Here is a 115,343-nt window from a genome sequence, read left to right as displayed (position 1 = left end):
TTCAGATACCATAATATAACCTCCTTTATTTCTTCACTGCTAAAATTAAATTTATATTTATTATATCATATTTGGATCAATGCGTGTATAAAATTATGCATTAGGCGAATAGAATAAGTTATATTTATTATATTACTTAAGCATAGGAAATGAATAGTATGTCATGATTTTTAATCTGCAACAGGAAGAAGGCCGTATTGATGACAAGAAAAATTTGTTCAATTTATTTAGGATGCCAGCCATATAATGTTGGATTGGAATATCAGCGGCAGGCTAAAAATTTTGTTTTGCAGGGGATTTGGGATGCCGTATTTCTTATAATAGAGCATCCGCCGGTTATTACTATTGGCATGCATGGCGGTGATACGCACCTTTTAGTAACCGACGATTGGCTGAAAATACACCATGTAGATCTATTCCATACGAACCGCGGAGGTGATATTACTTGTCATAATCCGGGGCAGCTCATATGTTATCCCATCATAAATCTAAAAAAATGGAATACAGATGTTCATTGGTATGTTCAACAGATAGAAGAAAGTATTATCCGAACCCTAAAGCGCTTGGGTATTACAGCTGGCCGCAAGGCTTTATACAGTGGAGTTTGGGTTGGAAATAAAAAAATAGCGGCTGTTGGTATCGGTGTAAAGCATTGGATTACCTATCATGGCATAGCATTAAATGTTTGTAATGATTTAGAACTTTTTTCTCATATTATTCCCTGCGGTATTACTGATTTTGGGGTAACCAATCTCAGGGAATTACACTGTCATATGTCTGCGGAAACGGTTGTACCTCTTATGCAAGATGGATTTATTTCGGTATTTCCGCATGATACATATAGTAACTTCACGTATTGGGGGGATTTATATGGAACAAAAAATTTTAGAAAAACCGAAATGGCTGGTACAGCATGTTTGTAATGATGATACATACAAAAATGTAAGAAAACTTGTAAAAAATCTGAATTTGCATACGGTTTGTGAAAGTGCGGATTGTCCGAATATTGGGGAGTGTTTTGGTCATAAGACTGCAACTTTTCTTATTTTGGGAGGAGTTTGTACACGAGCCTGTCGTTTTTGTGCAGTTCCCAAAGGGAAACCAGATTTGATAGATCCCAATGAGCCGGAAAATTTGGCGCAGGCAGCCGCTTATTTAGGCTTGAAACATGTAGTTATTACTTCTGTTACACGTGATGATTTGCCTCGGGGCGGGGCAGAACAATTTGCTGCTTGCATTGCTGCTGTGCGAAATAGTAGTCCGGATACTTCTATAGAAGTACTTACTCCTGATTTTCGGGGGAATGTTAGTGCTCTTAATATTGTTTTAAAAGCAAAACCCACGGTGTTTAATCATAATATTGAAACGGTTCCTCGATTGTATTCCGCTATCAGACCGATTGCCGATTACCAGCAATCCATTGATGTCCTGCGTTATGCTGCACATTATGGTGAACCACCGTTGGTAAAAAGCGGAATAATGGTAGGATTGGGTGAAAGCCAGGAGGAAATAGAAGAAGTATGTAATGATTTACATGAAGCGGGCGTAAATATATTGACTATCGGACAGTATTTAAGACCGTCATTAAAGCATGTCCCTGTAGCAGAATATGTGACTCCCGGAAAATTTGAAATGTATAAGCGGATTGCTAAAGGGATTGGTTTTGAGCATGTTGTGAGCGGACCTCTTGTTCGCAGTTCTTATCATGCCGGGCTTATGGTGGAGGAGTGTGTGCATCATTAATGTGTAGTTTGCACAGTGATTACAATTTTCAGTATCTTATAATGATAGCAAGGAGTGATAGCAATGGAAGGTATTATGAAATGTGTTGTCAAAACGGCAGCAGGTGTAGGAAATGTTGAACTTGTGCAACGTCCGATACCGCAGGTGGGACCGAATGATATATTGATCAAAGTTCATGCCGTGGCTGTTTGCGGTACGGATGTCCACATTATGAATTGGAATGAATTTGCCAGCAGTCGTATGATTCCGCCGATGATTATCGGACATGAATTTTCAGGTGAAGTTGTGGAAAAAGGAGAATTAGTTTCACAAATTCAAATAGGAGATGCAGTTTCTGCAGAGACACATATTGTTTGTCATACTTGTGATGTTTGTCATAACGGACAGGAACATGTATGCCCTCATACGCGGACCATTGGCTTGAGCCGTGATGGAGCTTTGGCAGAATATGCATGCATACCGGCAGAAAATGCTGTTGTATTTAAAAAGTTTGCCAATTGGGAAGTGTTAAGTCTCATGGAGCCTTTTGTAGCGGCTGTTCATGCTGCTACACAATTTCCCGTTGCAGGAAAGTCAGTGGTGGTTATTGGCTGCGGTCCTATTGGTGCTATGGGAGCCAGTGTTGCAAAAAAATGCGGAGCTGCCAAGGTTATTGCCATAGAACCGGTGTCAGACCGAGGGAAGAAAGCATTGGAAATGGGTGCCGATGTGCTTATTAATCCTATAGAAGAAGAGGTATCTAAAGCAGTTCCGATGGCAAATGACGGAAATCTTATTGATGTTGTCCTTGATTTTTCCGGAAATGTTGGAGCTATTCAATCTAGCCTGACTTATATTAAGCCGGAGGGGAAAATAGCAGTTCTTGGCCTATCGGACAGGCAGCTGTCTTTTGAACTTAGTGAATTTGTATATCGCGGATTGACGCTGAAAGGGATAGCTGGGCGGCGAATGTATCAGGACTGGGAAACAGCGAAGGGATTACTGGCAAGTGGTCTTGATTTATCTAACATTATTACACATAAACTTCCAATGACAGAATTTAAAGAAGGTTTGCGGCTCATGAAGACGGGTGAATGCTGCAAATGTGTACTTATTCCTTAACGTAATTATTGAATGTAACATACTCCCAATGAGGCAGCAAAAATACATGTAAAGTCTATGACCAGACTATGCATGTATTTTTGTCATTTTATACATATCATATCTGTTAATGTAAAGAACAACATAATAATTTGGGTTATTGTCTTTCCCGGTGTTTGGTACTATCATATAAGCGCAATATATTATGATATGCAGCCAATGTATATTGATTTAGCAAAATTAATCAATTATGAATCAAAGGGGGGACAATTATGTTATCATTTATTTCCAATCCTGTGTGCTGGGGTGCCATTATTGTTTTTATTATGGGGCAGTTTGCGATTGACACTGTTTCTGCAATGCAGTATAAAAAAGACAAAAAAAATATGCAGGATGCAGAAGAACACAGACAACACCAATATGCATAATAAATTATGTACATAAAGACCGGTTAACAGAGAAGCCGGTCTTTTTTATGCATACATTGAAGGTCGTCTGCGGAGTAATAAGACGTGCTGTAAGTTCAATTTTTCTTGCCAAATTAGGGGTAATATGATATACTATCTTAGCATAGGTTTTGTATGTTTGATGAGAAGAGGTGTGAATGGTGAAAGAAGGAATCCATCCGAAGTACGGTAAAGCTGTAGTGACTTGCGCTTGCGGCAATACATTTGAAACTGGTTCGACTAAATCCGAACTGCGTGTTGAAATTTGCTCTAAATGCCATCCTTTCTTTACTGGCCAGCAACGTGCCGCTCAGGCTCGTGGCCGTATTGAACAGTTCAACAGAAGATATGGTAAGAAAGCTTAATAAGCAGTGGTACAAGTGGAATGGCAGAGCAGAAATGCTCTGCTCTATTTGTTTATGAAGGAAGGAGCTTCTATGAGTAAACCAACAACATATGTCGGTGGTCAAGCTGTCATTGAAGGTGTTATGATGCGGGGACCTGAATATATAGCGACGGCAGTACGGACACCTTCAGGAGAGATTGTTGTCAAAAAAGATCGGATTTATTCTATTATGGATAGATTTTCAATTTTAAAAAAACCTTTTATTCGTGGAACGATTGCTTTATATGAGTCACTGGTTTACGGAATGAAAAGTCTGTCTTACTCAGCTCAGGCATCGGGAGAAGAGGAAGAACAGATGAGTAATGTACAGGTTGGCCTCACCATGGCATTTTCAACGGTATTAGCCATTGTGTTTTTTTTAATCATTCCCACGTATGGGGCTAAATTTATTCCCGGGGTTGAGGATAGTGCGTTTCGGCTTAACGTAGTAGAGGGAATATTGCGTCTCCTTATATTTCTATTATATATATGGGCGATTTCACTTACGAAAGATATACAAAGAGTATTTGAATATCATGGAGCAGAACATCAAACTATTTGGACATATGAAGCAGGCGAAGAATTAACGGTAGAAAATGTGCAGAAGCATAGTCGGCTTCATCCTCGCTGCGGTACCAATTTCCTTTTGATTGTTATGGTAGTATCTATTTTTGTGTTTGCGTTTTTAGGATGGCCGAATTTAATTGAAAGAATTATATCTCGAATTGTTCTTATGCCAGTTGTTGCAGGACTAAGTTATGAAATGATCCGGTTAGCAGCACGGACGACAAATCCAATAGTACAGCTGCTTTTTAAACCCGGTTTATGGATGCAGCTGCTGACAACGCGAAAACCGCATCCTGATCAAATCGAGGTGGCGATACGAGCATTGGAAGCTGCGCGTCCGGCAGAAATAAAAGAGCAGGAAGTTGAAAAGAAAGAAGATACGGTGATGCAACAAAAAATTCCGGCAGCGGGACGATAAAGAAAGAGAGGAATAGGTCGTGTTTTTTGATAAAGTACAGGCTGTAGAAAATAAATTCATGGATCTTGAACAGCGCATCAGTGATCCGGATGTTATTGCCCGGCAGGAGGAATGGCAGAAACTTACTAAGGAGCATGCTTCTTTAGTCCCTATAGTGGAAGCCTTTCGTAAATATAAAGAGGTAACGGAAATTCTGAAAGGCGATACGGAGATTTTGAATGATAAGGACAGCGATGCCGATCTGATTATGATGGCTAAAGAAGAAATGGCAGATCTTGAAAAAAAACAATCTGATTTAGAAGAACAGATGCATATTCTTATGCTGCCGAAAGATCCGCAAGATGACAAAAGTGTTATTATGGAAATTCGCGGTGGCGCCGGTGGCGATGAAGCGGCACTGTTTGCAGGAGATTTATTTCGCATGTATTCGAAATATATAGAAAAACAGGCAGGATGGAAAGCAAGTTTAATTAGTTCCAATGCACCGGAATTAGGTGGATTTAAAGAAGTTATTTTTTCAGTAGAAGGCACCGGTGTATATGGTAAGTTAAAATATGAATCAGGTGTCCATCGAGTACAGCGGGTACCTGTGACTGAAGCAGGAGGACGTATTCATACATCGACGGCGACAGTCGCAGTTCTTCCTGAAGTGGAAGACGTAGAAGTAGATTTAAATATGGATGATGTTCGTGTTGATTATTTTCGCTCGAGCGGAGCGGGTGGACAGCATGTTAATAAAACAAGTTCAGCGGTACGTATGACGCATATACCTACGGGTATCGTTGTTGAATGTCAAGATGAACGGTCTCAAATGGAAAACAGAGCAAAAGCTACAAGAGTGCTGAAGGCTAGATTGTTTGATAAGGCACAGCAGGAGGCCAAAGCGGAAGAAACAGAAGCCAGGCGCAGTCAGGTAGGAACAGGAGACCGCAGTGAACGTATTCGAACCTATAATTATCCGCAGGGGCGTGTTACCGATCATCGCATAAATCTTACTCTCTATAAATTGGAAAATGTTCTCAACGGTGATTTGGATGACTTCATACAAGCGTTGGCGGAGGCTAGGAGAGCAGAATTAATGAAAGAAGAAGGAAATGAATAAGATTTGGACCATTGGAGAACTTCTTCAATGGACACAGCATTTTTTTGAAAAAAAGGAAATTGATTCGCCTCGCCTTGATGCGGAAATCCTTTTGGCCCATGTGTTAAAAAAAGAGCGGATTTATTTATATGCTCATTATGACGAGCCTATGACGGCAGGAGAGCTGGATTTGTATCGTGATTTTGTAAAAAAACGGGCAGATCGTATTTCTGTAGCGCATTTATTGGGTACTACAAGCTTTATGGGTATGAATTTTATTGTTAATTCAGATGTTTTGATTCCGCGTCCAGAGACGGAAATCCTTGTGGAAACCGTACTGTCTTATGAAAAAAATCCCGCGGTGCATATAGAAATATTAGATATAGGAACCGGCAGCGGTGCAATTATTTTGAGCTTACTTAGTTATTTGACCAAGGCAAGCGGAACCGGGGTAGACATTTCATCCGCAGCACTTACTGTTGCGAAAAAAAATAGTGAGGCTTTTAAACTATCGGAACGAGTAGAATGGCTTGAAAGTGATCTTTTTGCCAATGTTTCCCACAGATCGTATACTTGGATTGTATCTAATCCACCCTATCTGACACAAGAGGATATGCAATCTTTGCAGCCGGAGGTCCGAAGAGATCCGCAACAAGCGTTGTTTGGCGGTATTGATGGATTATCTTATTATAGACGGTTAGCGGGTGCTTCCTGGCAGTATATGACTCAAGATGGATATTGTGCAGTGGAAATAGGAGCGGGGCAGTGTAAGGATGTATCTGATATATTTGAAGCAGCAGGGCATTACATGATAGATAAAATAGTTAAGGATTATGGAGATATTGAACGGATTATAATATTTAAGCGAAAAGAGTAGATCGAAATGAAGCAGACAAAAATGGTGCATATTACCAATGTAGATGCAGCGAAGAATGTGTTTGAAGAAGCTGGCCGCATTATTAGAAATGGCGGACTTGTGGTATTTCCGACGGAGACTGTATATGGTATTGGCGCAAACGGTCTTGATGCAGAGGCTTGCAGAGGTATTTATGCTGCTAAAGGACGTCCCAGTGACAATCCTCTGATTTTGACTGTTCCGGATAAAGAGGCCGTGAAGAAGGTTGCGGCGTTTATTACACCAACTGCGCAAAAACTTCTTGATACATTTTGGCCGGGACCGCTTACTATTATTTTCCCTCGGCAGCCCCATATTCCAGATGCCGCAACAGGTGGATTAGATACCGTGGCGCTTCGGTGTCCGGATCATAAAATTGCACATGCTTTTTTACAGGCAGCCGGTGTTCCCGTAGCCGGTCCCAGTGCTAATTTATCCGGACGGCCTAGTCCGACGACAGCCGAAGAGGTAGCGCATGACATGAATGGCCGGGTCGACATGATTATTGACGGGGGACCTTGCCATATTGGCGTAGAGTCGACTATAGTAGAATGCAATGTCGATGATACAGTGACGATTCTTCGGCCGGGTGCGATTACTTTGGAAATGCTGAGAAAAATCATATCGAATGTTCTTATTGATACTAATTTGGTAACCGGTAAAGGAATACCTAAGGCGCCGGGCATGAAATATAGACATTATGCACCGGCAGCTCCTATGACGGTAGCTGTTGGAACTGTGAAAAATGTGACGCTTGCATTGAGAGAACGTTATACAAAGGCAGGCCAAGAAGGGAAAAAAGTAGGCTTTCTTGTAAGCCGGCAAGTTGCAGAGGCTTTTCCGAAAGAGATGATGTATATTTGGGGAGAGCATGGGGATAAGCCAGCATTAGCCAGCCAGTTGTATACGGGGCTGTTGTTTTTTGACAACGTGAAGGTGGATTATATTTTGGCCGAAGGCGTTGATGCGGCTGGACTTGGAATGGCTATCATGAATCGCATGAAAAAGGCTGCCGGCGGAGATGTAATAGAAGTATAAAATTAAATCCCTTGTTGAAAGTATGGTACTATCAGATACTTTTCAAGGGATTTTTTGATGATTATCTATTCGGTATTACTGTAAAAACAAACAATTGTTAATCATGTCTATTCATGATACGGGTTAAGCGTTATAATAAAAATAATTAAGATTACAGGAGGGAAATACATGAAATTAGTTATTGGTAGTGACCATGGCGGATTTGCCTTAAAGGAAAACATTAAAGGCTATTTGCAGGAAGAGGGTATTGAGTTTACCGATTACGGGACACTGACTCCAGAACGTTGTGATTATCCGGTTATTGCAAAAAAAGTTGCTGAAGCAGTTGCGGATGGTACTTTTGATCGCGGAATTCTGATTTGCGGTACCGGAATAGGCATTGGTATTGCCGCTAATAAAGTACACGGTATACGAGCTGCTTTATGTCATGATTGCTTTTCTGCAGAATATTCTCGCCGCCACAATGATGCCAATATTCTGACTATGGGTGAACGTGTCATTGGACCGGGCTTGGCTAGAGAAATTGTAAAAATTTGGCTGGATACTCCGTTTGATGGTGGTCGTCACGCGGTTCGTGTCGGCATGATTAATGAAATGGATAAATAATTATGTTATATAAACAAGAAGGAGGCTTGTGCAACATGCATGTACAAGTGATGGATCACCCACTGATTCAACATAAGGTTACGTTAATGAGAATGAAGGAAACGGGATCGAAGGATTTTCGGGATTTATTAGTAGAAATTACAATGCTTATGGGATATGAAATAACCCGAGATCTCCCACTGGAAGATGTAGAAATTGAAACACCGATTACAAAAATGACAGGGAAACAGTTGAGTGGTAAGCAATTAGGAATTGTTCCGGTCCTTCGTGCAGGACTTGGTATGGTTCAGGGACTGCTCAATTTGATTCCCACTGCTAAAGTAGGACATATTGGCTTATACCGGGATCCTAAGACATTGAAGCCTGTAGAATATTATTGCAAATTGCCGGATGTACAGGATCGAGATTTTATTATTGTAGATCCCATGCTGGCGACGGGAGGCAGTGCTGCAGCGGCTATTACCATGCTCAAGAACCGTGGTATCAAGAATATTAAACTGATGTGTCTGGTCGCGGCGCCGCAGGGTGTACAGGAAATCAATAAGCAGCATCCTGATGTTCGTATTTTTGTAGCGGCTTTAGATGATAAGCTGAACGAAAATGGATATATTGTACCAGGCTTAGGTGATGCTGGTGATCGGATATTTGGTACAAAATAAGATATAGGTGGATATGAGATTGGATTATATATAAATTACAGCCGTCGGTTGATCTGCGTATGCAGCGTAGCCGGCGGCTGTAATTTTTTATGTGGGAGTAACGTTTGAATAGAAAGGTGTTTTACCTTGCAGCATAAGATAAAAGAAATTAGATGAATAAAAAATACGAGGTTTTGACAGATAGTATTATGTGATTTATACATTAGGGTCAATGGGCACAGTCTTCAAATCCATTTTCTAATTCCAAAAGATTATACGGTGTTTCCTGATATACGGTATTAAGCCAATTGTGATAGAATAGATGAGCATAGCTGCACCAGATAAAGGAAGGCATCTGCGTGTCGTCATTATTAGGATAATAGTTGGCTGGAATATCAATAGAAAGTCCTTTGTTTTTGTCACGAAGATATTCTGTTTCCAAGGTGCGTCGATCATATTCGAAATGTCCGAGGATAAATATTCTGCGGATATTTTTTGTACTTAAAATATTGATGCCCGTTTCTTTGGAGCAGGACAGAATTTGCAATTCCGGTATGGTGCGTGCATATATTTCGTCGATTGCCGTGTGCCTCGATTGAGGGATAAAATAACGATCATCAAAGCCTCGTAGCAGCGGATGATGTTTGACCGTCAACTGATACTCATAAATACCAAATAATTTTTTTGAAAGGGTATGTTTATGAATGCCATAATAGTGATAGAGAGCTGCTTGAGCTCCCCAGCAAAAATGAATGACAGAAAATACATGAGTTTTAGACCATTCAAGATAGGTAATGATTTCCTGCCAGTAATCCACATCTTCAAAGTCTGATAACTCTACAGGAGCACCGGTAATCAGCAGGCCATCATAATATCTGTTTTGAATATCAGAAAATGTGTAATAACATTTTTCGAGATATGTGGGATCGGTGTGGGTGCTTTGATGAGTGGCTGTGTGGCAGAAATCTACTTTTATTTGTAAAGGGGAGTCTCCTAAAAGCCGTAATAACTGCAATTCCGTTGGCTTTTTGAGAGGCATTAAATTAAGAATAAGAATTTTTAACGGACGAATATCTTGATGGAGGGCTCTTCCTTGTTCAATAGTAAAGATACCTTCTTTTTGTAAGATTTCTTTTGCCGATACGTGATCGGAAATTTGAATTGGCATATGTCCAGCACTCCTTATTGAAATAATATATTATTTGGCTTTTGCCAGAGCCTGTTGGATATCTTCGACAAGATCGTCTACATTTTCCAAGCCGATAGAAATACGAATAGTGCCGGGAGTGATGCCGCAGGCATGCAATGCATCTTCATTCAGCTGCTGGTGGGTTGTAGATGCAGGATGAACTAGCAGTGATTTTGAATCTCCTACATTTGCCAGGTCGGAAAAAATTTCTGCGCCGTCAATAAATGCACGAGCTGCCTTATATCCGCCATTAAGTTCGAAGGAAAAGATGGAGCCCGCTCCATTGGGAAAATATTTCTGTGCTAGTTTATAGTAAGGAGAAGAAGGTAAGGTGGGATAATTTACTTTAGCAACATCTTCATGGTTTTCTAAAAATTCAGCGATTTTTTCAGCGTTCTTTACATGACGTTCTACACGCAGTGATAGAGATTCAAGGCCTTGCAGCAGCAGCCAGGCATTAAAAGGACTGATACAAGCTCCCAGATCGCGTAATGTTTTAGCGCGAATGCGGGTAACAAAACTCGCTGTGGGAATATCTTTAGCAAAGTTAACGCCGTTATACGCAGAATCGGGAGAAGTGATTTTCGGAAAACGTCCGGATTCTTTCCAATTGAATTTTCCATTTTCTATGATAAGACCACCTAGGCTAGTGCCATGGCCGCCGATGAATTTTGTTGCTGAATGGACAACAATATCTGCTCCATGGTCAAGCGGCCGGAATAAAAAGGGAGTGGCAAACGTATTATCCACAATTACCGGAAGTCCGTTATCATGAGCGATTTTTGCAATAGCTTCAAAATCAGGAATATTAATCGCGGGATTACCTAAACTTTCAAGGTAGACAGCTTTTGTTTTGGTATTAATAGCCGCTGTGATTTCTTCGGGATTATCTGCATTGACGAAATGGGTGGTAATTCCTAAATTCTGCAATGTTTCACTAAATAATTCAAATGTGCCGCCATATAAAGTGGAAGCGGATATGATTTCATCATTGGCGCCTGCCAGATTTAATATAGAATATGCAATAGCGGACATGCCGCTGGCAGTTGCTAAGCCAGCCGTACCGTTTTCCAATGCAGCGATTCGTTCTTCTAAAACAGATTGCGTGGGATTGGTAAGACGGCTGTAGATATACCCTGGTTTGCGCAGTGCAAATAAATCTTCTCCTTCCTGTGTATCTTTAAATACATATGATGTTGTCTGATAAATGGGGACAGCACGGGAACCTGTTGTTGGATCGGCAATTTGACCGGCATGTTGCTGCAATGTTTCGAAATGATAATTTTTACTCATGATATATACCCCCTAAATAGATAATTTTTAACTTGAAGGTTGTAACGTACGGAAGTTTGCAATAAAAAAAGCTTCCATCCCCTTAACAAGGGACGGAAGCACCGTGATACCACCCAATTTTGTTTAATCCTCACGAATTAAACCTCTTCAAGTACGCAGGCTTATAAGAAAGCCTTTAATACTCTAGTGCTGTAACGGGCACGCCCGGATTGTCTAATTATTCGACATATCTGCTCAGAGTCCATTTTCCATAAGGTGTCATGTACTCTCTTTCACCAAGCGAGAGCTCTCTGCAACAATCTTCTTTATGTACTCTTCTCTTCATTGCAACTTTCAAGTTTTGCCTAAGTCTAACATGGAGAAAAATATTTGTCAATTTATTTTTTGTAAAAAATAAAGACTGCATATAGGAATAACGAAGTTATGTAAAAAGTCCTTGACAAAGGAGGTTTTAATCTATAGAATATATGAGTAAGCTTTTGACTTGGAATCCACTAGCCCCGGATGAAAAGCTGCAAAGCTTTGGTTAGTTAGTCGTATCAGGGAGGAATTATACAGCATGAAAACTACATTTATGGCCAACCCGAGCAACATCGAACGGAAATGGTTTGTTGTTGACGCTGAAGGTCAGACTTTAGGACGTCTTGCTGCCGAAGTTGCAAAAGTTCTTCGGGGAAAACATAAACCTACATTTACACCGCATATGGATACAGGTGATTATGTCATCGTTATCAATGCAGAAAAGGTTAAGTTAACAGGCAAGAAATTAACAAAAAAGATTTATTTCCGCCATTCCGGTTATCCCGGTGGTGCAACCTACACACAAGCAGGTCATATGCTAGAAACACATCCGGAACGTGTTGTTGAAATGGCGATTAAGGGAATGATTCCCCATACTAAATTGGGTGAACAGATGTATCGGAAATTGAACGTGTATGCAGGTCCGGAACATCCACATCAGGCGCAGAAACCTGAAGTTTTAAATTTAGATATTCGTTAAAACCGGGAGGAAGATTTCATGGCAGTAGCACAGTACTACGGCACTGGCCGTAGAAAGACATCGGTTGCCAGAGTTCGTCTGGTTCCGGGTCAAGGCAAAATCGTAGTAAATAAAAAAGAATTAAATGAATATTTCGGTCGTAAAACGCTGGAATTAGTTATTAAACAGCCGCTCGTATTGACAGGTGTTACCGAACAGTATGATGTCGTTGCTGACGTAAAAGGCGGCGGACCGTCAGGTCAAGCCGGCGCTATTCGTCATGGCATCAGTCGGGCACTTCTCGAAGTAGATCAGGATTTTCGTCAGTCGTTAAAAAAGGCAGGGTTTTTGACTCGCGATCCGCGTGAAAAAGAACGTCGTAAATACGGCTTGAAGAAAGCTAGAAAAGCTTCACAGTTTAGCAAACGTTAATTTTATCATCACAATATGCAAGGATATACCGCGTAAATATTTTATTTACGCGGTTTTTTTTATTGTGATTTTACATAAGCACGGGTTTATATCCTCTATAGCTTTTGTTTTGCGTTTGTGATATACTATAAAGGTAAAAGGTAACAATTAGAACTGAGCTAATTATAAACATTTGTCGATTGTAAGATATATGAAATAGAAAAACCTTTTGGAGTGTTATAATATGTAATGAAACAGCAAGACCTTTTGGAAGGTGGGGACGGGAAAACTTTCTGCAATACAAATACGATGGGTATCATCATAGTTAAAACACTCAGGGAGAGTGTTTTTTTGTTATTTATGCAATGATATTTTTAATATGCGGGAGGCTTTTTATGATAGATAAAACAAAGCTAAAACCATGTACGTATCATCGTTCGGGATATTTTGAAGTGAATCATGATATGGATAGTACACATTATAGTGGTTTTGTGGATCCGAATAAAATTGATGAACTCTATGATGAAAACTATAATCCGGTACCTATGTCATCATTTAGTATAGATCAGGAATATTATGATCTGTATTGTAAGAAAATTAATAAAAAAACAGATATACTATAATTTTTGATTTTGCCAAAATGTATAATGGGTGGCGGAAAAGATAGACGCAGGGGCATCGTATTACTTTATCGGCGTAGTGTTACCCTTCTAAGTATATAATGCCTTGATGAACCCGACAGATACAGTAATGATCTGATTGGCCATTCATCCTGTAAGGTGCAAATCCTTACCCCATTTATCGCAAGGTAAAGGTGCCCATATTATATGGGCACCTTTTTTTATGTATGCCAGTCATATAGGCAGAGAAGACAAATATATTGAACGTATAATTATGCATTGAATACTTCTTTGATGCGCGCAAATCTTTAAGTAAGATTATTTTTTATTTTTTCTTTGAATTTCAAGAACGTCGCAAATGCAAGCAGTTACTGAAGTTGCAATTATTACTCTTAAAAGTTGGGCAACATTATTATAATCTTTATTTTGAACCGATTTAGCAATTGCTTTGCAATCGTTCTCTAAGTTGCTATTGGATAAGGCTTGTGAGCAAATCGCGTATATGTCTTTTTCAGTCATTTTAGTCACCTGATTCTATGATAAGCATATAAGTATAAAAGTATGATATGGGAATGATGTTAAAACCAGCTTATGTAAAAATAAGGGTTTTACATAAGCTGGTTGTTTATAATATCGGGTCAATTATTAAAAAGTAATGTTTATTTTTTCTTTCGCTATCTCATTTCCGTTTAGAACTAAATCATTTTAGTGTAATCATAAGGGCGTTTCATATATTTATAAATACAATTATAATAACTACTAATTAATATTATACCATAAAAATATGAAAAGAGATAAATACATTTCCTTATATCTATATATAAGGAAATATGATATAATTAAATCAAATTATTGAAGTTATAAAAATATTATATATAAAGTGAAACGGGTTTTTGAATTTGAACTTTGGCAAGCAGCATTCGGTATAAGTTAACATTTTTTCATTTATTATATGAGATTCAAATTCTTGATCCATAGCTGTTTCATTATCTACTATAGCTGATAGAACATGACATATCCATGCTTCTCAGCTATATTTTTTATACCTTAAATAATTGTAACATGTATTATATTTTCCAGTTCATGGCAGAAAACTATGAAATAAATTTAAAGAAAAGGGGCAGAGACACAATTTTGTCTAAAAATTGGCAGTATATGATAATACGAGGGGTGAGTAAGATTGTTTGTCTTTTCTCATACCCTATGATATTGTTTGTCGGAAGAGGCGTATTGGGCCCCATGATGAAAACCATATTGAAGAAACAGCGAAAACGTGGTGTTTTTCATGTTATGCGTGGTATTAACTGCAATGAAGAAAAAGCGAAGTTGATTATTAATGAAATGTTTAAAAATTTAGGACAGTCTTTAATGGAAATTTTATATACACCGAATTTGAAGAAAAATAATGTGCTAAATCAAGTTTCTATTGATCATCCGGAGCGAATCGAAACAGCATTGATGGAACATAAAGGAGTTATTATTTTGACCGGTCATTTTGGAAATTGGGAGTGGCTGGGAGCCGTACCTTCTTTATACGGGTTTCCTGTAACCGTAATTGTAAAAAAGCAGCCGAATGATCAAGTAACCCGATTTTTGAATGAAAACCGCGAAATGATGGGAATAGAGGTCTTTGTCCGTGGTGGAAATGAAATGATTTGTGCAGCCAGAGCATTAAAACGAAAAAAAATATTAGGATTTTTAGCAGATCAAGATGGCGGGTTTTACGGCGTTCCTCAAATGTTTTTAGGAAAAATGGCGTCTACTCCTATAGGACCGGCAACATTTGCAAAAAAGTTTAATTCCCCTATTTTACCTATCTTTGCCAGTCATGATGAAAAACATCATAATCAAATTATGGTTGGTCAAATTATGCATTATGAAAATACGGGAAATCCGGAAGAAGATGTGGCGCGCTTGACTAGAAAAATGGGGTGTTTGACCGAATCGTTTGTGAAAGAACATCCAACAGAATGGCTATGGTTTCAACATCGGTGGAGTACGAAACCTGAAGACATTATTGCATTACATAATAAATAAAAGAAAAAATAATACGTTGTATTTTAAATTCAATGATGTAACTTGATAATGAAATACCTAAGTCCCATGGTATAAAGCCAAGAGAGTGATGTAAAAAATAAGGAAAAACGCTAGAGAAAGAATAGGAATGGCAGGAAAAAGGCAATACAAAACGAATCCCTATTCCTAAAAAAATTTAAAACAAGGATTTGACATCAGCGCTGCGAGCGTTGACTCAGCGTGCCGGTGGGATATACAGGCGATTGTCCTTCAGCAGATGAAAGACGAACCGAACTAGTTTTTTTGCAGTTAAAGCGAGTGTGCTGAAACTGGTTAACCTCACGAAATTTAAGATCATAGTAGCGCTGGAACTCGGAGTCGCATCTTTTCACGGAGTTGGCGGCTTCCAGTAGGTAGTAGCGGAGATAACAGTTGCCGGATTGAATCAGGTGGGTATGCGAAGCTTCAAAGTCGCCGGAGTGGTGCTGTGTCCATACAAGACCTGCAAACTTAGCGACCGAAGCTTGGGATGCAAAGTGATGGATATTGCCAATCTCGGCGATAATACGGCAGAGTAGACCTTGTCAATGCTGGGAACGAAGGTCAGCGTATTCGGAATGATCTCAAACTGCTGTTTAATTGTCTTGTCCAACATCTTGCACTGCTTTTTTAGGGTGCACATAGATGCAATGGAAACAGACATGACTTGGTTTACAGAATTATTCCGGAGCAGACCAATGTGATATTCCTCTCTGCTTAAAGGGCGGCCTTACCTCTGGCAAAAAACCAATGAGTTTGCAGCTAACTTCCGGTTCAGGGAAATAGACTTATTATGAAGCAGTCTTACGGTGCAACCAAGAGGAAGAGAACTTGCCCCTGCTGTCTTACAGCTATTGTATCATGGACAGCTCATAGCCTGCTGATAACTGATTTATTAACTTTTAAACTTATTATACGAGGAGGAATAGGATGTGAAAATCAGCAGACATCATTATAACGGTGCAAGATCACCTAATTCATTATGTGATACGGCACCGGGAGATGTGAAAGTAATACAGATTGAGCCGGAAAAATTGGCAGAATTTTTGAAGGGGACCAACGGTGAAATAAAAAAGGCGGAAAATAATAGGCGAATTCGTTAGATTACAAATCAGAAATAGTGTTTTTATAAAACCGTGCAGATATTGCTGCACGGTTTTTTGTGATGTATATCAACTCCAATATACTGAATATTCAACTTCACTGGTCACATATCTTTATTTGATATATAATAATACGGATGAAAGGTTAGAGTATTTTATTGGAGGAATGATAATGTCTCATATTATTACATTAGAAGATAAAGAGCCCAAAATAGATGCAGATACTTTTATTGCGGATACGGCTACGGTAATTGGGGATGTAAAACTTGCAAAGGGAGTCAGTATTTGGTACAATACTGTCCTTCGCGGGGATGATAATACGATTACTGTCGGACGATATACGAATATCCAAGATAATACGACAGTTCACCCGCAGGCCGATCAGTCGATGGAAATTGGGGATTATGTCCTTATTGGACATAATGCGATTATTCATGGAACTAAAATTGGCAATGGCTGTTTAATTGGTATGGGTGCTACGCTCCTTGGATATTCTGAAATTGGAGAAAATTGTATCATTGGGGCAGGAACACTAATTACACAGAATAAAAAAATACCGCCTAATTCTATGGTTTATGGTAATCCGGCACGTATTGTCAGAAAAGTGACCCCCGAAGAAATAGCTGAGGTAAAAAAAGAAGTGTTAGGATATTATGAAAATGCGAAAAAACATATGGAGAGATAATGCCATGTTTACATACGAAATGCCGACTAAATTATTTTTTGGGAAAAATTGCATTGCTCAATCAGGTGATTATTTGGCGCAGCTGGGTAAAAAAGCATTACTTGTCACAGGACACCATTCAGCTAAAATCAATGGTTCACAGCAAGCGATACTTGATACGCTGCAGCAGTTAGGGATTTCCTGGGCTATTTTTGATGAAGTCGAAAACAATCCTTCTATTCTTACGGTACGCCGGGCGGCTGCTTTTGCTAAGGCCGAACAGGTTGATTTTGTTATTGCTGTTGGCGGCGGTTCTCCCATGGATGCAGGGAAAGTTATCGCTTTACTATGCACGAATGAAATTGATGACGTGCAGTTGTTCAGCGGACCATATAAAAAACCGCTGCCTATTGTGGCAGTACCTACGACATCGGGTACCGGCAGTGAAGTAACTAAGGCAGCCATATTGACAAATCCCCATGCCGGAACGAAACAATCTGTTACGGATCCGCTGCTCTTTCCCTCTATGGCTTTCGTCGATCCCACATTTACGATGGGGGTATCTCCGGTTGTTACCATTGATACGGCAATTGATGCATTATCACATGCCGTTGAAGGGTATATGTCCAATAATTCTACCCCCGTCAGTGATGTATGGGCAGAAGAGGCTATGCATTTTATTGGACCGCATTTGACGGAATTAGGAAGTGACGTATCTTACGCCGCTCGTGAAGATCTGATGTATGCTTCAACCTTAGCAGGTATTGTTATTGCTCAGAGCGGTACGACTCTCATTCATGGAATGGGATATCAGCTGACATATTATAAAGGATTTACTCATGGACGGGCAAATGGCATGCTTTTTCCTTCATACATGTATCTCATGACAGAAACAATGCCTGATAAAGTGGAACGGGTATGGGACATTCTTAATCTTGACGGATTGGATGAGTTTACAAACATAATGAACAAGCTTATGCCTGATACGATTCAATTAACGGAAGAAGATATTGATTGTTATACAAAGCTGACGATGCCTACACGAGCTGTCCAGGCAACCGCATATAATGTTACAGCGGATGTTATAGCTTCTATTTATCGGCAATTGAGATAAGTGCAGGAACAACATGTGTGAAACACTAAGAACAAGTAAGCATAATTTAAAATAGCTGCATGGTTTAAAAACATTAAACGGGAAATAAGGGTTTAGTAAGAAATGTAAAGGCAGCAGGAAAAAACAGTAATTAATGGGTATAGAATGCAGGAGGAATCATGACAGAATTATTAGCACCGGCAGGATCATTGGATACAGTATTGACGGCCATTGATGCCGGAGCAGATGCGGTATATTTGGGTGGCAAGTCATTTAATGCCCGAAAATTTGCACATAATCTTGATGATGAAGAATTAGATCGAGCGGTGCGGACGGCGCATCTTTTTGCTGTTAAAGTGTATATTACAGTTAACATTCTTATTGCTGATACAGAGCTGAAAGAACTTGCAGCTTATTTAAAAAAATTAGACGAGCTCCATGTGGATGGCATTATTGTACAGGATTTAGCCATTGCTGCATGGGTTCAAAAGATAGTTCCCAATTTGCCGCTGCATGGGAGTACACAGCTTACTGTTGCGGATTTAAATGGAGTACGATTTTTGGAAAGTCTTGGATTTACACAGGTTGTTTTAGCGCGTGAGCTATCTATACAAGAAATACGATACATATGTCAACATGCAAAAGCTGCTATTGAAGTATTTATACATGGAGCATCCTGCATGTCGTATTCAGGTCAATGTTTAATGAGCAGCTTTATCGGCGGGCGAAGTGGTAATCGCGGAGCCTGTGCACAGCCCTGTCGTCTCCCGTATCAATTGATTGAGGAAGGCGGCATACCGGTAACGGAACCGGAAACGTATGTATTGAGCCTTAAAGATTTGAGCAGCGTTTCTGTTATTCAGGAACTCATAGATGCAGGCGTTTCTTCTTTTAAGATTGAAGGACGTATGAAAGGAAATGGATATGTGCGTTCTGTTGTGGGTGCCTATCGCATGGTCATGGATACTTATATCCATACCTCCTTACAGGAGCGGCAGCATATATTGGAAAAAGCCGAGCATATTTTAGCGGAAAGTTTTAATCGAATGTATCAGCATGATTTTTTAACAGATACGGTGCAAAGAAATACTATTACTGAAAAAAGTTCAGGCAACACAGGGCGTCACGTGGGAAAAATCCTAAAATGCCGAGAAGGTATTGCTGAAGCTAAGTTAACCGAGCCTTTGAATGTGGGAGATTTCATTAAAATTACAGCAGCAGACGGAAGGGAATGTTTTGATGAAATTTCAGCGGTTATTGCTGATAAAGAATATTCGAATACTTCATATACAGTGAAATTACGTTGTAAAGCAGGCGTTTCAGGCGAAGTATATCGATTAGCTCGGAAAGAAGATAGAAAAACAGAAACAAGGGAGATGAATCGTAAAATCCCCCTTTATTTTCACGTAGATGTAACGGAAGAAAAACAACTTCGTCTTAGTGCATGGGATGAAGCGGGACATGTGGCAGAAGAAGTATCTGCATATGTTGTTCAAAAAGCGGCAAAACACCCAGCTGACCGGGCGTGGATTTATACGCAGCTGAATCGTTTGGGCGGAACCTCTTTTTATGTTAGCGGAGTTACGGTTTGGGATCAATCGTATATGATACCGGCAAGTGTTCTCAATGTCTTGCGTCGAAACGCTGTCGCGGCTGTGGAACAGAAAATTTTGACAGACTATCATCGGCCGGCAGCGGGAGAGACAACCATACTTCCTAATTGTACTATCAAGTACCGGAAAGAAAAACAAAATGAGCTTGTTGTGCGTTGTGATTCGCTAGAAGGTATTACGGCAGCACTGCAAAATGGAGCTGACCGCATTGTGTACGGAGGCGAATCATATACGCATACAACTTTTGGATTTTCTCAGTGGAAACAAGCAGCTGATGTGGTCCATAATGCCGGTGCGTCTATTTGGGCAGCCTCTCCGCGGATATTACGGCAGCGGGATGAAACGTATGTCAGAAGAGAATTGCAGACAGCAGTTTCTTGTGGTGCAGATGGCATTTATGCCGGAGCTCTGGGGATTCTTGCAATGGCTAAGGAAGAATTGTGGAATGTCCCTATTGCGGGAGATTGGTCTTTAAATACCTTCAATGCCAAGGCAGCAGATCTTTTGCGTTATTATGGATGCAGCAGCATAACCCTTTCAACGGAACTTATGCTCAGGCAGATAAAGAAAATTATTTCTGCATGTCCGTCGGTACCTATTGAGATTTTAGTAGAAGGGCGGTTGGAAATGATGGTGACTGAATTTTGTTCTCTGGCGGCTTTTAACGGTTCAGGAGTAAAAAGGCGATGTGCCGCTATGTGCAGTCATAAAAAATATTATCTTAAAGATCGTACAGGGGAACAGTTTCCTATTGTCACTGATTCATATTGCCGCAATCATCTTTTAAATAATCGAGATTTGGATATGGCACCGTACTACTCTCAATTAATGCAATGTGGTATTTCCCGGTTTCGGATCGAAGGCAGAGGTCGCTCTTCTGCATGGATTGCGGCACAGACGCAGCGATATCGACATCTTATAGATGATACGGAACATATGGTGTTAACTAAAGAAGATAGCAGTGTTACACGAGGGCATTTTTTTCATGGAATTATATAAGTATAGGAGTGCCAGGTTATGAATAAAAGAAGTATGCGGATTTTGGGGTTTTATCAAATTCAATCCATGTTGGTGAAGTTAGCTCCCTCCCGGTTGTCTAAAGAAGCAGCAAGGCATTTAACGCCTTCCGGCGATGCAGCTGTTATTGAAGAAAGCCTCAGGGATACAGAAGAAGCGGTAATCTGTTTGCAGCGGGAAGCATCGTCACCCTTTGGCGGTATTGTTGATATACGGCCGGCTCTTGAAAAAGCATGCCGTGAAATCACGTTAGATTCACAAGAGTGTATTGATATTTGGAATAATATACGGTGTTATGAACATGTTAAAAAATTTTTTGCGGAAAAAGAAAAAGACTATCCGCAATTGGTAAAAAAAACACAGTTTATTATGGATTTTTCAGTATTGGAACATAAAATAGCGGCTGTTTTTGATGAAAATCATCAAATTCGGGACAATGCTTCCCCGGAACTTCTTCATCTGAGAAATCGTATTGTTGAATTGGAACGGCAGACAAAACGATATATGCAAAGCGTGCTGCAAAATAAGGAATATCAAAAATACTTTCAAGATATTCTGATTACGGTACGGAACAATCGATATGTTGTACCTATTAAGCAAGAATACAGGCATGTATTCCCTGGGATTGTTCACGATATGTCAGCTAGCGGTTCGACCTTATATATCGAACCGCTGGCTATCGTAAATGCTAATAATGATTTGCAGCAAGCACGTATGGGGGAAACTAAGGAAATAGAGCGTATTTTTAAACGACTTACGGCCATTGCAGCAGATCAATATGAAGATCTCATGAATAGCACGATGTGTGTAGGGAAATTAGAGTTTATTTTTGCTAAAGCGCAGTTAGCTATTCAGATGAAAGCTTGCCGTCCTGTGGTTTCAAAAAAAAAGCAAGTGCGTCTTCTCCATGCCCGGCATCCGCTGATTGCGCCGGATGTAGTTGTCCCTAATACCATTATTATTGGCGGTGAATATAGAATTTTGCTGATTACAGGTTCCAATACCGGTGGTAAAACGGTAGCGATGAAAACCTTAGGACTTTTGGTTCTCATGTACCAAGCCGGATTGTTTATACCTGTAGGAGAAAATTCGGAATTGCCCATCTTTCGTGATGTTTTTGTTGACATTGGGGATGAGCAAGATATTTCTCAAAATCTGAGTACCTTTTCCAGTCACATGAAACAGCTTATTTATATTTTAAAACATTGCAGCACGGAGGACTTGATCCTTGCTGATGAACTGGGATCGGGCACTGATCCGGCAGAAGGAAGCGCGATTGCTATCGCAGTGCTTCAATCTTTGTATGATAAGGGTGCATGTGTTATGGTGACGACACATTACAATGATTTAAAAAATTTCGCGTATAATACAAAGGGGATTGAAAATGGGCATGTTGAGTTTGATGTGCAGACATTGCAGCCTACATATAAACTTCGCATAGGATCAGCAGGGAGCAGTCATGCTTTTAGCATTAGTGAAAAACTTGGCATGCCTGTGGGAATTTTAAATAAAGCAAGAGAACTGCGCAGTAAGGCGCAGGATGTTGATATGGAAGCTATTTTAACAAAGCTGAATACACAATCCAAACAGATGGATGAAGAACAGGTGGAACTGGAGCAGCGGCTGCAGCGTGTAAGAAAATTAGAGGATGATTTACGCAGAGAAAAAGATAAAGTATCTTCAAAACGACAAGATATTGTAGATTCCAGCCGACGTGATGCGATGGAATTAAAACGTAAACTCCGCATTGAGGCGGAATCTATTATCCGTGAATTGAAACAACAGTTTCGCGAAACTACAGATCGGGAAAAAGCAAAGGCTATCGAACAGGCACGGCGATCTATTCAGCAAATTTCTCTTCCTGACAAGGAAAAAACAAAGCGTAATCCTATTGATGTGAAAACACTGCAGATTGGACAACGTGTATTTATTAATTCGTTGGATGGATTGGGAACGGTAATGTCAATAAAAGGAAAAAAACTTACGGTTTCCGTGAAAGGAATGACTGTTCGTGTAGAAAATAAAGACATCAGTGCTCCTTATTATGATGAGATAAAACAAGAACAGCGGGAAGAAAAAAAAGCGGCGGCCGTATCTTCTTATCGTCCGATTCGTATCGATGCGGTGGCAGCGGAAATCAATGTTATTGGAAAAACAGGGAGCGAAGCGATACCGGAGGTTGAAAAATTTCTTGATCAAGCGCTGGCGGCAGGGTTTAGTCCTGTTCGGATTATTCATGGTAAAGGAAGCGGTGCCTTAAGACGGCAGATTCATGATTTTCTTGATCATCAACCGTTTATTTCATCGTATAAATTGGATGATGCAGAAGGCGGCGGCGCAGGGGTAACACTTGTGTTTTTTTAAAAATAAAGTCCTGTACAGACCGAATTTTTCTGTACAGGACTTTATTTTTAAGGTAATCTATGTTTTCATACGATAATGTGTTGGAATACTTCACCAATGGGGTCATGAATAACTAAATCAGCGCGGTCATCCATACTAGTCGAAGATTTGTTGATCAATACGAGTTTATGTCCGCTGTAATATCTTACAAGACCGGCAGCTGGATAAACAACTAAAGAGGTGCCGCCAATTATCAACATGTCGGCATGACTAATATAATGCAATGATTTTTCAATAACGTCATCATCAAGTCCCTCTTCATACAGTACGACATCTGGCTTAATAGATCCGCCGCAGGCATCGCATTTGGGGATACCGACAGCAGAAGCCATATAGTGAGCATTAAAAAATTTATGGCAGTGCAGACAATAATTGCGATGGACACTACCATGTAACTCCAATACGTTTGTACTGCCGGCTTGTTGATGCAGACCATCAATGTTTTGTGTAATGATGGCTTTTAATTTACCGGCTTTTTCTAGTTCCGCTAATTTTATATGAGCCATGTTAGGTTTGGCATCAAGGCAAAGCATTTTATCATGATAAAAGCGAAAGAATTCTTCAGGGTTATCCATATAAAACGAATGACTTAAAATTGTTTCGGGGCGGTATTTATAGGTTTGATTATATAATCCATCGACGCTTCGAAAGTCAGGAATGCCGCTTTCTGTGGAAACACCGGCTCCACCGAAAAAAACGATATTATTAGAATGTTTGACTAAATCTGCAAATGTATCAACGACTGTCATGATAAAGCCTCCTTTTGATACTTATATTTTACTGATAACAGCGCAATTTTGCAATAAATATAAAACAGAATGTTTATCGATAGGTATTGACAAAGGGCTTTTTTAAATATAAAATACCTCTATGTACAAATACATATTTTATATGGAAAAGCAATGAAAAAGACGGCTTATGCCAGCACTCCTTTTCAGCGAATCGGGGATAGTGAGAGCCCGGAGAGGCAGCGGTATAAGCAGATCACTTTAGAGCTGTGGCTGTGAGCCAGCCGCCGGGTTGCGTCGTTATGGGCATTGAGTGGCCGTTATGCGGTCAATAGGGTGGTACCGCGGTGATTAACGTCTTCGTCCCTTTTGGGATGAAGGCGTTATTTTGTTTTATTTATTTAGAGGAGGCAACAATATGGATTACGGTAAGACTTTGCATTTGCCTGAAACCGAATTCCCCATGCGTGGCAATTTGCCGAAAAGGGAACCGGATTTTCTTAAATTTTGGCAGGAACATGCTATTTATGAAAAACGTTTGCAAAAGAGAGAAGGAGCGCCTAAGTTTATTCTTCATGATGGACCTCCGTACGCTAACGGTCAGCTGCATATTGGTCATGCCTTGAATAAAGTACTCAAGGATATAATTATGAAATATAAGACCCAGAACGGGTATTACACAAAATATGTTCCTGGCTGGGATACGCATGGACTGCCTATTGAACATGCAGTTATTAAAAATACAGGGTTGAATCGGCATGAAATGGCACCGCTCGATTTGCGTGCGCGTTGCAAGGAATATGCTCTGAAATGTGTTAATGAACAGCGTAAAGATTTTATCCGTTTTGGTGTTTTAGGAGATTGGGAACATCCCTATCTTACCTTGATGCCGCATGTTGAAGTAGAACAGATCGGCGTGTTTGGTGAAATGGCCAAAAAGGGATATATATATAAGGGGTTAAAAACCGTATATTGGTGTCCTCATTGCGAAACAGCTCTGGCTGAAGCGGAAATAGAATATAAAGAAATCAAGTCTTTTTCTCTTTATGTAAAATTTCCTGCAGTAGATCTTACTTGTCATATGCCGAAAAATGCTGATCCCGATAAAGTGTATGCTGTTATTTGGACGACGACCCCTTGGACAATTCCTGCTAATGTAGCTATTTGTGCTAATGAAAATTTTGAATATGTCTGGGTCAAGGCTGGTGAAGAATATTACCTCATGGCTAAAGATCTTGTAGATGAAACAATGAAGGCAGGAAAAATTGAGGAATACGAAGTGCTGCCGGATGCGATAGAGGGGAAACGGTTGGAAGGTCTTGTGTTCCAGCATCCTTTTTATGAAGCACGCAAGGTTCCCATTGTCTTAGGAGAACATGTTACATTGGAAGCGGGGACAGGTCTTGTACATACGGCTCCGGATCACGGGGTTGATGATTTCAATGTTTGCATGAAATATTCTGCTTGGGGATTGAAACCGCTTGGTACAGTAGGCCCCGATGGCTGTTATACGGACAAAGTTCCAGAATATCAGGGTAAATTTGCTTTTGATATGAATGTACCGATTATTAAACGGCTAGCGGAATTGGGTGTATTATTCGCTAAAGGCTCGCTGCGTCATCAATATGCACATTGCTGGCGCTGTAAAAATCCGATTATATATAGAGCAACTGAACAATGGTTTTCTTCTGTAGACGGATATCGGCAGAAAGCATTGGAAGCAATCGACCACGTAAAATGGATACCATCATGGGGACATGACCGGATTTATAATATGATTCGCGATCGCGGTGACTGGTGCATTTCCCGGCAACGTGTATGGGGCGTGCCGATTCCTATTTTTTACTGCCAGAAATGCGGCAAGCCAATTATCAATGATGATACGATCAAGCATCTGCAAAAATTGTTTGCTGTAGAAGGTTCCGATGCATGGTGGCGTCATAACGAAAAGGAACTATTACCGGATGGGTTTACTTGTCCGGAGTGCGGCGGTACAGAATTCAAAAAAGAAACCGATATAATGGATGTGTGGTTTGATAGTGGATGTACACATCAAGGAGTACTTTGCACGGATCCTAAACTTGATTATCCATGTGAAATGTATCTTGAAGGTTCGGATCAGCATCGGGGCTGGTTTAATTCCTCACTGTTGACATCTGTTGCTATTAATGGATATGCTCCGTATAAAGCTGTTTTGACTCATGGTTTTACTGTTGATGGTGAAGGTAAAAAAATGAGTAAATCTGTGGGAAATACGGTTGCGCCACAGGAAATAATTGATCAATTTGGTGCAGATGTTATGCGGCTTTGGGTATCATCAGCAGATTATCAAGGCGATATTCGGTTGTCCCCGAAAATTTTGAAACAACTCAGTGAAGTATATCGTAAAATTCGCAATACATTCCGATTCCTTCTGGGGAATTTGGCTGATTTCGATCCGGCAGTTCACTCTGTTGATTATGAAAATATGACAGAGTTGGATAAATGGGCATTGCTTCGGATGGAACAAGTATATGAAACGGTGACGGAAGCATATGAAAATTATCAATTTCATGTGATGTATCATGCGATACATAATTTCTGTACTGTGGATTTGAGTTCTATTTATCTTGATATTATCAAAGATCGTTTGTATGCAGAAAAAGACGATGCGCTTATTCGGCGAAGTGCGCAGACAGTAATGTATCGGATACTTGATACATTAGTTAAAATTGTTTCTCCTGTGTTGTCCTTTACCGCGGAAGAAGTTTGGATGTATATGCCAGAAATAGCGGGTAAGGAAGAAAGTGTACTGCTGACAGATTGGCCGAAAGCACATAAAGAGTATCTGAATGTTGATTTGGAAGCTCGCTGGAATAAATTGTTGTCTTTACGCAGTGATATGACTCGTATTCTTGAAGGAGCCCGTAAGGATCATACTATTGGGCATTCTCTGGATGCAGCGGTTACGATTTATGCAGATGGAGCAGACTATGCTTTCCTTAGTCAATGGAGCGATAAACTGGCTATTCTTCTCATCGTCAGTGAAGTGAAATTAGTGGAAGGAACTGATTTAGCACCTGAACAAGCTGCAGCCGGTGAAGATCATACAGATATTCGTGTCATTGTAACTCCATCCACCCATGAAAAATGTGAACGCTGTTGGATACATCGTGATACCGTAGGGACAGATCAAGAACACCCAACTCTTTGTGCGCGTTGTGCTTCCGTAGTAAAGTAGTATCAGGAGCTACTGCAGGTATTCTTGGCAAGGATAACATAAAGGTTTGAAAATATTGATCAATAAAAAAACTACTTTTACACATGGTGTAAAAGTAGTTTTTTGAAATTCGTGTTTAAGTAAATTGCCTATTTAGGCTGTGAAATACATTCATTAAGGTCGGCAATTAAAGCATCTACATCAATACCGTGAGCGCCTGCGCCTTGACCGATGGTTTCGAAATGAGCGGCCATGCAGCCGATACAACCGAGACCATAAGCCTGAAAAATTTCGATGATTTGTGGATATTTCTGAACAGCTTCAATAATACCCGTATCCTTCGTAATAACTGGCATGGTAAATTCCTCCTTGTCTTTTCATATCCAATTGTTTTAAAAGAACAATGGAACAATTTTTATTATATCATAGAAAGTACCCTATTCCAATATGTTTTAAAGATTGAAATAGGGTGCTTTTTATACAGCCGGAGTAGAACACTGCGATGATGCACTGTTATATTTCGACCTCTTTTATTTATTGATTGATATCGTATCTATTTTTTGGCCGTTGGGAAGATAAGAGGAAAATGTCAGCGTATGTTCGCCTGCTTCCATTGTTAGATAATTATCCGTTTCCGGTTGCGGGGCGATTACTTCATCCAAGGAGTGCTGCTTCCATAATTCAGGATAGCGAACATTTCCTGCTACACCCGTAAGAATATACAGCGGGCCTGTATTATCGCGTCGGAAGTTGCGGATATGGCCACGGTTGCGGTATGTGTGTAGATGTGCGGAAAGAACAATATCAATATTGTAAGCATCGAAGAGCGGCATAAATTCTTTTCCTTCTGCAGAAAATCCTTCTGTACGGGGTTGCGGGCGGTTTTGAAAAGCATATTGCAGTGGATCTTTATGCATCAAAACAATTTTCCATTTTTTGTTTGTGTGGGCCATGTCTGCTTTAAACCAATTGATTTCATCATCTAGCAGATGTGGCTGAAATTGTGACATCTCTGTAATTTGAGTGTTAAGGACGACGAAATGGATGTCGCCATAGTCAAAAGAATAAAATTGATTCTGATAGAGAGAGGGGACTGTGTTGGGTACGTTGAACATATGAAGATACGCTGTCGGCATACGAACTTCCCAATTTTGGTCATATGTTTCATGATTTCCCATAACCGGAGCGACAGGAATAGCAGAAATCATGTTTTCGACAGCTTCAAACCATAAATTCCACTGAGTATGATCTTCGCCATTGTCTACCAAATCTCCCATATTTATAAAAAATTGAGCATCTTGATTTTCCTTCCATGCGGCTTGTGCGGTATCACGCCACACATCATAATTACTGGATTGAGAATCAGGAAAAATAAGCACTTTAAAAGTATTTTCTGAAGCCAGTGAGAGGGGAAACCATTCACTGCGTTTTTTATCGTATCCGATACGATATTCATAACGTGAGCCAGCGGTTAGGTGAGTAAGTTCAGCGGAATGTATGTAAGTCGTTGTTTTGTCATCATTAAAAATTTCATTAGAAGCCGGCATTGTTAGAATCGTGTCCGTGTTTTTTTGACGATATTCTATGACTGCATTTTTTTCGGCTAAATCGGATTGCCACATGATGGTTCGTGAAGTGGTACTGTCAAATGTAATAACTTGACGAATATTAAAAGCATCAACTTTGTCAGTGAGTTGATACTGTGCAGCTACTGATTTGGTAACTCTGGCTGCCTGCCTGCTTATTGACCATGCACTGGGGACTAAAATATAAAGGATGATACAAACAAAAAACAGTATAAACGGTATCCCTAGTTTTATATATTTTTTCATAAAAATCTCCTATAGAATGGATTTGATAATTAATTATACCATATCACTTTAATTATACTCCAAGTCAAGAAGAAAAAAATATTTTCGGCATTATTGTTAAAAAAAGTAAATGTGATGCTGCTTATATTGCAGTAAGGGATCGGGGATATACAATAGTTATCCTTGACAGAGAGAAGGTATCGTGATAGAGTAAAACCAGTCAAAATAAGAAATCTATGAACGGGAAGAGTACTATTGCAGACGCCTTGGCAGCGAACCGATGACAGTGGAAGTTCGGTATGAGCAGGCAGTGGGAATGGACCCGGGAGATGTGGTCCGAATGCTGAAGTAGGCACCACCGGTTTTGCTTTCACCGTTATTGGAAAGTATTTGAGCCGGGCTGTATGCCAACCAGGGTGGTACCGCGGAAATCTTTCCTTTCGTCCCTTTTTTTTAGGGGGGTGAAAGGATTTTTTGTTTATGTATTACAGGGAGGAATTAGATATGTCCATTATTTTTTCCGGCATTCAGCCGAGTGGTAATCTTACATTAGGTAATTATTTAGGTGCATTGCGCAACTTTTCGAAAGTTCAGAAGGATAATGAATGTTATTATTGTGTAGTAAATCAACATGCTATTACAGTTCCGCAGGATCCACAGATGCTTCACGAACGGACACGTACACTGGCGGCCATTTATATTGCTTCCGGGCTTGATCCTGATAAATCTACTCTTTTTGTGCAGTCGGAAGTACCTGAGCATGTTCAGTTAGGCTGGATTATGACGTGCAGTTCTTATGTAGGAGAACTGGAACGGATGACGCAGTATAAAGATAAATCTGCTAAACAAGGTGATTCTATTCCGGCAGGCCTTTTGACATATCCGCCTCTGATGGCAGCTGATATTTTGCTTTATCAAACGAATTTGGTTCCCGTGGGTGATGATCAGAAACAGCATATGGAAATTACTCGTGATTTGGCACAGCGGTTCAATCGCATATATGGAGATGTATTTACTGTTCCGGATATTCTTCTTGGTCATGATGGGACTAGAGTCATGAGTCTCCAGGAACCTACAAAAAAAATGAGTAAGTCCGATGATAATCAGACGGCAACTATTTATTTGCTGGATGCACCAAAAGATATAGAAAAGAAAATTAAACGTGCGCAAACAGACAGTGAAAACTCTGTCCATTATGATGTGAAAAATAAGCCGGGAATCTCTAATTTGATGGATATATTGGCAGCCGTTACAGAACAAACTCACGAACAAATTACAGCTGCATATGCTGATAAAGGATATGGTGCTTTTAAAAAGGATGTTGCGGATGCAGTTGTTTCTGTGTTGGAACCTATTCAGCAGCGGTATACACAATTGATTCATGATCCGGAATTAGATAAAATTTTGGAAAAAGGTGCTGCCAAAGCCCATGCAAAAGCGAATGTAACGTATCAGAACGTCTGTAAAGCTATAGGGTTATATCGATAAGTGACGAGGTCTTTATATGAGTTGTTTTTTTGCTATATTAGCCCGCATGAAGTTTATCCGTCGCTGGGGACTCATGCGCAATGTACAAGATGAAAATATTCAAGAACATGCACTGCAGACTGCGATGATTGCCTATCATCTCTGTCTCCTGCATAATCAGAACAATGATATACCGGTAGATGCAAAACAAGCAGCTGTGTTAGCTATGTACCATGATGCTGTCGAAGTTTATACCGGCGATATGCCGACGCCAGTGAAATATTTCAATTCAAAAATGCGAAGTACTTACGGAGAAGTAGAAAAAATGGCACAAGACCGGTTGCTCTTAACATTGCCGAAGGAACTGCGGGCGGCATATGAACCGCTTATAAAAAATGCAGAGCAGGATCCTGTGTGGATATATGTAAAAGCGGCAGATACCTTGAGTGCGTATCTCAAGTGCATGCAGGAAAAAAATGCGGGAAACTATGAATTTGATCAAGCATTGCATACGATTGAGGAGAAGTTGAAAAGTTTACATATGCCGGAAGTGGATATTTTTTTAAAGGAATATGCACCGGCTTTTGTACTTACAATTGATGAAATTAATGCTTAATTACTGCTATTTTCTGCTAAGAATAGGATAAAAAGTCATTTTTAGCATTCGTTTTGCTGGAAATGACTTTTTTGATTTTTCACTATAGACAAAGTATAGTATAATGTAATATACATAAGATTAACTTAATAATACTTGTTGGAGGGTTCAAAATGACACTGAGTTTGTTTTGGTCCAGATATATCTTAGAATTACATGAACAACACGTTCGTCCGATTGATGAGTTTTATATGTACCTTATTGCCCGTGAAAAATGGAACTGGTTTTTAAACAAAATTCCTGAATCGGAACAAGTGCAGATTTTACGTGGGCATAATCATGGTACTGATGTATGGACATGTCGTGAATGGCTGAATCATATGCTGGAATGGATAAAAGAAAATAAACCTCATAATATTTATGAGTCTGTTGTTGATAAAATTCATATCATTGAAGATAAACCTATTAAAGAATTGGAGAAAAGTGCAGTTCGTACTATCTCAGAGGAAGAACTGGAACAACTGAAACAAGTAGGTTATTTTCACGGCATTTCCCATACGAGGACGCTTGAACACAAATAGAAGTAATTGTGATGGGAGGTGAAGAAATGGGCATATTATCTCGTTTGCATGTCATTGTCTTATGTTTGCTTGCTGCAGTATGTTTTATTGTTGTGCAGCCCGTATCGGCAGGCAGTCAGGATATCCGAGTGATTGCCATTGAAGGAGAGATTAATGCCGGTCAAGTTGCGTTAGTCCGCAGAGGCCTAACGGATGCCCAAGAACAAGGGGATCATGCTGTCATAGTTCAGATCAATACGTTGGGAGGTCGTGTTGACAGTGCGTTGAAGATTCGTGATATGCTGCAGAATACGACAATACCGACAATTGCTTATGTAGATACTCGTGCGTGGTCAGCGGGAGCCTTGATTGCGATTTCCTGCCGGCATATTGTTATGGCACCGGGAAGCAGTATTGGTGCAGCAGAGCCTATTCCTGATACGGAAAAAAACATTGCTGCTTTAAAATCGGAATTTGCGGCGACGGCATCTCATATGGGCCATAATCCGCGACTGGTAGAATCTATGGTTGATAAAACCAAAGGCTATCCGGATTATGCGGAAGCCGGTCAGATATTGGCGCTGTCAGAAGCTCAAGCGAAACAGCTTAATCTGTCTGAAGCGACTGTCTCTTCGATTGAAGGAGTACAACATCAATTTAGCCTTGACAATATGAATGTTGTATATGTGGAACGTAATTGGAAAGATACTATTGCCGGATTTCTTCAAAATGATTATGTACGGACGCTTTTTGTCGGTCTTATTTTAGCAGCGGTTCTTGCAGAAATCAAGATGGCCGGTATGGGGGTAGGCATTGTTACCGCCATTGTACTGGGTGTATTGTTAATGTATTCTGGTGATGATACGATAGACAATGATTTAAAAGTTATCGGCGCCTTTATTGCCAGTCTTGTTCTTATTGCGATGGAACTGGCGACGCCTGGAGTTGGTATTTTTGGTATTGTTGGAATTGTGTTGCTGTTCGGCAGTCTTTTTTATATGTTAGGGGCCGGTCTTTCAGCCGCTTATATTATTGCCGGAGGAATTATCATTGCAGCTATCTTGTTTTATTTTGTGGGGCGCAGGCTGCCTAAAAGCAGGCTTATTGCTAAATTAGCGCTGACGACCCGGTCAACGAAGGATAAGGGATATACTTCTCAGGCAGATAAAAGCGCATATTTGGACAAACGGGGACAGACGATTACGATTTTGCGGCCGTCAGGTACTGTGCGTATCGGTACAGAACGTGTGGACGCAGTCTCTGATGGCGGCTTTATTAATCGCGGTGTTGAGGTTCGCGTTATTAAAGTGGAAGGAACACGTATTGTTGTTGAACCTGTAAAACATAATAAATAATGTATATGGAATCAAGAAGATAATTAAAATTGGATTATTTATATATAAAGGAGGTAATTCTATGTCAGTACTCACTATTATTGCATTTCCCCTATTGATTATTTTTATAGCTATTGTGGCGGTGTCCTTGTTTTTACATTTTGTTCCTTTGGGATTATGGATATCTGCTATGGCTGCAGGGGTATCTGTTGGTATTGTAAATCTTATTGGAATGCGGTTGCGCCGAGTTGTGCCGACGAAAATTATTTTGCCTCTTATCAAAGCCAATAAAGCGGGGCTTGATGTTAATGTGAATCAATTGGAAGCTCATTATTTAGCGGGTGGTGATGTTGATCGGGTAGTGGATGCTTTAATAGCTGCGCATCGGGCCACTATGTCGCTTACGTTTGAACGGGCTTGTGCCATCGATCTTGCCGGACGGGATGTGTTAGAGGCTGTTCAAATGAGCGTTAATCCTAAAGTCATTGAAACCCCTTTTATTTCGGCTGTGGCACAAAATGGGATTGAACTAAAAGTTCGTGCTAGAGTAACGGTTAGAGCCAATATTGAACGTCTCGTTGGCGGGGCAGGAGAAGCAACCGTTATTGCCCGGGTTGGAGAAGGCATTGTTACTAGTGTAGGTTCGGCGACAGATCATTCCCAGGTTTTGGAAAATCCTGATAAAATTTCTAAAACAGTACTTAATAAGGGACTTGATGCGGGTACAGCATTTGAAATTTTATCCATTGATATCGCAGATGTTGACGTAGGTCGTAATATTGGTGCCAGACTTCAAACCGACCAAGCTGAAGCTGATAAGAGAATTGCGCAAGCTAAAGCGGAAGAACGCAGGGCGATGGCAGTAGCTAGGGAACAAGAAATGCAGGCATATACGCAGGAAATGCAGGCTAAGGTAGTAGAAGCACAAGCGGAAGTGCCGTTAGCTATGGCGCAGGCGTTGAAGGAAGGTAATCTGGGAGTAATGGATTACTATAATATGAGTAATGTCATTTCTGATACAAAAATGCGTAATGCTGTAGCAAAAGCAGGACTTCCCCCTGCAGCTACGATAACTACGACTCCGGCACAACCACCAACTGATCCGTCAATAGAACCTCAGAAATAAGAAGGTGATTTTATGGACTTTTTATGGGTAATTATTGTCTTTGCAATCGTAGTTTCATTGCCAGATTTATTGCGCCGTAAACGACGGTATCCGACACGCAGGAATCCCAAACCAGGACCGACGGGTGAGAGCTCTCCCTCTCCGGACAAGAAGTCGACAGACTTGGAGAAAGAACAGCCGCCGGTTTTTACCAAAACACAGCAGGAGCAGCCGGCTGAACAATCGATTCCTGTGCCGACGTATAAAAAAATCCCTGTACCACAGGAACTGCCGGCCCAACCTATGCACATTAGTCAGGGAATGCCTGAAACCATATCGGCTGCAGTCAATACTATATCGCAGCCTGTACCCTCACAATCACTTTGGAGTCAATTGCCACCGCAAGCACAACAAATTTATGCGGGCTTAATTTGGTCAGAGATTCTTCAGCCGCCACTTTCAAGAAGAAAACGTTACTGATGTAAGCAGAAATATATATGCACTATTTCGAAAGGAAACAACATGATAGAAGAAAAGAAAATTATGATTGATCGCATTCCGGTATTGCAAATTACGTGTGGAGAATCTTCTAAAGGTGTCATTGTGTTTTATCATGGCTGGTCATCACAGAAAGAATTACAGTCTTTACGAGGCCGTGTTTTGGCGGCGTATTGTTATGATGTGATTATTCCCGATGCTATGTATCATGGGGAACGGGGGACAATTGATTATAACGCGGAAGCTTCCTATCCGCTTTTTTGGGAAACAATTTTTCGAAATGTAGAAGAAGCATCACAAATTGTGGCCTATATTAAAACCTGGAAACCTCGTATACCGCTGGCTGTTATGGGGCATTCTATGGGAGGAATTTCAGCGTTGGGGGTGATGACGCATTGTCAGGAATACAATACGGCGGTATCTCTCAATGGGTCTGGATGGTGGGATGAATCGGAACGCCGGTTTCGTGCCGCTTTGCATATAGACAAACCTAAAGAATTTTTTGAAATAATGAAAAAAATCAATGTGCTTGATCCATATACCCATATAGATCAACTTAACGGTCGTTCAGTGCTTGCACTTAATGGCGGAGCTGATCCAACAGTAGACAATGCCGCTCAGAAAATGTATATGGAAAAATTGTCCGGTTGTGCAGAGATAAACAGCGATTTCCAGACATATCCAGGACTCTGTCATTTTGTGACTACGAATATGATGGACGATGCAGTCCAGTGGATAAATAAAACAATATAAAACCTATGTTTACTTCCCTTCATGGAATGAAATGTGACATGAAGGGATTTTTATGTACAGCAGTCTGGATATACATTATGTGCGATTTTATCTTTGTTTTTCAAATATTCTTATGATATCATGAACACATCCGAGAGGGGGGATAAACATATGATCATGATTACGTATTTAAAAAAGAATATAGATGTGACAATCGCTTTGGTGTTCGCATTGCTGACTACTAGTATTGTTCCTTTTTCATGGAAAAACGTATTTGAAGAAATGAATGTGCCATTATTGCTTTTATTGTTTTGCATGATGGCAGTTGTAGCAGGATTTAGGCGCAGCGGTATGTTTTTTCAATTGTGCCGTATCGTGTTTTCCAAAGCAGATACAGCTAGACAGGTAGTTCGTATACTGATTTTTATTTGTTTTTTTAGTTCCATGATAATAACGAATGATATAGCCTTAATTACGTTTGTTCCGATGACAGTTCTTGTTTTGAAGGAAGTGCGGCTTCGCGGATATTATATTTTTACGATTGTGATGCAAACGGCAGCGGCTAATTTAGGGAGTATGTTTACTCCTATTGGGAATCCCCAAAATTTATATATCTACAGTTTTTATGGGATGCGTGCAGATGAATTTCTTTTTTATACAGGTCCTACGGTATTGCTTAGCGCGATTCTTTTATATGGAGCAACCTATTATGTAGCAGCTGATAGAAAAATAGAGATGCCTGTTCAAGAAAAACTTATTATTCCAAAGGTACATTTATATTTGTTATACGGACTTTTTTTCCTTTGTGTGCTTACAGTTTTACGGATTTTATCAGCATATAGTCTTTTTTTTGTAGTGTTTCCCGCAGTACTAATACTAGATAAAAAAATACTTTTTGATATAGATTACAAATTATTGCTTTTGTTTGTGTTTTTATTTATTGGTGTTGGAAATTTATCTCAAATCACGATAATGCAGACATGGGCAGTACATATAGTGAAAGGAAATGAGTTTTTTATATCGCTGCTTTTGAGCCAGATTTTGAGTAATGTTCCGGCTGCCGTTATGTTGTCTCATTATACCAATGATATGGTTCCCCTGTTGTTAGGTGTTAATATTGGTGGATTGGGTACTATTATAGCTTCTATGGCAAGTATTATTTCTTTTAAAGTGTATACGAAACTTTTATTTAGCCGCAAAAGCCGCTATCTTATTGTGTTTACCGCTGTAAATGTGGGAATGCTTTTACTGATACTGGGAGTACAATACGGGTTAAAAATGGTTCGGTTGGTGTAATAGGCATGAAAAATGAATATATGTGTTTTTTTCTGTTATTTTTTAATACATAGAGTGTTACAAACGCAGCAAAAAAAAACGGCCGTATTTAAAAATATATTTCTAGAACGGCCGTTGCTTGCTATGTTTTATGATTTTTTATTTACCTGATGGGACATTCGAGTTACTCGATCTCCTTTTGCTTTATACTCAAAACTCAAAACTGTTGAAGCGGTCACTTTCTCTTTTTTTTTTGTTTCGAATTTATCAATATCTTCAGCAAAATCTAAACCTGTATTGGTAGCATAATAGGTACCGAATTTTTCTCCGCGGATAAGATATTTTTTTTGCAGTAATTTTTGCAGATGCGCTTCGGTTGCCGGATGCGGTGCAAACATTTCTTTTGGTGTAGCTTCTTCTCTTTCCACTGAAGAAATTGCACTGGCTAGAATTTCTTCTTCTGTAGCGCTGCCGTTTGTATAATAAATGTGTGGCAAAAATACAGGAAAGTCCTTTTTTGCAAAAATTAAAAATTGACCGATTGCAGTAGATTCACTGAGGGAGTTGTGAGTTTCTACTTCTATACCCATTTCATCACAAATTGTTTCCAGCTGGTTGGATTTAAAGTCATAATATTTTTTTGCGATTTCCAGCGTATCTATATATTGAAAACGAGGGGGTTCGATGCCAAATATTTTAAGAGCATGAGTAATACAGCCCATGACATACGAAGCATTATGAGCAACAATGGTGTGATTGATAAAATAATTTTTCATCCCGGCTTCCCAATATTCACCAAATTCATAGGCCTTTCGTACTTCATCCCAAGATACCGGCGACGTATCGGAAACGTTGTTTTCTGGCGGTTGTACATAAAAATAGTGCCTATCTTTCATTTCACCGTTTTCAAATTCAGTAAAACCAATTAGGCAAATAGAATAAGGCTGATCATTAGCGAGTTCCAGAGAAACAGAAGTAAACCGCTGCGGAAATCGGCGTGTATAGTCAGTAGGCGTCAACGGATATTTATAATAGCCGTTTTCAGGTTTAATATCATACTGATGCAGGTTTTTGACTTTTACGTGCACATAGTTTTCAATTTCACTTTCTTTCTCTTTTTTGCGTTTACGTTTGCGTATAGTGAGAAAGAGTGAATATAGCACAGCGGCTATAAAGGCAATAGTGATAAGCATGCCGGCATAATGTAATAGAGTATCCATTCCTATCATTCCTTTTTTTGTGTTTTATTGAAATTGTGGTAAAAAGTCATATTGTAGCAATTAAAGAAAGCTTTATTCGCAGCGATTCCATTTACTGAATATTGATCACAAAGATTCGGGTCCTGACCGTCGAATTGCTGCCGTGAAACGGCTTTGCCTATTGTGTCATACGAATAAGCGCCAATCAACTGTGCCTTGACTGTTTGTGCATTGAAATTATAAAAAAAATTGTTTTCAAATCCAGTAGCTGTGTTACGAGTGTAATCATAGGTAATTACAGTTGCGCGAATCATATAAAACGGAGGATCATATCGGATAGATTGAATGGAATTCATATCCATATAAGATATAGTCGTATCACTATGCCCTACCTGTATATAACGAGGATTATCGTCGAAAAACATGGCAGAGACGAGCATGCTGCCTATAGCAAGGAATGTTACCAAGAGAGCGAGAATTTTTTTGTACATGGCAATTCTCCTTTCATTATTTTCACTACCATTATATTATAACAGATACGCCATATAATGGAATAATATTTTATTTTCGGACAATGAATTTCTAATAAACTTTTTAAAAATTTTGGTAGTAGTTTTTACTTTTATGGTAGAATAGATTTATAGATAAGGAACAGGATGTGATTTTGTTGGATGTACTATATATAGGCTTGCCTTTTTCACGATGGGATTACCATCGCATGGTATTACCGCGTCATAGTGATATGATTGTGACAACGGCTTTTAAAAAGGCAGGATGTTCGATTTTTCCGGTTAATGCGTTTGAGAGAGGAAAAGATATATGCGGGGAAAATAGATGGAATGATGATTTTGTACAAACAAGCGGAACAGTTCCCAGAGATTTTTTCTTAGCGACGAAAGTATTTTGGGAAGATTATTTATTGTTGTATATTTCATCGTCAGCCTTCGCAGCATCACCAGAGTATGTACGTTTTGTCAATCGTGCCGTAGAAGAAGCTATTTGCAATGGAGTCGTTGTTGCTGCGGATATTCGCGGTGATGCTGCAGAAGCGCCTTGGGCAGATAAAGTGAATATTGTTTGGGATACAGCTCCTTTTTCGCCTGCTTTGAGCGGAGATCGATTGATTAGTATTGGTGTAGGGCTGAAAAACATTACTGTTTCTACCCGCAGAGGAATGGGGCAATTTGAAGGATCTGTTGATGGAGAACAATTTATGCCGGTATATCTAAAAGCACTGGTAGAGGGAAAATCTATGGCGGATTCAGTTGAAGCGTATACAAAAAATTATGTAGATATAGTTATACCTTAATATATAAAGGAGGAATTGAATTTGGGAAAACAAGCTACAGAAGAACACCCTTTGCGGGCGGCTATACTAACTGTCAGTAATAGCCGTACTTTTTCAAATGATACGAATGGATTGGCAATTCAATCAGGACTTACAAATTATGGGCATCAAGTTGTCGATTATGCTATAGTGAGAGATGATAAGGAGGAAATCCTGAAACATATCCATAATTGGACCTGCAGTGTGGATATGATTATTACTAGCGGCGGGACAGGGCTGGCTAAGCGCGATGTAACGATAGAAACCATTGAACCGTTATTTGACAAAATAATTCCGGCGTTTGATGAAATGCTGACTTTATTTGCTTATCGGGAAGATTGCGGGGTACAATCAATTGCCTATCGCTCTTGTGCGGGTGTTATCCATCAGTGTTTGGTGTTTTGCCTGCCGGGTGCTGCACGGCTTATAAAAATAGGAATGGATAAAATCGTTTTACCGGAAATGTTCCACTTGTTTACAGAAATGAAAAAATAATGTGGGATGAGTGAAATGACGGATGGCTGCAACATGTGTAAACTATTTATTTAGACAATTCAGACTGTAGGTACTGCCGTGATTAAATGATTCGTCAGCGGGACAATAACGAGATGTATTTATATTTCGTTACTGTCCCTCATTGTGTTAAAATAGTTACATGTATTATTATATATAAATAGAAAATATAGAATTACAGAGGGTATCATGAAATCAAAAATAGTACTTGTTACGGGAGGTTCCCGCAGTGGAAAAAGTGTATTTGCAGAACGGCTGTTAGCCTCGTATCGAGGGACCAAAGCGTATATTGCAACGGCACAAGCTTTGGATATAGAAATGAGGCAGCGAATCGAAAGGCATCGTGAACGGCGCCCGGCATCTTGGCATACCTATGAAGTGCCGCAGGGATTGGCCGCAGAAATAGGAAACATCCTTAACTGTACGGATGCTGTTTTGATTGATTGTTTAACGTTGTATTTTTCCAACTTTATTCTTTGCCATGCAGAATACGATATTTCTGAAGTATATGATTTGGCTATGCAGGAATTGGATGTTATCATGAAATCAATCCAAGCTGTTTCTTGTAAGCAGGTTATTTTTGTAAGCAATGAGTTAGGAAGCGGTATTGTTCCTATGGATGCCATGACTCGCTGTTATCGTGATATTATGGGATGTGTTAATCAACGTGTAGCGAAAGCGGCTGCACAGGTGTATTTTACAGTCAGCGGGGTGACAGTGGAAATGAAAGGGCTTCAGGTTATCTTGCCAGACGTGCAGGAGGATACGCTGTGAAATCTTTTTTTATTGCGCTGCAATTTTTATCTCGTATCCATATTGTACAGCAAACGGTATGGAGTGATCGTGATTTTGGCAAGGCTGTGATTTGGTTTCCGATAGTGGGAATGATGATTGGCTTTTTTCTATCTATCGTATATATGGCGGCATCTTATTTTTTATCTGGAATTTATTTAGCTATTGTAGTTGTAGCTGCTTGGTTTTATATTACCGGGGGTCTGCATGCCGACGGATATATGGATACAGCAGATGGTATTTTTTCTGGACAAAATAGAAATCGTATGCTGGAAATTATGAAGGATAGCCGGGTGGGTGCTAATGGCGTCATAGCTTTTGTATGGCTCGTTTTGCTGAAAATATGTTTTTTTGCAAATGATGGATCGGCAGTATTGACGTTGATAGGTGTTCCTACAGCAGCTCGTTTTGGGACACTTATTAGTATTTTTGGATTCCCGTATGCACGTAAATCAGGATTGGGACGAGCGTTTAAGGAATATGCACCGAAAGGGGCATTGCCTATTGGCTTTGCATTAGCACTTCTGCCACTGGTTTGCAGCGGGTGGCATTATTTGCTTCTATTGACGGCTGCAAGTGGAATAACGTTTTTTTCTGATATATATATATTGCGTAAATTGGGTGGACTAACAGGAGATACATATGGTGCTGTTACGGAATTTACAGAAATGGTATTATTGGGAGTATTGATGGGTACAAAATAAAAACAAGTTTATGTAGGAGGAATTATTTTATGATCAAGTTATACTTAGTACGTCACGGTGAAACTGATGGTAATGCGCAGCAGTGGTATCAGGGAACAACTGATGTGCCCCTTAATAAAACCGGAATTATGCAGGCAGAGTGCTTAAGCAGATTTCTTGAGGATGTTCACTTTGATGCAGTTTACAGCAGTACTTTATCGAGAGCCAAACGGACAGCGGAAATCATTGCTGAACCACATGATCTTTTCGTAAAAGCGTATGATGACTTGCGAGAAATTAATTTTGGTGTTTGGGAAAAGCATACCTATAGCGAGATTACGACACGCTGGCCCGGCGAAATTGAAGCATTCTATGATTCCGAAGGAAATATGCGGGCTCATGGAGGAGAATCGTTTAGAGATGTAGAAAAACGCATTACGGAAAAGACAAAGGAATTGCTGCAGCATCATGTATCTGGAGATACTATCATGATAGTGTCTCATGGGGCAGCTATACGCTGTCTGTTATTTGGATTGCTGGGACTGGAAATGGGCCGTATCTGGGCATTTCAGCAATATAATACAGCATTTAACATTATTGAGTATCATGGCGATAAAAACGTTATGACACTTATGAATTGTACGGACCATCTGCAAGGTACGGTGGGATATCAGATGCAGTGGTCTAATATGGTAACGTTATGAGCGAATCGGAAAAACAGGAAATGACAAAATTGATACGACTGGATAAATTATTGGGGCATAGCGGCGAGGGCACGCGCAAGGAAATTAAACACTTGTGCAAGAGCGGCAGTGTGACTATAAATGGCAGTGTGTGTGTAAATCCGGCAACGAAAGTTGATTTTGAAAAAAATGTTGTTGCTGTAGACGGCAGACCTGTTTTCTATACTCCGTTTCACTATGTAATGCTTCATAAACCAGAAAACATATTGTCAGCTACCAGAGATCATTTTTCGAAAACTGTTTTGGATTTACTGCCTCCATGCTATAAAGGAACAGGAATGTTTCCCGTTGGCCGATTGGATAAAGATACAACCGGTTTGCTGTTGCTTACCAATGATGGTGATTGGGCACATCGTATTACTTCACCAAAAAAAGAAATTAATAAAATCTATGAGGCCGTAGTTGCAGGAACTATTCCTGACGATATTAATTTCCAATTTCAGAGAGGCATTGTGTTGACCGATGGTTTTTTATGTCAGCCGGCAGTAGCAGAAAAAATAGGAGATTATACATTACGGATAATTATTCATGAGGGAAAATTTCATCAAATTAAACGTATGTGTGCGGCAGTGGGACTTACTGTAACGGCTTTGCGAAGAATGCAAATCGGGCAGTTGATACTGGATGAAACGCTGCATTATGGTGAAATTCGCATATTGACAGAAGAGGAGCGGAAATTGCCCTTTCAATAATGTATAAAAAACTATTCAAATACATTAATATATGCTATTATAGAGTGTAATGAATAATTATGGGTGATAAAAATGATCAAAGAAAGAATAGCACGGTTACGGCAGTTTTTAATAGAACAGGCTGCAGATGGAGCAGTAATTATGCAACCGGAAAATCTACGTTATTTTAGCGGGTTTACGGGAGGAGAGGGAGCCTTAGTCCTAATGACGGAAGGAAAGCCCGTCTTGTGGACTGATTCCCGGTATACAGAACAGGCAGCGCAGCAATCCGGAATAGAGTGTGATATAAAAAATCATGAAGGTCGTTTACTGGAGTGTATCGGCTGCTTTATAAAAGAAAATAGTATGCATGTTGTTGGATATGAAAAAAATTATTTGACCCTTGCAGCGTATGAAGGTATTACAGCGCATGCAGACGAAAGTCGCTTTGTAGGATGTGCGTTTTCCTTTTTACGTGCGGTAAAAACAGTATCTGAATTGCAGTCAACTCGTGAAGCCAGCATTATAGCGGATAAGGCGTTTAATCAATTAATGCCGTATATTAAACCAGGAGTTACAGAATGTGAATTGTGTGCACGGCTGGAAAGTTCGATGTTGTTGCTGGGATCTGAAGAAAAGTCATTTACTACGATTGTTGCTTCTGGAGCTCGCTCCGCAATGCCGCATGGCACAGCTTCTCAGAAAGTTGTAGCTGATGGTGATTTTGTGACCTTTGATTTTGGTGCAGTCATAGACGGATATCATTCCGATATGACGCGGACGGTTGTTGCCGGAAGAGCGTCACAGGAACAAAAAGAATTTTATGGTCTTGTTTTGGAGGCGCAGCAGTTAGGTGTATCTATTATTCGCGCAGGACTGTCTTGTCGTGAAGCAGATGAGACCATACGGCAGTTTTTCATAGACCATGCGGTGGGAACATATTTTACTCATGCATTAGGTCATGGTACTGGTCTGGAAATTCATGAGCAGCCTGTATTATCTCCCAAGGCAGAAACTATATTACAGGAGAATATGATAGTCACGGTTGAACCGGGGCTGTACATAGAAGGCAAGTATGGAGTCCGAATTGAGGATTCTGTTGTCGTCACGGCTCATGGCTGTGAGATTTTAACGAAAACACCGAAAGAGTTGGTAGAGCTTTCATAGTAGGAGGAGACATTTATGATTTCAAGTAATGATTTAAGACCAGGTGTAACGATTGAAATTGATGGTAGGGTATGGCAGGTTGTTGAGTTTCAACATGTTAAGCCGGGTAAAGGGGCCGCTTTTGTTCGTGCCAAAATAAAGAATCTGGAAACAGGTGCGGTGGTAGAACGCACATGGAATGCTGGCGAAAAAGTACAAGAAGGCCACGTAGACCGCCGGCAGATGCAGTACCTTTACGAAAGTGAAGGGGCATACTGCTTTATGGATAACGAAACATATGAACAACTTGAATTGCAGAAAGAAACGCTGGGTACGGCGATTCATTTCTTAAAGGAAGAAATGAATGTTACTATGATGTTGTTCCAAAATCGTGTTATTGGTATAGATTTACCGGCAGCTGTAGAACTTAAAGTTGTTGAAACTGATCCCGGTGTTCGTGGTGACACAGCGACTGGCGGCAGTAAACCGGCAACATTGGAAACGGGATATGTTGTCAAAGTTCCGTTATTTATCAATGAGGGCGAACTTCTTCAGATTGATACGAGAACCGGCGAATATATGGGAAGAGCATAATGAATAAAAAAAAGCGATGAGATCCTCATCGCTTTTTCAGCACAAATGACTAATGAGGATGCCTATGAATACAACAAACGATCAATATGCAGGAACTATATCTATATCAGAGCGTGCCATTGCAGTTATTGCGGCACAGGCTGCAGAAACGGTAGATCAAGTTGTTTCACTTGCTGCCAGCATGGCAGAAGGTGTGGCGGCTAAACTGGGACGGGAGAATTTAGCCGCTGGTGTGACCGTACATCTTGAAGGTCATGTGGCAGAAGTTACGATCCGGCTTATTGTACAATATGGATACCGTATTCCTGACGTGGCATTACAAGTTCAGAAAATTGTAAAAGATACAGTGGAACAAATGACAGGATACAGTGTGGCAGCTGTTCACATTGTTGTCCAAGAAATTGACTTTACACAGCCTTCTGCCGCGATGGAAATGAGGGATGACCATGATAGATAAAGAACAAATCCTCCACTATGAAATTGCAGATACGGTATTGGTTAATTTAGTTAAGCTGGCGGCTATGGAAGTTCCCGGAGTGGCTGGAATCAGTACTTCTCTACGTGCTCGCTTTAATGGACAAAGGGCGCGGGGAATTACAGTAATACAGACCGATGCGGGGTTAGCTGTTGATATTCATATTATAGCTTATTATGGAGAAAACTTGGAGCAGCTTGCTTTACAAGTTCAACAGATTATAGGAAACAGATTGCAAACTATGATTGAACCAAAGGATCTTCGTATTGATGTTACTATTGAAGACCTGATATTGCGGACTAAGATTATATAGAAAACGGGAGGTCAGCGTGAGCAGATATAAAGCGCGTCAACAGGCGCTGCAAATTTTGTTTTCTCGGGAATTTCATGAGGAAAACGACATACAGTATACAGAAAGTGAAATATTGGAAACCAATACGGCAGATGAACAGGACGCATTTGAAGAAAATGATGATTTGACAATGCAGGATGAGAATGTCTATTGTACCTACTTAGTGGAAACAACGCGGCAGCATATGGCGGAATTTGATGAAATTATCGGTCATTATTCCAAAAAATGGGATTTGTCACAAATGGATAGAACAGATAAAAATATTATGCGGATGTCTCTTTGTGAACTGTTGTATCCTAAGGAAAATATTGAAGAATCTATTGTTCTTAATGAAGCGGTACGGTTGGCTAAAAGGTATGGCGGTCCTGCTTCTTCACGCTTTGTCAATGGTATTTTAGGTGCGTATGTAAAGGATAAAAGATAGATGAATACCTATTTGGGCATTGATACGAGTTGTTATACAACTTCTGTTTCTCTTGTAGATGAGACGTATCGTGTCATTGCTGATGAACGAAAAATTCTTGAAGTAGCTAAGGGTGGACGCGGGTTAGCGCAATCCAATATGGTTTATCAGCATACGCGGAACTTACCAGAACTTTTTGAAAAATTAAGTACTTCGTTGCGAGATTATATGGATATTCGTGCTATTGGGGTCACCGATAAACCCCGCCGGCGCGAAGATTCTTATATGCCGGCGTTTTATTCGGGCTATGGATATGCTCGTTCATTAGCGGCGGTGCTGGGAGTGCCGCTGTATGTGATTAGTCATCAGGAAAATCATTTATTTGCAGTACTGTGCAATTTAAAAAAAATAGGGATAGAACCTTTTTATGGATTACACCTTTCTGGAGGAACCACAGATTTTTTATACGTATCTCCCGATGAACGGGGCTTGTCAATTACACGAATTGGCGGCAGCAGTGATATTAGTGCCGGACAATTTGTGGATCGGGTAGGGGTGGCGATGGGACTTTCCTTTCCTGCCGGGTCTGCGATAGATACTTTAGCACAGCAATATTCTGCTGTTGTCCGAGGGGCACCTGTATTTTATAAAAGTGGGGAAATCAGTTTTTCCGGACCGGAATCCCAAGCGCAGAGGTATATGGCAGAAAAAAGTTATGATATGACAAAAATCGCTAAATGGACACTTTCAACTATTTGGAACGGATTGGAAAAACTCCTTGATTTCGGTTGTGAAAGAGGAATGGAGCGGCTTGTTGCGGCAGGGGGTGTCTTATCAAACACATATTTGCGAGAGTGTCTGATGCATTATGGTGGTATACATGATATACGCATAGATACAGCTGAACCGTGTTATAGTGCTGATAATGCAACTGGGGCGGCTTTTTGGGCGTCCTATGCATATCAGAAGGAGAAAAAATGATGAAATATGCATCTGTAACAGATGTAGTTCGACGCATTAAAGAAGATGTTTATAAAGACTATAAACTTCAAAGCGTAGCGATGGAAGGAAATATTATTGGACTGAAACGTGCATCTAATGGACATTATTATATGAATTTAAGAGATGACAATTGTTCTATTCATGCAATTTTATTCGCCGGACGGGCAGGTCGTTCTATGGATAACGTTTGTGAAGGGGACCATGTCGTTGTTATTGGAGCGGTTCAGGTGTATGAAAAAGCAGGTTCAGTATCTTTTATTATAGAACGTCTTTTTTCTCAGGGTGTAGGAAAACTTCAGGCAGAATATGAAAAGGTAAAAAAGGAACTGGCGGCAGAAGGCTATTTTGATACGGAACATAAAAAGCCGCTGCCTAGATTTCCTTGGACTATAGGTATCCTTACTTCTAAGACGGGTGCTGTATTACATGATATTCATAAAATCGCAGCAGAACGAAATCCTTATGTGCAGATTGAACTTTTTCCCATTCCGGTGCAAGGCGTCGGAGTAGAAACTATAATTGCGCAGAAAATTGCTTCAGCAGGTGCTGATTCGCATCTGGATGTACTTATTCTTGCCCGCGGCGGTGGCTCTATGGAAGATTTATGGTGCTTTAATCATCCGGCAGTGGTACAGGCAATTTATCATTCTGAAATTCCTATTATAACCGCTATAGGACATGAAACAGATACAACGCTGGCTGATTATGCAGCAGATGTACGAGCAGCGACACCTACGCATGCAGCAGAGCTGGCTATTCCGTCTTTTGATGAAATGGCGTTGGATATAGCAGAAATGACAGAATCTGCGTATCATGCCATTTCTTTGTGTTTTGAGCGCTGGCAGCATGATGTAATCAAAACAACTGCTGGATTACAACCAAAACGGTATGATGAGTATCTGATTTTAAAAAAACAACAGGTGGAACATCTTTTGCATACGACACTGCAGCAATTCAACTTATGTTACGCTGATAATTTAAAAAAATGTGCTGAATTGAAAGCAGGACTGGAAGCAATGAACCCTATCTTGCTTGTGCGCAAAGGGTATGGACAACTGGAACAGGATGGTCATATTATTTCGGATATACATAGCGTTTCCAAAGAAAAGCCTTTATATATACAATTAGTCGATGGTTTGATTACGACGGATGTGAAAGAGGTAACAATTCATGGCAAAAGGAATAGATAAATTAAAAAATTTTGAAAATAATTATGAACAGCTGGAACAATTGGTTAAAGCGCTGGAAACTCCTAATTTAACATTGAAAGAATCTCTGGATTTGTTTGAAAAAGCTGTTAAAGTGTCGCAGGAATGTGAAAGCGCACTGGAATATGCAAAGCAGCGAGTGGAAGCATTGATGGCTGTTCATGTTGACGCACAAAAAGAAGAGAATAACAGTGCCAATGGGGTAACCGAAGAAGGGACGTTAGACCTATGATGCTGCAAGAGTATATGGAAGAACAGAAAAAACATATTGATGCACGGCTGAAAGAATTGCTGTGTACCGATGTCAAAGCCTTTGAGACACTCTATGAATCTATGAATTACAGCCTTAATGGCGGCGGCAAACGGATTCGTCCAATCTTAATGCTTGCGGTTATTGAGATGCTGGGAAAAAATCCGCGGCCTTATCTGGACATGGCGTGTGCATTGGAATGTGTTCATACGTATTCCTTGATTCATGACGATTTGCCTGCCATGGATAATGATGATTATAGACGCGGGAACTTAACAAATCATAAAGTGTACGGAGAGGGAATGGCAATTTTGGCGGGAGATGGCTTATTGACGTATGCGTTTGAATTAATGGCCAGCCAAAAACAGATAGAATCTTCAAAAATTGCGGCTATTATTTCGACATTTGCACAGGCTGCAGGACCTGCAGGTATGGTGGGCGGACAGGCTTTTGATCTTGAATCGGAAGGGAATATGGAAATCGGCATTGATGGATTAAAGCTGCTTCATAAGGCTAAAACAGGAGTTATTTTTAAAACAGCAATTGATATTGCTGCAATTTTAGGAGATGCGACGCAGGAAGAACGGAATGCGCTGGATGATTATGCTCTTTATATGGGACTTACTTTTCAAATTACCGATGATATTCTTGATGTAGTAGGTGATTCCCATGTATTAGGAAAACCGGTTGGCAGTGATGAAAAAAATAAAAAAGCAACATATGCAACTATTTTCTCCTTAGAAGAAGCACGACGCCTGGCACGTCAAGCCGCTGAATCAGCCAGTACTTCACTGAAGCCGTTCGGCGACAGAGCCAGGATATTGAAAGAATTAGTAGAATATATGTTGGTAAGGGTGAATTAAGAGGGTAGGATAATGAAAGAACGATTAGACACATTGCTTGTATCTCGCGGCCTTTCAGAGAGTCGCGAAAAAGCGAAGGCAACAATTATGGCCGGGCTGGTTTTTGTCAGAAATCAACGTGTAGATAAAGCCGGCACCAAAATAGATGTAGAAGCGGAGATTATTGTGAAAGGAAATCCTATTCCGTATGTAGGCAGGGGGGGGCTCAAGCTGGAAAAAGCATTGTCAGCTTTTCCTATTGATTTACAGGGAGCGGTTATGATGGATATAGGTGCTTCTACTGGTGGTTTTACAGATTGTGCTCTGCAAAATGGAGCAAAAAAAGTATATGCTGTTGATGTTGGATATGGACAACTAGCATGGAAACTACGTACGGATGAACGTGTAATAAATATGGAGCGGACCAATATTCGCAATGTGACATTAGAAGATTTAGGAGAAGCAGTTGATTTTATCTCCATTGATGTGTCTTTTATTTCTCTTTTAAAAATAATGCCTGCCGTTGTACCGCTTTTGAAGGAGAACGGTACTATGGTGACTCTAATTAAACCGCAGTTTGAAGCTGGACGGGAACATGTGGGAAAAGGCGGTATTGTTCGTGATAGAGATATCCACCGGTATGTTATCCGCCATGTTACGAACGGAATTGCGGCAGAAGGACTATCTCCGCTGGCCTTGACTTTTTCTCCCATCAAAGGCGCTGAGGGCAATATAGAATATTTACTATATAGTTGCAAGAATATAGCAAAGCATAATGAAATTACAGAGGATATGATAGACGATATTGTGGAGAAATCCCATCAAATGTAGGTGATAGTATGAGAATTGGTATATTTCCTAATCTGGTAAAAGAAGAAAGTGCTCCTTTAGTTCATGAACTTATGGAATTATGTTTGCAATATCAAGTAGATTTTTATTTGCCGGAAGATGTACGCAATGGTAAACAATCCATTTTCAAAGAAATTCCTGAGGCACATTTAAAACCAAGAGGGATTATCTTTAATTCTATTGATGTTGCGATGGTTTTGGGGGGAGATGGAACCATACTTAAACTGTCTCGCGAATTTGCCGGCAGAGGTGTTCCTATTTGCGGAGTCAATATTGGTTCTTTGGGATTTTTGTACGAAGTGGAGACAGAGTCATTGGAAAACCGTCTTAAAGACATTTTGGAAGGACGATTTTTTATTGAAGAACGAATGATGCTTCAAGCTGATCTTTGCTTGGAAGATGGATCTGTTCAAATTATGCCGGAAGCGTTAAATGATATAGTTGTCGGTCATGGCAATGTAGGAAAGCTTATTCGTCTTGATATGTATATTAATCATGACTTTATTCAACAATATCCTTGTGATGGCATTATTATTTCCACGCCGACCGGCAGTACCGGTTATACTTTTTCCAGTGGCGGGCCGATTGTAGCACCGTCAGCACCGTGTTTAATGGTAACACCTATTTGTCCGCATCTGCTGCTTAAAGTTCCCTTGATTTTAAGCGATACGGACCGTGTCAGCTTTACGGCAGCCAATAATCGTAATAGTATTCGTATTTCTGTGGATGGCATGGTGGATTTGGAATTTACTAAGGATATGACGCTGCATATTCGAAAATCTGACAGGACGTTAAAACTTATGCGGTTTAATAAAAATTATTTTTACAAAAATTTATTTACTAAACTTATGGGAACGAAATGATGATAGAAACTTTTCCGTTAAAAAATGCTGTTACTATGGCACATGCACTTTTACTTCCCTATATTCCGAAGGCAAAAGTACTTGTTGATATGACGTGCGGCAATGGGCATGATACCATGTTTTTAGCACAGCATATGAATCAATCGGCACAGTTATATGCTTTTGATATTCAATCTTGCGCCATTGAACAAACAAAAAAAAATATGTCTGGAAAAGACAGGGAATACCTGCATATTATATATGGAGTAGGATCGCATGATCAACTTGTTACGCAGATTACAGAACCTTTAGACGTGGTTGTATTCAATTTAGGTTACTTGCCGGCAGGAGATCATGCCATTTATACGCAAAGCGCAACGACTATAAATGCATGTAAAATATGCTTGAATAAAATTGCGAAAAATGGCATAATTATGTTAGCAGCCTATCCAGGTACACCAGCAGGAGAAGAAGAGCAGCATGCTTTAAAGAAATTTTTGCAGCATGTGCCGCAGAAAGAATATGATGTATCATATTGGCAGCCTTTAAATCAAATACACAACCCACCAATTTTATATATTATTCAGAAAAGAGGGTAAAAATGAAGAGATTTAGGTATACTAAAATTAAAGAAATCGTCCAATCCAGGCCGATAGAGACACAGGAAGAATTGGCAAAGGCTTTGCAGCAAGAAGGCATAGAAGTAACGCAGGCTACGGTTTCCCGCGATATCAAGGAACTAATGCTTATTAAGGTGCCTACGAGTGATGGACATTACCGATATGCATTATCACCTGAACAAAATATTCTTATGTCTAAAAACCGTATGGCTCGATTATTTCAAGATTCTATCGTACGTGTTGATTTTTGTTTAAATCAAATTGTGTTACATACTCTTCCGGGTTCTGCTAATATGGTGGCATCGGCTATTGATCATGCAAAATGGGAAAGTGTCATAGGGACAATTGCCGGAGATGATACCATATTAATTATTACAAATAATCAAGATACCGTGTCACAACTTGTAAAACTTATTGTTTCGCTAATGAAGGAATGAGGCTTTTATGCTGCAATCGCTGCATATTCAGAATTTTGCATTGATAGAAGATTTGCATATTGTTTTTGCTGAAGGCGTCACTATATTTACCGGTGAAACCGGCGCAGGAAAATCTATTCTTCTTGACGCCATCGGCATGCTGGCAGGAAAACGCGCATCGGCGGAATTTGTGCGGCAAGGCACAGATTCATTTTTAGTTGAGGGCGCGTTCTTTTTTACCGGGAATCCGGCACTGGAGAAAATCCTTGAGGCAAACCATATTGCATATGATGAAAACCAAGTCGTCATATCTCGTCAATTTAATCTGAACGGGCGGGGTTCCATACTGATAAACGGTACGTTAGTATCTACAGCTGTTATGCGGCACATAGGAGAACAGCTTTTAGATATTCACGGACAGTTTGACAATCGCCTTATTTTTGACCCATCATATCATATAAGTTTGCTGGATGGACTCACACCGCAGCTTCGGACTGTCCGAGAAAAGTATGATACTGCGTATCGCAATTGGAAATTGCTGCGGCAGCAAATACAGCAGATGCGACAGGATGAAGCCGAAAAAAAACATATGCTTAGTATCCTTGATTTTCAAATTAAGGAAATTGAAGAGGCAAAACTAAAATCAGGGGAAGATAATGAACTGGAAGATAAAATAAACCGATTATCTCATGCTGAAAAAATTAAAAATAGTCTGCGTGATATTTTAATCCTTTTTGATGGAAGTGAACGCCGTCCCGGAATTATGCAGCAGATGGGTGAAATGAAGCATCTTTTTAGCCATGCTGCAGCGTATGATACAATCTTTAAAAATATGGGAGATAAAACAGAGACGATAACCTATGAAATGGAAGATATCCATGATGAACTCTTGCAATATGCAGAAGCATTTACTTTTGATGAACAGGAACTTGATGTTATGCAATCTCGATTAGCACTGATTGAAAAGTTAAAGCGCAAATACGGTAGTACAATTGATGAAATCATGTCTTTTTTGAAACGAGCTAAAGATGAGTATGAAAGATTGGATCAATCCGAATACACATTGAATGTACTGCAGAAAAAAAATGTCGTTTTAGAACAGAGTTTGCGAGAAACAGCCGGGCAATTGCAGCGGATGCGGGAAGCTGCCAACAGTACGTTTCGTACTGCTATGCAGAAAACATTGGCGCAGTTAGGACTGGAAAATGCACGAATTTCTTTTCATGTAGAACCTATGGACCAGATTAGTGCGCAAGGTGCGGCCTTGGTTGAATTGTATTTTTCAGCTAATAAGGGAGAACCCTTGCAGCCTTTATCTAAAATTGCTTCCGGTGGAGAGGTATCGCGTATTGCTTTGGCACTTAAAACCATCAGTGCAGATATAGTTAAAGAGAGAACGCTTATTTTTGATGAAATTGATGTAGGAATCAGTGGACAAGTAGGGCTTGAAGTTGCTGCCCACATTCGCAAGTTAAGCTGTGCTGCCCAAGTGCTTTGCATTACGCATTTGCCTCAAACAGCAGCGATTGCCGATCATCACTACTTTTTATATAAAAAAGAAATACAGAACCGCACAGTAACTCAAATCAAACAACTCTCTCCTGGAGAGCATGTTTTGGAAATTGCTCGTATGTTTTCTGGGAATGATACGACCAAGGTGTCTATTGAAGCTGCGAAACAGCTTATAGAACAAGTTCATTGACGGACTGATATGTATACACGAAATTTTATTGACGTAAAGTTTTAATAGGTATATATTATAAACAATTCAATCATTAATTATTAGTATAGGGGAGGAATACCTATGTTGCGAGTACTTGTAAATGGTGCTGACGGCAGAATGGGAAGCCAAGTCGTCAAAGCTGTATATGAAGATAAAGAGCTAGAATTTGTTGGTGGTGTAAGTGTTACGTCTATAGGAGAAGACTGCGGAGAATTAGCTGGTATAGGTACATTAGGTATACCTGTCCGTGAAGGATTGGCTAAGTCTCTGGAAGATATTAAACCGGATGTAGTTGTTGACTTTACGATTCCAAAAGTTATTTTCGATAATGCCAAAATCGTTATGGAACACGGCATTCATATGGTGGTAGGGACAACAGGACTTACAGCTTCTCAGAGAACTGAACTTGGAAAAATAGCAGACGAGCATAAAACCAATATTTTCATTGCTCCCAATTTTTCCATTGGTGCGGTCCTCATGATGAAGGTTTCAGAAATCATTGCACCCTATATGCCTGATGCTGAGATTATTGAATTGCACCATAATAATAAACTTGATGCACCATCAGGAACCGCTATCCTTACAGCTGAAAAAATTAATGATGCCCGTAAGGCGGCACATGCAGAAGCCGCTCCTGATAAAACACATGAAAGCCTTGAAGGAGCCCGCGGAGCCAAAGTTGATGACATACCTGTGCATAGTGTACGTCTTCAAGGTTATGTAGCGCATCAGCAAGTCCTGTTTGGAGGGTATGGTGAACTACTTACTATCCGTCATGATTCTTTGGATCGTAAATCTTTTATGCCAGGTGTTATTTTGGCTGTTAAAAAGGTGGGTTCTCATCCGGGGTTAACTTTTGGGTTGGAAAATTTTTTATAAAATAAAGCAGAAATTTAGGAGGGGTTTATTTTGAAGAAACCGGTCGTTGCGATTTTGGGTGCCACAGGTGCCGTAGGACAGGAATTTATCCGTTTGATTGAAGAAAGAAATTTTCCGTACAGTGAATTGAAATTATTAGCATCCAGTCGCTCAGCGGGTAAAAAGGCAACTGTCAACGGCAGAGAATATACAATAGAAGAAGCTAAACCGGAATCTTTCAATGGAGTAGATATAGGACTATTTGCCGGAGGTTCTATTAGCAAAGAATTAGGACCTGAAGCGGCAAGACGAGGCTGTGTTGTCATTGATAACTCCAGTACGTTCCGGATGGATCCTGAAGTACCGCTTGTTGTTCCGGAGGTCAATCCAGAGGATATTTCCTGGCATAAAGGGATTATTGCCAATCCGAATTGTTCGACTATTATTATGCTGATGGCATTAAAACCCATTCAGAATTTGTCTAAAATTAAAAAAATCGTTGTCAGTACCTATCAGGCAGTATCCGGTGCAGGAAAAGAAGGTATCGATGAATTAACAGATGAAGTTAAAGCCTATTTAAACGGGGAAGAAATGATTCCGCATATATTGCCAAGCAAGAGTTTGCCGAAACATTATCCGATTGCTTTTAATATTATTCCGCACATTGATACGTTTCAGGAAAATGGGTATTCTAAGGAAGAAATGAAAATGGTCAATGAAACGCATAAAATTTTCCATGATGACGCCATTGAAATTTCTCCGACGACGGCAAGAGTTCCTGTATATCGCAGTCATTCTGAATCGGTTCTTGTAGAAACAGAAGATGAACTATCTATAGAAGCCATCCGCAAGGCAATTGATGCGTTTCCGGGAGCCCAGATTCAAGATAATTTGCAAGAAATGGAATACCCCATGCCGTTGTACACATCCGATAAAAACGATGTCTATATTGGACGTATTCGCAAAGACTTATATAATGCGAAAGCTGTCAATCTTTGGGTTACGGGTGATCAGATCCGCAAGGGCGCAGCACTGAATGCACTGCAAATTGCAGAATACATGCTAGATCATGAGATGTTTAAATAAAAATTTGGGAAGAGGAGTGAGTCTTTATGTTGAAATTTGGTAATGTTATTACAGCTATGATTACACCATTTAATGATGATGGGTCTGTTAATTATGAAGCTGCCGTGGAATTAGCAAAATATTATGTAAATAATGGTTCTGATGGGATTCTTGTTGCAGGGACGACTGGAGAAGGTGCAACGATGTCAGTTCCGGAAAAAATAAAATTATTTAAAGACATTGTCAAGGCTGTAGGCGATAAGGTTTTGGTAATGGGAAATACCGGATCTAATGATACAGCTGCGACAATAGCATTTACAAAGGAAGCCGAACAAACAGGGATTGATTGTCTGTTATGCATTGTGCCATATTACAATAAACCAAATCAGGCTGGTTGTTATGCTCATTTTAAAGCAATAGCCGAATCAACTGACCTTCCTATTATTATTTATAATGTACCTGGTCGTACAGGTGGGAAAATTTTACCGGAAACGGTGGTTCGTCTTGCGAAGGATTTTCCTAATATTATTGGCATCAAAGAAGCAAGCGGTGATTTGATAGCAGCTACAAAAATTGCCAGCGATGCTCCAGAAGGATTTTACATTTATAGTGGGGATGATTCATTGACGCTGCCGATTCTTTCTGTGGGCGGATGTGGAATTATCAGTGTAGCATCCCATATTATAGGGCCACAGATGAATGCTATGATACAGGCTTATAAAGATGGAGATACAAAGAAAGCAATGGAATTGCACCAAAAGTATTTACCCGTTATGACGGGAATCTTCTGTACGGTAAGCCCTACTCCTATTAAGGCATGTGTCAATTTATTGGGATTACATGGTGGTACATTCCGGCTGCCTATGGTGGATGCCGATGAAGATACAAAGACATTCCTTATTAAGATGATGAAAGATGCAGGAATTATGTAAAAGAACAGCAATATAAACACGCGTATACATTGTCCCCTGTTACATGACAATATATACGCGTGTTTTTTTATATTATTTTGTTTCATTTGCGGCGGCGGCGATTATCGCTGCCGCGATGTAATGTTTTGTGTGTTTTTTTCTTTGTTGCCTGATATGAACTGGAGGGTAATTTATCACTAATAACTTGTTTCTTTTTAGGTGCTTGATTGCTTGATTTTATTTTGATTTGTCCCGAAGCCGTATATTTTGTAATAGTTGCTTTTATATTGTGTTCTATGCGACGTACCCAATTTTCGTCTGCTGCAGTGGCAAAAGTGATGGCCAGACCTTGATTTCCGGCACGACCAGTTCGGCCGATACGATGGATATAGTAATCTACATCGTGAGGAACATCATAGTTAAATACATGTGTAATTCCTTCAATGTCAATGCCTCGGGCTGCAATATCCGTGGCTACCAGTATTTGTGTGCGTGCTCGTGCAAAGTCCCGCAATACTTGAGTCCGTCTGCCTTGAGACATATCTCCGTGAAGTTCACCCAGATTAAAATTTCTAGCAAGTAATTGGCTGGATAGTATGGAAGCACGTTCCTTTGTGTTGCAGAAAATAACAGCTAAGTACGGATTCATTTCTGTTATCATTTGACAGAGGCGGTCTAATTTATGTTCTTCGGAAATCATATAAATACGTTGTTCAATGTTTTCTAAGGCAATGGTTGAACCTTCTAAAATGTTGAGAACTAACGGATTTGACATGTGTTTTTTTGCCAGTGCCCTGATTTTATCAGGAATCGTCGCAGAGAAAAAAAGAAGTTGACGGCGTTTAGGTGTCATGCTGATAAGTGTATCTATGTCTTCGAGAAAACCGGCAGCCAGCATTTGATCTGCTTCATCAACTATGACTCGACCGACACCGCTTAAATCAAGGGAATTACGCCCACAATGATCAAGCAGCCGTCCGGGAGTGCCGATAATGATTTGAGGGTGGCGATGAAGCTTCTGTAATTGGTTTTCAATTGTTTTTCCGCCGATTAAACTAAGTACATCAATTCCTAGTGATGCTGCAAATATTTGTGCAACATCAGCGGTTTGCTTCGCTAGTTCGCGGGTGGGGGAAATAATTAAAACCTGCTCCATATGAATATTGACTTGAATTTGTTGTAATGCCGGCAGTAAAAATGCATACGTTTTTCCGGTACCTGTTTGTGCCTGTGCTAATATATTCCGCCCTTTAAAGATAGAAGGAATGGATTGTTCCTGAATCATTGTAGGCGAATGTATGCCTTGTTTTTTTAATATGTCTATAAGAGCGGGAGTAATCCCGAGAGCCTGAAATGTTTTTGCCATAAGTATCATGTACCTTCCTTTAATCTATTTATTTATTATAACAGGAATCATAGGAAGTGTGCAAATATCCTGTGCTTTTTTACTAAAAATCTGGTATACTAATAGGTATGAAATAAAGCAGTTGGAGGTAGAACAATGAGTTGGTGGCGTGATATCTTGCGTCAATGTGTTTTTATGTGTTTTTTTATTATACCGATACCAATTGGCGCATATACGATACATAATGGATCCAGTGCGGTAGTAGCACTTATTTCCTATAATGTACTGTATTTTTGCATTCCTTTGCTGTATCTGGGGTTTGATGAAGCGCGTTTTGGAAGACAGCAGCGTTTTATCTGCCGGCGTTCTTATGTTATTATGTGGATTGTAGCTGCTGTAACATTATTAGTATTTAGTTTAGAAATAGAAGACATATGGAAAAATTCTTCTTTTTGGGAATGGCCGACATTAGCACGTGATATTGTTTTTATTATTTTTATGTATGTGGAAGTTAGTATGACTATGTTGGGAGCGTTTATCCTTACGCAATTGCGATATATGGATACGGCTGTAACAGGAGGCGTTCATGAGAAATAAGCTGGCAGGCAGGATAGAGCATGTCATTTGGCTGCTTTTGTGGATAATACCTATTCCTTTTGGTGCATTTTCTACAGACCGCATGGGACTTGTTACTATTTCTTTATTATTATTTTTATTGCTATCTATTTTTGTACCCGCTGTATTTCGTTATCGCCAAGTGAAAAAAAAGGGGGAATCGCCATATGTGCGTATTCCCTTTATTTTATATGGCGGTTTTGTGGGAATGTTTATCGGATTAGGGATTTTGAATGGAGTTATGGCCTTTCCTATCTGGAAGATATATGCGGGAAGACTGGTATTGTATACGATTTGGATGATTTTTTTGGTTTTTTTGCAATATGGTTTTGCCAATTTGTTTTCATATTGGCATGAACGAAGACGAAGTTTTTGGTATTCTGAATTTCTGGATCCTGTTTTATATAGTTTGCCGCTGCCTTGTTCGCTACTGGGGATGTTTTTATTTCCAGCTGTCTCTACTACCGATTTATCTGGACAAATTCTGATGGGCGTAGCGATTATTATGAGCAGTATGGTATACCTTTTTGCTGTTTTTGTTCTGGCAACTTTTGCATTTTATTTTTATCCAAAAAAGAATTCGTCTATGACACTGCGAATGCATATCCTTTCCTTTGTTCGAATTTTCGTGATGGGAGTTGTCTGGATATTTATCAATGTTATGGTCTTTAATACAAAGACTGCTATCATGGGAACCATTGTATTTACGCTGATGCCCGTATTGCAAAATAATTTTCTGGTATTTTTTTCTCCCTTTGTGTATGAAGCAATTGTAATTACCATCGCTGTTGCCGTAAGCAATATAGTAATACTGGCATTTAGAGACAGTATGGAGGGATAGTTACCCGCCTTATTTATTAGATAAAAAAGAGCTGAGAATATAATTCGCAGCTCTTTTTTTATGGATTCATTGAGGTATATGTATACACTCCATGTTTTTATTTTATATGATCTTCTATAGGAAATGGCTGCTTGTGCAGATTAAATTTAACGGCATAACCGACAAGCCCTATTCCGGCGGCAATGACGCCGCCGATAAAGGCCGCTTCCTCTGTTGTGGTCAGTGCGTATACGCAATATATGATGGATATACTTGCCAAAAAGTAGGCAAGATTTCTATTGCAGATTTTATTGTTTATGTGGTTTTTTGTTAATATGGACTTAAGTGCTGCGGCACAAAGAATATAAGGAATGATATTTGTCACAACAGCTAAATTTGCTAAAAGTTCAAATTGAGCTGCTAAGGTAGGACTAATAGTCATAAGAGATAAGCACATCTGCATAAACAGTATGATAATCATTCCTTGAATCGGGGCATCGGCATTTGTTACTTTAGCAAATATCTTTGGAAATAATCCGCGTTCTGCACTAGTCTTAAATACTCTGGCTAATGTAAATTGCCAGGAAAGCAATGAGCCTGCGCAGGAAATGACCATAAGGCCCATGACGATTTTTCCGGCTGTAGAACCCAGCATATAGGAAAATGCGATACCAAAAGGTGCGTTAGAAGCTAAAATAATATCATTGGGAACGATTCCAAATATGGCATTAGTAGAAGCAACGTAAATAATTGCTACGGCGACAGTACTGACAAACGTTGCGATAGGAACGTTTTTTTGCGGGTTTTCTACAGCATCCATATTAACAGCGGCCGATTCTAATCCAAGGAAAGACCATAATGTCAGCGCAATAGAGTTACCGATAGCATCGCCTAAAGGTACGTCATTGGGATTCCAGGCAGATATCCATAAAGAAGGATCAAACCAATACCAGCCAATAATGCTGATCCCTAAAACGGGAAGTATAGCACCCCAAATGGTTATAGTACTGCGTGTGCCTGATTGGCGTGTGCCACTGAAGTTTAAAATAGCACCGAGCCAAAGTAAAGATATTGTATATATGCACGTTTGCAGAGGAGTTAGTATAATACCGAAAAACTCGGCACCATATCCTACGGCAGATATGGCAATAGCTACATTCGCAATAACGATAGAAACAGCATAGGAATAATTTGCCATAAAATGTCCTATTCGTCCAAACGCATATTCAGAATAACCGCCCATTCCACCGGGTTTTGTAGAAAACATTCCACATCTGGCGAAAGTCATAGCCAAGGCTAAGGAGCCTAAAGAAGTAATAACCCATGATATAATAGAAATAGTTCCTACTTGGGCGAGTTTGGTTGGCAGCATAATGATGCCGGCACCAAGCATATTGGCAGCTGTCACGAAGGTGAGCTGGACAACAGACATTTTACGACATGCAGTTTTCATTATCAGTCCTTCTTTCTTTAAGATAAATAAAATAATTATATACTTTGAAATTTTAAAATCAATTTATTTTATCATTTTTATATATAAAATTAAATAGTTAAATTTATAAAAAGTAAAAAAAATGAATTTATGGCTATATATAATTTATATAGCCGTTGTCTAAAAAATGAAAATGTTACAAAGCGGCGGTATCATAAAAGTTGGAATCGTATATTTATTATAAAATTTCTTAAAACAAGTGATGTAGTATTTCAGATAAATATAAAAAGCATGAATTCCGAAGAATTCATGCTTTTTATATTTATCTGAAAATTAAATTATTTTAAACGTTGGATAACGCAAGCAGTACCCTGACCACCACCGATACAGAGAGCAGCTAAGCCAAATTCACCATCACGAGCCTGCAATCCGTTAAGAAGGGTAACCATAATACGTGCACCAGAACATCCAATTGGATGGCCCAGCGCAATAGCGCCGCCATAGATATTTGTTTTATCCATATCTACTTTTAATTCGCGGCAGCAATATACAGCTTGTGCTGCAAAAGCTTCATTTAATTCAATAACATCCATATCGTCAATACTCATACCAATTTTGGCGAGTGCTTTGCGAGAAGCTGGAACCGGACCTGTACCCATGATAGCGGGTTCAACGCCGGCAGAAGCCCAGCTAAGAATTTTGGCTAATGGTTTGAGCCCTAATTCCTTTGCTTTATCAGCGGACATAATAACGAGAGCTGCAGCGCCATCGTTGATACCGGAAGCATTACCAGCTGTAACCGTACCGTCTTTGATGAAAGCAGGACGTAATTTAGCAAGATCTGCAGCGGTGCAGTTTGGACGGATAAATTCATCCTTATCAACAACGACATCGCCCTTTCTCTTGTGAACTATATGAGGAACGATTTCACGAGCAAAAGTACCATCTTGTTGAGCGGCATAAGCATGCTGTTGAGAACGAAGTGATAATGCATCTTGATCTTCACGTGAAATACCGAAACGTTTGGCGATATTTTCGGCAGTTACACCCATGTGATAATTGTTTTCCGTACAAGTTAAGCCATCACGAAGCAGTAAGTCTTCGAATACGCCGTTGCCCATGCGATATCCGCGGCGGCCTTTAGCAATAGCATAAGGAGCGTTGCTCATGTTTTCCATACCACCGGCTACGATGATATTTGCATCACCTAACTGAATTTGCTGTGCAGCTAAGGAGATACAACGAAGTCCGGAACCACACAGTTTGTTTACGGTGAGAGCGGGAACTTCCTGGGGTATGCCAGCATGAAGCATAGCCTGACGAGCTGTATTTTGTCCTTGACCGGCCTGAATTACATTACCGAACAATACTTCGTCAATTTGGTCGAGAGGTACATTCTGAGCACGATCTAAAGCACCCTTAATTGCAGTAACACCAAGATTTACTACGGGAACATCAGCGAAGGCACCGTTGAAGCTACCAATAGCAGTACGTGCAGCACTTACGATAACAGCATCTTTCATTTGAAAACCACCCTTTCTGAATGTGAAATAATGAGATATATTTTAGCTAGTAGAGTATATCTGCTGCTTAAAACCATTGTATATATTTATACAAAAAAAGGTAAAATTACAGGAATAATGAAATATATTTTTATCGTTCTGTTTTTCACAATCTAACAATAATATAGTACATTTTTTCACAAAATAATGCAATAGAAAAAGAACATTTTAATTTTATTTTAATTTATCTTTCACATGAGAAAGTATTTTAATAAATTATTAGAATACTAATGCTTATTTCCATAAGTAAATTATATCATGAAAAATTATAAATCTACAAAAAAAAGCATGGATTTTTATAATCCATGCTTTTTGCAGATTAAAATCAACGACTATTTGATACGTTCTACGATGCAGGCAGTACCTTGCCCTCCACCGATACAAAGAGAGGCAAGACCATATTTTCCATCGACCTCCTGTAATCCATAGAGCAGAGTGGTAAGAATACGAGCGCCAGAAGCACCAATTGGGTGACCGATGGCAATAGCACCGCCATGAATGTTGACTTTGTTCATATCAACGCCTAATTCACGGCAGCAATATACTGCTTGCGCAGCAAAGGCTTCATTCAATTCAAAGAGGTCTATGTCCTTAACGTCCAAACCCGCTTTTTCAAGTGCCTTACGTGAAGAAGGAACCGGACCGGTACCCATAATAGCTGGGTCAACACCAGCCGAAGCATAGCTTACAATTTTGGCTAACGGTTTAAGACCGAGTTCAGCAGCTTTATCAGCAGACATAATAACAAATGCGGCAGCACCATCATTAATTCCGGAAGCATTGCCAGCTGTAACCGTGCCGTCTTTAATAAAGGCAGGTTTCAATTTGGCGAGATTTTCTTTGGTAGAGCCTTCACGCGGAAATTCATCAGTGTCAATGATAGTATCCCCTTTTTTGCCATGCACGACAACCGGAACAATTTGACTCTTGAAATCACCATTTTTTATGGCTTCACAAGATTTAACCTGAGAACGCAATCCTAATTCGTCCTGTGCTTCACGGCTGACATCGAATTGCTTAGCAACATTTTCAGCGGTAACACCCATATGATAATCATTAAAAGCATCCCATAAGCCATCTTTGATCATAACATCAACAAGCTGGCCATTTCCCATGCGGTATCCCCAGCGAGCATTAGGAATAGTATAGGGAGCAGCCGACATATTTTCCATACCACCGGCTACGATACAATCAGCATCACCTGCTTTTATGAACTGTGCAGCCATAGATACGGTACGCAAACCTGATCCGCAAACTTTATTTACTGTTAATGCAGGAACTTTTACAGGCAGACCGGCTTTGATCATGGCCTGGCGGGCTGGATTTTGCCCTAAACCGGCTTGCAGTACATTACCCATAAGTACTTCATCAATAATATCCTTTGAAATTCCTGCACGTTTGACGGCTTCTTCAATTACAACAGCGCCTAAATCAACAGCGGGAACATTTTTGAAGGCTCCGCCGTATTTACCAACTGCAGTACGGCAGGCACTTACGATTACAACTTCTTTCATTTAAAAACCACCTTTCTTTAAGCATATAATTATAGAATACAAACTATATGCGCCAATTAGGATATATGGCTTAGTTTAAGATTAATATAGATAGTATATCATAATTTAGTCGAAATATATAATATCAATATATAAATTAAAGAACAAAAAAAACTTCTATTATGCATTTTTAACAATAACGGTATTCTAAATTTTTCTAATCAGTACAGGGCTCATTGAGGAATTTTGTAATCGATTTTTTGTGAATAATAACGCCATTTTCCAGAGCCGATAGATCGAAGTGCATATCAGGATGATGAAGTCCGGGTTCTGCATCTACTCCCAGCCCCGTAAATCCAGCTTTTAGATGGGGAAGTTTTGAGGTATACCAGAAGAAGTCCTCCCCGCCTGGAGTAGTAAAGGGTGGACACAGTGCTTCTTTGCCAAAGGATTCAACTATGATATCTCCTAGTATTTTAGTAATTTCAGGATCAAGTTCGGCGGCCGGCAATTCTGTGGGAATTTCCAGACTTTCGACCGTGGCTCCGACCGTGGCGGCGCCTGCGTGAATAGCTCGAATTACTTTTTCCTTGAGTTCTTTCATTGTATCATTATATTGGGCCCGAATGTCAAACGTAATAGCGGCACGTTCGGGAATAGCATTAGTTACACCGGAATCACAGAGAAAGCGGGTACATTTGGCGCTGCAAGCGACGACGGGGTTCATGTGTATTGCATTTACTGCTGTGATAGCAGCAATAGCGCCATCAATTGCATTGACTCCGAGATGAGGGCGGGCACCGTGAGCGGGAATTCCCTTGATGATGGCTTTTATAGTACAGGAAGAGGAATAATACATAGCCTCAATGATTTGACCACTGCGGCATTCTTGGATAGGACGTATATGCATTCCTAATAAAATATCAATGTCATCGATGACACCTGCTTCCAGCATGATTTTAGCACCAGCGCCGGTTTCTTCAGCAGGCTGGAAAATAATTTTTAGTTTCCCTTTTTTTATAGAGTTTTCTGCTATAATTTCTTCTGCGGCGGTAAGCAGCATTGCGCAATGAGCATCGTGGCCACAGGTATGACGCTGTATGGTTTTTCCGTCTATAATATGTGTCAGCGCATCCATATCTGCGCGTATGCCGAGTACAGGACCGGGGAGACCGCTGTCATATGTGCCAACGATTCCTGTTGCACCACCGATATGGCAGGTAACTGCATAGCCAGCGGCTTCTAGCTTAGCTGCTAAATATGCGGCAGTTTTAAATTCCTGCAATCCAGGTTCGGGAATAGCATGCAAATAGTTGTAATGTGTCAATACATTGGACATAGTAAAAACTCCTTTACCCTAAATATTTTTTTGCAGCATATTCAAGAATAGCTGTACCTGTGGCAAGTGCAGCTGTATTGAAATGCATATCCGGATGATGAAGTCCCGGTTCGAGATCACAGCCAAGTCCAAAATAACCAGCATGAAGATGCGGTTTCTGTAAAATAAAATTATGAAAATCTTCACCACCCGCTGTCTTTCCGGGATCACATATTCCTTTTTTACCTAGTACAGCTTCAATTGCTTCTGTATATAAAGCAATTGCATCATCGGTATATACGGCAGCAGGTACCAGGTTATACCAAGAGACATCAGCTGCAGCACCCATAGAAAGGCTGGCATTTTCAATAGCCTGTTTTGCCTTAGTCAAAAGAGTTGCCATTATATCATTTTGTTCAGCTCGAACATCCCAGATAATAGTTGCTTCGTCAGGAATTGCGTTTGTTACACCCGAATTGCAATCAAATTGTGTAGGTTTAATACTGTAGGAGATGTTGGGATCCATGCGGATAGTGGCAACTGACATGATCGCCAACGAAGCGGCCTCAATTGCATTGACGCCAAGATGAGGGCGGGCACCGTGCGCACGGGTTCCATGCACAACTGCTTTTAAACGTTGGCTGGCAGCATGATACATTGCCGGAGTGGCTTGACCGAGCGGGACTTCTGATTTAGGACGCAAGTGAAGGCCTAATATCATATCGACATCATCAAGAACACCGCCTTCTAATAAAGAAATTGCACCGGTTCCTAATTCTTCAGCAGGTTGAAAAATGATTTTCAATTTTCCTTTTTTTAAGGTGTGGGACTGAATTAGATTTTCGGAAGCAGTTAAAACCATGGAGCAATGGGCATCATGACCACAAGAGTGGCGGGCACATAAGTTTCCGTTTATCATATGGCCTAAAGCATCCATGTCGGCCCGCAATGCTAATGTAGGTCCGGTTATTCCCGTATCGTATATTCCCACAACACCGGTTGCGTTGTTTATATTGCGTGTAACGATATAACCGGCATTTTCCAGCTGATCAGCTAGAAAAGCAGATGTTTTTCTTTCTTGCATTCCTAATTCAGGAATGGTATGTAAATAATTATATACATCTAATACTCTGGACATGCAATTCCCCCTAAAATTTAATATTTATAATTATATCATGCAAATATTAAAATGTTAAATACTTAACTTATATAATGAAAAACAGCTTTAAATAAGGATGTTACTATTGACTATATTCATATAATTATATACACTTTAATTCATGTCAAATATATAATTATACTTTTTAACTAAAGGAGGAGTACACGTGGATACTCAAGATTCAACAAATGAAAGTCAACAACCACAAGCAGGTGCTGCAGAAGAAAAAGCAGCAAGAGCTGCAAAACTTAGAACTGAAGGTGTGAAATTCGGACATATTGGTGTCAAAGGGTATATAGCGTTACTTGTTGCTGTATTATTTTTTTCCGGAGTTTTCATGAAGCTGGAAGGCCTGAAATGGTTGAGTGCAATGGATTTTACAACGTTGTCAGGAGCTTTTGGTACCATGAAAAAGCCGGAAGTAAATAATTTTCTGGGTGCTGGAGGCACGGGTGCTCGAGCAGGATTTTTATTTGCGATATCGCTCGCTCCGGGGGTAATGCTGGCATTAGGCTTTTTAGAGGTATTTTCTCATTATGGTGCGATTAAGGCGGCTCATCGCTTACTAACTCCGCTGCTTCGTCCGTTCTTGGGTATTCCGGGGTTGACCGGGCTGGCCCTCATTACTGATTTACAAAGTACAGATGCGGGAGCAGCCTTAACGAAGGGGCTTTACGATGACCAATTAATAACAAAAAAAGAGTTGATTATTATTAGTGCTTGGCAGTACTCCGGGGCAGGGCTTATCAGTAATTATTTTACTATTGGATCCGCTTATTTTGCTTTTTTAGTATGTCCCATATGGCTGCCGTTAGTGGTTATGTTCGTATTGAAATTTACCGGTGCAAAATTTGTACAGATTATGTTAAATACAGTATATAAAAAAGATTTTCAAAATGAAAAAGTACAAGACGCAGGATAGGGGGAAGCATAATTATGGCAGATGCAACACAACAAACAAATGAAACAAATAATCCTATTGATATTTTTATTATAGGAGCCCGCAAGGGATGGAAAATTGCTGTTAACAATTTGATGCCTAATATTTTGATGGCGTATACAATTGCTGAAATATTAAATATTCTCGGAGTAATGAAAGTATTGGGTACCTTATTCGGACCGGTCATGGCTGTTTTCGGACTTCCAGGAGAAGCGATAACTGTATTGCTTACGACGTGGCTATCCAGTTCTGCTGCGGTAGGATTGACTGTCAGTATGGCAGCGAATGGAATGTTGGACCCTGTGCACATTACGATTATGGCTCCTGCTTATTTTCTTATCGGAGCGCAATTGCAGTATATGGGGCGTCTTCTTGGAGTCGCCGACGTTCCGGTGAAATATTGGCCGCTGCTTATGGTTAGCAGTGGTATCAATGCTTGTGTTGCCATGTTGTTTATGCACTGGTTTATTGTTTAAATTGTAGTCTCATATAGGTGCATAAATAAAAAAGAGTTACGTTGTTCTTGAACTGCCGCCATAAGTTAGATTTGAAAAATCTAGCGTATGAGGGTTAATTTGGTACTATAAAAAGCGTAAATGTAAGACACCGACGGGTGTTTCACATTTGCGCTTATTCTTTTACAATAAGGGAAGTAATTGGTCTGGCGTGGGCTTTTTGGGAGCGAAACCTCCGACATGAAAACTGCCAGCCATCCCGTATTGTAAACATTCGATTAACCAGGTTGAAACCCACATGGGATTTCGTATAACGAATCAAATTGAATCGCAATAAGTGCAGATGGGATTCCAATTACATACTTTATTCAGAAAGGTTCAAAATGACAAGTGTAGGAAGTGATGTGTCCAAGGGAAAAAGCACAGTCTGCATTCTCAGACCCTATGGCGAGGTTGTTGCTTCACCATAGGAAATACAGCATATCGAACTAGATATTCGTGCATTGGTAGCTCGTAGCCAATCCCTGGAAGGAGAAGTTAGCATCGGAATGGAAGCTGCGGGAGCATACCATTTACCACTGCTTTCCAGTTTAAAAGAGGCCGGATTATTTGTGAGTGTAATCAATCTGTTGGTGATGAAAAAATATGTTTCTACGGCAATATGCAAAGGTAAAACGGATAAGTTGGATTCTGTCCGTATCGCTAACTGTAGAATACTGGTATGTTGACAACATCACTAGAAAAAGCGAGGCTCAGTTCATCCGCAGGTATTGCTATTGAGCGAAAAAAAGGATACCACGTAAGTGAATCCAAGGCGAAAGCAATCTACGCACTGGCTTGCAATGGTATCCCCACTTTGACCTACTGTGCCGCATCGACCAAAATGTTAACACAGGAAGCTGTAAGCGTCTTGAAAGAAGTGAACAAGACGCTGGAAGTTATTTTATTAATACAAATGCAGGAGCTTATCACTACTTTGCTAGAATACGATGTTGTTCGTGCCATGAAGGTAACCTACATGTATTGGCAAAGGCGGTTCACCTGTCCGGCACGGAACACCGCACTGGAAAGATAATCAAAGTCATTCGATTCACAAATAAAGATTTTGGACATTACCGTATCTATAAGAAATTACGTGAACAAGGCTTGTTAGTGAATCAGAAGTGTGTGTCGCGAATCGTTTAAAAACTGAGACTGGAAATTCTGTCGTTCGATTCAATTCTCAATGTATATAACCGCGAGATCCTTAGTTATCGCATTACGGAGCATCCCTTCGATTCAAGGAATGACAGCAGCGTTAGAGGAAGTCAGTAAAGTAACTGCTGATTGTCCGTAGCGTTGTGCATGTTATTCTGGTCAGGGCTGGGTCTATCAAATGAAACCATTTGTCAATCAATTAAAGGAGAAAAAGAATTTTCCGGAGCATGTCTCATAAGGAAACGTGTTTTGATAACAGGGGTATGGAAAATTTTTTTGGCCTGTTGAAACAAGAGATATACTATGGTCGGACCTATCCTTTGATGAGTGAATCCGATTGATTATCGACTCAGACATACCACTGCGCAAAAAAAACGCAACAACAATAATGTTGCTACGCTTTGGTCTAACGTTATAGGGGCACTACATTTTCGTGACTCTTTTTATTGCATTATTTCGCATACGGTGCATTGTATGAAATAAACCAAGTAGATAAAGGGCGATGGCAATCCATGTGCAGATAAAAGTTATAAGCAGCGGCGTTGTTAATGTTTCTCCGGTACAAAGTCCGATAATTAGTGCCATGCTGGGAGAAAAATACATACATATACCTGAAACTGTAAAAGGAGTGCCTTTGACACCTGCTGTGAAAAGCATCATGGGAACCGCTGTAACAATTCCGGTCATAGGCAGAAGAAGCCATTCCCAACCATGCAGTATTCCGTATGCTCCAATGGTCGTATATTCACTGTAAATGATAAATAAAATGGAAAAAGGCACCATGGATACGGATTCAATAAATACAGATACTTGACTTTCTAAACGTATTTTCTTTTTCATCATGCTGTAAAAAGACCAAGAAAAACAAATAGTAAGAGCTAGATATGGAAATTGACCATATAAAAAAAATGCAGCAAGTACACCTGCAGCAGCCAAAATAATGGAAATACGTTGCAGCCATTCCAGTTTTTCATGGAATAAAAATGCGCCGAAGAGAATGACTACGATAGGATTCATAAAATAAGCCAAACTGGTTTGTAAAATGAAGCCTTGCGTAATGGCATAAATAAACGTTCCCCAATTTAACGTGATAGAAATACAAGCTCCCATAATGTAAGGCCATTGCGCTTTATCTACTAACGTATGTTTTAGTTCCGGCAGCAGATTTTTTTGTAAAATTAAAACAAAGCATAAGGCTGCAGACCAAATAATTCGTGTTGCTAATGTATATAAAGGGGAAATTTGATGGAGCAGCAGCCAAAACAAGGGTAATAATCCCCAAATGAATTGACTTAATAAGGTGTAAAAAATATATATATTCATTTTATTTTCCTCTATTCATATAGAAATAAGTTATGCAAAGAGCCTAAAACAAAAGTGGTACTTATTATAGTGCCACCTGAAAAAATGGTGATACATTTGATAAAATAGATGTTTTTTGAATTTGACTCTCGGGTGGTACTACCTTTTTTTAAAGAAAATATAGGTGTATATATTGCAGAAGAAGAAATAGTACTTTATAATCCTATTAAGCATGATGATATGTTAAAAATGATAATAAAAATTTATCATCATATATACTCAAGTAATTTTTACAGTATACTACATTTTTAGCGTCTGTCAAAGTTAGCAAGAGTAAAAAGAGGTAAACCCTGAAACCTCCATCCTTCATATAGATAGATAATACATCCACCTTTGGAAAAGCACCTGTATCGATATGTATCGGACAGGTGCTTTTCTTTTATATATTTACATTTTAACATTAAAATTATATGTTATAAAAAATACGGATGATTGTCGTTTATATATAACATTTATATGTGCTTAAAAATTGTCTTTATTTTGTGGTGCTTAGCATGTATTGTTGATTATGCAAAAGCAGTCTGGAAATTTGCGTGTCGATACAGGAAAGATTGTTTTGGAGGGAATCGTAGTGTAACTCTGGTTGCTGTATTGTTATATATCATATTCTTTCTTGACATTACAAAGAGAAAAGAATAGTATAATGAATAATATTATTAGAGAAGAGGATAGTTGAATATGACACTTGTGAAAATGAGTAAACTCCTTTCTCCTATACGAGATAATTCATATGCGATAGGAGCCTTTAATGTTTCTAATATGGAAATGACCTTGGGAGCAGTTAAAGCGGCAGAAGAACTTCAGGCACCTTTATTGCTGCAGATTGCTGAAAGCAGACTGGCATATTCGCCATTATCTGTATTAGGCCCGTTGATGCTGGCTGCGGCACGGCAAGCATCAGTTCCTGTCGCTGTCCATCTTGATCATGGAACAACGCAGGGGACAATAGAGCTGGCATTGAAATTAGGATTTACATCAGTTATGTTTGATGGATCTAAATATCCGTTGAAACAAAATATAGCAATGACGCGGAGAATCAAGGAATTATGTAATTCTTACGGAGCAGAAATAGAGGGAGAAGTTGGCTGTATTGGCGGAGCGAAAGAAACGTACAGTGAGGATGAACTGCTTACTACCGTTGAGGGCGCGGAACAGTTTATTGAAGAAACAGGCGTGGATGCCTTAGCAATTGGAATTGGAACGGCTCATGGTCATTATAAACAAAGGCCAAAGCTGCATATTGGACGGCTGAAGGAAATTGCTTCAGTCGTGGAGTGTCCATTGGTATTGCATGGCGGTACGGGACTTACACGGGAAAATTTTTGGGATTGTATCCATCATGGAATCCGCAAAATCAATATTGCGACGGCATCATATGATAGTGTTGCTGCTTATATACGAAATACGGCGGCAGTAAAACCTGACGCGGGGTATTTTGACTTTAGTGCGGCAGCTGTTGAAGGAGCATATAAAAACATAAAAAAATATATGCTGCTGTTTGGTATGGAGGGGAAAGTATAAAATAATCAGTAAGCAGTAATATACTCGGTATGCCGTAATATGGAAAGGCTGAGACAATCGTCTATAGGTGAATCGATGATTTAGCAATACTGCATGGTCCTATGGTATAGATGAATTAGTATATATACTATAGGGCTTTTTTTGCGGCATACATATCTGAAGTATTATAGTAATAGCTACATTCAGGGGAATCGTTTGTTTTCAAAACTACATAACTAAATTAAAAATAGAAATCCGAATGATTTTTTGAAAATCATTCGGATTTCTATTGGGGAAAAGAACTGCAAAAAGCATTCTTCATTTTTTGTACATATAAATGGTGGAGACGAGGAGAGTCGAACTCCTGTCCGATAACGCTGCCCCATAAACTTCTCCGAGCGCAGACCTTGTTGATTATCTTAAGCAGCGTTCGTACAAGGACAAACTAAACTGCTCCAGCCTGTAAGATTCCCTTGTCAGCTTTCAGGCAAAGTTGATAGGTATCCCGCTAGATGACGTCTGCAATCTGCACGCAGGATTAGCAGAAAGAGACGTTAGCTGCATTAAGCAGCTAAGGCAAAATTTTCTTCTTTAGCGTTTAATTTAACGTTTTCACCGATTTACGGGCAGATGAAACCCCGGCTCGCTATTTATGATACAACCGCCACCGTCGAAACCTTTACGTCCCCATGCTGTGCGGTACATATGTAGTATAGCACAAGTATGGGGAGAAATCCAAGTGGGCAGATTGGTGAATCATATAAAAGAGCAAAAAAGGAAGCATGAGTATAAAAAATATCATCATACAGATTTGTAATAAATTAAATATTATAAATAATATACTTGACTATTAAATTAATTAGTGTAATAATAAATCAAAGCAATGACGCTATAGGGACGCCATTGCTTTTTGTTTATTTATTTAAGAGATGGGGTGGTTAAAATTAATATCTACATGACTAATTCATGGAGGACCATATGATGATAACGCAATTATTTAAAGGGGGGAAATGCAAGTGGGTATGTATATTTTAAAAAGACTGGCTATTTCGATTCCTGTCCTCTTTCTTATATCCGTAGGTGCATTCGTCCTGGTACACCTGACACCGGGTGACCCGGCAGATATGTATATTACACCGGATATGACACAGGCTCAGGTCGAAATTACAAGAGCAGCATTAGGATTGGATAAACCGTTAGTCGTACAGTATGTAGATTGGATTGGAAATTTTTTAAGTGGTAATATGGGATTTTCCTTTGGTAATCGGCAGCCTGTACTGGAAATTATCGGGCAGCGTCTTAGCCCAACGTTAATACTTATGAGTATTAGTTTGATTGTAGCCTATGTATCGGCAATTCCCTTAGGAATAATAGCAGCGTTACGTAAAAATTCCTGGGTCGACCGAGCTATTATTGGCTGGACATTTTTCAATGTATCTTTTCCACCGTTTTTTTTAGGATTGGCCCTGATTTATCTCTTTGCTGTTCAAATTGATATTTTCCCGACCGGCGGCATGACAGTTCTCGGAGCAGAAAATGATATGGGTGATAGAATGATGCACCTTGTTTTACCAGTAATTGTTATGGCATCACAGTTTTCTGCTAATATGATTCGGTATGTCCGGGCGAGTGTATTGGATGTATTAAGTCAAAACTATATTCGTACAGCTTTGGCAAAAGGATTGGACCAGAAACAAATTTTATCTGCTCATGTTTTTCGTAATTCTCTGATTCCCATTGTTACAGTTATTGGGACGGATCTTCCTAAGGTTATTGGTGGTGCCGTTATAACGGAACAGATTTTCCAATGGCCGGGAATTGGCTCATTGACTGTTGCTGCTATTAATTCGCGTGACTACCCGATACTGATGGCTATTGTTATTTTATCGGCGGTTGCTGTACTGGCAGCTAATCTATTGGTGGATATCATGTATGCCGTCATTGATCCGCGAATCAAATACAGTAAATAAAGGGGGAAGCGTATATGGATGCGGAAAAATTAGTTTTAGTTCATCAAAACGGCATGTTAGGCCAGTTTAATCCGGAATTTATTCAAGAAGAAAAAGAGGCACAGAAGAAGACTGCGGAAAAAGTCGAATCTTGGGGAAAAATTACATGGCGGCGTTTCTGTAAGAATCGAGTAGCGTATTGGAGTATGTTCTTGTTTTTTGCGATTATACTCTTGGCAGTACTCGCTCCGGTTATTTCTCCATATGATCCGGTACAGACAGTAGGTGCTTTTGACGAAGCTCCATCAATTGCACATTTGCTGGGGACTGATGATGTAGGGCGTGACGTATTGAGCCGCTTGATTTATGGTTCTCAGGTATCTCTGATTGTCGGCATCGGATCAGTAGTTATTTATGCAGCGATTGGCATTACCTTGGGCCTTTTATCGGGATATTTTGGCGGGGTGATTGATGGTATTATTATGCGGATTACGGAAGTGTTTATGGCGTATCCGCAATTTATGATTATTCTTGTTATCGTTAGTTTAATAGGGCCGAATATGATAACCGTTATGTTGGTAATGGGACTTATGGGATGGCCGCCTATTTGTCGATTGGTCAGGGGCGAAGTACTTCGTGTTAAATCAATGGACTATGTGTCGGCTGCCATTGTTACCGGCTATTCCCCGGGAACTATTGTATTCAAACATATTTTGCCAAATGTATTATCACCGATTCTCGTTAATTGTACGTTTGGTATTGCATCGGCTATTCTCATTGAAGCTTCTTTGAGTTTTCTGGGAATGGGGGTACAGCCGCCGGCAGCTAGTTGGGGCAATATGTTGACGAGTGCTCAGTCTATTACTATTTTATCAGAAGAACCTTGGCGTTGGATTCCACCGGGAATTGCTATCCTTATTGCTGTACTTACAATAAACTTTTTGGGTGACGGACTTAATGAAGCGATAGATGGAGATTCAAAATAGAAAACAGCATTGTATATTTTGTATGAAAATAAGAAAGGGGTATGATCATGGGCTTGTTGAATTGGATGCGTAAACGGAGAAGTCTTATTTTGGGTGTTTCTATGTTGGTAGGTGTAGCTATGCTTAGCGGATGCGGCGGAAACAAAGGTGGAGCTGGCGGAAAAACGGGGGATACCTTGTATATTGGAATGACAAATGCGCCGGATTCATTTAATCCGTTGTTTAATCCTGGGATTGCCGGACAGTTTGCAATTCGTTTTATGTATGACACATTGCTGGGAATGCCGGAACCTAATAAATTTACACCACAATTAGCAGAAAGTTTTGAATCTCAGGATAATCAAAATTTTACTATTAAAATTAATCCTAAAGCAAAATGGACAGATGGTACACCTGTTACCGCAGCTGACGTAGTGTATACACTTAATTTAATAGCGAATCCTAAGGTAGAAACCTCTAAAGGAACGTATATTAATATGTTGGAAGGTGTAGATGATAAAGGAAAATTAGTCAGCGGCGATGCGATTCCGGGACTTGCAGCCAAGGATGAAAAAACGGTTGTTTTTAAGACAAAAGCGCCTGTAGATCCCAATTATTTAAAAAGTATGTTAGGGTTTGAAGTATATATTGTACCGAAACATGTATTTGAAAAGATTGATCCGGCAGCTATTGCTAATTCAGAGGTAGCAACAAAACCGACAGTAACTAGTGGTGCATATAAGTTTGTGGCTTACGTTACTAATGATCATGTTGAATATGCAGCCAATGAAGACTATTACAAGGGTGCCCCAAAATTGAAAAAAATATTTATTCGAGTGATGAATGGGACTAACCTTGTAACGGAACTTAAGTCCGGCAATGTACAGTTAGCAGCGGGTGGCGGTATAGGTGTCATTCCTGTCAAGGACTTAGATGTTTTGAAAAAAGACAGTAAATTGATTGTTAAAACAGCACCTTCTTTTGCAGGACAGTATTTGGAAGTAAATAACAACAATCCTATGTTTAATGTTAAGTTCCGTCGTGCAGTTACAATGGCCATCAATAGAAAACAACTTGTTGATCAGCTTTATAAGGGAACAGCACAGGTAGTTCCGACCGTATATACTATGGCTAGCCCGGTTTATGATAAGAGCGTGGAACCACTGCCATATGATCCTGCTAAAGCTAAGGAAGAATTAGCTGCTTCCGGATTTGATACATCGAAAGAATTAACATTGCAGGTGCCTTTGGGAAATGTATTGCGTGAACAGTCCGCAGATCTGATTCAACAAGATCTTAAGGCTATTGGATTGAATGTAAAGCAACAAAAATTAGATTTCCCTACTGTTCTTGGAAATGCTAAAAAAGGCGATTATGAACTGTTGCTTTTGGGATACGGACTTACGGCAGATCCGGATTACAGTTCATATTTTATTCCCGGCGGCAGCAGCAACTTCGCACACACGGATGATCCAAAACTTACGGACATGATGTTAAAGGCGGCTGCAATGACTTCGGCAGATCAGCGCAAAACGGCATATGTTGAAATTCAAAAATATATGCGGGATAATCAATTTGTTACATCTTTATATGAAACAGATTATATCATGGCTCAAAGTAAAAACCTTAAAGGCGGTATCAAAGATTTCTGGGAAGGTTCATTGGATGACATTAATGAATGGCATTTTGAATAATGGAATCTCCAGCGATTACTCAAGCAGAGAGGAGCGGCATGATGAGCGAAATAATTTTAAGCGTTAAAGATTTGACTATATCATTCCAAACGTTAGACGGCAAAGTATCAGCCGTTCGCGGTGTGAATTTTGATTTAAAAAAAGGGGAAACATTGGCAATTGTGGGAGAATCAGGCTCGGGTAAATCAGTTTCCATGAAAGCCATTAACAGAGTGCTGCCTCAAAAAAATACAGTGTATGATCAAGGGGAAATATTGTATCAAGGTAAAAATCTGCTTGAGTTATCAGAGCGGGAAATGGAAAAAATAAGGGGGAGGAAGATCGCAATGATCTTCCAAGACCCGATGACTTCTTTGAATCCAACGATGACCGTAGGAAAGCAGATTGCAGAATCTATACTGATTCATGAAAAAATGCCTAAGGATAAGGCCATGATGGAAGCAATTGAACTTATGAGACTTGTGGGAATCCGCAATCCTGAGGAAAGTTGTAAGAATTATCCGCATCAATTTTCAGGCGGTATGCGTCAACGTGTCATGATAGCCTTGTCGCTGGCTTGTAAGCCGGATATCCTTATTGCCGATGAACCTACGACTGCATTGGATGTGACGATACAGTCACAAATTTTGGATCTTATTGATGATCTTAAAGCAAAACTCAATATGTCGGTCATATTTATTACCCATGACTTGGGTGTTGTGGCGCATGTGGCAGACCGGGTAGCTGTTATGTATGCAGGACGCATTATAGAAATAGGAACAGCTGAAGAAATTTTCTATAATCCGCAGCACCCATATACATGGGGACTTATTTGTTCTATGCCATCTTTGGATACGAAAGATGCGTCCTTGTATAGCATTCCGGGAGCACCGCCTAATTTGCTGCATATGCCTAAAGGAGATGCTTTTGCACCTCGAAATGCATATGCATTGGCTATTGATTTTGAGGAAGAACCGCCTTTCTTTACGGTGAGTGCTTCTCATGCAGCGGCCACTTGGCTCTTGCATCCTGATGCGCCAAAAGTTACTCCACCGCCGGAAATTATACGGCGGCAGCATATTTTTAATTCTTTTATGAAAAAGGATAAAGGGGGTGAAGCTTATGTCGGAAGCCATGCCGCAAGCGGCCGGTAAAAAGGAAGCAATTCTTACGGTACGTAATTTACATAAAATTTTTAATTCGCGAAAAAAAAGTGAGGTACGGGCTGTAGATGATGTATCCTTCACTATATACAAAGGAGAAACATTCGGACTGGTGGGTGAATCGGGGAGCGGTAAATCTACTACGGGACGAACGCTGATAAAATTAGAGGATATTACCGACGGACGGGTCATCTACAAAGGAGAAGATATTACGGATATTCATGGACGAAATGAAATGCTGAAATTCCGTAAATCCATGCAGATGATTTTTCAAGATCCGTTTGCTTCGCTGAATCCGAGAATACCTGTGAAAAAAATTATCGGAGATGCATTGCGCGTTCATGGCATTTGTTCTACGGATGAAGAAGTAAACAGGCAAGTGTATGAAATGATGGACATTGTCGGTATAAATCGTTCGTATGCTAATCGGTATCCTACAGAATTTTCAGGAGGACAGTGTCAGCGTATCGGTATTGCCAGAGCCTTGTGTGTAAAACCTGATTTTATTATTGCCGACGAATGTTTATCGGCTTTGGATGTATCAATCCAGGCACAGATTGTCAATCTTCTCATTCAATTACGGCAGGAAAGAGAAATGACATATCTTTTTATTGCACATGATTTAGCGATGGTGAAATATATTAGTGACCGTATCGGCGTAATGAAGGATGGTAAAATTTTGGAATTGGCTGAAGCAGATGAATTGTATAATTGTCCGCTTCATCCATACACTATTTCCTTGCTTTCTGCATCGCCGCTAACAGATTTACAGCAAGAACGGAAGCGTAGGCGTATTGACTATGATCCATCGATCCATCGATATCCGAAGGAAATTAAGGCGGATATGTACGAAATTGGTCCGGAACATTTTATATATTGCTCGGAAGAAGAGTTGCCGATGTATAAACAAAAATATGCAGAACAATTGGGGAAAAAGAAAGAAATTAATTCATAGAGGGGATAGAAATGAATGTATTTGCAGAATCTGTTGATTCGATTATACCAAAGGTGAAGGAATGGCGCCGACATTTGCATGAGTATCCGGAAGCGTCTTTTGAAGAATTTGAGACGACAGAGTATATTATTGAACAAATTAAAGATTTGCCGGGAGTAACATATGAACGGGTAGCGGCAACCGGTGTCGTGGCCCGGTTATCAGGGGATAAACCGGGCCCGACAATTGCGCTGCGGGCGGATATTGACGCACTTCGAATGCCAGAAGAAAGCGGGGTATCTTTTTCTTCTAAACGACCGGGAATTATGCACGCCTGCGGTCATGATACGCATACGGCAATGTTGCTTGGGGCAGTACATGTATTGGCTGAAAATAAAAAAAATGTATCGGGATCTTTTGTCTTCATTTTTCAAGCTGCGGAAGAATACTTTCCCGGTGGTGCTAAGGAACTTGTGCAAAAGGGAGTCATGGATGGAGTAGATGCTATTATTGGACAGCATGCGGCTCCTCAATATAACGTAGGACATATAGGAGTCAGAGAAGGGTATATGACAGCAAATTCCGATTGTTTTGGAATTACAATTCAAGGGAGCGGCGGACATGGTTCGGCTCCGGAAAATTGTCTTGATCCGATACCGGTTGCAGCACAAATTGTGACGGCACTGCAGCAAATTGTGTCACGTCAGATTCCGGCTAAAGAGACCGCTGTTTTGACAGTAACTCAGTTTCATGCAGGAACAGCTGATAATGTAATTCCTGATACGGCAATAATCCGCGGCACAGTCCGAACATATTCTGAGAAAAATCGACAGCTTATTGCTGATCATATTCAACATATTGCACAAGCATATGCGGAGGCGTTTGGGATGACTGCCGTTTGTGAGTATCAGACAGGTTATAATTTCCTTTACAACACACCTGAATATACGCGGGAACTTGTTGCTGCGGCCAACGAATTGTATGGTCCGGATACGGTAATTGAAATGGATCCGGGAATGGGAGGAGAAGATTTTTCTCAGTATCTTACAAAAGCTCCGGGATGTTTCTACTTTGTCGGAATGGGAAATGATAAACTAGGGTATACCTATCCTACTCATAGCACCAAGTTCCGTATTGATGAAAATGCATTTTCTATAGGTATCAATATCATGTTGAATAGTGCCATGAAATTCCAACAGCTTGTGAAAAACATTAAGCAGGAAGAATAAATAGGATGACCATATGGACATAATTTGTTGCAGTCTGTATAATAGCACTATTAAAATATGATATAAATACAGGGGGAGTCCATATGAGTAAACTTGTTGTTATTGTTCAGTGCCAAATTGTCAGCCCGCGATGTGTCGGATATGCCTGTATGAAAACGTTTTATGACCGGACCGGAAAATTTGAAAACTATCCGGCAGATGCCCGCTATATGATGTTTACCTGCGGTGGATGCTGTGGTGCTGGGCTGGCTGGCAAATTAGAAGACTTGCTGCGAAAAATAAACAGGTATAAAGAGAACAAAGAAGATATAATCATTCATTTGGCTTCCTGTATTTGTTCAGATAATTATCATCGTCCACCTTGTCCTCACTTGGAATATATAAAAAAAATAATTGAACGGAAAGGGTATCCTATGGTTTTGGGAACCTATATTTCCAAAGGTGCTTCGAAGAAGCGCGAGGAAGGAATATACAAGGAATTTTAAAAATTTCATGCAATGTATACAATGAGGTATTAACACTGTTTTGTTAATACCTCATTGTGTTTTTTATATAAGGAGGGAATGTATGTCAGCGTATGCAACATGTGTAGAAAGATTTATTCAGTCAGACATTCGAAATCCGTTATATGATAAGCCGGATATGATATCTTTTTCAGCCGGGCGGCCGGATGCAGCCGTATTTCCGTTGTCTGATATAAGTACGGCTTTCCATGTGCTTTTTTCAAAAGGAGAATTAGTACAAGCTTTGCAATATGGAACGACAGAGGGGCTGGGGCCATTGCGGGAAAAATTGGCTGCTGTCGTCATGAAGGAAGCAGGTGTTGTGACAGACACTGGAAATATTATGATTACAACAGGGTCCCAGCAGGGAATTAATTTTTCTGCTCAGCTTTTTGTTAATCCGGGTGATACCGTTATTTGTGAAACGCCAACATATTTGGGGGCATTGAATACCTTTTCAGTAGCTGGTGCACAATGCATAGGTATTCCGGTGGAAAGTGACGGAATGAATATAGAAGCTTTGCAGCAAACGCTAGAAAAACATAGAGATGCCAAATTTATATATACCATTCCTGACTTTCAAAATCCGACAGGGAGCTATATGAGCTTAAAAAAACGTAAACAAATAGCGGAGTTGGCAGCTGTATATGGTATTCCTGTGATTGAGGATGCACCATACAGTGAGATTCGTTTTACTGAAGAAAAATTACCGCCTATAAAAAGTTTTGATACAAGCGGGATGGTTATTTATTTAAGTACTTTTTCAAAAACACTATGTCCTGGACTGCGTATTGGCTGGATCTGTGCAGATACTTCCATATTGCAGAAATATGTTCTTTTGAAAGGAACCAGTGATTCGCAAAGCAGCACAATAGATCAATTTTTAGCATATTATTATTTGACGAATAGTGATTGGAAGGCCCGAGTGGCTTCTGTACGTCAGGTGTATCTTAAAAGAAGAAATACTATGATAGAAGCGATTAAAAAATATTTGCCGGATACCATTTCGTATGTTGTACCTGAAGGTGGTTTCTTTGTTTGGCTGAAACTGCCAATACTTATGGATGACAAGGAATTGCTGAATAAGACAACCGCTTTTTGGAATGTGTCATTTGTTCCTGGCAGTGGTTTTTTCCCGGAAAAAAATAAAAATAATTATATTCGTCTGAGCTATTCGAATACACCTGTTGATGCAATTCCCGAGGGGATTAAACGACTGGGGCAAGCACTGCAATAATAAAGATATTGTAAAAAATAGTATGTATATTGACACGTGTCAAAAGTAAGATGCATGCCATTTTTCTTGGTTCATAAGAACAAAGTCATTTTTTGCATGATGCCAGCATCTTTAAATACAAAACCGGCTGCGGATAATCCGTTGCCGGTTTTGTGTTTGAAACTATGGAAATTTTTCATAGTTAGAGTATACTAATACTATTGAACAGAAAAAGGAGAATAAAGAGGATGAATCATTTGGATACGGTTAGAGAAATACGTAATACAACAAATTGTAATTGTACGCAATCGTTATTGGTTGCGTTTGCTGCAGAAATGGGGATGGAAGCGGAAGAAGCAAAGAAAATGGGAAGCTTTTTTGGGGGTGGTATGCTTCACGGTTCTGTGTGTGGTGCTCTAAGCGGGACACTTATGATTTTAGGGAAACAGGGTGTGAACCAAAAAGAAGCATTGGATATTATCAAAACATTTCGGATGAATCATGCTACTACTGATTGTGCCGTGTTACTATCAGAAGCAGTAAAAAAAGGTGTCGCAAGGAAAGATCATTGTGATAACCTTATTTTTGAAATGTGTCAAGCAATCGATGACATTTTATCAAAATAGCAAGTAATAGAAAAACGTCAGCGTAATGCCGGCGTTTTTTTGTTAGGAGGGTGCAGGTAGTATGCAATATAGACAGCGTATATATGAGATAAACCAACCTATTAAGTTTAAGATAGACCGTAGTTGCTGCCGTTTGTTTCAATAGGGTATGATTGGGCATATAAAAATCGAGGTTAAATTTTACTATTATTAGCTGGACGAAAGTGGTATCGTTAACTATAATGATATATAATAATACTTTTTAAATCGAAAGGATACGATACTTCAATAATAGAAAGGGGACAGTATAACGATGGACAAAGAAAAAAATAACTGTAATGCCTGCAGTGCGGATGATACTTGTAGTACAAACTGCAAAAAAACATCACCGCAGACCGTTTCCGATAATTTTCAAGAAAAAATGAGTACCCTTATGAAAACCTTAAAAAAAGCGGCTAATGATGAACCAATAGGTATCAAAGAATATGAAGTATCTAAAGAATTTCTGGAATCTGTAATTCAATTAAGTCCTGAACGATCGGCGGAAATTGAATCCTATCTGAAGGCACTGAAAGATGCATATATGAAACAAGTTATTTTAAAATTCATGTGACAGATAGGTATCCATGATAAAATAGTTTTATGACTTATGATGACAGTCTTTTTTGGGATACATCCAACTTCGTTTTTTGCAAACAGGGCATTTGAGATAGTGCCAAGAAAAAAAATGAGGGGTAATTAACAATACATAAGGAGAAACTTTAAACGAAGCCATACAATTTTTACATTTAAAGTGGTGTTTTTTTGAAATATTCGTTATCTTTAGAAAGCAAAACAACAAAATAATTACAGATAGCATAATTAGAAAAAACAGTATATTCTGATGTGTCATAAGATACTCCTTTTGTGAAGAGAAGAAAGCGAAAAGTAGTTTCTTTTCAGGATAGAGCGTAAAACCTTGAATGTGTACGATTAGTATCACTTTATATCAAATACGATAGAAAATTAATATAGGATAATGCCTGAATATATGGCGTTTTTGATAAAAGTAAAAAATGGAAATATTTTTGGAAAATTTAAAAGTAAAGTGATATAATAAAAATATCAAGGAGTAGATAATTAGAGTCAGACTAATTATCGAAACTTTCCGGTTATATAACCGGATTGCAGAATTCCTTCAGGAAAGGTTAGTTGGTTAAACCTTTCCACCATATCAGCGAAAGCACCCACAATGGCGTGAGTGCTTTCTTACTTTATATTGTCTATTTTATGTGAATAAAATAAAACCGTATAATTCTGGCTGCTGACCCAGGCACCGGGATGATGTTTGAAACCTGTTTGTAAAGTTGTGCAGTTATAATTCTGCATTCCTGCCTGAATAATATGGGGACCTTCATCTGTTATATGCATATATGCTGTATTTGATGGACGAATAATTACAATATGTCCGGGCTTATTTGCCTGTTGATTTTTAAATGCAGCAATTACTAAATAACCGCGGTTAGCTAAAGATTGTGCTTGCCATGGGTTATTTAACAAGTTCCAGCCATAGCTGCGGCCCTTTGTTTGCAGCCAATCATATTGTGCATTTGCGAGAAACATTTGAGGGTGTTCTGGAGGCCGCAGTATATAAATATGATTGGCCGCGGCAGCAGCAGCAACAAAGGCACTGCAATGGCTGGTCAATGGTTTTTCCGTATCATCCGTTTCTCCTGTAGCCCAGTGTATTGGCTGTTTAGGCAGCCAATGATGCTCTACATCTAAATGGTCAAGTATAGATAATAAATGCTGTCCGTTACTGTTTATCCGTGCTATGTCATGATTTTCATTTGGAGAAGTGACAGATGCGGCAGCTGATACAGAAGATGCAGTAAAATTGAAAGGCAGATTCAATGCATTTAAAGTATAACTGCTAAACAAGAGAAAGAGTATAAATCCTATCCATGTTGATATTTTTTTCATAATAATGCCTCTTTTCAATATACATGAATGCAGCCTTACTATAAATTTATTATAGATGTATGCTCAATATAGCATTTTCTTTTTCTTTTTACAATAAGAATAGCGCGGCAAGTGAGAATAATGACAGTTACTACATTCAATATGGTGCATGACATCGGATGGTATTGATATATCCATGGGGAGATGAGTGTCGTTTGACTGCTGGGTTATTTTTTATTCGACAGGCCGACATTTGCGTATTATAATAAATATAAGGAAAGGGAACGCACCGTATGGAAAATAAATAAGGAGAGGAGACTTGTTATGTTGAATAAAGAGCCGGATTATAAAACGCAGGCGTCCATACTCATGGCAACGATGGAAAAAGTAGATAAAAATGAAAAAATAAGTATTGATGAATATGAAACATCGCATCGGTTATTAGACGCACTTAGTACAATCAAACCGGAAAAAGCGGCAGAAATTCATAAACGTATTACGGCATTGGAAAAAGCCTATTTAGCTTCCAAAATCACAACAGCGCCGCCGATGCATACAGGACAATGAGTAACAGACGTTAAATGGTACTAATTACGGCGAATATTCTGCCGTAGATGGTACTGGTAAGATATAGTTACTAATTTATATTAATTAAAAAAGTGAAGTGAGGTGAGAAATATGGGATTACAAGCGGCATTTATTTTTTTAGGGAACGGCAATGATCCGGAAAAACAAAAAGCAACAATCAATTGTCCGCATATGGATTTGCATGTTATCGGGGTAGACAGTTATGAAGCTGCTGCAAACGTAGCAAGTAAGTTGGCTGAGCAAGGGGTTGGAGCCATTGAACTTTGCGGCGGATTTGGAATTGAAGGAACAGCACTAGTTAAAAAAGCTGTAGCAGGTAAGGCTGTTATCGGCGTAGTCCGTTTCGATGGACATCCGGGACTGAAAAATAAAAGCGGGGATGAAATTTTTTGATTTAATATGTCAAGGGCGTCGTATTAAGCTGATTTGCTTAAACGGCGCCTTTGTTTATATAAAAATAATATCATATATAGGGGATGTAATTATGGATAATGTAAAACAAAAAGCATTTGACTTTATTGACAATCATCATGAAGAGATGATGTCCTTGTGGGAAAAATTGGTAAGTATAGAAAGTGGCTCTTTAAATAAACGCGGGATTGATGCTGTAGCTGAAGAAATAAAGAATCAATTAGATGGTATAGGAGCTAGTACGACCATAATTTCTATGGATAAAGCGGGAAATATGCTTACTTCTCTTTCCGGAAAGGTAAAAGCAGCTCCCGTATTGATTTTAGGACATATGGATACAGTGTTTGCCGATGGGACCTTAAAAAATCAACCTTTTATAGTAAAAGAGGGAAAGGCTTACGGCCCCGGAATATTGGATATGAAAGGCGGTATTGTTATTGCACTGTATGTAATGAAGGCACTTCATTATGCAGGATATGCTGTTCGCCCTGTTAAACTTATCTTGGCGGGAGATGAAGAGATTGGGCACCGCAATTCTGATGCGGCTAAACGCATAATAGAAGAAGCTAGCGGTGCAGTTGCTGCTTTTAATTGTGAAACGGGGTTTTTAGATAATGGAATTGTAGTACAGCGTAAAGGATCGGCTGTTTTTAAAATGGATGTGACTGGGATTGCCGTCCATGCAGGCAATGAGCCGGAAAAAGGAAGAAGTGCTATTTTAGAAATAGCACATAAGGTCATTGCTATTCAAAATCTCACGGATTGGAAAAAGGGAACAACCTTCAATGTAGGTGTTATCAGTGGGGGCACTGTTGTTAATGCGGTTCCGGGACAAGCCTCTATCCAAATTGATGTTCGATATGTAGAACCCGATTATTTGGACCATATTTGCGAACAAATAGAAAATATAGCGAATAAAAAGTATGTCTCCGATACAACCACGACGCTTACTCAGTTAGCCGGATTTTCTCCCATGAAGCATACTGCAGAAAATGATGCTTTATTTGAGGTAGTCAAAAAAACATATGCTGAATTGCAACTGGCAGCACCGTATGCAAAAATAGTTGGTGGTGGATCGGATTCAGCATATGCGGTTATTGCCGGAGTTCCTGCGGTTTGTGCTATGGGAGTCAAAGGGGGGAAAAATCATAGTCCACAGGAGTTTGCTGTTGTGGATACGTTGTTTGAAAGAGCTAAAATATTGGCTGCCTGTATTATCAATCGGGATACCTGCTTATGAGATCCATCATGATGGATGGAAATAATATAGAGTAAAAAACACGCATTGTATAAATGATTTTATTTATACAATGCGTGTTTTTTTGTAATACCTATATAAGTTAAATTGTTATTTTATGTTTATAGACATAAAAGGCGATAGTAGCAATGATAATACAGATAATAGTTATCCACATAGCATTTCCGCCATTGATTTCTTGAATTAAGCCATAGCCAAGCCAAACCTCCAGTGCAACTGACGGAAGTTTTCCAATAATAGTAGCTAATGTATGGTCACGAAAAGATAAATGACTGAGGGCCCCCAGTGTAGTGATAAGAACATTGGGAGAAAAAGGAATCAGACGAGCGATAAACATTTCTTTGAAATTGCTGTAAGAATCCATTTTTTCTAAAATCTTGTTTTTTTCAATGCATTCATGGGCCTTGTTTCGGAAGAAGAAACGAATAATGCAGAAAGCCATGATATTGCCGATAACTTCTCCGATCCAACAGAGAAGGATGCCAGGCATCAATCCGAAAATACGGCCGCTGACAGTTAATACTTCAATAGAAGGTAATCCTGTCATATTGGTTATGACAATAATAAGAATAGTCATAATCATTGCCATATAGCCAAAAGAAGCGATATAAGCAGCAATACCGTTTATATTTCGATCTTGAATCATCATGAATACAGTCCGGTAAAAACCAGGAACAAAAAGCTCAATAGAGAAAAAAAGTAAAATGAGAAGTGCTATGGCACCTAGTTTTATACAAGTTTGATGTTTTGATTTCATGAGTTTCTCCTTTTCTATTCCGTACAAAGTATCATAACACATATTAGAAAAAAATTCTCTAAGAATTCTAAATAAATATAGACTGTAATAAAAAAATAATAACATAATCGGTAACTGCAGTAAATTATGTAAAAGATATTCTACATTCAGTATATATATTTTTTACTCTGGAAGAGTTTTCTAGATATATTGTAAACTCAATTAAAATAATTAAAAGTTGGCATATCAACAACAAAAGTATATTCTTAATAAATAATTTAAGGAGGTGCCGGCATGGAACAGAAAAGGACAGAAGCGATTATTTTTTGTGGTTTATTTGCAGCTTTAACGGTTATAGGAGCTTTTATTAAAATACCTACAGGGAATGATGTATTTACCTTGCAATTTTTATTTACGCTGCTGGCAGATTTGCTTTTAGGAGGCCGGTTAGGGGCGGCTGCTGTTGGTACATATGTGGTGCTGGGATAGCAGGAATTCCTGTTTTTGCTAACGGCGGCGGTTCGGCATATGCGCTGCAGCCTACTTTTGGATATCTGATAGGTTTTACTCTGCAGGCTGCTATTGTGGGATATATGTCACGACATATATCTGCAATTGCAAGAATGTATTTATTTTTTATTAATTTACTGGGAATGGCCGTAGTATATGTATTGGGATTGGCGTATTTTTATATGATATCTAACTATGTTATTGATATACCCGTAACCTCATGGAATTTACTGCTGTATGGAGCAATTTTACAAGCACCGGGAGATGTTTTTTATATGTGCGGTTGGGGCATTTTTAGCGGAAAAATGTTATAAGGCGGGAATTTGGCGGCAGATGTAATTAAAATAAAGGTGGGGATTGATATGGAAAATGTGTTTGTGTCACAGGTACGGGTACAGATATAGGGAAGACGTACGTTTCTGGTTTAATTGTAAAAAAAAATAAAAGATAGTGGTAATTCCGCATCGTATTATAAAGCGGTTTTGGACGTACGGGAAAGATGGTTGCTTGTGAATATGCTATTACTCCTTATATTATGTGTATTTCAAAAGGTCTTACAGGTGGGTATATGCCCATGTCTATTGTGATTACAACGCAAAAATATAGGATGTTTTTTATGCGGAATATAAGGAGGAAAAAGCATTTTTGCATAGTCATACGTATAGTGGAAATCCGTTAGGATGTGCAGTTGCTTTAGGGGTATTGCGTATTTTTCAAACACAGTCGGTGCTGCGGCAAGTACAAGAAAAATCACAGTGGTTAACGACTAGATTTCAAGAAGTGCTTGGAGAAAATCCTCATGTAGGCGAAATCCGACATATAGGATTCATTTATGCTTTAGAATTAGTGGAAAATCTTCAGGATAATCGGGTGGGATATAAAATTTATAAAAAAGCACTTGAACAGGGGCTTATTCTACGACCGCAGGGAAATGTGATTTATTTTAATCCACCGCTTAATATAAAAAAACGAGAATTAAGTTTAGCGATGAGACGAACACAAGAATTTATAAAAGAAGTGCTTTTATCATAGATATAAATTGCGGTTTCATCTATATATATTTTGCTGTTTGTTATATAATATTGGCAGTAATTATCATAATATAGCAGAAGTGGAGACGGAATATGCTGAAAAATTATAATACCAGGCATCCTTTTCATGAAAATGCCGCACAGATATTGAAATATATTGGCCCCGGTATATTAATTACAGTTGGGTTTATCGATCCGGGAAATTGGGCTGCTAATATGGCTGCAGGTGCAGAATATGGGTATTCACTGTTATGGATGGTAACGTTATCAACTGTTATGTTGATTTTTCTCCAGCATAATGTGGCTCATTTAGGGATTGTTACCGGATTATGCTTATCAGAAGCAACAACGGCATATTTACCAAAACCCTGTTCACGGGTAATATTATGTACGGCTGTATTAGCGGCAGCAGCTACGGCTATGGCGGAAATCCTTGGAGGCGGCATAGCTGTTACTATTTTGACGGGGTTGCCTATTGGTATTTCTGCTGTTTTAACGGCTGTTTTTTGCTTTATTCTTTTATGGACAAATTCTTATAAAAAATTAGAGAAAATTATTATTGGCTTTGTTTCTCTTATCGGCATATCGTTTTTATTGGAATTAAGTATGGTTAATGTTGACTGGGGAAGTGCAGCGGCAGGAGCTGTTGTGCCATCTCTGCCGACAGGTGCGGTTCCTATTGTTATGAGCGTTTTGGGGGCGGTGGTTATGCCCCATAACTTATTTCTTCACTCTGAAGTGATTCAAAGCAGACAATGGAATTTAGAAAATGCGGATGTTATAAAAAAACAATTGCAATATGAGTTTCTCGATACGATTTTTTCTATGAGTATTGGCTGGGCTATTAACAGTGCCATGATTATTGTTGCTGCGGCTGTATTTTTTTCACAAAATATTCCTGTAGAAGAAATACAACAAGCACAAATTATGTTAGAACCTATGCTGGGAAAAGGCGCTGCGCTGATTTTTGCAATTGCACTTTTTTTTGCCGGAATAGCTTCCACGACAACGGCGGGGATGGCTGGCGGCAGTATTTATGCAGGAATTTTTGGAGAAGGATATAATATTAAGGATTATCATTCTTGGCATGGAGTTGCGCTGATATATGCGGCTGCTTTAGGTATTATTTTTTGCATTACAGATCCGTTTCAAGGTCTTGTATATTCTCAAATAGCGTTAAGCATCCAACTTCCCATTACGATTTTTACTCAGATTTACCTGACATCATCGACTCAGGTTATGGGGAAATATGCCAATACAAAACTGCAAAAGGGGATTTTGGGATGTATTGCATTGTTAGTCACGCTATTTAATATAATGCTTTTAGCAGAAATGTTTTAGGATACCGACAGCTAATTGTGCGAAATAGAAAAGTTCTTGCTTGTTTCCCGATTTTATGGTATTCTACGATATACAAGTCTTAGAAAAATAGGAGTATACAAACGATGAATTTAGCAGGACAACGTTGGGGCGATTTACCGGAAGATATTCGTATGCGTTTGCTTTCTGATGTAGAAATTGAAGCGGATACATGTGAGCCAGAAGGAAGACACAAAATTTTAGCTTTATTTATTTTTAAAGAACAACATGCCATTGTTGAAGGTACGATTCGGATGGTGTTAGGACTTAATCATACGGTTCTTTCTTTTAGTGTTGCCGTAGATGATGATTCGGTACTGGAAGAATTAGAAGATGTAGAAGATTTGATGGGACAGCCGCGAAGCAGCATTTATTCATGATTACATGGATAAGCTGCTTATTTTTATCCATATAATAAGCAGAAGATAGATCGAGTTGTGAGGTTATCAAAACGAGTTCTTTTTGAATTATTTACATAGTTGTCTCGCCTCCTTTACGAAATGTTTAAATATATTTTTTATACTGAAACTGTACAGTTCATTCAAACTAAAAAATATGAACGTAAATTTTTTATGGGGGAGGAATTAATATGGCTGGTGAACGTGTATTGTTTTTGAAAGAATTTGTGGAAAATCCGCGTAAAGTCGGAAGTGTAACACCGAGCTCTAACTATTTGACAAGAACCATGTTGAAACAGCTTCTATGGCAAAATATCAATTCTATTGTCGAATTGGGTGCAGGAACCGGTGTTTTTACGCAGTATATTATAGAGCATAAACAAGGTAACTGTCAGGTTGTTGCTGTAGAACAAGATAAGTTGATGTACTATCGGCTAAAAGTACGCTATCCTTCTATTCTTATGGGACGGGAAGCAGAAAATCTTGTCTATATTCTTTATAAACACAACCTGAAGCGGGTTGACTGCATCATCTCGGGACTGCCTTTTTCTAATATGGAAAAAATAGAGCGCGAACGAATTATTATGGCTGTTGAATCGGGTTTAAAGCAGGGCGGCATTTTTGTGCTATTCCAATATTCGTTACAGATGCGCAGCATGTTGAAACAATATTTCAGTGAAGTACATGTTAGTTTGGAGGTGCGGAATTTTCCGCCGGCTTTTATATATGTATGCCGAAAGTGAATCTTTATAATTTTATGGGATAGAGCTGTGGCGTTTTTGTGCCATAGCTTTTTTTATCGATGAAAACGATAACCTGCACCCCATACTGTTTCAATATATTGCGGGGAAGCCGTATCGATTTCAATTTTTTCACGCAGTCGATTGATATGAACCGAAACAGTTGCTGTATCACCGACGGCATCCATTCCCCATACCCGGTCAAGTAATGTTTCCTTGCTGAAAACAATGCCGGGATTTGCTGCTAAAAAAGAGAGTAGTTCAAATTCACGATTTGTAAGAAAGATTTCTTTGTCTTTCATGAAGGTGCGGTGAGAATCTATTTGAATTTCAAGTTCGCCATTTCGTAAAATTTTGCTGTCGAATTCGGGATGAGTTAATTGTTGGTATCGGGATATATGGGCTTTAACACGTGCGACTAATTCATTAGGACTGAAAGGTTTAACAACGTAATCATCTGCACCTAATCCTAAACCACGAATTTTATCAATATCTTCACGGCGTGCGGACACCATTAAAATAGGAATATTTTTTTCTTCACGTATTTCACGGCAAATAGTAAAACCATCTTGCCCTGGCAGCATGATATCAAGCAGAATGAGAGAATAGGTATTGTGTAGTGCTCTTTGCAGGCCGATAGTACCGTTGTTGGCTATGTCTACTTCAAATTCGTTAGCTTCTAAATAATCACGTTCCAGTTCGGCAATTCCTTTATCATCTTCAATGATTAAAAGTTTCTTCATGAGAACCCACCTTTACTTTTGGTAATTCTATACAAATAGTTAGCCCTTGCGCCGTAGTTTGCTGGGCCCAAATAAGTCCTCCCATGGCAGTAATGATTTGCTTTGCAATAGCCAAGCCAAGCCCGCTGCCGTCAGCGACGTTGGGACGAGCCGGATCTGCACGGTAAAAACTATCAAATAATTTGGGTAAATCTTCTTTTTTTACGCCGATACCGTTATCGGTAAAGTCAAGACGTATCTGTTCCGGTGATATACCCCATAGATTGATTGTAAGTTTACCAGTTGGACCTTTTTTGTACTTTAAACTATTTTCAATTAGATTTTCTATCACTCGCTGAAATTGCATACGATCTATATTGACAACAGCGGTTAATATATGTGTATTAACTTCTATGGCTAATCCCCGCAGCTGCCAGCTGGTGCTGTTCTCATGGATATAGTGGGTTAGATAGGTTGGAATATTTACCATTTTCCAATGGAAAGGAGCCTGCCCTAATTCTAACTTTGAAAATAAAAAAAGGGTATTGACAAGTTTTTCCATAGTAATAGAAGTTTGATAAATCATGGCTAAATAATGTTCTTTTTTTTCAGGAGTGCCGGCAATGCCGTCAATAAGGCCGCTGGTATATCCTTTGATACTGGTGAGAGGTGTTGAAAGATCATGAGAAATACCGGCAATAAGTTCACGGCGATTTTTTTCATATTTTTCACGGGTTTCTCTAGCAGATTTCAATTGAAGACGCATTTTTTCAAACTCGCGGCATGTATCACCTAATTCATCGTGAGTGTCGGAAGTAATGGGGTGATTTAGATTTCCTTTACTGATTTCTCCAGTCATATATCTTAATTTTTCCAAAGGTTGAATGATTTGAAATGATAATTGATGGGAAAGGTATATACCCATAAGTATAATAATACAGGCCGCAATGCTAATAATAATAAATGCCAGTGTTTCCAGAACATCTTTAAACCCATGAGGAATAATACTATCTTTTATGACAAAAGGGATATTTCCGACGGCCAAGACCTGCATCATTGTTTTTGACGAAATATAACGGAAAATAAGTTGATGACTATCCCATAAAAATATAGGACCGGGTTGGGGATGTTGGTTGTGTACTTGAATTGCTAAACTTTGGCTATCTCCCCGATTTGTTTCATAAATAAGTATATTTCCCTTGAAAATTGCAAGTTTGAGACCGTGTTCTTCTAGATTATGACATATTTCCTGCAATTTATATGATTGAGAATCATTTTGATGATCCAATTGAGTTCGCAATTGACTAAGAGACATTTGCAGGGATAAAGAGGAGCCACTTTCCGGCCATAATAAAGAAACTTCTTTTTCACGTGAATTGCCAGTCATTCTCAGTCCGATAATTATCATACCTCCGATGACCAGTAAAAGCAGTACCGGAATAAAGACCATAGTAAAATTCGAAAAAAGAAGCCGATTGCGAACTGATAAATCACGTATTTTTTTCATGTTTATCTCCTTACATCTCAAACATATAATTACGTTATTACACTATAAGCCAAAAATTTAAATAGAGATTAAACAAAAAATAAATATATGATAATAGTTTATGTAGTTATAAAAAATAATATATAGTATATTGGTAAGTTGTTTAATTTTTATTTAACTCTTTTGTGTATAGTAAGTTTATGGTATACTAGTGGTTACGAAATTTGGTATACCGCCAAAGGAGATGTAATGATGGATTTTTTAGTAAATGTATGGGATCCGAATAGTATGTTTTGGATTCAGCAACATGTTGTAGTGCATAGTTTTCTCACGCCCTTTATGATTGGTCTTTCCGCTGCTGCAAAGGATGGAGGAATATGGGTTATTTTGGGATTGATTTTATTTTTTCGCAAAGAGTATAGGGAAGTGGGAATCACGTTATTGGCAGCACTTCTTTGTGTGGCTGTTTTTGGTGATGGAATATTAAAGCATGCTGTTATGCGATTGCGCCCTTGCATTGACTATCCTTGGGTGCCAATGGCGATTCATACTCCGGCAGTAAATGATTATTCGTTTCCATCTTGCCATTCGTATGGATCTTTTGCTTCCGCAACTGTATTATTTTGCTATTATAAAAAATGGGGAATTTCGGCATTTGTCTTATCGGTATTCATTGCTTTTTCACGACTCTACCTCTTTGTTCATTACCCTACAGATGTTGCAGCAGGTGCTTTGTTGGGGATTGGAACGGGTATAGGCGCATATTTTTGCGTTAAGTTTGTTATTACATGGCGCAAAAGCAGGGTCCGGCAATATAGCAGCATACAGAAAAATGGCAATAAGTAAACGGTATTTATTGTGAATTAAGATATAATATGGACGACGGCGGTGTCGTCTATTTATATTCTTGACAAATGATAGGCTGCATTGGATAATAGATTCATTGGGGAGTTTTTCCCTATAGAACCATTTCAGGAGGTTATTATATAATGTATACATATGAACCGCAAGGAGTTTGTTCACGCGAAATTTCATTTGATATTAAGGATGGAATTGTAAAACAAGTTTCTTTTGTGGGTGGTTGTTCAGGCAATCTGCAGGGAATAGGAAAACTTGTGGAAGGTATGCGGATAGAAGATGTTATAGCCAGATTATCTGGTATTCACTGTGGAAATAAAGAAACATCATGTCCAGATCAATTCTCCAAGGCGTTAAAAAAGTACGTCCGTTCTTAATGTTGTATAAATAATAGACGATACTGTTAAGGGGGAACGTAGTATTTGTTACCATCTGCCATATTTACGGCAGATGGTTTTTATTATATAAAAAACAGACAGTACTGTTACAATAAATGCAGCAGTGCTGTCTGTTTCTTATGAAGAAAGATGTATGTGTGAATTCTTTTTGTATTTATTTAAATTCTTTACCTGTCAGCATCTGATAAGCTTCTTTATATTTCTCAATCGTTTTGACAATGACTTCTTGAGGCAAAAGGAAATCATTGTCTGGATTGGCTTTCAGCCAATCACGGACAAACTGTTTATCATAAGAAGGTTGAGATTGACCGGGTTTATAGCCTGCGAGAGGCCAGAAACGAGAACTGTCAGGTGTCAGCATTTCATCGCCAAGTACGATATTGCCTGCATCATCGAGACCAAATTCAAATTTAGTATCAGCAATGATAATGCCATGAGAAAGTGCGTAATCTGCACATTTTTTGTAGAGGGCAAGAGTATAGTCGCGTATTTTTTCGGCATATTCCCTGCCTTTTCCAGGAAATGCTTTTTCGAGATATTCCATACCCTGTTCAAGAGTTACATTTTCATCATGATCGCCAATTTCAGCTTTTGTACTGGGAGTGAAAATCGGTTCAGGCAGTTTGTCTGATTCGACAAGTCCTTCCGGTAATTGAATTCCGCAGACCGCTCCTGTTTCTTTGTAACTTTCCCAGCCACTGCCGGTGATGTAGCCGCGGACAATGCACTCCATGGGAATCATGGTCAGTTTTTTGCATTTCATGCTGTTACCATTGAATTCTTTTTGTTGAAAATATTCAGGCATATCTTTAGCATCAACGGAAATCATATGATTTGGGATGATATCTTTTGTAAGATCAAACCAGAATTTGGACATTTGAGTCAAAATAGCGCCTTTTTGTGTGATTTTGTTTTTAAGAATGTGGTCAAAGGCGGAAATGCGGTCTGTGGCAACCATGATGATGCTGTCACCGGCGTCATAGACTTCGCGCACTTTGCCTGATTTGAACGGTGTGTATTCTTTCATTATCTCTGCCCCCAAATAATAATTTTAATGGTATATATAACCTGAATATTATCATATCATAGATTAGGCTTATGGTCGATTGTTTTTTTTAAAATTCAAATATGATAAAATCTATATTGCATATGTGATATTTATGTTATAGTTATAAAAAATGTATATCAGGTAATTATTCTTCTTTAGCATTTTGCGAATGATGAATTTCGTATTATGATAGTACTATAGACAACATGGTGATATTCTAATATTTTTGGCAGAAGTCCGATGTGGGAGAAGGAGACAGAATGAGGGATATATTAGTTAGTAAAATAACAGTACCAACTTTAGATGATAAAGTGATACCAAGAAGAAAACTTTATTCAAAATTATCAAAAATTCTCCAGTATCCCGTGACTGTTTTGACTGCTGGAGCAGGATATGGAAAGACAACGACTTTAGTACAATATTTGTCAGAAAAACAACAGCGCTTACCCTTGGGATGGTATAATCTAGGGCCGGAGGACAGCAGTTTATACTTTTTTTCTATTTATTTGGCAGCGGCAATGGATTCGTTATTTCCTGGGATTAAATCATGGTATTGTGCCCATGTAGAACAGGAAGATGATTTAAGCTGGAATATCCTTTTTTTTAGTCTCATGCTGGGAATTGAAAAATTTGATACTCTTGAGGCAGAAGGGTATGTAGTCATTGATGATTGGCAAAGTGTCCAAAAAGATTCTGATATCTGTACATTCTTTGATCGTTTTCTGGCCAGCATTCCGGCACATATTCATGTGATTATTTTGTCACGGGAGTATGTTAATTTACCGCAGATAGAACGATTGCGCATGAAAGGAAGCGTTCTTGATTTTTTTCCTACTGACTTTCTTTTTACTTCTGACGAAATAGAAGAATTTCTTCATTTAGTCACCTCGTCTTCTCTTGAAAAGCAAGAGATAAATATGATATGGGAGCAAACGGAGGGCTGGATTATTGTTGTCAAGCTATTGGCGAATCAATTTAAGGAAAATCCAGGGCATTTGATGGTAGATGCCAGCAGTCATATTGGAATGGAACATTTTTTTGAATATTTGAGTCATGATGTCTTTAGCCGGCAAGCTCCGGAAATACAAAATTTTCTTATGATGACATCGCTGGTTGAGAATTTTGATTTAGCGTATTGCCGGGAAATAGTTTGCCGGGACGCACCTGTTGATGCGATTGATTTGCTGGAATCTGTGATTAAAACAGGACTTTTTATCTCACGTATAGGAAATCGGGTGTATCGCTACCATTCGCTATTTAAAGAATTTTTACGACTTGAAGCGGCTGTTCGTTTTCAAAATATAAAAATCATATATAAAAATATTGGAGAGTTTTATTACAAACAAAATTCCAGCGAATCGGCACTTCATTTTTATATTTTAGCAGAACAGTGGCAAAAAGCGTCTGAGATTCTGGCACAAGTTTGCCGGTATTGGGTGAACAGCGGCAGACAAAAAGTTTTTGGTGACTATCTATTTAAATTGCCCCATAAATATCAGCAAAATCCTTGTATATACTTAGCTTTGGGGGACTGGGCACGTTTTTCCAGTTCCTATGGAAAAGCTGTCTATTGGTATAAACAAGCAGAAAAACAATTTAAGGACAAACATGATTTTTTAGGTTGGAGTCAGAGCTGTCATGGTTTAGGAGAAGTATATCTTGATATCATCCAGCCCAATCAGGCTCAAAAGTACCTGCGTCAGGCGTATAAACTACTGGGGAGCAGGCAGGAGGATGAAAAAGGCGAGCTTTTATACCTTATGAGTGAAAATGCGATCAATCATGGACAGTCTCGCAGGGCAGAACGATATTTACGGCTGCGTCATCATGTGGTCCCCTTTAACAGGGTTGATAAAAATAATCTACAGGCTCGAATCTTGCTGCGTACAGGTCAAATACAAAAAGTAATAACCTTGCTGGAACGAAAATTAAAATCTGAAGATATAGATCGCACACCCTGCTCCTTTCGTGAAAGTTCATTGATTTTGTCTCTTTGTTATTCCTACATGGGAGATTCGGAACGTGCTTTGAAATATGCTCGTTCCAGTATTATTTTTGCTGATAAAATACAATCTCCTTTTATTGCAGTCATTGGTTATGTGAGAACGGGACATGCATTGCTGTTGGATTATCGCCACACGAGAGAAATTTGCCGGCAAGCCTATGAAAAGGCACAGATAATGGCAGATGAATTAGGAATAGAACGCGGGAAAACAGAAATATATGAAGGCCGATGTTTAATGGAGGCACTTGACGGTAACTGGACAGAAGCAGAGCAAATAGGCTTGCAGGCTATTGCTATTTCTGAAAAAGGCCATGATGCTTGGTTTACGGCTATGATGTATCATACGTTAGGTATGAGCGCAGCGTTATGCCGTCATTATAATGAAGGAGAGGCGTATTCCTGCAAAGCGTTAGCTTTGTTTGAAAAATGTGGAGACTATTTTGGACAATCTGCATGTTATTGGCAGCTCACTTATCAATATTACCATTTGAAAGAACAAAAAAAATTCTGCAATTCATATGAACAATTACTTTATTACTGTAAAAAATATCATGTTTCTTTTTTATTGGAACAAAAAACTTTTTTGGGAGATGTGACGGGTTTTACCATTGTCCCGTTTCGAGAATATTATGAATTTTTACAGCAAGATTCTTTGCAATCTTGTCATCGCTTGAAACAAGAGTATTTTCCGACTTTATATATAAAGACGTTTGGTGGTTTTAAGATTTTGTGTCAAGGGCAGGAAATCAGCAGTCAAAAATGGCATCGTAAAGCAGCAAAGCAATTGTTATTTTTATTGATTGCTATGCGGGAGGCACCGGTTGACAAGGAAAAATTAATGCTGTTTCTTTGGCCGGATGTGGAAAAGAAAGTTGCACTTGGAAATTTTAAGGTTGTTTTAAATCAATTGATAAAAATTTTGGAGCCCGACCGCAAGCCTAGAACGGAAAGCAAATTTATTGTAAAAAAAGATACATCCCTGCAATTAGTAATCAATGCAGCGTGCTTGACTGATGTAGAACAGTTTGAACGTGCTGTTATGGAAGCGGACACATGGCTCCGCAGAGATAAAGAACAAAGTAAGCAACTGTTTCTGCGAGCACTCGCTTTGTATGAAGGCGAATATCTTGCCGGTGAATATTTGGATGATGTATCACTGCGGGAGCGTGACCGTCTGCAACTTATGGCGATTAAAAGCGCGGAAAAATTGTCAAGTTTGTATGTACAGCAAAAAGAATATGAACAGGCATTTTCATGGGCAGAGCGTATATTGAAAATTGATAATTGCTGGGAAAGAGCGTATCAATTAAAAATGCAATGTTATGGAGAACAACATAATAAGTCACTATTGGAAAGGGTATATCGGCAGTGTGTGATCACGTTAAGAAGTGAATTAGCTATAGAGCCATCCGAAGAAACCAATCATATATATCAAACTTACAAATCCTATTGAGAAAAAAGAACTGTCCTTTAGAAAAAATTAAAGGACAGTTCTTTTTTGTAACGGTTGTGTAACTTATACGTAACTCCTCCTTGTTATACTTAATACACGAAAAGCATCTGGAAATTATTCCGCGGATAGTGTCGGATGTCTTTTATAGCAGTGTATTTGAGAGGAGGATATTTATGTTTGAAGAACAACGAGTTTCATCAACAAAAGCAAATATAATTGAATTAGTTATGTTTCTTACCTATGCATTATTTGCTGTCAATTGGATTGCAGGAAGTACATTAACGCCTCAGATTATGAAATATTTTCAGTTGGATTCATTTATGTCGGCAACTTTTATTTCTAACTCCATTACAGTAGCGAAAATTATTGGTAATTTTTGTGCAGCAGGATTATTGATCAAACTACTGCCAAGAAAAGCTATTGGGTTAGGATCTTTTATGATCGTGATTGGCAGCCTTGTTGCTGTTTTGTCACCTCAATATTGGGCATTTGTATTAGGCCGCTTTATTATGGGGTTTGGGGGAGCTGTTTATGTAGTCTATTTTAGTCCGGTTGTAATCAATTATTTTAAACCAGAAACACGTCCTACTGTCAATGCTCTTAATAGTGTCGCATATAATGTCGGAGGTATGCTGGCGATGTTGGTTGTTGGTCCTGTTATTGCAGTTATGCAGACTTGGCAGGCCAGTATGGGATTCTTTGCCGGCATCAGCGGCGTTTTATTTTTATTATGGCTTCTGGTGGGGCAGGATTTTGCATTGAATACTGCGAGCAATTCAAGAGAAAATAATGTAGTAAAGGAAGAATATTCTTTCAGGACCGCTTTAAAACAAAAAAACAATTGGATTTTGCCATTTACCTATTCGGGAATTTTGACATTTTATATTGTACTGCTCAATATTTTTCCTATATCAGGGACAACTGTTATTAGTTCTAAAACATTAAGTGTCGTAGTTGCTTTTGGAGGTATTGTTGGTACGATCATTACCATTTTATTATCTAAAGTATACTTCAAACGGCTGCCGGTTATACGCATATGTGGATTTCTTCTTACTGCAGCTGGTGTGCTGATGTTTACGACAACAAATGGTTTTATCGCGTTAGCAGCAGCCTTTGCGATAGGGAATCTTATGTTTATTCCTGTAACCAGCTTGTTTATGATACCACAGGAACTGCCAAATATGACGCCTGTTAAGCTGACTAAAATTATGGGCATTTTTTGGGCGTTGGCTTATATTATTGAAACCATTGTATTTTTTATCATTGGCATGGTTATTGATAAATCAGGATATGCAACAGGACTGACTGTTGCTGTTGTAGTCAGTGCAACCGCTTTTTTTGGATCATTTCTGTTACCTGAAACAGGAAAATCAAAAAAAGAAAAAAGTAATAAATAAATTTACTGTATAATGTTTATTGGGGAGGAATTATTATGACAATGCAGGAAGCAATGTATGCACAAAAATTAATGACAGCAGAACAGGCCTTAGAACTGATTCAAGACAATGATTATATTTTTAGTGCGCAGGCAGCCGGAGAACCAGCCGCTATATTGGATAAAATGCAATATTTGAAAAAAACAGGAGTTAAAAATACTATTTTAAATACCTGTTTGCCGTTGAAAGATTATCCATGGCTTCACGATCAGGAAATGAAAGGTGTCATGACACATAACGGTTGGTTTTTTTCTGGAGCTTGCAGACAATCTCAAAAAGAAAAATTAACAAGTGATATTCCACAGAGTTCTACTTCGATTCTTCGCAAAACGATAGATCGCAGAGTTCGGTATGAAAAACGCCGGCCCGTTGTTTTGGCAACCGTATCTCCTATGGATAAACACGGATATTTATCTCTTTCCATCAGCGCTATTTATGAACGTGATCTTATTAACCAAGGTGCGATAGCCATTTTAGAAGTAAATCCGAATTTCCCCCGGACATTTGGAGACACACAGGTTCACATTTCAGAAGTGGCAGCTGTCGTTGAATCTGATCGTGCTATTCCGATTGCTAACATTGCACCCTATACAGAAGTGGATGCAATGATTGGCAAGCATATTGCAGCATTAATTGAAGATGGCTCCACTATTCAGCTGGGAATCGGCAATATACCTAATGCTGTGGCACATGAACTGCGTACAAAAAAACATTTAGGGATACATACTGAAATGTTTACAGAAACAATGGTCGATCTTATCGAGTGTGGTGCTGTTGATAATTCACAAAAAGGATTGCTGAATGGGTATTCTGTTTGTTCTTTTACAATGGGAACACAGAAGTTATATGATTATATTGACAATAATCCATCTATTCTTTTTAAATCTTGTACATTTACCAATGATCCCTATACAATCGGTAAAAATAATAAATTTGTTTCTATCAATGCTACTCTGGAAGTTGATTTGACAGGGCAATGTGCATCAGAAACAGTCGGAAATCTGCAATGGTCTGGAACCGGCGGACAGTCGGAAACGGTGCAGGGAGCGCAAATGTCAAATGAAGGGAAATCTATTATTGCCATGCATTCGACATACATGACAAAAGATGCAAACGGACAGGAAATGCTTCATTCAAAAATAGTGCCGTTTTTGGCACCAGGAGCAGCAGTAACAACTTCACGCAATGATACGGATTATGTTGTTACTGAATATGGTGTCGCATGGCTGCGCGGTCTTAATGTACGAGAAAGAGTAGAAGCTTTGATTGAAATTGCACATCCTGATTTTCGAGATTGGCTTCGTCAAGAAGCGGAAAAATATATGATTTGGTAATCTATATACTAAAAAATAGTGGTGGTTACAGAACCAGGATGCGTTGTATATAAAAACGAATATACTAAAAACACCGGCATTTCTTTCATAAAAGAAAAATGCCGGTGTTTTACTTATTGTATATATTAATTTAGCGCTATATACGCAGCGAAAGAAACCATTGCAATGATTAAAACAATAAGAACAGCAGATGTTCTTCCGTTTAAGGAATTCAATCCTTTCCCCTCTTCACAATCGGGAAAAGCATTTTTTAACAAACTTTCGACATTGATTTTGTAACCGCAAAAAGGACATTCATCGTTGCTGGGGGGTAATTGCTTTTGGCATCTGGGACAGAGCATTCTATCATCTCCGTAATTAATTTATCCAATGAATAATAGTTATTATTTACTGGATAAATTATAAAGTACAAGTTAGTATCTGTCAATAGAAGTCGTCAATTTGGCCTAAATCATGACAGGCAGTAATGATTTTTTGCAACTGAGGGGTTACATATTTATCTTTGTGGTAAGCAATGCGAAAAGTTCGCTGAAAAGTTAAGCCATCTATGGAAAACAGCGATAATTTTTTTTGTTTTACTTCTTCCCAAACAGCGCGTCGGGAAATAACACTGATGCCTAAATTGGCAGCGACTGCTTTTTTTAGACTTTCGGCATTGTTATATACACCGGCAATTTCATAAGTAATGTGGTTTGCGTTCATGACACGTTCAAAAAGATCACGCGTTCCGCTGCCTGCTTCCCGGATAAAAAATTTTTGTTGTTGTAAATCATGTACGGAAATAGGGGTTGTTTTGGCGAGCGGATTTTCGCACGAACAGATAAAACTCAGGTCATCCACCATAAAAGGAATGACTGTAATATAATCTGACTGAATAGAGCCCTCTACCAATGCTAAATCTATTGTATCGGCAAATAACATGGATTCCAGCTCTGTTGTGTTGTGGATTTCAGAAAAAATAGAAAATTCAGGATGTCTTTCTTTTGTATATTGCAACAGTTCAACAAGAAAAGATTCCCCGATTGTAATACTAGCTCCCACACGAGGCATACTTTTTTTGCCGAAATCTTTCATGGCAGATTCGATTTGCATATCAAGACGAACCATGGCGGAGGCATACGAGCGAAGACAGTCTCCAGCAGAAGTTATGATAAGGCGGTGTCCCAGACGTTCAAATAAATGCACACTGTAATGTTCTTCTAATTCCCGTATAGCCTGACTGATAGAAGGTTGAGACATGTGAAGCCTGGTGGCTGCTTTTGTCATGTTTGATTCTTCACAAACACAGATAAAAATATGTAAATGACGCAGCGTCATACGAATGCCTCCTTTTGTATAGGTATATACCTATTAAATTAATTAAATAATACTATTTTACATATAGAAATACAAGTGGTACACTACGAACTGATGAAAAAATAGTCAGGCAGAAATTAACCTGAAAATATGTTTAAATGAGGTGGCTTTATTGCAAAAGGAAAATGTGAAAGGTATTTTGTTATCAGCAGTGTTAGCGTTGCCTGCTTATTTTTTAGGAATATATTTTCCTATTATAGGGGGACCGGTATTCGGTATTTTATTAGGAATTATATTGGCAGGTATTACACGCCCCGTATCATTTGAACCGGGGATTCGTTTTACGGGAAAAAAGATTCTTCAGTACTCAATTATTCTATTAGGATTTGAAATGAATCTTTTCAATGTAATTGCAATTGGCGGTACATCGTTTTCTGTTATGATTTTTACGTTATTGACTTCTTTTGCTGTTGCTTACGGAATGGGAAAGCTATTACATTTGGATTTTGGTACGACGATTCTTATTGGGGCAGGGACGGGTATATGCGGCGGTTCGGCCATTGCGGCAGTGGCACCGGTTATCGGAGCCAAAGATAAGGATATTATTTTTTCGATTTCCACTATTTTTTTATTTAATATTATTGCTGTATTTTTATTCCCTTTTTTAGGGCATGTAATGGGAATGAGCGATATGGGATTCGGTATGTGGGCCGGTACAGCAATCAACGATACCTCCAGTGTTGTTGCGGCAGGATACTCTTATAGTGCGGATGCAGGAAACTATGCCACGATTGTTAAGCTTACCCGGGCTTTGATGATTGTCCCTGTGTGTGTTATTATGGCAGTTTTTATGGCACATCGCAAGAAAAATCAAAATGGTCAATTTGAAATCAAAAAAATTTTCCCATGGTTTATTTTATGGTTTGTTGCCGCTTCTATTATAAACACAACAGGAATACTTCCGATGGCATGGTCGCATGTATTAGGCAATGCAGGAAAATTTTTTATTATCGTAGCGATGGTTGCCATCGGTCTCAATACAAATTTAAAGAGTTTGGTAAAAAATGGAATACGGCCTATTGTATTAGGATTGACAACTTGGTTCTGTGTTGCCGTGATGTCCTTGATTATGCAGCATTTTTGGGGGATTATGTGATAAAAAGAATGTACGTTTATCAACGCATCATGTACCCTTGACGTGAAATAGTATAATGAAAATATAACGACGAATATAGTATTTGCTGGGAGGGATTATGATGAAGGTTTTGCTTATCAATGGCAGTCCGCATCGAGCAGGATGTACGTATACCGCTTTGCGGGAAGTAGAAAAAACGCTACATAAACGCGGTGTTGAGACGGAAATATTTTGGATTGGAGTACAGCCCGTTCAAGGCTGTATTGCTTGCCGAAAATGTTTTTCACTGGGAAAATGTGTATTTGATGATGCTGTTAATACAATTGCGGAGAAGGCTGATGGAATAGACGGTCTTGTGGTTGGATCCCCCGTATATTACGCCGGGGCCAGCGGACAAATCACGGCCTTGATGGATAGGCTTATGTTTTCAGCATCTCACCGGTTTGCTAAAAAACCGGCGGCAGCTGTCGTTTCATGTCGCCGTGGCGGGGCGAGTGCCGCATATGACCAGCTCAATAAATATTTTGGTATGAATAATATGCCTATTGTACCCTCGCAATATTGGAATCAAATTCATGGAAACACAGCAGAAGAAGCTCGAAAAGATTTGGAAGGATTGCAGACTATGCGTACCCTTGGGGAAAACATGGCATGGCTCTTGAAGTGTATAGAGACAGGGCGCAATGCAGGAATTGATGAACCGTATTATGAAGAGCGGCAGCCGACGAATTTTATTCGCTGAGTATTGATCTCATAGGGATACATCAAAAAGATGCCTGGTCAGATTTTACTATCATGACCAGGCATCTTTTTAATGTTTTTAATATAGGGAGCCTTGTAGGGAGTATCTCGACAGAAAAAATTATAAGCCTTATAATATTATATAGAGTGTATAGACCGTCATAGAATGATGGCGTATGTATGGGAGGATTTGTTATGGGATTTATGGAAAAATTTTTTGGTGCAGATATGACAAAAACAAGAGCGGAACAGATTTATGATGATGCATATATGTTATTTAATTCGGAAAAATTGCAAAATGAATGCCTTTCAAGAAATTTAAAAGAAAAAGTTCTTGCCGGAACGGAGTGCGATATGCTTCCGGGGGCCAGCGGTGATTTTGGACATTGTGCAGCAAATCCTATTCCTTGCAATGGCCCTATGGGAGAATTGACATATTTATCTAAATTGCGTATGAAAACAACAGGAGCAAAAATTTTTTTTCATAAAATCGATCATATTAACGGAACGATTGATAAGTTTGAAATTATTAATGCGACGGGAAAATTTATTGATTATCTCTATTTGGATATGTATCATCCCCGTAAATCTTTATTGTGCCCGGCGCAGTATATGATGGAAGGAGAAGCGGTATTTCCCAGAGGGATTCTTACAGAATGTCCGGATTTCCCCAAAAATTTATATAAACATATTAAGAGAGAAGCTGAACGTATTTTAAAAGTCAGTGTAGCCGATCCTGAAGCGAAAGCCATTAATACTGCTCGTGTGCAGGCAGCGCTGCGGGAATTACGAAAATAATTACGGTGTGATTTATATCATTTTAGATAGAAGGATATAGGGATATATATGGAAAGTGCTGCTTTTTTGGGGGAGGAAAGAATTGCCCCTTTGTTATGGAGATTTTCGATACCGGCTATTGCAGGTATGGTAGTAACGGCCTTATACAATGTAGTGGATAGTATTTTTGTGGGACAGGGAGTTGGTGAAATTGCTTTAACGGCGGTCACTATTGCTTTTCCGGTAATGACGTTTCTCATGGCGGTGGGGATGCTTGTCGGTGTGGGTGCAGGAACGATGGTGTCCTTACGTCTTGGAGAACAAAAACGTGATGAAGCGGAAATGATATTGGGAAATGCGCTGACACTTATCGCCGTTTTATTAGTTTTTACGACAGGAGTGTTTTTATATTTTTTGGATTTTATTTTAGTTGATTTTTTAGGTGTTACACCTGACGTTTTACCCTATGCGAAAGATTTTATTTCTATTATTCTTCTGGGTAGTGTATTCATGCATATTGGATTTGGGCTCAATAATATTATCCGAGCACAAGGGGATCCTCATACAGCCCTTAAAACACAGCTTATTGCGGCTGTTGTTAATATTATACTGAATTATTTATTTGTGTTTGTTATTTGCTGGGGGGTAAAAGGTGCGGCTTTGGCAACTATCTTAGCACAAGCAACCGCGGCGGTATGGGTTGTATATTATTTTACATATGGACCCGGCATATTGCGATTTCGCTGGCATTGTTTGATTCTTCGCAAGGAAATTGTAAAAGATATTTTTCGTATTGGCATAGCGCCTTTTTTAATGCAGGTTGTGGCGAGCGCGGTTATGATTGTTTTAAATGTTCGTATTCAACTATTTGGCGGTACTACCGGTGTTGCCGCGTATGGAGTTATCAATCGGGTGCAGATGCTTCTTCTGATGCCTATTGTGGGAATTAGTCAAGGAGCACAACCTATTATCGGCTACAATTACGGAGCCCGTAAGTATAAACGAGTACTGCAAACTCTGAAGATGGCGATCACGGCAGCGGTACTTGTAGGCGTCATGGGATTTTTTTTCGCTGAATTTTTTCCTCAAAACATTATTCGTGTGTTTAATAATTCGGCGCTGCTTGCTTCTATGGGTGTCCCGGGAATGCGTATTTTTCTATTTATGTCGCCTATTGTAGGATTCCAAATTGTTTCAGCCAATTATTTTCAAGCGACAGGAAAACCTGTCTATTCTATTATTTTTAGTATGTTGCGTCAGCTTATTGTATTTATTCCTTTGATTTATATATTGTCAAATTATTTGGGCCTTTTAGGGATATGGCTGGCAAGCCCTCTGTCGGATTTAGCATCAGCTATAGTAACAGGAATTTGTTTGCGGCAAGATGTTAAACGAGAAAAATTACGGATGATTCCTGAACAAAGTGCGTAATATATAGGGTGTTAGAGTAAAAAAGTAGTTTGTCATATAATCATATGACAAACTACTTTTTTGTATTACGCAGCATATACATCCTATGTATTTTATAAATGGCATCTAAATAACACGTACTTTTTGCATTAAAATGATGAAAAAGCAATATAATATTTGACATATTTTAATAATTGAATTAATATATCACATATAGAAATAAAATACATGGGATGACTTACGGAGGCGTGAATACAATGTATGATGTATTAATTATTGGAGCTGGAATAATAGGAAGTGCAGTAGCTAGAGAACTTTCGCGTTATAATTTAAAAATTGGTGTGTTGGAGAAAGAATTGGATGTCTGTGTAGAAACAACAGGTCGAAACACAGGGGTATTACATACTGGATTTACGTATAAACCAGGATCATTAAAAGCACAATGTTGTGTAGAAGGGAATGCAGAATTTGATAAAATTGCAGAAGAATTAAAAATTCCTTTTAAACGATTAGGAAAGGTTGTTGTTGGATTTACCGATGAAGATAAGCAAAGTTTATTGAAATACCAAGATATAGGACGTCGAAATGGCGTGCCGGGATTAAGACTCATTGATAAAAAAGAACTTAAGGATATGGCGCCTGATGCAGGTGGAGAATTTGCTATGTATTCACCTACGTCAGGAATTTTAAGTCCTTTTATTTATAATGTAGCGTTAGCGGAAAATGCAAAGCAAAATGGTGTTACTTTTTATTTTGATACGGAAGTAGTTGGACAAAGCCGAAATGATAACTATTATATTTTAAAAACCACAAAAGGAAATTTTAGTACAAGGTGGGTTGTTAATTGTGCAGGTCTTCATTCGAGTAAAATTTCAACAATGTTAGGAATTCCAGGGTATAAATTGGGATTTTTTAAAGGAGAATATTATGTTTTAGATAAAAATGCGGGAAGAACACTAAATATGCTTATATATCCAGCACCTGGACCAACAGGCGGATTTGCAACACATGCTACACCGACGGTGGATGGAAATGTTTTGATTGGTCCCGATTCTGTACAGATAGACTGTTTGGATAATTATGAAAATACCAAATCATCTATGGATAAACTGTTTTCTGATGGAAGAAAAATGTTTAAAAATATGAAACGTGAATATTGTATTCGTAATTTTTCAGGAATACGGCCTAAATTGATTGATCCTGAAACGAAGGACGTGTTGGATTTTGTTATTGAACGACGTGATACGGTTCCTCATGTAGTTAATTTAGTAGGGATTGAATCCCCGGGACTTACATGTGCACTTCCAATCGCACGGAGAGTAATCAAATGTATTAAAGAAGTGGAAACTTTGTATGACCGGAAAAATTTTAACCCTTGTCGAGAAGAAATTATATGTTTTGCTAATCAGAGCAGGGAAGTACAACAACAACTTATTGAAATGAATCCTGATTATGGAGAAATTATTTGTCGTTGTGAAACAGTGACAAAGGCTGAAATTCTGCAAGCTATACACAATCCATTAGGGGTCAACACAATGACTGCTATAAAAAATCGAGTAAGAGCGATGATGGGAAGGTGTCAAGGCGGGTACTGTCAAATGAGAATAGCGGAACTTATGCAAGAAGAATTGCATAAAAAAGAAACAGAAATTATGTATGGAAGAAAAAAAAGCCATATGTTCACGGGAAAGGTGCGATAAAGATGAATACAATGGATAAAGATGTAATTATTATTGGTGGTGGCCCGGCGGGATTGGCAGCAGCCGTAGAACTAAAAAAAAGAGGAATCCATAATATCGTTATATTAGAAAGAGAAAAATATCTTGGCGGTATTTTACGACAATGTATTCATGATGGTTTTGGATTAAAACGTTTTAAAGAAACATTAACTGGGCCGGAATATGCACAGCGTTTTATTGATGATATTCAAAAATTTAATATTTTATATATAACCGAAGCTACAGTTATTGAAATTACTCCGGATAAAATAGTTACGGCAGTTTCTCGCAATGGATTGCTTCAATATCGTGCCAAAGCAATTGTTTTAACCATGGGGTGCCGTGAAAGAACTCGTGGAGCCATTGGCATTCCGGGATCTCGTCCGGCAGGGATTTATACTGCTGGTGTTGCTCAATCTTTTATTAATCTTCACAATATGATGATTGGAAAAGAAGCAGTTATTCTGGGTTCAGGTGATATTGGAATGATTATGGCAAGACGGTTGACTTTAGAAGGGGTAAAAGTCAAGGCTGTTTTTGAAGTTATGCCGTATCCAAGCGGATTACCGCGAAATATTGAACAATGTCTGAATGATTATAATATCCCTCTTTATGTAAGCCATACGGTGACTAATATTAAAGGGAGAGGAAGACTTGAAAGCGTAACGGTGGCGCAAGTGGATGAACAAATGAATGCTATCGCCGGGACAGAAAAGGAATATAAGTGTGATACGATGATCTTATCTGTGGGACTCATTCCTGAAAATGAATTATCTTTGACTTGTGGGGTTAATCTGGATAAACATACTAAAGGGGCGCTTGTAGATGAACATTATCAAACGAATGTTCCTGGAATTTTTGCGGCAGGAAATGTTTTGCAAGTGCATGATTTAGTTGATTTTGTCTCTATGGAAGCAGAGCATATGGCTGATAGTGTTGCATCTTATTTATACCAAGAAGGGTTTCCGCCTAGTCACATATCCATAATTCCGGATGACTCTGTTGGATATGTGTTACCGCAGTATATCAGTGGGGAAATTGATGTAGTATGTTCTTTTCGCGTCAAAAAGCCTGCAAAAAAATGTGCAATATATGTTTTGCAAGACGGAAAAGTAATAATAACAAAAAAATTAAAAATGCTCTTCCGGCAAAGATGATTCAGATTCATCTTCCGGCAGCGAATCTGAATTCAACTAATGAAATAAAAGTGAAAGCGGTGGAATTATGAAAAAAAACTTTACTTGCATCATCTGTCCTAATAGCTGTGACATTGAGGTTATGTTTGAAGGCAACGCAATTGGTACTGTTAATGGGGCGTCTTGCTCCAAGGGAATAGAATATGCTAAAAATGAAATGGTACATCCTATGCGTACTATTACAACTTCAGTTTTTGTACAACAGGGAATAGTGCCGTTAGTTAGTGTTAAATTAGATACGCCGATTCCCAAAGAAAAAATTTTTGAAGTTATGAAATTCATTAGAGACATAAAAGTTACAGCGCCTGTTATATCTGGTCAAATCATTATTGCAAATATTTTAGGCTTAAAAAGCAATGTAGTTGCTACAAAAACGGTAGAAAAGGTATAATATAGTAAAAAAATGATGTAAGAGAGAATAGACGGGTGAAAATGATGAGAGAGTTTGCAAAAAAATCACTAGTAGAAAAAACAGCTCATAAAATATCGATGATGATTGCTGACAAGGCATACGCAGCTGGGCAAAAATTGCCAAATGAGTATGAATTATCTCGGTATTTAGGCGTTGGACGTAATACCATTCGTGAAGCTGTGCGATCACTTGTATCTCGCAATATTCTCGTTATTAAACAAGGTGCCGGGACGTTTGTTTCAAAAAAAATGGGTATAGCTGATGATCCGTTGGGCTTTATGTTTGTTGAAAACAAAGATAAAGTGTTACTGGATTTGATTGAAGTACGTTTTATCTTAGAACCGCCTATTGCATCTCTGGCTGCGCAAAATGCTTCTTTAAGAGAGATTCACTGTCTTGGCAGAACTTGTCAAGAAATGGAAGATGCATTAGCCGCAGGACAAGATCCGACGGATAAGGACATCGAGTTTCATACACAAATAGCGACATGCAGTAATAACCTGGTGGTACCTCGGCTTGTTCCGGTTATTAATACGGCTATCAAAGCGTTTACCAGTATTGAGGGGCATAAAGTAGTCGCAATGACACTGTCTCATCATAGAGAAATATATGAAGCTATTCGTGATCATCGCAGTTATGATGCGCAAGATGCTATGATGCTTCATTTAGCATATAATAGAAATAAAATACGAAAAAATATATTCGATAAAACATAATGATTTTTGAATATCTTCTTATTTGAGGAGGAATAGTATAATGGAAATTAAAAGAGGTGGGATTGTGTCACAACTATTGGCACAAGTACCCATTCCTAAAATGTTTCGGGCAAAACAATCATTCCCACGACCGGTTATTCAAACGAAGGATATCCCACGCATTGTTTTTGAAGAACTATCTAAAGAAGGTATTGCGGAGTTGATTAAGCCGGATATGCGTATTGCTGTTACAGCAGGAAGCCGCGGTATTGCTAATGTAGATAGTATTACGAAAGCAATTGTTGATTTTATAAAACGTAAACAAGCAATCCCTTTTATTATCCCGGCAATGGGGAGCCACGGCGGGGCAACAGCAGAAGGACAGCTAGAAATACTGGCTAGCTATAATATTACTGAAGCAACGATGGGGTGTCCTATTTGTTCTTGTATGGATACGGTATTTTTAGGATATTCAAAGTATGGGAAGCCGGTATATATGGATAAGCTTGCATTTGAAGCTGATGGTGTTATTGTTTCTTGCCGGCTGAAAATGCATAATGCATTTCGTGGATCCTATGAAAGTGGTCCCTGTAAAATGATGGTAGTTGGACTAGGGAAGCAAAAAGGTGCAGAAAGTGTACATAGTGACGGTATGGGAAAAATTGCTGATAATATACCAGCTAATGCGGAGGTGATTTTAAAAAACGCTCCGATTCTTTTAGCGATTCCGTGCATAGAAAATGCATATGATGAGACATGTAAAATCGAAGCGATTCATCGAGATAAAATTTTAGAAAGAGAGCCGGAACTTTTGAAATATGCGGCCTCTAATATGCCTAAAATTATTGTAGAAAAAGGCGATGTACTTATTGTTGATAAAATAGGCAAGAACTATAGCGGTACTGGGGTAGATCCTAATATTACAGGAACTTTCTCTACGGAATATGCGATGGGTGGAGTTAAAGTGCAGCGTACGTGCTTTTTGGACTTGACAGATTCTTCTCATGGAAATGCCTTAGGTGTAGGGTTAGCCAGTGTTATTACAAAACGTATTTTTGATAAAATGGATATTCAGAAAATGTATCCTAATTGCATGACTAGTACAGTTTTAAAATCGGCAACGATTCCGCTGATTATGGCAACCGATAAAGAGGCTGTTCAAGCCTGTATTCGTACTTTGAATGAAGTAAATAAAGAGCATTTGCATATTATTCGAATTCCCAACAGCCTTCATATAGAACATATAATGCTTTCAGAGGCGTATTACGAAGATGTAAAGAATGGTATGTATGATGGACTCACTGTTGAAGGAGAGATCGAAGATATGGGGTTTGATATAAACGGCAATTTGCATCCTTTGTTGGAACACTGCTAGTTGATACATCGCGGCATCTATTGATTAGTGTAGTCAACAAGTATAGTTGAAGAAAATGAATATTTGTGGAATATAGTGGGAATAAATGAATCCTATATTTTTGTTTTAAGCGAAACATCTAAAATGTTTAGATGTTTCGCTTTTTTTTTATAAAACAAAGATACTGTTAAATTGAAGTAAAATTAATATCATTCGTCAGTATGCTTGCAATAAATAGGAAAAATTTATATTTTTTTATATGGATTTTAAAATATATAATTATACATTGTGCCAAATATGAACAAAATATTCTAGCATGTAAAACAAATAAAATGCAATATTTGCATTTTATTTGTCATAAATTATTGTTTCATTGCATATTATGCAATGAAACAATATCATTTAATGATTGAAAAAATAATAAATTGCAGTATAATTTTATATAAAGAAGAAAAATTTTCAAATAATGAAATGAAAAATAAATAAATGAAAACGATACAACACAAAATAATGAATTAAAAATAATTAACCAGTGTGCATGTTTTGAAATTGGAATGTGAATTATTATACGTACGATGAAAAGAAATAAAGATGTGTTGCCAAGGAGGAATAAAAATGGATGATATATTGATTAAAAATGGCAGAGTGATGGATGCGTATAGAGGGATTGATACAATTTGCGATGTTTGCATAAAAAATGGGCAGATCATTGAAAACACCGATATCGGTACGCCTGACGTAGTGATTGATGCAACGAACTGTCTGGTTGTTCCTGGATTAATTGATTATCATGCCCATGTATTTCAAAAAGGAACTGATGCGGGTGTCTCTCCTGATGTAGCCATGCTTCCTAATGGAGTAACTACTGTCGTTGATGGGGGAAGCTCCGGGTCTGCTAATTATGAATCTTTTTATACTGATACAATTATGCATTCAACAGTTCGAGTGAAGTCTTTTATTGCATTATCTTCTGATGGACAAATCAGTATGAATAAACCGGATACTTATGATGTTCGTTATTGCGATGAAAACAAAATAAAATATTTAGCAGAAAAATATAAAGACAATATTTTGGGAATTAAATTGAAACAAACAAAAAATAATATCAATAATACAGGATTAGAACCTATACAAAAGGCAGTTTTGTTAGCGGAACAAATAGGTTGCAGAATTAATGTTCATGTCATTGATCCACCGTGTCCGACGGATGAATTAGTGAAATATTTTAGACCGGGAGATATCTTTACTCATGTATACCATGGGACGGGAAATACTATTTTAGATGAAAAGGGCCATGTTTTTCCTGAAGTATGGAAAGCGAAAAAAAGAGGAGTTATATTTGACGCTTGCAATGGCAAGAATAATTTTGATTTTGCTATAGCGAAAAAGGCGATGATAGATGGTTTTTATCCGGATATTATTAGTTCAGATATTACGATGATGACATTATATAAACATCCGGCGATTGCATTGCCTTGGATTATGTCTAAATATTTAGCATTAGGAATGGATTTGCAAGCGGTTATTGCGGCGGTGACGGCCGTCCCGGCAAAATGTATGGAAATGGAGGGAGAAATAGGAACATTGCAACCTGGGGCTTGCGCAGATGTCGCTGTTTTAAAAAATACTTCTGGAAAGTTTTCTTTTTTCGATGCAAAAGAAGCATGTGTGGAAGGTAAACAATTGCTAGTGCCGCAACTTACAATCCGTGAAGGAACGATTGTTTACAAAAATCTATCATCTACATTATATTGAAGGGAGTCGTTACAATGCAGAATAAATGGCTGCGAATTGCAGGTACATTATGTCTGGGACTTTTTGTAGCATATATTGATCGAACAAATTTATCTGTTGCTTTGCCATCACTATCCGCGGATTTGGGAATTGATGGAGCTGTTAAATCGTTGGTTCTTACTATGTTTTTAATTGGGTATTTTTTTGCTAATATTTTTGGTGGAATCTTAACACGGGGAAGAGAACCTAAAACAATAGTTATCCTTATGGTACTTATTTGGTCATTGGCAACATTTCTTACCGGTTTTATCCAATCTATTGCAATTTTATTGGCATTTCGGTTTATCTTAGGAATAACAGAAGGAGTATATTGGCCGCAGCAATCTCGATTTGCTCGTTCATGGTTTTCTCCGAATGAATTGACAAGAGCCAATAGTATTATTCAATACTACGGTCAATTTATGGCATTGGCATTAGGCTTTATTATATTAACTCCTATTTATGATGCTTTCGGTTGGAAAATTTTGTTTTATATTACAGGTGGTGTGGGACTATTGTTTATCGTACCCCTGTATATAAAAATGTTAGGAAAAAATAAAGATGCACCGTATAAAGAAGAACCTATTGAAGATGGAAATAAGGCTAAGTTAACACTTGCATCTTTTGGCGGAAAATCATTTTTTCTTGTTATTTTTACCTATATAACACAGGGAATGCTGTTTTGGGGAATTACCTTATGGATTCCTATGGTAGTTAAATCGCTTGGATATGATGGCATGGCACAAGGAATTGCAAGTGCTTGTCCCTATTTGATGGCCGTTGTTTTGGCAGTACCTATCTCATATATTAGTGATAAAACAGGAAAACGCTCTTTAATAGCCGCATTAGGTTTAATTATTCCGGGACTTTTATTAGTGACTTTGCCATTGATTGAAGCTCCTGTATTTAAAATGGCTTTGATTACCATAGCTATGGGATATTATGCCAGTAGTTTTACTCCTAATATTTGGTCGATTATTCAAAAGACGGTTGAACCACATGCTGTTGGACCGGCATCGGGTATTGTTAATGGTCTTGGAGCCGGCGGTGGCGGGACGATTGCAGGTTTTTTAGTGGGTTATATGCAGGCTGTTACTGGTACATATATTGCCGGTTTTGTCGTTTTAGGGATATTGGTTATTTTAGGAGGTGTTTCACTTATTACATATGGGAAAATCAAAAACAGGAAAGCGGAAGTTATTTAATTATAATATATTTTTTAGGAGGAATATTTAATGTAAACTGCACAAACCAATAGTATGCATCACTGCAGTATTCATCAGCGTTTCGTAGTATAATAAGTGCATGAGTATGGTGGAAAACAGCTCAAAACTCTTGCACACAGGTGACGTAAAATGTATAAAACTCCTTCTAAACAACTTTCCTTCGAAGATTTTAATCAACCCTTGGGATTACAAATGGATCCGAACAACCGTTGGATCAAGAAAGCAGAATTAATCCCGTGGGATCTGGTAGAAAAGAAATACAAAAAACTGTTCAAAGGATTCAAAGGCCAGGTAGCAAAACCTGCCCGAATGGCATTAGGCGCGTTGCTCATTCAAAT

Annotated in this window: 118 protein-coding genes, 1 other RNA gene, 2 pseudogenes and 2 other annotated features (1 of these 123 running past the window's edge); of the genes and pseudogenes, 96 read left to right on the top strand and 25 right to left on the bottom strand. The window is 39.0% G+C overall.

From position 1 onward, the window contains the following. Positions 1-12: the 5' portion of a sigma 54-interacting transcriptional regulator gene (locus BLR11_RS04295; RefSeq protein WP_091648502.1), read on the bottom strand. 1,953 nt of this gene lie to the left of the window's left edge; the window shows 12 of its 1,965 coding nt (coding positions 1-12); it begins with the start codon at positions 10-12; its stop codon lies beyond the left edge, outside the window. Between the two features lie 188 nt (positions 13-200). Here BLR11_RS04295 and lipB point away from each other — a divergent pair, with 188 nt between their 5' ends. From lipB to upp, 11 genes are all read left to right on the top strand, one after another. Continuing rightward, complete coding sequence (lipB, locus tag BLR11_RS04290; protein WP_091648500.1) at positions 201-923, top strand: lipoyl(octanoyl) transferase LipB; 723 nt, start codon at positions 201-203, stop codon at positions 921-923. Then, a complete protein-coding gene (lipA, locus tag BLR11_RS04285; RefSeq protein WP_091648499.1) occupies positions 871-1,743 on the top strand; it encodes a lipoyl synthase in 873 nt (290 codons plus the stop codon). Before lipB ends, lipA begins: the two co-directional genes overlap by 53 nt. A gap of 63 nt (positions 1,744-1,806) precedes the next feature. Further along, positions 1,807-2,844, top strand: a complete 1,038-nt coding sequence (gene tdh / locus BLR11_RS04280) for an L-threonine 3-dehydrogenase (RefSeq protein ID WP_091648497.1) — start codon at positions 1,807-1,809, stop codon at positions 2,842-2,844. A gap of 251 nt (positions 2,845-3,095) precedes the next feature. Then, positions 3,096-3,251 (top strand): hypothetical protein, encoded by a 156-nt coding sequence (locus BLR11_RS14095; RefSeq protein ID WP_176762871.1) that lies wholly within the window; start codon positions 3,096-3,098, stop codon positions 3,249-3,251. Positions 3,252-3,430: 179 nt separating this feature from the next. Continuing rightward, positions 3,431-3,634: a 50S ribosomal protein L31 gene (rpmE, locus tag BLR11_RS04275; protein WP_091648530.1), complete on the top strand. Its 204-nt coding sequence runs from the start codon at positions 3,431-3,433 to the stop codon at positions 3,632-3,634. Positions 3,635-3,706: 72 nt separating this feature from the next. After that, positions 3,707-4,639 carry a DUF1385 domain-containing protein gene (locus BLR11_RS04270; protein WP_091648495.1) on the top strand — a complete coding sequence of 311 codons (933 nt, stop codon included), beginning with the start codon at positions 3,707-3,709 and terminating at the stop codon, positions 4,637-4,639. Between the two features lie 19 nt (positions 4,640-4,658). Then, a complete protein-coding gene (gene prfA, locus BLR11_RS04265; protein ID WP_091648493.1) occupies positions 4,659-5,741 on the top strand; it encodes a peptide chain release factor 1 in 1,083 nt (360 codons plus the stop codon). Then, a complete protein-coding gene (gene prmC, locus BLR11_RS04260) occupies positions 5,734-6,597 on the top strand; it encodes a peptide chain release factor N(5)-glutamine methyltransferase (RefSeq protein WP_091648490.1) in 864 nt (287 codons plus the stop codon). Before prfA ends, prmC begins: the two co-directional genes overlap by 8 nt. Positions 6,598-6,603: 6 nt before the next feature. After that, positions 6,604-7,653, top strand: coding sequence for an L-threonylcarbamoyladenylate synthase (locus tag BLR11_RS04255; protein ID WP_091648487.1), 1,050 nt, complete (start codon positions 6,604-6,606; stop codon positions 7,651-7,653). 168 nt (positions 7,654-7,821) lie between these two features. Then, positions 7,822-8,259 (top strand): ribose 5-phosphate isomerase B, encoded by a 438-nt coding sequence (rpiB, locus tag BLR11_RS04250; RefSeq protein WP_091648485.1) that lies wholly within the window; start codon positions 7,822-7,824, stop codon positions 8,257-8,259. A gap of 35 nt (positions 8,260-8,294) precedes the next feature. Next, the gene (gene upp, locus BLR11_RS04245; protein WP_091648484.1) at positions 8,295-8,918 is read left to right on the top strand and encodes a uracil phosphoribosyltransferase; all 624 of its coding nucleotides are present in this window, start codon (positions 8,295-8,297) and stop codon (positions 8,916-8,918) included. A gap of 208 nt (positions 8,919-9,126) precedes the next feature. Here upp and BLR11_RS04240 read toward each other — a convergent pair whose 3' ends face one another. Together BLR11_RS04240 and BLR11_RS04235 are read right to left on the bottom strand one after the other, a co-directional pair. Beyond that, positions 9,127-10,065 carry a homoserine O-succinyltransferase gene (locus BLR11_RS04240; RefSeq protein WP_091648482.1) on the bottom strand — a complete coding sequence of 313 codons (939 nt, stop codon included), beginning with the start codon at positions 10,063-10,065 and terminating at the stop codon, positions 9,127-9,129. Positions 10,066-10,095: 30 nt separating this feature from the next. After that, entirely contained in the window at positions 10,096-11,379 is a 1,284-nt protein-coding gene (locus BLR11_RS04235; RefSeq protein ID WP_091648480.1) for an O-acetylhomoserine aminocarboxypropyltransferase/cysteine synthase family protein, read from the bottom strand. A gap of 85 nt (positions 11,380-11,464) precedes the next feature. Then, positions 11,465-11,713, bottom strand: a binding site (T-box leader). Between the two features lie 225 nt (positions 11,714-11,938). Here BLR11_RS04235 and rplM point away from each other — a divergent pair. The 3 genes from rplM (at position 11,939) to BLR11_RS04220 (ending at position 13,392) form a co-directional block, all read left to right on the top strand. Then, positions 11,939-12,379, top strand: coding sequence for a 50S ribosomal protein L13 (gene rplM, locus BLR11_RS04230; protein ID WP_091648478.1), 441 nt, complete (start codon positions 11,939-11,941; stop codon positions 12,377-12,379). An 18-nt stretch (positions 12,380-12,397) separates the two neighbouring features. Continuing rightward, a complete protein-coding gene (rpsI, locus tag BLR11_RS04225) occupies positions 12,398-12,790 on the top strand; it encodes a 30S ribosomal protein S9 (protein ID WP_091648476.1) in 393 nt (130 codons plus the stop codon). Between the two features lie 374 nt (positions 12,791-13,164). Beyond that, positions 13,165-13,392, top strand: coding sequence for a hypothetical protein (locus tag BLR11_RS04220; protein ID WP_091648474.1), 228 nt, complete (start codon positions 13,165-13,167; stop codon positions 13,390-13,392). A 315-nt stretch (positions 13,393-13,707) separates the two neighbouring features. Here BLR11_RS04220 and BLR11_RS04215 read toward each other — a convergent pair whose 3' ends face one another. Continuing rightward, a complete protein-coding gene (locus tag BLR11_RS04215; RefSeq protein ID WP_091648472.1) occupies positions 13,708-13,908 on the bottom strand; it encodes a hypothetical protein in 201 nt (66 codons plus the stop codon). Positions 13,909-14,523: 615 nt separating this feature from the next. Here BLR11_RS04215 and BLR11_RS04210 point away from each other — a divergent pair. Continuing rightward, positions 14,524-15,426 carry a lysophospholipid acyltransferase family protein gene (locus tag BLR11_RS04210; RefSeq protein WP_091648470.1) on the top strand — a complete coding sequence of 301 codons (903 nt, stop codon included), beginning with the start codon at positions 14,524-14,526 and terminating at the stop codon, positions 15,424-15,426. 194 nt (positions 15,427-15,620) lie between these two features. Here BLR11_RS04210 and BLR11_RS14665 read toward each other — a convergent pair whose 3' ends face one another. Next, positions 15,621-15,968: a transposase gene (locus tag BLR11_RS14665; protein WP_425433749.1), complete on the bottom strand. Its 348-nt coding sequence runs from the start codon at positions 15,966-15,968 to the stop codon at positions 15,621-15,623. 408 nt (positions 15,969-16,376) lie between these two features. Here BLR11_RS14665 and BLR11_RS14090 point away from each other — a divergent pair, with 408 nt between their 5' ends. From BLR11_RS14090 to BLR11_RS04185, 5 genes are all read left to right on the top strand, one after another. Further along, positions 16,377-16,547, top strand: a complete 171-nt coding sequence (locus tag BLR11_RS14090) for a hypothetical protein (protein ID WP_176762870.1) — start codon at positions 16,377-16,379, stop codon at positions 16,545-16,547. Positions 16,548-16,719: 172 nt separating this feature from the next. Beyond that, complete coding sequence (locus tag BLR11_RS04200; RefSeq protein ID WP_091648468.1) at positions 16,720-17,232, top strand: gamma carbonic anhydrase family protein; 513 nt, start codon at positions 16,720-16,722, stop codon at positions 17,230-17,232. A gap of 4 nt (positions 17,233-17,236) precedes the next feature. Continuing rightward, positions 17,237-18,325 carry an iron-containing alcohol dehydrogenase family protein gene (locus tag BLR11_RS04195; protein ID WP_091648527.1) on the top strand — a complete coding sequence of 363 codons (1,089 nt, stop codon included), beginning with the start codon at positions 17,237-17,239 and terminating at the stop codon, positions 18,323-18,325. A gap of 158 nt (positions 18,326-18,483) precedes the next feature. Further along, complete coding sequence (locus BLR11_RS04190) at positions 18,484-20,916, top strand: U32 family peptidase (protein WP_091648466.1); 2,433 nt, start codon at positions 18,484-18,486, stop codon at positions 20,914-20,916. 18 nt (positions 20,917-20,934) lie between these two features. Beyond that, complete coding sequence (locus BLR11_RS04185) at positions 20,935-23,298, top strand: endonuclease MutS2 (protein ID WP_091648464.1); 2,364 nt, start codon at positions 20,935-20,937, stop codon at positions 23,296-23,298. Positions 23,299-23,363: 65 nt separating this feature from the next. On the opposite strand, the gene BLR11_RS04180 is transcribed toward BLR11_RS04185, so the two are convergent. Further along, entirely contained in the window at positions 23,364-24,086 is a 723-nt protein-coding gene (locus BLR11_RS04180) for an NAD-dependent protein deacylase (protein ID WP_091648462.1), read from the bottom strand. Positions 24,087-24,483: 397 nt separating this feature from the next. Between BLR11_RS04180 and ileS the strand changes: the two genes are divergently transcribed. Beyond that, positions 24,484-27,285: an isoleucine--tRNA ligase gene (gene ileS, locus BLR11_RS04175; RefSeq protein ID WP_091648460.1), complete on the top strand. Its 2,802-nt coding sequence runs from the start codon at positions 24,484-24,486 to the stop codon at positions 27,283-27,285. Between the two features lie 128 nt (positions 27,286-27,413). On the opposite strand, the gene BLR11_RS04170 is transcribed toward ileS, so the two are convergent. Further along, positions 27,414-27,620, bottom strand: a complete 207-nt coding sequence (locus BLR11_RS04170; RefSeq protein ID WP_091648459.1) for a DUF1858 domain-containing protein — start codon at positions 27,618-27,620, stop codon at positions 27,414-27,416. Positions 27,621-27,794: 174 nt separating this feature from the next. After that, positions 27,795-29,096: a purple acid phosphatase family protein gene (locus BLR11_RS04165; RefSeq protein WP_091648457.1), complete on the bottom strand. Its 1,302-nt coding sequence runs from the start codon at positions 29,094-29,096 to the stop codon at positions 27,795-27,797. A 206-nt stretch (positions 29,097-29,302) separates the two neighbouring features. Beyond that, positions 29,303-29,526, top strand: a binding site (T-box leader). A 53-nt stretch (positions 29,527-29,579) separates the two neighbouring features. Here BLR11_RS04165 and trpS point away from each other — a divergent pair. From trpS to BLR11_RS04125, 8 genes are all read left to right on the top strand, one after another. Next, entirely contained in the window at positions 29,580-30,563 is a 984-nt protein-coding gene (trpS, locus tag BLR11_RS04160; protein ID WP_091648456.1) for a tryptophan--tRNA ligase, read from the top strand. 16 nt (positions 30,564-30,579) lie between these two features. Continuing rightward, entirely contained in the window at positions 30,580-31,158 is a 579-nt protein-coding gene (gene yfbR, locus BLR11_RS04155; RefSeq protein ID WP_091648454.1) for a 5'-deoxynucleotidase, read from the top strand. 152 nt (positions 31,159-31,310) lie between these two features. Then, the gene (locus tag BLR11_RS04150; protein ID WP_091648452.1) at positions 31,311-31,718 is read left to right on the top strand and encodes a hypothetical protein; all 408 of its coding nucleotides are present in this window, start codon (positions 31,311-31,313) and stop codon (positions 31,716-31,718) included. A gap of 26 nt (positions 31,719-31,744) precedes the next feature. After that, complete coding sequence (locus tag BLR11_RS04145; protein WP_091648450.1) at positions 31,745-33,052, top strand: NfeD family protein; 1,308 nt, start codon at positions 31,745-31,747, stop codon at positions 33,050-33,052. Between the two features lie 61 nt (positions 33,053-33,113). Next, complete coding sequence (gene floA / locus BLR11_RS04140) at positions 33,114-34,157, top strand: flotillin-like protein FloA (protein WP_091648448.1); 1,044 nt, start codon at positions 33,114-33,116, stop codon at positions 34,155-34,157. A 12-nt stretch (positions 34,158-34,169) separates the two neighbouring features. After that, positions 34,170-34,616 carry a hypothetical protein gene (locus BLR11_RS04135; protein ID WP_091648447.1) on the top strand — a complete coding sequence of 149 codons (447 nt, stop codon included), beginning with the start codon at positions 34,170-34,172 and terminating at the stop codon, positions 34,614-34,616. Between the two features lie 42 nt (positions 34,617-34,658). Continuing rightward, positions 34,659-35,387 (top strand): alpha/beta fold hydrolase, encoded by a 729-nt coding sequence (locus tag BLR11_RS04130; RefSeq protein WP_091648445.1) that lies wholly within the window; start codon positions 34,659-34,661, stop codon positions 35,385-35,387. Between the two features lie 150 nt (positions 35,388-35,537). Next, positions 35,538-36,662: an SLC13 family permease gene (locus BLR11_RS04125; protein ID WP_176762869.1), complete on the top strand. Its 1,125-nt coding sequence runs from the start codon at positions 35,538-35,540 to the stop codon at positions 36,660-36,662. Positions 36,663-36,790: 128 nt separating this feature from the next. Here the strand turns inward: BLR11_RS04125 and BLR11_RS04120 are convergent, their stop codons facing one another. Further along, a complete protein-coding gene (locus tag BLR11_RS04120) occupies positions 36,791-37,861 on the bottom strand; it encodes an exonuclease domain-containing protein (RefSeq protein ID WP_091648442.1) in 1,071 nt (356 codons plus the stop codon). Positions 37,862-37,866: 5 nt separating this feature from the next. Next, complete coding sequence (locus BLR11_RS04115; protein ID WP_091648440.1) at positions 37,867-38,331, bottom strand: hypothetical protein; 465 nt, start codon at positions 38,329-38,331, stop codon at positions 37,867-37,869. A 176-nt stretch (positions 38,332-38,507) separates the two neighbouring features. On the opposite strand from BLR11_RS04115, the gene BLR11_RS04110 reads away from it, so the two are divergent. From BLR11_RS04110 to dapA, 23 genes are all read left to right on the top strand, one after another. Next, entirely contained in the window at positions 38,508-39,149 is a 642-nt protein-coding gene (locus BLR11_RS04110) for a hypothetical protein (protein ID WP_091648439.1), read from the top strand. A 21-nt stretch (positions 39,150-39,170) separates the two neighbouring features. Further along, positions 39,171-39,662 (top strand): MogA/MoaB family molybdenum cofactor biosynthesis protein, encoded by a 492-nt coding sequence (locus tag BLR11_RS04105; RefSeq protein WP_091648437.1) that lies wholly within the window; start codon positions 39,171-39,173, stop codon positions 39,660-39,662. Between the two features lie 207 nt (positions 39,663-39,869). Next, positions 39,870-40,454, top strand: a complete 585-nt coding sequence (cobU, locus tag BLR11_RS04100) for a bifunctional adenosylcobinamide kinase/adenosylcobinamide-phosphate guanylyltransferase (protein WP_091648435.1) — start codon at positions 39,870-39,872, stop codon at positions 40,452-40,454. Continuing rightward, on the top strand, positions 40,451-41,176 hold the full coding sequence (cobS, locus tag BLR11_RS04095) for an adenosylcobinamide-GDP ribazoletransferase (RefSeq protein WP_091648433.1): 726 nt from the start codon (positions 40,451-40,453) through the stop codon (positions 41,174-41,176). The genes cobU and cobS overlap by 4 nt, the downstream gene beginning before the upstream one ends. A gap of 29 nt (positions 41,177-41,205) precedes the next feature. Then, the gene (gene cobC / locus BLR11_RS04090; RefSeq protein ID WP_091648431.1) at positions 41,206-41,859 is read left to right on the top strand and encodes an alpha-ribazole phosphatase; all 654 of its coding nucleotides are present in this window, start codon (positions 41,206-41,208) and stop codon (positions 41,857-41,859) included. Between the two features lie 20 nt (positions 41,860-41,879). Beyond that, positions 41,880-42,590, top strand: coding sequence for a pseudouridine synthase (locus tag BLR11_RS04085; RefSeq protein WP_091648524.1), 711 nt, complete (start codon positions 41,880-41,882; stop codon positions 42,588-42,590). Between the two features lie 72 nt (positions 42,591-42,662). Continuing rightward, positions 42,663-43,736 carry a M24 family metallopeptidase gene (locus tag BLR11_RS04080; RefSeq protein WP_091648429.1) on the top strand — a complete coding sequence of 358 codons (1,074 nt, stop codon included), beginning with the start codon at positions 42,663-42,665 and terminating at the stop codon, positions 43,734-43,736. 15 nt (positions 43,737-43,751) lie between these two features. After that, positions 43,752-44,309 carry an elongation factor P gene (gene efp / locus BLR11_RS04075; RefSeq protein ID WP_091648427.1) on the top strand — a complete coding sequence of 186 codons (558 nt, stop codon included), beginning with the start codon at positions 43,752-43,754 and terminating at the stop codon, positions 44,307-44,309. Between the two features lie 64 nt (positions 44,310-44,373). Beyond that, positions 44,374-44,766 (top strand): Asp23/Gls24 family envelope stress response protein, encoded by a 393-nt coding sequence (locus BLR11_RS04070; protein ID WP_091648424.1) that lies wholly within the window; start codon positions 44,374-44,376, stop codon positions 44,764-44,766. Further along, positions 44,756-45,097, top strand: a complete 342-nt coding sequence (locus BLR11_RS04065; protein WP_176762868.1) for an Asp23/Gls24 family envelope stress response protein — start codon at positions 44,756-44,758, stop codon at positions 45,095-45,097. The genes BLR11_RS04070 and BLR11_RS04065 overlap by 11 nt, the downstream gene beginning before the upstream one ends. A 16-nt stretch (positions 45,098-45,113) precedes the next feature. Then, positions 45,114-45,560, top strand: coding sequence for a transcription antitermination factor NusB (nusB, locus tag BLR11_RS04060; protein ID WP_091648420.1), 447 nt, complete (start codon positions 45,114-45,116; stop codon positions 45,558-45,560). Continuing rightward, a complete protein-coding gene (locus BLR11_RS04055; RefSeq protein ID WP_091648419.1) occupies positions 45,561-46,520 on the top strand; it encodes a tRNA (adenosine(37)-N6)-threonylcarbamoyltransferase complex transferase subunit TsaD in 960 nt (319 codons plus the stop codon). Further along, positions 46,520-47,731: an exodeoxyribonuclease VII large subunit gene (gene xseA / locus BLR11_RS04050; protein ID WP_091648417.1), complete on the top strand. Its 1,212-nt coding sequence runs from the start codon at positions 46,520-46,522 to the stop codon at positions 47,729-47,731. Before BLR11_RS04055 ends, xseA begins: the two co-directional genes overlap by 1 nt. Continuing rightward, positions 47,712-47,981, top strand: coding sequence for an exodeoxyribonuclease VII small subunit (xseB, locus tag BLR11_RS04045; protein WP_091648415.1), 270 nt, complete (start codon positions 47,712-47,714; stop codon positions 47,979-47,981). Before xseA ends, xseB begins: the two co-directional genes overlap by 20 nt. Beyond that, entirely contained in the window at positions 47,981-48,862 is an 882-nt protein-coding gene (locus tag BLR11_RS04040) for a polyprenyl synthetase family protein (protein ID WP_176762873.1), read from the top strand. Before xseB ends, BLR11_RS04040 begins: the two co-directional genes overlap by 1 nt. Positions 48,863-48,874: 12 nt before the next feature. Next, entirely contained in the window at positions 48,875-49,672 is a 798-nt protein-coding gene (locus BLR11_RS04035) for a TlyA family RNA methyltransferase (protein ID WP_091648411.1), read from the top strand. A gap of 8 nt (positions 49,673-49,680) precedes the next feature. Continuing rightward, positions 49,681-50,553 (top strand): NAD(+)/NADH kinase, encoded by an 873-nt coding sequence (locus BLR11_RS04030; RefSeq protein WP_091648409.1) that lies wholly within the window; start codon positions 49,681-49,683, stop codon positions 50,551-50,553. Beyond that, complete coding sequence (mnmM, locus tag BLR11_RS04025; RefSeq protein ID WP_342707176.1) at positions 50,550-51,131, top strand: tRNA 5-(aminomethyl)-2-thiouridylate-methyltransferase MnmM; 582 nt, start codon at positions 50,550-50,552, stop codon at positions 51,129-51,131. The genes BLR11_RS04030 and mnmM overlap by 4 nt, the downstream gene beginning before the upstream one ends. Positions 51,132-51,133: 2 nt before the next feature. Continuing rightward, positions 51,134-51,589 (top strand): arginine repressor, encoded by a 456-nt coding sequence (gene argR / locus BLR11_RS04020; RefSeq protein WP_091648405.1) that lies wholly within the window; start codon positions 51,134-51,136, stop codon positions 51,587-51,589. Between the two features lie 7 nt (positions 51,590-51,596). Beyond that, a complete protein-coding gene (recN, locus tag BLR11_RS04015) occupies positions 51,597-53,270 on the top strand; it encodes a DNA repair protein RecN (RefSeq protein ID WP_091648404.1) in 1,674 nt (557 codons plus the stop codon). Positions 53,271-53,372: 102 nt separating this feature from the next. Beyond that, positions 53,373-54,170 carry a 4-hydroxy-tetrahydrodipicolinate reductase gene (dapB, locus tag BLR11_RS04010; RefSeq protein ID WP_091648402.1) on the top strand — a complete coding sequence of 266 codons (798 nt, stop codon included), beginning with the start codon at positions 53,373-53,375 and terminating at the stop codon, positions 54,168-54,170. A gap of 30 nt (positions 54,171-54,200) precedes the next feature. Further along, positions 54,201-55,235 carry an aspartate-semialdehyde dehydrogenase gene (locus BLR11_RS04005; protein ID WP_176762867.1) on the top strand — a complete coding sequence of 345 codons (1,035 nt, stop codon included), beginning with the start codon at positions 54,201-54,203 and terminating at the stop codon, positions 55,233-55,235. Between the two features lie 26 nt (positions 55,236-55,261). Next, on the top strand, positions 55,262-56,146 hold the full coding sequence (dapA, locus tag BLR11_RS04000) for a 4-hydroxy-tetrahydrodipicolinate synthase (RefSeq protein ID WP_091648399.1): 885 nt from the start codon (positions 55,262-55,264) through the stop codon (positions 56,144-56,146). 82 nt (positions 56,147-56,228) lie between these two features. Here dapA and BLR11_RS03995 read toward each other — a convergent pair whose 3' ends face one another. Further along, complete coding sequence (locus BLR11_RS03995) at positions 56,229-57,491, bottom strand: DEAD/DEAH box helicase (protein ID WP_091648521.1); 1,263 nt, start codon at positions 57,489-57,491, stop codon at positions 56,229-56,231. 135 nt (positions 57,492-57,626) lie between these two features. Here BLR11_RS03995 and BLR11_RS03990 point away from each other — a divergent pair, with 135 nt between their 5' ends. Together BLR11_RS03990 and BLR11_RS03985 are read left to right on the top strand one after the other, a co-directional pair. Continuing rightward, on the top strand, positions 57,627-58,067 hold the full coding sequence (locus BLR11_RS03990; protein ID WP_091648397.1) for a hypothetical protein: 441 nt from the start codon (positions 57,627-57,629) through the stop codon (positions 58,065-58,067). Continuing rightward, positions 58,057-58,926 carry a hypothetical protein gene (locus tag BLR11_RS03985; RefSeq protein ID WP_091648396.1) on the top strand — a complete coding sequence of 290 codons (870 nt, stop codon included), beginning with the start codon at positions 58,057-58,059 and terminating at the stop codon, positions 58,924-58,926. Before BLR11_RS03990 ends, BLR11_RS03985 begins: the two co-directional genes overlap by 11 nt. 97 nt (positions 58,927-59,023) lie before the next feature. Here BLR11_RS03985 and potE read toward each other — a convergent pair whose 3' ends face one another. From potE to BLR11_RS03955, 5 genes are all read right to left on the bottom strand, one after another. Next, a complete protein-coding gene (gene potE / locus BLR11_RS03980; RefSeq protein ID WP_091648394.1) occupies positions 59,024-60,358 on the bottom strand; it encodes a putrescine-ornithine antiporter in 1,335 nt (444 codons plus the stop codon). A 317-nt stretch (positions 60,359-60,675) separates the two neighbouring features. Further along, a complete protein-coding gene (locus BLR11_RS03970; RefSeq protein ID WP_091648391.1) occupies positions 60,676-61,860 on the bottom strand; it encodes an acetyl-CoA C-acetyltransferase in 1,185 nt (394 codons plus the stop codon). Between the two features lie 371 nt (positions 61,861-62,231). Continuing rightward, the gene (locus tag BLR11_RS03965) at positions 62,232-63,413 is read right to left on the bottom strand and encodes an acetyl-CoA C-acetyltransferase (protein ID WP_091648390.1); all 1,182 of its coding nucleotides are present in this window, start codon (positions 63,411-63,413) and stop codon (positions 62,232-62,234) included. Between the two features lie 196 nt (positions 63,414-63,609). Beyond that, positions 63,610-64,731: an amidohydrolase gene (locus BLR11_RS03960; RefSeq protein ID WP_091648388.1), complete on the bottom strand. Its 1,122-nt coding sequence runs from the start codon at positions 64,729-64,731 to the stop codon at positions 63,610-63,612. 13 nt (positions 64,732-64,744) lie between these two features. Then, complete coding sequence (locus tag BLR11_RS03955) at positions 64,745-65,848, bottom strand: amidohydrolase (protein ID WP_091648386.1); 1,104 nt, start codon at positions 65,846-65,848, stop codon at positions 64,745-64,747. Between the two features lie 187 nt (positions 65,849-66,035). Here BLR11_RS03955 and BLR11_RS03950 point away from each other — a divergent pair, with 187 nt between their 5' ends. The 4 genes from BLR11_RS03950 to BLR11_RS14290 all read left to right on the top strand — a co-directional run bounded on the left by BLR11_RS03950 (position 66,036) and on the right by BLR11_RS14290 (position 68,339). Beyond that, entirely contained in the window at positions 66,036-66,791 is a 756-nt protein-coding gene (locus BLR11_RS03950; protein ID WP_245675077.1) for a hypothetical protein, read from the top strand. A 14-nt stretch (positions 66,792-66,805) separates the two neighbouring features. Continuing rightward, the gene (locus BLR11_RS03945) at positions 66,806-67,285 is read left to right on the top strand and encodes a YjiG family protein (protein WP_091648384.1); all 480 of its coding nucleotides are present in this window, start codon (positions 66,806-66,808) and stop codon (positions 67,283-67,285) included. 452 nt (positions 67,286-67,737) lie between these two features. Then, positions 67,738-67,992 carry an IS110 family transposase gene (locus BLR11_RS14295; RefSeq protein ID WP_342707179.1) on the top strand — a complete coding sequence of 85 codons (255 nt, stop codon included), beginning with the start codon at positions 67,738-67,740 and terminating at the stop codon, positions 67,990-67,992. Continuing rightward, on the top strand, positions 67,986-68,339 hold the full coding sequence (locus tag BLR11_RS14290) for a hypothetical protein (RefSeq protein WP_218118723.1): 354 nt from the start codon (positions 67,986-67,988) through the stop codon (positions 68,337-68,339). The genes BLR11_RS14295 and BLR11_RS14290 overlap by 7 nt, the downstream gene beginning before the upstream one ends. Positions 68,340-68,884: 545 nt before the next feature. Here BLR11_RS14290 and rarD read toward each other — a convergent pair. Continuing rightward, positions 68,885-69,784, bottom strand: a complete 900-nt coding sequence (rarD, locus tag BLR11_RS03935; protein WP_091648383.1) for an EamA family transporter RarD — start codon at positions 69,782-69,784, stop codon at positions 68,885-68,887. A gap of 717 nt (positions 69,785-70,501) precedes the next feature. Here rarD and BLR11_RS03930 point away from each other — a divergent pair. Then, positions 70,502-71,344: a ketose-bisphosphate aldolase gene (locus BLR11_RS03930; RefSeq protein WP_091648380.1), complete on the top strand. Its 843-nt coding sequence runs from the start codon at positions 70,502-70,504 to the stop codon at positions 71,342-71,344. Positions 71,345-71,661: 317 nt separating this feature from the next. Here BLR11_RS03930 and ssrA read toward each other — a convergent pair. Then, positions 71,662-72,012, bottom strand: a transfer-messenger RNA (tmRNA) gene (ssrA, locus tag BLR11_RS03925). A gap of 333 nt (positions 72,013-72,345) precedes the next feature. Here ssrA and BLR11_RS03920 point away from each other — a divergent pair. The 10 genes from BLR11_RS03920 (at position 72,346) to BLR11_RS03875 (ending at position 82,173) form a co-directional block, all read left to right on the top strand. Beyond that, positions 72,346-73,293 (top strand): ABC transporter permease, encoded by a 948-nt coding sequence (locus tag BLR11_RS03920; protein WP_245675079.1) that lies wholly within the window; start codon positions 72,346-72,348, stop codon positions 73,291-73,293. Between the two features lie 14 nt (positions 73,294-73,307). Beyond that, on the top strand, positions 73,308-74,258 hold the full coding sequence (locus BLR11_RS03915; protein WP_218118722.1) for an ABC transporter permease: 951 nt from the start codon (positions 73,308-73,310) through the stop codon (positions 74,256-74,258). 47 nt (positions 74,259-74,305) lie between these two features. Continuing rightward, positions 74,306-75,931, top strand: coding sequence for an ABC transporter substrate-binding protein (locus BLR11_RS03910; RefSeq protein WP_176762866.1), 1,626 nt, complete (start codon positions 74,306-74,308; stop codon positions 75,929-75,931). A gap of 38 nt (positions 75,932-75,969) precedes the next feature. Beyond that, the gene (locus tag BLR11_RS03905) at positions 75,970-77,064 is read left to right on the top strand and encodes an ABC transporter ATP-binding protein (RefSeq protein WP_218118721.1); all 1,095 of its coding nucleotides are present in this window, start codon (positions 75,970-75,972) and stop codon (positions 77,062-77,064) included. Beyond that, positions 77,033-78,028, top strand: a complete 996-nt coding sequence (locus tag BLR11_RS03900; RefSeq protein ID WP_245675075.1) for an ATP-binding cassette domain-containing protein — start codon at positions 77,033-77,035, stop codon at positions 78,026-78,028. Before BLR11_RS03905 ends, BLR11_RS03900 begins: the two co-directional genes overlap by 32 nt. A gap of 11 nt (positions 78,029-78,039) precedes the next feature. Continuing rightward, the gene (locus tag BLR11_RS03895) at positions 78,040-79,236 is read left to right on the top strand and encodes a M20 metallopeptidase family protein (RefSeq protein ID WP_091648372.1); all 1,197 of its coding nucleotides are present in this window, start codon (positions 78,040-78,042) and stop codon (positions 79,234-79,236) included. 83 nt (positions 79,237-79,319) lie between these two features. Continuing rightward, the gene (locus tag BLR11_RS03890) at positions 79,320-79,721 is read left to right on the top strand and encodes a CGGC domain-containing protein (RefSeq protein WP_091648371.1); all 402 of its coding nucleotides are present in this window, start codon (positions 79,320-79,322) and stop codon (positions 79,719-79,721) included. 82 nt (positions 79,722-79,803) lie between these two features. After that, a complete protein-coding gene (locus BLR11_RS03885; RefSeq protein WP_091648369.1) occupies positions 79,804-80,976 on the top strand; it encodes an aminotransferase-like domain-containing protein in 1,173 nt (390 codons plus the stop codon). A 227-nt stretch (positions 80,977-81,203) separates the two neighbouring features. Continuing rightward, positions 81,204-81,581: a C-GCAxxG-C-C family protein gene (locus BLR11_RS03880; protein WP_091648368.1), complete on the top strand. Its 378-nt coding sequence runs from the start codon at positions 81,204-81,206 to the stop codon at positions 81,579-81,581. Positions 81,582-81,873: 292 nt separating this feature from the next. Next, positions 81,874-82,173: a hypothetical protein gene (locus tag BLR11_RS03875; RefSeq protein ID WP_091648365.1), complete on the top strand. Its 300-nt coding sequence runs from the start codon at positions 81,874-81,876 to the stop codon at positions 82,171-82,173. A gap of 635 nt (positions 82,174-82,808) precedes the next feature. On the opposite strand, the gene BLR11_RS03870 is transcribed toward BLR11_RS03875, so the two are convergent. Further along, positions 82,809-83,522: a hypothetical protein gene (locus tag BLR11_RS03870; protein ID WP_218118720.1), complete on the bottom strand. Its 714-nt coding sequence runs from the start codon at positions 83,520-83,522 to the stop codon at positions 82,809-82,811. Between the two features lie 303 nt (positions 83,523-83,825). Here BLR11_RS03870 and BLR11_RS03865 point away from each other — a divergent pair, with 303 nt between their 5' ends. The 3 genes from BLR11_RS03865 to BLR11_RS03855 all read left to right on the top strand — a co-directional run bounded on the left by BLR11_RS03865 (position 83,826) and on the right by BLR11_RS03855 (position 85,740). Next, complete coding sequence (locus BLR11_RS03865) at positions 83,826-84,068, top strand: hypothetical protein (RefSeq protein ID WP_091648364.1); 243 nt, start codon at positions 83,826-83,828, stop codon at positions 84,066-84,068. A gap of 111 nt (positions 84,069-84,179) precedes the next feature. After that, a complete protein-coding gene (locus BLR11_RS03860; protein WP_091648362.1) occupies positions 84,180-84,482 on the top strand; it encodes a DUF6506 family protein in 303 nt (100 codons plus the stop codon). 91 nt (positions 84,483-84,573) lie between these two features. Then, positions 84,574-85,740: a M20 family metallopeptidase gene (locus BLR11_RS03855; protein ID WP_091648360.1), complete on the top strand. Its 1,167-nt coding sequence runs from the start codon at positions 84,574-84,576 to the stop codon at positions 85,738-85,740. A gap of 100 nt (positions 85,741-85,840) precedes the next feature. On the opposite strand, the gene BLR11_RS03850 is transcribed toward BLR11_RS03855, so the two are convergent. Next, the gene (locus BLR11_RS03850) at positions 85,841-86,515 is read right to left on the bottom strand and encodes a TVP38/TMEM64 family protein (protein WP_176762865.1); all 675 of its coding nucleotides are present in this window, start codon (positions 86,513-86,515) and stop codon (positions 85,841-85,843) included. Positions 86,516-86,788: 273 nt separating this feature from the next. Between BLR11_RS03850 and BLR11_RS14285 the strand changes: the two genes are divergently transcribed. The 7 genes and pseudogenes from BLR11_RS14285 to BLR11_RS03825 all read left to right on the top strand — a co-directional run bounded on the left by BLR11_RS14285 (position 86,789) and on the right by BLR11_RS03825 (position 90,535). Beyond that, a complete protein-coding gene (locus BLR11_RS14285) occupies positions 86,789-86,983 on the top strand; it encodes an ECF transporter S component (protein ID WP_218118719.1) in 195 nt (64 codons plus the stop codon). Then, positions 86,899-87,318: a biotin transporter BioY gene (locus BLR11_RS03845; protein WP_342707178.1), complete on the top strand. Its 420-nt coding sequence runs from the start codon at positions 86,899-86,901 to the stop codon at positions 87,316-87,318. Before BLR11_RS14285 ends, BLR11_RS03845 begins: the two co-directional genes overlap by 85 nt. A gap of 173 nt (positions 87,319-87,491) precedes the next feature. Beyond that, positions 87,492-87,683 (top strand): annotated as a pseudogene (locus BLR11_RS14660) (hypothetical protein); the annotation flags it as partial. After that, positions 87,650-88,036: an aminotransferase class III-fold pyridoxal phosphate-dependent enzyme gene (locus tag BLR11_RS03840; RefSeq protein WP_218118717.1), complete on the top strand. Its 387-nt coding sequence runs from the start codon at positions 87,650-87,652 to the stop codon at positions 88,034-88,036. The pseudogene BLR11_RS14660 and the gene BLR11_RS03840, both read left to right, overlap by 34 nt. A gap of 92 nt (positions 88,037-88,128) precedes the next feature. Continuing rightward, positions 88,129-89,376, top strand: coding sequence for an Nramp family divalent metal transporter (locus tag BLR11_RS03835; protein WP_091648355.1), 1,248 nt, complete (start codon positions 88,129-88,131; stop codon positions 89,374-89,376). A 104-nt stretch (positions 89,377-89,480) separates the two neighbouring features. Then, positions 89,481-89,774, top strand: a complete 294-nt coding sequence (locus BLR11_RS03830; protein WP_091648354.1) for a hypothetical protein — start codon at positions 89,481-89,483, stop codon at positions 89,772-89,774. A gap of 209 nt (positions 89,775-89,983) precedes the next feature. Continuing rightward, the gene (locus BLR11_RS03825; RefSeq protein ID WP_091648353.1) at positions 89,984-90,535 is read left to right on the top strand and encodes a class I SAM-dependent methyltransferase; all 552 of its coding nucleotides are present in this window, start codon (positions 89,984-89,986) and stop codon (positions 90,533-90,535) included. Between the two features lie 53 nt (positions 90,536-90,588). On the opposite strand, the gene BLR11_RS03820 is transcribed toward BLR11_RS03825, so the two are convergent. Beyond that, the gene (locus tag BLR11_RS03820) at positions 90,589-91,275 is read right to left on the bottom strand and encodes a response regulator transcription factor (protein WP_091648352.1); all 687 of its coding nucleotides are present in this window, start codon (positions 91,273-91,275) and stop codon (positions 90,589-90,591) included. Then, on the bottom strand, positions 91,253-92,761 hold the full coding sequence (locus BLR11_RS03815; protein ID WP_091648350.1) for a HAMP domain-containing sensor histidine kinase: 1,509 nt from the start codon (positions 92,759-92,761) through the stop codon (positions 91,253-91,255). Before BLR11_RS03815 ends, BLR11_RS03820 begins: the two co-directional genes overlap by 23 nt. A gap of 228 nt (positions 92,762-92,989) precedes the next feature. Between BLR11_RS03815 and BLR11_RS03810 the strand changes: the two genes are divergently transcribed. Together BLR11_RS03810 and BLR11_RS03805 are read left to right on the top strand one after the other, a co-directional pair. Beyond that, a complete protein-coding gene (locus BLR11_RS03810; protein WP_091648349.1) occupies positions 92,990-93,586 on the top strand; it encodes a phosphatase PAP2 family protein in 597 nt (198 codons plus the stop codon). 143 nt (positions 93,587-93,729) lie between these two features. Then, positions 93,730-93,975 (top strand): TIGR03905 family TSCPD domain-containing protein, encoded by a 246-nt coding sequence (locus tag BLR11_RS03805; protein WP_091648346.1) that lies wholly within the window; start codon positions 93,730-93,732, stop codon positions 93,973-93,975. A 175-nt stretch (positions 93,976-94,150) separates the two neighbouring features. On the opposite strand, the gene BLR11_RS03800 is transcribed toward BLR11_RS03805, so the two are convergent. Continuing rightward, a complete protein-coding gene (locus BLR11_RS03800) occupies positions 94,151-95,023 on the bottom strand; it encodes a phosphoribosylaminoimidazolesuccinocarboxamide synthase (RefSeq protein ID WP_091648345.1) in 873 nt (290 codons plus the stop codon). A 281-nt stretch (positions 95,024-95,304) separates the two neighbouring features. Between BLR11_RS03800 and BLR11_RS03795 the strand changes: the two genes are divergently transcribed. The 3 genes from BLR11_RS03795 to BLR11_RS03785 all read left to right on the top strand — a co-directional run bounded on the left by BLR11_RS03795 (position 95,305) and on the right by BLR11_RS03785 (position 101,272). Then, positions 95,305-98,502: a winged helix-turn-helix domain-containing protein gene (locus BLR11_RS03795; RefSeq protein WP_091648343.1), complete on the top strand. Its 3,198-nt coding sequence runs from the start codon at positions 95,305-95,307 to the stop codon at positions 98,500-98,502. Between the two features lie 173 nt (positions 98,503-98,675). Next, positions 98,676-99,899, top strand: a complete 1,224-nt coding sequence (locus BLR11_RS03790; protein ID WP_091648341.1) for an MFS transporter — start codon at positions 98,676-98,678, stop codon at positions 99,897-99,899. Between the two features lie 35 nt (positions 99,900-99,934). Continuing rightward, positions 99,935-101,272: an acetyl-CoA hydrolase/transferase family protein gene (locus BLR11_RS03785; RefSeq protein ID WP_091648339.1), complete on the top strand. Its 1,338-nt coding sequence runs from the start codon at positions 99,935-99,937 to the stop codon at positions 101,270-101,272. Between the two features lie 125 nt (positions 101,273-101,397). Here the strand turns inward: BLR11_RS03785 and BLR11_RS14815 are convergent, their stop codons facing one another. Next, positions 101,398-101,613 carry a zinc-ribbon domain-containing protein gene (locus BLR11_RS14815; protein ID WP_091648337.1) on the bottom strand — a complete coding sequence of 72 codons (216 nt, stop codon included), beginning with the start codon at positions 101,611-101,613 and terminating at the stop codon, positions 101,398-101,400. Between the two features lie 82 nt (positions 101,614-101,695). Then, a complete protein-coding gene (locus BLR11_RS03775; RefSeq protein WP_091648336.1) occupies positions 101,696-102,589 on the bottom strand; it encodes a LysR family transcriptional regulator in 894 nt (297 codons plus the stop codon). Positions 102,590-102,740: 151 nt separating this feature from the next. Between BLR11_RS03775 and BLR11_RS03770 the strand changes: the two genes are divergently transcribed. The 12 genes and pseudogenes from BLR11_RS03770 to BLR11_RS03715 all read left to right on the top strand — a co-directional run. Then, complete coding sequence (locus tag BLR11_RS03770; RefSeq protein WP_091648334.1) at positions 102,741-103,724, top strand: YeiH family protein; 984 nt, start codon at positions 102,741-102,743, stop codon at positions 103,722-103,724. A 97-nt stretch (positions 103,725-103,821) separates the two neighbouring features. Continuing rightward, positions 103,822-104,445: a flavodoxin family protein gene (locus tag BLR11_RS03765; RefSeq protein ID WP_245675074.1), complete on the top strand. Its 624-nt coding sequence runs from the start codon at positions 103,822-103,824 to the stop codon at positions 104,443-104,445. Positions 104,446-104,639: 194 nt separating this feature from the next. Further along, positions 104,640-105,242, top strand: a complete 603-nt coding sequence (locus tag BLR11_RS03760; RefSeq protein ID WP_091648331.1) for a hypothetical protein — start codon at positions 104,640-104,642, stop codon at positions 105,240-105,242. A 90-nt stretch (positions 105,243-105,332) separates the two neighbouring features. Then, the gene (locus BLR11_RS03755) at positions 105,333-106,652 is read left to right on the top strand and encodes an MATE family efflux transporter (protein WP_218118716.1); all 1,320 of its coding nucleotides are present in this window, start codon (positions 105,333-105,335) and stop codon (positions 106,650-106,652) included. A 236-nt stretch (positions 106,653-106,888) separates the two neighbouring features. Next, a complete protein-coding gene (locus BLR11_RS03750; RefSeq protein WP_091648327.1) occupies positions 106,889-108,331 on the top strand; it encodes an NAD(P)/FAD-dependent oxidoreductase in 1,443 nt (480 codons plus the stop codon). Positions 108,332-108,333: 2 nt separating this feature from the next. Next, positions 108,334-109,506 carry an NAD(P)/FAD-dependent oxidoreductase gene (locus BLR11_RS03745; protein ID WP_245675073.1) on the top strand — a complete coding sequence of 391 codons (1,173 nt, stop codon included), beginning with the start codon at positions 108,334-108,336 and terminating at the stop codon, positions 109,504-109,506. Positions 109,507-109,573: 67 nt separating this feature from the next. Then, positions 109,574-109,936, top strand: a complete 363-nt coding sequence (locus BLR11_RS03740) for a DUF1667 domain-containing protein (protein ID WP_091648326.1) — start codon at positions 109,574-109,576, stop codon at positions 109,934-109,936. Between the two features lie 41 nt (positions 109,937-109,977). Continuing rightward, positions 109,978-110,673 carry a FadR/GntR family transcriptional regulator gene (locus tag BLR11_RS03735; RefSeq protein ID WP_091648508.1) on the top strand — a complete coding sequence of 232 codons (696 nt, stop codon included), beginning with the start codon at positions 109,978-109,980 and terminating at the stop codon, positions 110,671-110,673. A gap of 40 nt (positions 110,674-110,713) precedes the next feature. Further along, positions 110,714-112,027: a nickel pincer cofactor-dependent isomerase, group 22 gene (locus tag BLR11_RS03730; protein WP_091648324.1), complete on the top strand. Its 1,314-nt coding sequence runs from the start codon at positions 110,714-110,716 to the stop codon at positions 112,025-112,027. Positions 112,028-112,621: 594 nt separating this feature from the next. Continuing rightward, positions 112,622-113,761: a metallo-dependent hydrolase gene (locus BLR11_RS03725; RefSeq protein WP_176762863.1), complete on the top strand. Its 1,140-nt coding sequence runs from the start codon at positions 112,622-112,624 to the stop codon at positions 113,759-113,761. 14 nt (positions 113,762-113,775) lie between these two features. Further along, positions 113,776-114,984 carry an MFS transporter gene (locus BLR11_RS03720; RefSeq protein WP_091648321.1) on the top strand — a complete coding sequence of 403 codons (1,209 nt, stop codon included), beginning with the start codon at positions 113,776-113,778 and terminating at the stop codon, positions 114,982-114,984. Positions 114,985-115,134: 150 nt separating this feature from the next. Continuing rightward, positions 115,135-115,343, top strand: a pseudogene (locus tag BLR11_RS03715) (IS5/IS1182 family transposase); the annotation flags it as partial.

It is taken from the genome of Megasphaera paucivorans (genome assembly GCF_900103535.1).
Classification (GTDB): domain Bacteria; phylum Bacillota; class Negativicutes; order Veillonellales; family Megasphaeraceae; genus Megasphaera_A; species Megasphaera_A paucivorans.
Note: the sequence above shows the minus strand (reverse complement) of the source record. Positions and strands in the feature narration are given on the sequence as shown.

Excerpts from the sequence above, each read along its gene's own strand:
- cobC (WP_091648431.1), top strand. The coding sequence starts at position 41,206 with ATGATCAAGTTATACTTAGTACGTCACGGTGAAACTGATGGTAATGCG.
- BLR11_RS04055 (WP_091648419.1), top strand. The coding sequence starts at position 45,561 with ATGAATACCTATTTGGGCATTGATACGAGTTGTTATACAACTTCTGTT.
- BLR11_RS04080 (WP_091648429.1), top strand. The coding sequence starts at position 42,663 with ATGATCAAAGAAAGAATAGCACGGTTACGGCAGTTTTTAATAGAACAG.
- BLR11_RS03775 (WP_091648336.1), bottom strand. The coding sequence starts at position 102,589 with ATGACGCTGCGTCATTTACATATTTTTATCTGTGTTTGTGAAGAATCA.
- BLR11_RS03725 (WP_176762863.1), top strand. The coding sequence starts at position 112,622 with ATGGATGATATATTGATTAAAAATGGCAGAGTGATGGATGCGTATAGA.
- upp (WP_091648484.1), top strand. The coding sequence starts at position 8,295 with ATGCATGTACAAGTGATGGATCACCCACTGATTCAACATAAGGTTACG.
- BLR11_RS03720 (WP_091648321.1), top strand. The coding sequence starts at position 113,776 with ATGCAGAATAAATGGCTGCGAATTGCAGGTACATTATGTCTGGGACTT.
- tdh (WP_091648497.1), top strand. The coding sequence starts at position 1,807 with ATGGAAGGTATTATGAAATGTGTTGTCAAAACGGCAGCAGGTGTAGGA.
- rpsI (WP_091648476.1), top strand. The coding sequence starts at position 12,398 with ATGGCAGTAGCACAGTACTACGGCACTGGCCGTAGAAAGACATCGGTT.
- BLR11_RS04255 (WP_091648487.1), top strand. The coding sequence starts at position 6,604 with ATGAAGCAGACAAAAATGGTGCATATTACCAATGTAGATGCAGCGAAG.
- BLR11_RS03825 (WP_091648353.1), top strand. The coding sequence starts at position 89,984 with ATGGCTGGTGAACGTGTATTGTTTTTGAAAGAATTTGTGGAAAATCCG.
- dapA (WP_091648399.1), top strand. The coding sequence starts at position 55,262 with ATGTTGAAATTTGGTAATGTTATTACAGCTATGATTACACCATTTAAT.
- BLR11_RS03745 (WP_245675073.1), top strand. The coding sequence starts at position 108,334 with ATGAATACAATGGATAAAGATGTAATTATTATTGGTGGTGGCCCGGCG.
- ileS (WP_091648460.1), top strand. The coding sequence starts at position 24,484 with ATGGATTACGGTAAGACTTTGCATTTGCCTGAAACCGAATTCCCCATG.
- BLR11_RS03815 (WP_091648350.1), bottom strand. The coding sequence starts at position 92,761 with ATGAAAAAAATACGTGATTTATCAGTTCGCAATCGGCTTCTTTTTTCG.
- BLR11_RS04130 (WP_091648445.1), top strand. The coding sequence starts at position 34,659 with ATGATAGAAGAAAAGAAAATTATGATTGATCGCATTCCGGTATTGCAA.
- BLR11_RS04035 (WP_091648411.1), top strand. The coding sequence starts at position 48,875 with ATGAAAGAACGATTAGACACATTGCTTGTATCTCGCGGCCTTTCAGAG.
- BLR11_RS03820 (WP_091648352.1), bottom strand. The coding sequence starts at position 91,275 with ATGAAGAAACTTTTAATCATTGAAGATGATAAAGGAATTGCCGAACTG.
- floA (WP_091648448.1), top strand. The coding sequence starts at position 33,114 with ATGTCAGTACTCACTATTATTGCATTTCCCCTATTGATTATTTTTATA.
- xseA (WP_091648417.1), top strand. The coding sequence starts at position 46,520 with ATGAAATATGCATCTGTAACAGATGTAGTTCGACGCATTAAAGAAGAT.
- BLR11_RS03930 (WP_091648380.1), top strand. The coding sequence starts at position 70,502 with ATGACACTTGTGAAAATGAGTAAACTCCTTTCTCCTATACGAGATAAT.
- BLR11_RS14815 (WP_091648337.1), bottom strand. The coding sequence starts at position 101,613 with ATGCTCTGTCCCAGATGCCAAAAGCAATTACCCCCCAGCAACGATGAA.
- BLR11_RS04150 (WP_091648452.1), top strand. The coding sequence starts at position 31,311 with ATGACACTGAGTTTGTTTTGGTCCAGATATATCTTAGAATTACATGAA.
- potE (WP_091648394.1), bottom strand. The coding sequence starts at position 60,358 with ATGAAAACTGCATGTCGTAAAATGTCTGTTGTCCAGCTCACCTTCGTG.
- BLR11_RS03805 (WP_091648346.1), top strand. The coding sequence starts at position 93,730 with ATGTATACATATGAACCGCAAGGAGTTTGTTCACGCGAAATTTCATTT.
- BLR11_RS03790 (WP_091648341.1), top strand. The coding sequence starts at position 98,676 with ATGTTTGAAGAACAACGAGTTTCATCAACAAAAGCAAATATAATTGAA.
- BLR11_RS03900 (WP_245675075.1), top strand. The coding sequence starts at position 77,033 with ATGTCGGAAGCCATGCCGCAAGCGGCCGGTAAAAAGGAAGCAATTCTT.
- dapB (WP_091648402.1), top strand. The coding sequence starts at position 53,373 with ATGTTGCGAGTACTTGTAAATGGTGCTGACGGCAGAATGGGAAGCCAA.
- BLR11_RS03835 (WP_091648355.1), top strand. The coding sequence starts at position 88,129 with ATGCTGAAAAATTATAATACCAGGCATCCTTTTCATGAAAATGCCGCA.
- BLR11_RS03910 (WP_176762866.1), top strand. The coding sequence starts at position 74,306 with ATGGGCTTGTTGAATTGGATGCGTAAACGGAGAAGTCTTATTTTGGGT.
- trpS (WP_091648456.1), top strand. The coding sequence starts at position 29,580 with ATGTCCATTATTTTTTCCGGCATTCAGCCGAGTGGTAATCTTACATTA.
- BLR11_RS04115 (WP_091648440.1), bottom strand. The coding sequence starts at position 38,331 with ATGTACAAAAAAATTCTCGCTCTCTTGGTAACATTCCTTGCTATAGGC.
- BLR11_RS04040 (WP_176762873.1), top strand. The coding sequence starts at position 47,981 with ATGCTGCAAGAGTATATGGAAGAACAGAAAAAACATATTGATGCACGG.
- BLR11_RS04125 (WP_176762869.1), top strand. The coding sequence starts at position 35,538 with ATGATCATGATTACGTATTTAAAAAAGAATATAGATGTGACAATCGCT.
- BLR11_RS04200 (WP_091648468.1), top strand. The coding sequence starts at position 16,720 with ATGTCTCATATTATTACATTAGAAGATAAAGAGCCCAAAATAGATGCA.
- BLR11_RS04235 (WP_091648480.1), bottom strand. The coding sequence starts at position 11,379 with ATGAGTAAAAATTATCATTTCGAAACATTGCAGCAACATGCCGGTCAA.
- BLR11_RS04165 (WP_091648457.1), bottom strand. The coding sequence starts at position 29,096 with ATGAAAAAATATATAAAACTAGGGATACCGTTTATACTGTTTTTTGTT.
- BLR11_RS03985 (WP_091648396.1), top strand. The coding sequence starts at position 58,057 with ATGAGAAATAAGCTGGCAGGCAGGATAGAGCATGTCATTTGGCTGCTT.
- BLR11_RS03760 (WP_091648331.1), top strand. The coding sequence starts at position 104,640 with ATGGGATTTATGGAAAAATTTTTTGGTGCAGATATGACAAAAACAAGA.
- BLR11_RS03740 (WP_091648326.1), top strand. The coding sequence starts at position 109,574 with ATGAAAAAAAACTTTACTTGCATCATCTGTCCTAATAGCTGTGACATT.
- rplM (WP_091648478.1), top strand. The coding sequence starts at position 11,939 with ATGAAAACTACATTTATGGCCAACCCGAGCAACATCGAACGGAAATGG.
- BLR11_RS04070 (WP_091648424.1), top strand. The coding sequence starts at position 44,374 with ATGAATACAACAAACGATCAATATGCAGGAACTATATCTATATCAGAG.
- xseB (WP_091648415.1), top strand. The coding sequence starts at position 47,712 with ATGGCAAAAGGAATAGATAAATTAAAAAATTTTGAAAATAATTATGAA.
- BLR11_RS04145 (WP_091648450.1), top strand. The coding sequence starts at position 31,745 with ATGGGCATATTATCTCGTTTGCATGTCATTGTCTTATGTTTGCTTGCT.
- lipB (WP_091648500.1), top strand. The coding sequence starts at position 201 with ATGACAAGAAAAATTTGTTCAATTTATTTAGGATGCCAGCCATATAAT.
- BLR11_RS14285 (WP_218118719.1), top strand. The coding sequence starts at position 86,789 with ATGGAACAGAAAAGGACAGAAGCGATTATTTTTTGTGGTTTATTTGCA.
- BLR11_RS14290 (WP_218118723.1), top strand. The coding sequence starts at position 67,986 with ATGTTGACAACATCACTAGAAAAAGCGAGGCTCAGTTCATCCGCAGGT.
- BLR11_RS03800 (WP_091648345.1), bottom strand. The coding sequence starts at position 95,023 with ATGAAAGAATACACACCGTTCAAATCAGGCAAAGTGCGCGAAGTCTAT.
- BLR11_RS03750 (WP_091648327.1), top strand. The coding sequence starts at position 106,889 with ATGTATGATGTATTAATTATTGGAGCTGGAATAATAGGAAGTGCAGTA.
- BLR11_RS03865 (WP_091648364.1), top strand. The coding sequence starts at position 83,826 with ATGTTGAATAAAGAGCCGGATTATAAAACGCAGGCGTCCATACTCATG.
- BLR11_RS03995 (WP_091648521.1), bottom strand. The coding sequence starts at position 57,491 with ATGGCAAAAACATTTCAGGCTCTCGGGATTACTCCCGCTCTTATAGAC.
- BLR11_RS04085 (WP_091648524.1), top strand. The coding sequence starts at position 41,880 with ATGACAAAATTGATACGACTGGATAAATTATTGGGGCATAGCGGCGAG.
- mnmM (WP_342707176.1), top strand. The coding sequence starts at position 50,550 with ATGATGATAGAAACTTTTCCGTTAAAAAATGCTGTTACTATGGCACAT.
- BLR11_RS03880 (WP_091648368.1), top strand. The coding sequence starts at position 81,204 with ATGAATCATTTGGATACGGTTAGAGAAATACGTAATACAACAAATTGT.
- BLR11_RS03810 (WP_091648349.1), top strand. The coding sequence starts at position 92,990 with ATGATGGATTTTTTAGTAAATGTATGGGATCCGAATAGTATGTTTTGG.
- recN (WP_091648404.1), top strand. The coding sequence starts at position 51,597 with ATGCTGCAATCGCTGCATATTCAGAATTTTGCATTGATAGAAGATTTG.
- BLR11_RS03915 (WP_218118722.1), top strand. The coding sequence starts at position 73,308 with ATGGATGCGGAAAAATTAGTTTTAGTTCATCAAAACGGCATGTTAGGC.
- BLR11_RS03860 (WP_091648362.1), top strand. The coding sequence starts at position 84,180 with ATGGGATTACAAGCGGCATTTATTTTTTTAGGGAACGGCAATGATCCG.
- BLR11_RS03730 (WP_091648324.1), top strand. The coding sequence starts at position 110,714 with ATGGAAATTAAAAGAGGTGGGATTGTGTCACAACTATTGGCACAAGTA.
- BLR11_RS04030 (WP_091648409.1), top strand. The coding sequence starts at position 49,681 with ATGAGAATTGGTATATTTCCTAATCTGGTAAAAGAAGAAAGTGCTCCT.
- BLR11_RS03850 (WP_176762865.1), bottom strand. The coding sequence starts at position 86,515 with ATGAAATCAAAACATCAAACTTGTATAAAACTAGGTGCCATAGCACTT.
- BLR11_RS03795 (WP_091648343.1), top strand. The coding sequence starts at position 95,305 with ATGAGGGATATATTAGTTAGTAAAATAACAGTACCAACTTTAGATGAT.
- BLR11_RS03905 (WP_218118721.1), top strand. The coding sequence starts at position 75,970 with ATGATGAGCGAAATAATTTTAAGCGTTAAAGATTTGACTATATCATTC.
- lipA (WP_091648499.1), top strand. The coding sequence starts at position 871 with ATGGAACAAAAAATTTTAGAAAAACCGAAATGGCTGGTACAGCATGTT.
- rpiB (WP_091648485.1), top strand. The coding sequence starts at position 7,822 with ATGAAATTAGTTATTGGTAGTGACCATGGCGGATTTGCCTTAAAGGAA.
- BLR11_RS03970 (WP_091648391.1), bottom strand. The coding sequence starts at position 61,860 with ATGAAAGATGCTGTTATCGTAAGTGCTGCACGTACTGCTATTGGTAGC.
- BLR11_RS04180 (WP_091648462.1), bottom strand. The coding sequence starts at position 24,086 with ATGACAGTCGTTGATACATTTGCAGATTTAGTCAAACATTCTAATAAT.
- BLR11_RS03945 (WP_091648384.1), top strand. The coding sequence starts at position 66,806 with ATGGCAGATGCAACACAACAAACAAATGAAACAAATAATCCTATTGAT.
- BLR11_RS04195 (WP_091648527.1), top strand. The coding sequence starts at position 17,237 with ATGTTTACATACGAAATGCCGACTAAATTATTTTTTGGGAAAAATTGC.
- BLR11_RS03870 (WP_218118720.1), bottom strand. The coding sequence starts at position 83,522 with ATGAAAAAAATATCAACATGGATAGGATTTATACTCTTTCTCTTGTTT.
- BLR11_RS03785 (WP_091648339.1), top strand. The coding sequence starts at position 99,935 with ATGACAATGCAGGAAGCAATGTATGCACAAAAATTAATGACAGCAGAA.
- BLR11_RS03920 (WP_245675079.1), top strand. The coding sequence starts at position 72,346 with ATGTATATTTTAAAAAGACTGGCTATTTCGATTCCTGTCCTCTTTCTT.
- rarD (WP_091648383.1), bottom strand. The coding sequence starts at position 69,784 with ATGAATATATATATTTTTTACACCTTATTAAGTCAATTCATTTGGGGA.
- BLR11_RS04185 (WP_091648464.1), top strand. The coding sequence starts at position 20,935 with ATGAATAAAAGAAGTATGCGGATTTTGGGGTTTTATCAAATTCAATCC.
- BLR11_RS04240 (WP_091648482.1), bottom strand. The coding sequence starts at position 10,065 with ATGCCAATTCAAATTTCCGATCACGTATCGGCAAAAGAAATCTTACAA.
- BLR11_RS03735 (WP_091648508.1), top strand. The coding sequence starts at position 109,978 with ATGATGAGAGAGTTTGCAAAAAAATCACTAGTAGAAAAAACAGCTCAT.
- BLR11_RS03955 (WP_091648386.1), bottom strand. The coding sequence starts at position 65,848 with ATGTCCAGAGTATTAGATGTATATAATTATTTACATACCATTCCTGAA.
- BLR11_RS03830 (WP_091648354.1), top strand. The coding sequence starts at position 89,481 with ATGAATTTAGCAGGACAACGTTGGGGCGATTTACCGGAAGATATTCGT.
- argR (WP_091648405.1), top strand. The coding sequence starts at position 51,134 with ATGAAGAGATTTAGGTATACTAAAATTAAAGAAATCGTCCAATCCAGG.
- BLR11_RS03990 (WP_091648397.1), top strand. The coding sequence starts at position 57,627 with ATGAGTTGGTGGCGTGATATCTTGCGTCAATGTGTTTTTATGTGTTTT.
- BLR11_RS04215 (WP_091648472.1), bottom strand. The coding sequence starts at position 13,908 with ATGACTGAAAAAGACATATACGCGATTTGCTCACAAGCCTTATCCAAT.
- BLR11_RS04270 (WP_091648495.1), top strand. The coding sequence starts at position 3,707 with ATGAGTAAACCAACAACATATGTCGGTGGTCAAGCTGTCATTGAAGGT.
- BLR11_RS03960 (WP_091648388.1), bottom strand. The coding sequence starts at position 64,731 with ATGTCCAATGTATTGACACATTACAACTATTTGCATGCTATTCCCGAA.
- BLR11_RS03885 (WP_091648369.1), top strand. The coding sequence starts at position 79,804 with ATGTCAGCGTATGCAACATGTGTAGAAAGATTTATTCAGTCAGACATT.
- BLR11_RS03895 (WP_091648372.1), top strand. The coding sequence starts at position 78,040 with ATGAATGTATTTGCAGAATCTGTTGATTCGATTATACCAAAGGTGAAG.
- cobU (WP_091648435.1), top strand. The coding sequence starts at position 39,870 with ATGAAATCAAAAATAGTACTTGTTACGGGAGGTTCCCGCAGTGGAAAA.
- efp (WP_091648427.1), top strand. The coding sequence starts at position 43,752 with ATGATTTCAAGTAATGATTTAAGACCAGGTGTAACGATTGAAATTGAT.
- BLR11_RS04065 (WP_176762868.1), top strand. The coding sequence starts at position 44,756 with ATGATAGATAAAGAACAAATCCTCCACTATGAAATTGCAGATACGGTA.
- BLR11_RS03875 (WP_091648365.1), top strand. The coding sequence starts at position 81,874 with ATGGACAAAGAAAAAAATAACTGTAATGCCTGCAGTGCGGATGATACT.
- BLR11_RS03965 (WP_091648390.1), bottom strand. The coding sequence starts at position 63,413 with ATGAAAGAAGTTGTAATCGTAAGTGCCTGCCGTACTGCAGTTGGTAAA.
- BLR11_RS03855 (WP_091648360.1), top strand. The coding sequence starts at position 84,574 with ATGGATAATGTAAAACAAAAAGCATTTGACTTTATTGACAATCATCAT.
- BLR11_RS14095 (WP_176762871.1), top strand. The coding sequence starts at position 3,096 with ATGTTATCATTTATTTCCAATCCTGTGTGCTGGGGTGCCATTATTGTT.
- BLR11_RS04220 (WP_091648474.1), top strand. The coding sequence starts at position 13,165 with ATGATAGATAAAACAAAGCTAAAACCATGTACGTATCATCGTTCGGGA.
- BLR11_RS04190 (WP_091648466.1), top strand. The coding sequence starts at position 18,484 with ATGACAGAATTATTAGCACCGGCAGGATCATTGGATACAGTATTGACG.
- BLR11_RS04120 (WP_091648442.1), bottom strand. The coding sequence starts at position 37,861 with ATGGATACTCTATTACATTATGCCGGCATGCTTATCACTATTGCCTTT.
- BLR11_RS04135 (WP_091648447.1), top strand. The coding sequence starts at position 34,170 with ATGGACTTTTTATGGGTAATTATTGTCTTTGCAATCGTAGTTTCATTG.
- BLR11_RS03765 (WP_245675074.1), top strand. The coding sequence starts at position 103,822 with ATGATGAAGGTTTTGCTTATCAATGGCAGTCCGCATCGAGCAGGATGT.
- yfbR (WP_091648454.1), top strand. The coding sequence starts at position 30,580 with ATGAGTTGTTTTTTTGCTATATTAGCCCGCATGAAGTTTATCCGTCGC.
- prmC (WP_091648490.1), top strand. The coding sequence starts at position 5,734 with ATGAATAAGATTTGGACCATTGGAGAACTTCTTCAATGGACACAGCAT.
- BLR11_RS03890 (WP_091648371.1), top strand. The coding sequence starts at position 79,320 with ATGAGTAAACTTGTTGTTATTGTTCAGTGCCAAATTGTCAGCCCGCGA.
- BLR11_RS04170 (WP_091648459.1), bottom strand. The coding sequence starts at position 27,620 with ATGCCAGTTATTACGAAGGATACGGGTATTATTGAAGCTGTTCAGAAA.